This window comes from Modicisalibacter tunisiensis (assembly GCF_020148005.1).
Classification (GTDB): Bacteria; Pseudomonadota; Gammaproteobacteria; order Pseudomonadales; family Halomonadaceae; genus Modicisalibacter; species Modicisalibacter tunisiensis.
The window spans coordinates 2,979,322-3,091,905 of sequence record NZ_JAGXFD010000001.1; the positions used below are offsets into that span (position 1 = coordinate 2,979,322).

Below are 112,584 nucleotides of genomic sequence, written 5' to 3' on the forward strand. Positions count from 1 at the left end.
CATCAATCACCGATTGCAGCGATGAAGGAATGGCGGGCTAAACGGCCAGAGTTATTTACCAAGCGGGTGGTCAATCACACGGGACCCGACAGGTATTAGATAGCGCGCTCGCATAACAACTTGAACGAGCACGCACGTTCAATATTCTTATGCTGCGCGCCCAACCCATTGATTTCAAAAGACTATGCGCTTTATCTCACTATATAGCTCTAATAACCGCGCATGCTACATTTGTCGCCATGTGGGCCTCGGGCCGACCTCCACCCTTCCCTACTGGCTCGATATCGCGTCCCCCACGCTACCGCCAAGCGAAGCACTGAACGCTCCACCGGCTGGGTCATTAGGGTTGTATCGGCGACCTCTCATCAAACTTAACCTATCGCGAATCCGCATCGCGTGACATGGCGTTACACGAAAGGCGTACACACAAGAACGCCCGCGCCGTCTGGCGGCGCGGGCGTAGTTTCAGCCGTGCGAGGGGCTTACGAGGGGAAGTTGAACTGCGCGCTTTCCTGGGCGCTGCGCCTGGGCCAGCGCTGGGAGATGGCCTTGCGGCGGGTATAGAAGCGCACGGCGTCGGGGCCGTAGGCGTGCAGGTCGCCGAACAGCGAGTCCTTCCAGCCACCGAAGCTGTGGAAGGCAACCGGCACCGGCAGCGGCACGTTGATGCCGACCATGCCGACCTCGATGGCGTCGGCGAAGCGCCGCCCGGCCTCGCCGTCGCGGGTGAACACGCAGGTACCGTTGCCGTACTGGTGGGCGTTGATCAGGGCGATGGCCTCGTCGAAGGTCTCGACGCGCACCACACACAGCACCGGGCCGAAGATCTCGTCACGGTAGATGCTCATGTCCGTCGTGACACGGTCGAACAGCGTGGCGCCGAGGAAGTAGCCCGGCGAGCCGTCCACCAGCGGATGCTCGCGGCCGTCGACCACCAGCTCGGCACCAGCGGCGGCGCCCTGCTCGATGTAGCCGGCGACCTTGTCGCGCTGGCCGGCGTTGATCAGCGCGCCCATGTCGAGGCCCTTCTCGGTGCCCGCGCCGATCTTGAGTTCGCGGGCCTGAGGCGCCAGACGCTCGATCAGGGCGTCGGCGGTGGCATCACCCACGCACACGGCCACGGAGATCGCCATGCAGCGCTCGCCGGCACTGCCGAACGCGGCGCCGATCAGGGTATTGGCGGCGTTGTCGAGGTCGGCGTCGGGCAGGACCACGGCGTGGTTCTTGGCGCCGCCGAGGGCCTGCACGCGTTTGCCCTGCCGAGTGCCGCCCTCGTAGATCCTGCGCGCCACCGGGGTGGAGCCGACGAACGACAGCGCCCGCACCTCGGGCGCCTCGATCAGCGCCTCGACGGCCTCGCGGTTGCCGTGGACCACGCTGAACAGCCCGCGGGGCAGCCCGGCCTCGTCGAGCAGCTCGGCCATCTTCACGGCAGCCGAGGGCACCTGTTCGGAGGGCTTGAGGATGAAGGCGTTGCCGCAGGCCAGCGCCATCGGGTACATCCACAGCGGCACCATGGCCGGGAAATTGAACGGCGTGATGCCGGCGACGACACCCAGCGGCTGGTGGTTGGACCAGGTGTCGATGGCCGGCCCGGCGTTGTGGGAATACTCGCCCTTGAGCAGCTCCGGCACGCCGCAGGCGTACTCGACGTTCTCGATGCCGCGCTTGAGTTCGCCCATGGCGTCCTCGAGCACCTTGCCGTGCTCCTCGCTGATCAGCGCGCAGATCTCGTCGGCGTCGCGCTCGAGCAGGGTCTTGAAGCGATACATCACCTGGGCGCGCTTGGCCGGCGGCAGGTCACGCCAGGCGGGCTGGGCCTCGCGGGCGGCGTCGATGGCGCGCTGCACGGTGGCGGTGTCGGCCATCGACAGGCGGCGTACCGGCTCGGCGGTGGCCGGGTTGATCACGTCGATGGTGCGCTGGCCCGCCAGGCGCTCGCCGGCGATCCAGTGGTATACGTCTGTCATAGCGTCTCTTTTCTCGCGAATATGGTCGTCAGTCAGGGGTAGGGGCCTGGAACACCTTTCATAACCGGAGAACGGGATGGGCTTTCCCGGGGGCAAGCCTTCGCGAGGGCGCTGTAAACCCTTCCATGGGCGCTACCTTTGCCATCTGACCGCCATGGATGGCGGGAATGCCGGAATGGAAAGGAACACTTTCCGGCCATGGCAAAGGACCCTCGCTTCGCCTTGCCCCCGGCGCCCATCGTTCATTCCGAGCGTTTGGAAAGAATCTCTTAAAGCTCTCTTCCAAGCAGGGCTTCATCGAACGGATAGCGCGAGAGCTTTTCGATGCCGGTCTCGGTGACCAGCACTTCCTCCTCGAGCTTGACCCCGTCGGCGGCGCCGACCTCGCCGATGTAGCTCTCCACCGAGACCACCATGCCCGGCTCGAGGATGCCGTCCTTGGAGAAGCGGTCGAAGTCCATGTGGTGGGCGACCAGCGGCGTCTCGCCGTGCATGCCCACGCCATGGATGATCGACGGGTAGCGGCGGTCGAGGAAGCGCTCGGGAATCTTCCAGGCGCGCTCGGCGATCTCGCGATAGCTCATGCCCGGCTTGAGGATCGCCATGTTGTGGTGGACCTGATCAAAGGCCATCCGGTAGAGGCTCTGCTGGTAGCCGGTGGGCCGGCCGGGGCCGACGTGGAAGGTCCGCGAGAAGTCGGAATAGTAGCCGTGGCAGCCTATGGTGTCGGTATCCAGCGCCACCAGCTCCCCGGCACGGATCACCCGGCTGCTGGCCTCGTTGAACCAGGGGTTGGTGCGCGGACCCGAAGACAACAGGCGCGTCTCGATGAACTCGCCGCCCTGCTCGATCACGTTGCCGTAGAGAATGGCGAACAGCTGGTTCTCGGTGACGCCCGGCTTGATCGCCGCTTCCACCTCGGCCACGGCGGCTTCGCTGCCGGCCATCGACTGGGCCAGGCAGGCGACCTCCTCGGGGGTCTTGATGCGCCGGCAGTGCAGGGTGTCCTGCATGCAGTCGAACACCTCGAGCCCCTGCGCCTCCAGCGAGCGCGCCAAGTTCAGCGCGCAGCGGTCCAGGCCGACCTTCTTGTTGCCCTTGCCGTGTGCCTCGATCAGCTCGGCGATCTCGACGCCGAAGGGGTCGGCGGAGAGGTTGTCGCGCTGGTTGACCGCCGACCACACCACCTTGGAGGTACGCGACTCGTCGATGGTCTCGAGCCAGGTCGAGACGTGGGCGCTGCCGGGGTATTCGAAGAGGATCACCGGCCCTTCCAGCGGCACGTAGATGTAGCGCGTGGAGTTGCGCAGGAAATAGCCGAACATGTTGCGCGAGCCGGTGGCGTAGCGCTGGTTGTAGGGGTCGAACAGCACCACGGCGGCATAGCCCTGCTCGGCCATCATGGCGCGCAGGCGCGCGAGACGGCCGGCACGCAGCTGCTTCGGGTCGAAGGCGTTGGGGATGCTGTCGCCGTTGGCCATCGGCGCGGAGGGAATGACCGGAATCTGATCCGGTTCGCTGTCGGTCAGACGATCGGATTCGATGGAATTCATGAAAGAGTCCTTGCTGGGCCCAGCGTCGCGAGACACCGGGCCATGACGTGACGGAAGTTCAGTCGGCGAGGCTGTCGCTGCGCCGGGTGCGGCCTTCGCTGAGCATGCGCTCGTGAACCGGTGCCATGCGGCCGAAGATGCGCCGGGCGCGTTCCGGCTGACCGATGAAGCCCGGCTCCTTGGCATAGGCGAAGATCACCGTGTGCCGCTCGCGCTGGCCCTCCACCGGGGTCACCCGGTGCAGCGAATAGCGGCCGAAGAAGATCTGCAGGTCGCCCGGTTTCAGGTCCAGCGACTTCAGGCGGCTACGGTCACCGTCGAGTACTTCCTGCACACCCTCGAAGTTCTCGCCCTCGGGGCTGCGGATGCCGGGCGCGTACTCGAAGCGTCCGCCGCCTTCCGACTGACGGGTCATCATGGTGACGATGAACTCGTTGGTGTCGTAGTGCCACGGGTGCTGGCAGCCCTCGCGCAGCACGTTGACCACCAGGTCGGCGAGCGGGTCGGCGTACTGGTGGATCTCGTCGACGCCCACCACGGTGGCGATGAAGCGCTGGAAATCCGGGTGACGGTAGATCTGACGGATGATCGTCGAGTCATCGATGCGATCGCCGGCGACGAAGCCGTTGGTGCGATCGTCGAAGCGGTTGCGCGGATGCGAATCCGGCAGGCTCGGGTCGCCCGACGAGTTGTAGGGATTGGTCTCGTTCTGGTTGTAATGCGCCTCCGGAGACAGGCGCTCCGTCTCGCGCTCGAGACGCGCCAGCGCCTCTTCCGGCACGAACCGCTCGAGGACGACGCAGCCATCCTCGGCAAGCTGCCGGCGGCAGGCATCGATCAGCGCCTGGCCGGCGTCGCCCGAGAGCTGGGTGATGGGGTAACGCTGAAGATCGACGATGCCCTGCAGGGCCGACGTGGTGTCCCCGGCTTCGGCGGCGTTGGCGTGCATGCGGTAAGCTCCTCTGGCCTTCGATAACGCCTGGACAGCCTAGAGCCGCCGACTCCATAATAAAAATGAATGATTAAGATAAGATTGATTTGGGAGCCTTATAGACCATGGATACCGACTTGCTGCGATCCTTCGTGACCGTGGCGGAATGCGAGGGGTTCAGTGCGGCGGGAAAGATCCTCTGCCGCACCCAGTCGGCGGTGAGTCTGCAGATCAAGCGCCTGGAAGACCGGATGGGCGAGAGCCTGTTCGAGCGGACCAGCCGCAGCGTGCTGCTGACCCCGGCCGGCGGGCGATTGCTGCCCTATGCGCGCCAGATGCTCAAGCTGGAGGACGAAGCCAAGCGCATGATGGGCGCCGACCGGCAGGGCGAGACGATCCGTCTGGGGATTTCCGAGGAGCAGGCCGGCGCCTACCTGCCCGAGCTGCTGCCGACCTTCGCCCGGGAGCACCCCGAGGTACGCCTCGAGCTCGTCTGCGACATCAGCGCCAGCCTGATCGAGCGCTTTCAGGAAGGGCTGCTCGACGTGGTGCTCGCGGTGCGCCACGGCCCCACGCATACCGGGGAGCTGCTGGGCCGGGAGCCGATGGTCTGGGCGGTGGCCGACTCCGTCGATCTGGCGGAGTGGACGCACCTGCCGCTGGCCCTCAATCCGGAAGGCTGCATCTTCCGGGCCCATGCCTTCGCCGCCCTGGGGCGGGCATCGCGCAGCTGGGACGTGCGCTACACCAGCCCCTCGCCCACCGGCGTCAACGTGGCGGTGCAGTCCGGGCTGGCGCTGACCGTGAAGACGCCGCGCAGCGTGCCGGCCGGCTGCCGTATCGTCGACGCCGGCGAGGGCCTGCCCGAGCTCGGCCATGTGGAGATAGAAATTCACCGCAGCCCCGGGCAGATGGGCGAAGCCTTCGACGCCTTCTGCACCGCGCTGAGCCGCACGGTCACCGAGACCGAGAGCGTGGAAAGCGCCGAGATCCTCGGCGAGTCGAGTGCGGCCTGTGCCGCCCTGCCCGGCACGGCAAGTACCGCACGCCGGTGATCGGCCGGCGATCCCGTCAGCCGTCGCCCGCCAGCCGGGGAATCCCGGTCTCCGCGGCCCGTTCCAGATAGATCCGCAGCCAGGGCGTGAACGCCTGCGGATTCGCGGCCACCTCCTGCCTGAGGGCCGCCACATCGACCCAGCGGCATTCGGCGACCTCCGCGGGGTCCGGGGCGAGCGTCGCCGCCGGGTCCCAGTCCGCCGCAAAGACCTGCACATGCTCGTGCTCGATCAGCCCGCCGCCCACCTCGGCCCGGTAGTCGAGGCGGCCGGCAGGCGCCAGCACCAGCACCAGCCCCAGCTCCTCCTCGAGCCGGCGCGCGGCACAGGCCTCGACGGTTTCGCCCCAGTCGGGATGCGAGCAGCAGGCGTTGGCCCACTGCCCGGGCGAGTGATACTTGCCCGCGGCACGCCGCTGCAGCAGCGTCTCGCGCCCGCGAAAGACGAACACCGAGATCGCCAGGTGGCGGGTGCCCCGGCGGTGCGCCTCGAGCTTGCCGATGGGGCGAACGCACCCCAGGTCATCGAGGGCGGTAATGCGACGGTCGCTCACGAACTCTCTCCCGTTGGAACCCGGCGAGTATACCCGATGGCCCCGCCCCGTATCGCTGGATGACACGAATCGCGAACGCTAGGCTGAGACTGACAGGAGAATCACCATGCGCCACGACATCCGCTGCAAGCGTATCTACGCCGAGGCTGCTGACGACGACGGTGCCCGGGTACTGGTCGACCGCCTGTGGCCCCGCGGCAAGCGCCGCGACACCCTGGCGCTGACGCAGTGGTACCGGGATGCCTCGCCCTCCCCGGTGCTGCGTCGCCAGAAGCATCGCGGCGAGATCGACGACGACACCTTTGCCGGTCGCTATCGCGACGAGATCGACCGCGACCCGGACTGCCTGCTGCCGTTGATGCGCCTGGCCCGCCAGGGCCGCCTGACACTGCTGAGTGCGGCACGGGATCTGGAACACTCCCACGTGCCGGTGCTGCGCCAGGCGGTGCTGGATGCTCTGGACGCCGAGGATCGCGACTGCGAGGACCTGCCGGCGTCCGCGCCCTGCTACGCTACCTACAACGAACAGCGCGACTGACGCCGCCTCACCCAAAAGGCGACGGCGCCGAACTCGGCGCCGTCGTCATTACTGTCGCGGATAATATCGGACGCTTAGCCGATGCGCTCAAACACCGTGGCCACGCCCTGGCCCATGCCGATGCACATGGTCGCCAGGCCCAGCGAGGTGTCCTGCTGGCGCATCACGTTGAGCAGGGTGGTGCAGATGCGCGCCCCGGAGCAGCCCAGCGGATGGCCGAGGGCGATGGCCCCGCCGTGCAGGTTGACGGCGTCGTCGAGGCGGTCGATCAGCTTGAGATCCTTGAGCACCGGCAACGACTGGGCCGCGAAGGCCTCGTTGAGCTCGACGGTCTGGATGTCGTCGATCGTCAGGCCCGCCGCCTTGAGCGCCTTGTGGGTGGCCGGCACGGGGCCGTAGCCCATGATCGAGGCATCGCAGCCCGCCACGCCGGTGGAGCGCACGCGCGCCAGCGGCTCGACGCCCAGCGCCTGCGCCCGCTCGTAGCTCATCACCGCCAGCGCCGAGGCGCCCACGGAGAGCGCCGAGGAGGTACCGGCGGTCACCGTGCCGTTGCGCGGGTCGAACGCCGGCTTGAGCCTGGCCATGTCGTCCAGGTTGGCGTCTTCGCGCACCACTTCGTCGCGCTGCACCCGGCAGCGCCGCCCCCGGGCATCGTGCCCCTCGACGCCGATGATCTCGTTGTCGAAGTAGCCCTTCTCGTTGGCGAGCAGCGCCCGCTGGTGGGAGCGCACCCCGAAGCGATCCTGCTCCTCGCGGGTGATGCCGTGCATCTTGCCCAGCAGCTCGGCGGTCAGGCCCATCATCATCGCCGCCTTGGCGACATGCCGGCTGGCCCCGGGATTGATGTCGACGCCGTGCATCATCGACACGTGCTCCATGTGCTCGACGCCGCCGATGATGTAGAAATCGCCCATGCCCGCCCGGATGTTGGCGGCGGCGATATGCAGGGCGCTCATCGAGGAGCCGCATAGCCGGTTGATGGTCTGGCCCGGCACGGTGCGCGGCATGTCGGTAAGAATCGCCGCGTTGCGGGCGATGTTGTAGCCCTGCTCCAGGGTCTGGTTGACGCAGCCCCAGATCACGTCGTCCACGCTGGCCGGATCGAGCCGGTCGTTGCGGTCGAACAGGGCCTGCATCACCTCGGCGGACAGGGTCTCGGCGCGGACGTGACGGAAGGCCCCGTGCTTGGCCTTGGCCATGGCGGTACGAACGGCATCGACCACCACGATATCGCGAGGGTTCAAGGACATGATGACAACTCTCCTGAAAGTGGTGGTTCAGCGGGCGGCGGAGTCGCCGGTGGCCGGATAGAAACGTTCGCCGCCGGCAGCCATCTCGCGCAGCCGCTCGGTGGGCCGATACAGCGCGCCGTGCTCCTCGGCGAGACGGTCGGCCAGCGCCACGAAGGCCTCCAGGCCCATGGCGTCGATGTAGCGCAGCGCCCCGCCGCGGAACGGCGGGAAGCCGATGCCGTAGATCAGCGCCGTGTCGGCCTCGGCGGGCGTGCCGACGATGCCGTCCTCCAGGCAGCGCACCGTCTCCAGGCACAGCGGCACCATCAGGTGCGCGATGATGGTCTCGTCATCCAGCTCGCGGGTGTCCTGAACGCTCTCGGCGACCAGGGCGCGCGCCTCCTCGTCGCGGACCTTGCGCGGCTTGCCCTTGCGGTCCTCCTCGTAGCGATAGAAGCCGCGCGAGTTCTTCTGGCCGAGGCGGCCGTCGTCGACCAGCCGTGCGACCACGGAGCCGTCCTGCTGGGCCATGCGATCGGGGAAGCCCTCGGCGAGCACCTCGGCCGCGTGCCGCGCGGTGTCGAGCCCTACCACATCGAGCAGGTACGCCGGCCCCATCGGCCAGCCGAAGCCCTCCATCACCTTGTCGACGTGCTCGTAGTCGGCGCCCTGCGCCAGCAGCCGCTCGAAGCCGCCGAAATAGGGGAACAGCACCCGATTGACCAGAAAGCCCGGGCAATCATTGACCACGATCGGCGTCTTGCCCATGCGCCGGGCATAGGCCACCGTGGCGGCCACCGCCTCGTCGCCGGTGTGCTCGCCGCGGATCACCTCGACCAGCGGCATGCGATGCACCGGGTTGAAGAAGTGCATGCCGCAGAACCTCTCGGGGCGCTTCAGGGCCTTCGCCAGGCGCGAGATGGAGATGGTGGAGGTGTTGCTGGCCAGGATCGCGCCCTCGCCGACCGCCGCCTCGACCTCGCCGAGCACCGCCGTCTTCACGTCGGGGTTCTCGACCACCGCCTCGACCACCAGGTCCACCGTGCCGAAATCGCCGTAGGACAGCGTCGGGCGGATGCCGGTGAGGCGTTCCGCCATGGTCGCCGTATCCAGCTTGCCACGCTCGACCTGCTTGACGAACAGCTTGCGGGCCTCCTTGAGCCCCAGCTGGATCGCCTCCTCGCGGATGTCCTTCATCAGGATCGGCACGCCCTTCGACGCGCTCTGGTAGGCGATGCCGCCCCCCATGATCCCCGCGCCCAGCACGGCGGCCTGGTTCAGCTCGGGAGCCTGCTTCTCGTAGGCACCGGCCTTCTTCTTGACCTGCTGGTCGTTGAGGAACAGCCCCACCAGGTTGTAGCAGACATCGGTCAGCGCCAGCTTCGCGAAGGCCTTCGCCTCGATGGCCTGGGCGCGCTCCCGGGACTCGCCGGCCCCCTTCTGGACCACCTTGACCGCCTCGACCGGTGCCGGATAGTGCCGTCCGGCCTTGCCGGCCACATAGCCCTTGGCGGTCTCGAAGGCCATCATCTGCTCGACGCCGTTGAGCCCCAGCGGACCGGTCTTCATCGCCCGCCGCGCCTGGTGGTCGAGTTCGCCCCGCGCGGCGCGCTTGAGGATGTCGCGGGCGGCCTCCAGCAGTTCCTCGGCAGGCAGCACGGCGTCCACCGCACCGATGCGCAGCGCCTCGGCGGCCTTGTTCTGGGTACCGCCGGCGATCCACTCGATGGCGTTGTCGGCCCCCACCAGGCGCGGCAGCCGCACGCAGCCGCCCCAGCCCGGCAGGATGCCCAGCCGGGTCTCGGGCAGGCCGACCTCGGCCTTCTCCGCCATGACCCGGAAGTCGGTGGTCAGGGTGATCTCGAAACCGCCGCCCAGCGCCAGGCCGTTGATCGCCGAGACGCTGGGAAACGGCAGGTCCTCCAGACGGTTGAACAGCGCATGCACGGTCTGGTTCATCTCGACCAGATAGTCCTCGCCCTTGGCGAACAGGCCGTGAAACTCGGTGATGTCGGCACCGACGATGAAGGCGGACTTGGCGCTGGCCAGGATCAGGCCGGTCAGGTTCGGCGCCGCCTCGATGGCGCCGACGGCCTCCTCCAGCTCACCGATCACCCGGCTGGACAGGGTGTTGACCGACTCGCCCTCCCGATCGAATGTCAGGGTGGCGATGCCGTCGCCATCCGTCGTCACCGATAACGCACTGCCTTGATAGAGCATGGACCGATCTCCGCGGTTGGAAGGAAAGGCATTCATACAAGCGTTTGAATACGTCCTAGCTTGGCGCACCCGCCGTGGCCGCGTCAAGCCTCGCCCGCCACACCGCCCCGAGCGTCGCCATCGGGCGACTCCCGGTGAGCGGGCACACCTGCTAGGATGCGCGCCTCATGCATCATGACCCGAACACACTGGCCCCGTCATGACCCCAGCCGCACCCTCACGTCTGCTGCGCCTGCATCAGTTCACCGAACAGGCGGTGCAGCATCTGCGTCCCTACGCCTGGCTATGGCCGCCCGTCGCCTTCCTGATCGGCGCACTGAGCTTCCTGCTGGTCGACCGCCAGCAGTCCCTGGGCGCCTTCCTGGCCCTGGGGCTGCTGCTGGCCTGGGTACTGCTGCTGTCGGAGAGCCTCATCGGCCGGCTGCTGGCCCGGCGCGGCTACCCGACCCTGCCCCGCGGCGTGACCACCTTCATCGCGCAGATGATTCATCAGGAGACGCTGTTCTTCACCCTGCCCTTCCTGCTGGCCACCACGGTCTGGCGCAGCGGCCAGGCCCTGTTCACCCTCGCCATGGTCGGCTGCGGGCTGCTGTCGATCCTCGACCCGCTCTACTTCCGCCTCGCCGAGCGCCATCGCTGGCTGTATTTCGCCTTTCACGCGCTGTGCGTCTTCCTGGTGATCCTGGTGACGCTGCCCATCATGCTGCACCTGACCACCGGCGAGACGCTGCTGCTCGCCGTGCTGGCCACCATGGTGTTCAGCCTGCCGAGCCTGGTGCACCTGCTTCAGCCGCGCGGCCTGCTGCGCTGGCTGGCGATGCTGGGGCTGGCCATGCTGCTGGGGGCCGGCGCCTGGGCCGGGCGCGCCTGGATTCCGCCGGCGACGCTGTGGATCACCGGCAGCGCCCTGTCGCCCGGCTTCGACGTCCCGCACCGCCGTCCCGTGGAGTCCATGGCCCTGACCGAAGCCAACCTGCAGAAACGCGGGCTCTATGCCTATACCGCCATTCGCGCCCCGCGCGGGCTGCGCGAGAAGGTCTACCACGTCTGGCGTCACGACGGAAAAATCATCGACCGCATTCCACTGATCATTCACGGTGGGCGTGACGGCGGCTATCGCGCCTGGACCCACAAGCAGCACTTCCCCGAGGCCGCCGCCGGGCGCTGGCGGATCGACGTGATGACCGCCACCGGGCAACGTCTGGGGGTCATCCGCTTCTCGGTCGTCGAGGAGGCGCGCCAGGCCGGCCGGGCCGACGGCCGGATCCGCTCCCCGGCAGGCGTGCCGGGGCTCGACCTGCGTCGGCTGATTCCCGACGCGGACTGACATCGAATCGCTCAAGGGGGGTTGCATTACCCGGCAGTTCCCGGAGAATCAAGCATGAAATTAGCCTGCGAAACGACAAATCCAATGCCTGAAACTATCGGATTCAAGCTCACGCGCCTGGCGCGCATCTGGCGCGCCATCATCGACGAGCGGCTGGCGCCGCTGGAGCTGACCCAGACCCGCTGGGTGACCCTCTACCATCTCTGGCAGATGGGCGATGGCCAGCCGCAGTGCGACCTGGCCCGCGCCATCGGCGTCGAGGCGCCCTCGCTGGTGCGCACGCTCGACCAGCTGGCCGAACAGGGGCTGGTCGAGCGCCGCCCGTCTCCCGAGGACCGTCGCACCAAGCAGGTCTTCCTCACGCAGCAGGCCACGCCGCTGCTGGAGCAGATCGACACCATCGTCACCCAGGCGCGTACCGAGATGCTGGCCGGCATCGCCCAGCAGGACCTGGAAGTCCTCGACGAACTGCTGACTCGCGTCGAAAGCAATGCCCTGCGCCTGCAGACCCGCAAGCCGGGCAGCGACGACTGCTGACACCCGCGCGGCCCGCCTCCCGGGGCCGCCGATCTAGCACGGCGCGTCGGGCGGCCCCCGTCGTGCCTCATTGCCGGCCAGGGCATCACGCAGCGTGCCCAGCCGAGCATCGAGTGCCTCGAACGCCGCCGCCGGCTGCGATTCCCGCCACCACAGCCACAGGAAGTCGCGGGTCGACTCCAGCACCAGGGCATCCCCGGGCAGCTGCGCCAGCACCGCCTCCAGCGCCACACGTTGCTCCTGCGTGAGCGGCCGCAGTGGCTCGATCCGCCAGCGCCAGCCCTCGGCGCACGGTTTGAGCGCCTCGCTGGCGTGGGAGTCCCGCACGGCGACACAGCGCGGCCCGGGAGTCGTCTGCGGGTAGCGCCAGCGATAGGCGACCAGCCCCCCTTCCGGCTGGTGCAGCGGCGGCTTGCCGAAATGCACCGACACGCCCGCCTCGCGCGCCGCTTCGCGCAGCCCCACGAGGCGCCGCTCGCGCGGCGAGGGACGCAGCCACACCACCGGCGACAGCATCGCCAGCAGCGCCAGTCCCAGGACCAGCCAGAAGGTCATCGAAATCTCCTAAAACGTTGATATGGGTCGTTGTGAAGCACAAAACGACGCCGTAGAGTGAAGTCGACCATTCGTCGACAAGGGAGGGCTTCCCATGAGCAATGAATACCATCACGTCCTGGTGGCGGTGGACCTCACCAAGGATTCCCACAGGGTTCTCGAGCGCGCCATTCCCATCGCGCGCCGCAACAACGCCAAGCTGTCGGTGATTCACACCCTGGAGCCGCTGGGCTTCGCCTACGGCGGCGACATCCCCATGGACCTGACCAGCATCCAGGATCAGCTCGACGAGCATGCCAAGAGCCGCCTGGCCGAGGTCGCCGACCCCCATGACGTCCCCCGCGAGGATCAGCATGTGGTGGTGGGCATGCCGGACACCGAGATCCACCGCTTCTCCAAGGAAAACGACGTCGACCTGATCGTGGTCGGCTCCCACGGTCGTCACGGCTTCGCGCTGCTGCTGGGCTCCACCTCCACCGGCGTGCTGCACGGCGCCGAATGCGACGTGCTGGCGGTTCGCGTCGGCAAGGAAGGCGAAGAGACCGCCGAGTAACGTCTTCGCGGGCCCCGGCGCCAGTCGCCGGGGCCGCCGGCTCAGGCATCGCCGTCGGTCATCGCCTCCAGTTCCATCCAGCGTTCCATCGCCGCATCCAGTTCCGCCTGCTTGGCGGTCAGCGCCTCCAGCGTCGCGGTCACCGCGCTCGCCTCCTGCTGGTAGAAGCCCGGGTCCCCCACCTGTTTCTCGAAGTCGGCGATCTCCGCCTCCAGCGCCTCGATGGTCGCCGGCAGCGCGTCCAGCTCCCGCTGCAGCTTGTAGGACAGCTTGACCGGGCGCCGGGCGCCGCGCTCGGGCGCGGCGGCCTCGGTGGCGGGCACTGCCTCGCTGGCGGGTTCGGCCGTGCGTCGGGCGGTGTCGAAGACCCAGGGCGCCGGCGGCAACTTGCCGCCCTGGCGGATCCAGTCGCTGTACCCGCCGACATAGGCCCTGACCCGACCGTCGCCCTCGAAGGCCAGCACGTCGGTCACCACGTTGTCCATGAATTCCCGGTCGTGGGAGACCAGCAGCAGCGTGCCCGGGAAGTCGAGCAGCAGCTCCTCGAGCAGCTCCAGCGTCTCGACGTCGAGATCGTTGGTCGGCTCGTCGAGCACCAGCACGTTGGCCGGCTGGGTGAACAGCTTGGCCAGCAGCAGCCGGTTGGACTCGCCGCCCGACAGCGCCTTGACCGGCTGGCGAGCGCGCTCGGGGGTGAACAGGAAGTCCTGCAGGTAGCTGATGACGTGGCGATCCTTGCCGCCGATCGTCACCCGATCGCGCCCCTGGGCGACGTTGTCGTAGACGCTCTTCTCGAGTTCGAGGCCGGCGCGCAGCTGGTCGAAGTACGCCACCTGCAGGTTGGTGCCCAGGCGTACCTGCCCCTCGGTGGGCTCGAGCTCGCCGAGCAGGATCTTGAGCAGCGTCGTCTTGCCGGCGCCGTTGCGCCCGATCAGCCCCACCCGGTCGCCGCGCTGGATCTCCAGGTTCAGGTCACGGATGATCCAGTCATCGCCATAGCGCTGGCTGACGCCGGTCAGCTCGACGACCCGCTTGCCGCTGCGCTCGCCGGTATCGACGCGGATCGTCGCCCGCCCCTGGCGCTCGCGCCGCTCGGCCCGGTCCCGGCGCATCTGCTCGAGCGCACGCACACGCCCCTCGTTGCGGGTCCGGCGGGCCTTGATGCCCTGACGAATCCAGGCTTCCTCCTGGGCCAGCTTCTTGTCGAACTCGGCGTTCTCGCGCGCCTCGACCTCCAGCTCGTGGGTCTTCTGCGCCTGGTAGCGCGCGTAGTCGCCCGGATAGCGCCCCAGCCGGCCGCGATCGAGCTCCAGAATGTTGGTGGCCAGGCGCGACAGGAAGGCCCGGTCGTGGGTGATGAACAGCACGGCGCCGGGGAAGGCGGCCAGCTGTTCCTCGAGCCAGGTGATGGTATCCAGATCGAGATGGTTGGTGGGCTCGTCGAGCAGCAGCAGATCGGGCTCGGCGACCAGCGCCCGGGCCAGCGCCACACGCCGCCGCCAGCCACCCGACAGCTCGGACATGGGCGCATCCTCGGGCAGGCCCAGGCGCGTCAGCACGGTGTCGATGCGCTGATGGAACGACCAGCCGTCGATCGACTCGAGCTCGGTCTGCAGCTGCGCCAGCCGCGCCATGTCCGGTTCGGCCGACTGCACCAGATGATGGTACTCGGCGAGTAGCGTGCCGGCCCGGGGCAACCCCTGGGCCACCACATCGAAGATCGTCTCGCCGCTGGCCGCGGGCAGGTCCTGGGCCAGCACGCCGACGCGCAGCCCGGGAGCTCGCCAGACCTGGCCGTCATCGGGGAGAATCTCGCCGCTGATCAGCTTGAGCAGGGTCGACTTGCCGGTGCCGTTGCGGCCGACCAGCGCCAGACGCTCGCCCTTTTCCAGGACCAGGTCGGCGCCGTCGAGCAGCACATGCGGCCCGTAGGCCAGATGCAACTGTTCCAGACGTAGCAGTGTCACGCACTACCTCACTTCGGGGGATGTCAGAAACGCCCAGTGTAACGCACCCGGTCAGCGCTGTGGCGGGGCCGGTCATCGCGTTACAATGCGCGCCACCATGATTCAAGGAGCGGCGCATGTCTGATTTGCCCGATATCCGCGACGATTCTCCCCTGCCGGAAGCGCTGCGCTTCCGGGCACCGGCCCCGCTGGTGGACATCGGCGCCAACCTCACCCACGACAGCTTCAGCCGCGACGGCGAGGCAGTGATCGAGCGCGCCCGAGCGGCCGGTGTCGAGACGCTGATCGTCACCGGCACCGATCAGCGTCACGCCCGCCAGGCGATCGAACTCGCGGAACACCACACCGGGCTGTACGCCACGGCCGGCATTCACCCGCATGAAGCCAGCCAGTGGAATGCCGAACTGGCCGCGGCCTTTGCCGAACTCCATCGCCATCCGGCGGTGGTTGCCGTCGGCGAATGCGGCCTCGACTTCAACCGCAACTTCTCGACACCCGCCGAGCAGGAGCGGGCCTTCGAGGCGCAGCTCACGCTGGCCGCCGAGAACGGGCTGCCGCTGTTTCTTCACGAACGCGACGCCGGCCGGCGCATGCTCGAGATGCTCACGGCCTGGCGCGACGATATCCGCGATGCGGTGGTGCACTGCTTCACCGGCGAGCGCGAGGTACTGCACGGCTACCTGGATCTCGACCTGCACGTGGGGCTGACCGGCTGGCTGTGCGACGAGCGCCGCGGCCATCACCTGCGCGAGCTGCTCGCCGACATCCCGCTGAACCGGCTGATGGTCGAGACCGACTGCCCCTATCTGCTGCCGCGCAACCTGCCCGCCAAGCCCCGGGCGCGCCGTCATGAACCGGCGCTGCTGCCGTGGATCGTCGCGGAGATCGCCCACTGGCGTGGCGACACGGCGCTGACGGTCGCCCGCGAGACCACCGCCACCGCCCGCCGTTTCTTTCAGCTCGAGGAGAACGTCCGATGAGCGACTTTCCCGGCTTCATCGCCGTCGAGACCGGCGAGGAAGACGCCCTGCCACTGGCCATCGCCTGGGCGCTGCCCGACGGCCAGATCAAGCACACCCTGATCCAGCCCGACGATGACTGGCTCGGCGAGGAGCTCGCCGCGCTCGGCGACTACAGCCTGGACGAACTGCGTACCTTCGGCGTCAGCCCGCTCGATGTGCTCAAGGAACTCGAGGGCGATCACTTCAGCACCACGCTCTACACCACGGGCATCAGCGACGACGAGGCGGCGCTGTCACGGATTTTCGACACTTTCGGCGTCGATCCCTTCGTGGAGCTGGCGCCGGTGGCGAGCCTCTACCCCGACCTGCAACCGGGCGAATGGGAGCGGGCGCGCAATGACCTGTTCGGTGAACTCGGCCTCGAGCCGCTGCGCGCCGACCATGAGGTGCAGGTCATGCTCTACCTGCACCAGCGCCTGATCGACAGCGTCTCGTGACCGCCAGCCGGGCTACCACCAGTGGTGCGGATAGCGGCGGTGCCGCGCCAGGTTGTTGACCAGCACGGCGACGCCCAGCATCAGCAGACAGCCCGCACCGACGGGCACAAAGGCGTACTGCCAGGTCAGGGCATGCAGCGCGTCGGAGCCAATCACCGCAATCAGCGCCGTGGCCCCGCCGGGCGGATGCAGAGTGTGGGTGAGCTGCATCACCAGGATCGCGGTGGACACCGCCACCGCGCCGGCCAGCCAGGTGTCGCCCAGCCACTGCCAGCAGGCGACGCCGATCAGCGCGGAGAGGACATTGCCGCCCAGCACGTTGCGCGGCTGGGCTAGCGGGCTCTCGGGGGCGGCATAGAGCAGGACCGAGGTGGCACCGAACGAGCCGATCATCAGCAGCGGCTGCACCGAGAACGACTGCTCGCTGATCGCCCCCACCCCCGCCATGCCCAGGAAGGCGCCCAGCCAGGACCACAGCGCATCGCGCCATGGCGGACGCGGCCTGACGGCCGGCGCGCCCCGCATCTTTCCCAGGTAGTATCGAACCATGCGGCTTTCGCTCCCTCGACGTGACAAAGCGCGCTATCTTGCCAAGCCGGGGCCATGGCCGGGAAATACCGTTCGGTCATGGTGTTAGACCATCGACTTGCCTCGCATTCGCCTCATGCCGGCACGCCGCCGAGCACCTCACGACCGGCGGTAACGGCCGCCGCCACATCGGCGCCCTGCCCGTAACGGGCGTCCAGCGCCACCCGAAAGCTCGCCGCGCGCCGCGGCAGTCCCTGCGCCTCGTAGCGTGCCGCGCGTGCCTCGACCCGCTCCCGGAAGGCCTCGCGGTCCACCACCACGTCACCGAGGTTGTCGACGCTGACGTGAAAGCGACGACGGCAGGCCCGGGTAAACAGCAGCTCGAGCGCCTGGGGCGCCACCTCCACGGTTTCGAAGGCCGCCTGCTGGCGGGCGTCGCGGCCGTCGGGCAGGTACCAGTAACCGTAGTCCTCCAGGCGACGGCGACGCTCGCCAGCGATGCACCAGTGGCTGATCTCGTGGAGGGCGCTGGCAAAGAAGCCCCGGGCGAAGATCACCCGATGCCAGGCGCACTCGGCATCGGCGGGCAGGTAGAGGGGCTCGTCGCCGCCACGGATCAGCCGGGTCCGGCAGGTATCGGCGAACAGACCATCGAACAGGGCGATGAGGTCCGCGACGCCATGGGGATGCAGGGGTTGGTCGCTCATGGCGGCGCATTATACGGCGCCCCGCGCGGTGCGAAAATGCGCATCGCACAGGCAGACATCCCGGCGCCGGTTGCCTAGACTGGCGGCTCTTTCCTTTCCGCTAAGAGACAGGCTCGACATGGCGTATCCGGCCCGGCATGAACGCTGGCAATCCACGTTTCAGGAGTCCCGCGCCCTGCTGCGGCTGGCACTGCCGATCTGTGGTGCCCAGCTGGCCCAGTCGGGCATGAGCGTCGCCGACGTGATCATGGCCGGCCGGGCCAGCGCGCGCGACCTGGCGGCGGTGTCGGTGGGCTCCAGCCTGTGGCTGCCGCTGATGCTGTTCATGACCGGCGCGTTGATGGGCCTGACCCCGATCGTCGCCCAGCTGGTGGGCGCCGGCCGCATACCGGCGGTTCGCGCTCCCGTGCATCAGGCCCTGTGGCTGGCGCTGGTATTCGGCGTGCTGGCCGGCCTGGCACTGGTGTTCGGCGTCGCGCCGGTGTTCACGCTGCTCGGGGTTCCCGACGGGGTCGCGGCGCTGTCCGCCGACTACCTGCGCATGGTCGCCATCGGCATGCCCGGCGTGGCGCTCTATCAGGCCCTGCGTGCCTTTGCCGACGGCATGAACCACACCCGCCCGACCCTCTGGATCAGCCTGGTGGGGCTGGCCGTCAACATCCCCAGCAACTATGTGCTGATCTACGGCGGCGCCGGCATCGAGGCCGTGCTGGGCGGCGCCACGCCCGCTCGCCTGGCCGGGCTGCCCGCCCTCGGCGCCCGGGGGTGCGGCGTGGCCACGGCCATCGCCATGTGGACGATGTGCCTGACCATGCTCGTCTGCACGCGCCGCAGCCGGGTGCTCGCCCCGGTACGCCTGTGGCAGACCCTGTGCCTGCCGGCGCGCCGCCCGCTGGCCGAGCTGCTCCGGGTCGGCCTGCCGATCGGCGTGGCGATCTTCGTCGAGGTCACGCTGTTCACCCTGATCGCGCTGCTGGTCGCCCGGCTCGGCGAGGTCACGGTGGCCGCGCACCAGGTCGCGCTCAACTACACCTCGATCCTGTTCATGCTGCCGTTGTCGCTGGCCATGGCGCTGACGGTGCGCGTCGGCAATACCCTGGGACGCGGCGCGCCCGAGCGCGCCCGCTTCGTCGCCCTCGTCGGCCTGGGCGTCGGCGTCCTCGCAGCGCTGGTCAACGACCTGCTGATGTGGCTGACCGCCGGTCCGGTGGTCGCGCTCTACAGCCCGAATCCCGAGGTGCAGTCGCTGGCCCTGACGCTGATCGGCCTGGCGCTGCTCTATCAGGTGTCGGACTGCCTGCAGGTGACGCTGGCCGGGGCGCTGCGCGGCTACAAGGACACCCGCATCATCATGGCCATCACCCTCGTCGCCTACTGGCTGGTGGGGCTGGGCGGCGGCTGGCTGCTGGCCACCGGGGCCTGGCCGGGGCTCGTGCCGCTGGGCGTGCGGGGCTACTGGCTGGGCCTGATCGCCGGACTCAGCGTCGCCGCCGTGCTGCTGGGCTGGCGCCTGCACGTCATCAGCCGCGCGCCGCGTCGAGCCGAAGCCCATGGGCACTGATCGTCGCCGGGCCTGGCGCCGGCCGGGCCGCGTGCTGCTCGGCCTGGCCCTCCTGAGCCTGAGCGGCTGCGGCGACCCGGCCGCCGATCAGCGCCTGGCCGCCTGGCAGGCCGGACTCGCGCAGGCGCTGGACGTTGCGCCGCCGGCGACACCCTCGCCGCCCAATATCGGCGCCTTTCCCGAGCGCGACGCGCGCCTGTTTCCCGTCGCGGAGACGCGCGAGGGCCTGCTGGACGTCTATGCCCTGCGCCGCTGCGACATCGTCAAGCTGGTCGCCCGACGCAACAGCCAGCTGGGCAAGGTGGCGCCCGCCAGCCAGCGCTGGCTCTACGAGCTGACCCTCTGGCGACGCCTGCAGGCCTGCTGGAACGGCCCGGCCGCGCAGGCACTCGCCGCCGAGGACCGCCAGCGGCTCGGCCACCTGCTCGAACGCAAGACCCGCCAACTGCCGCGCGTGAGCTGGAACGCCCTGTTCGATGCCGAGGAATGGGTCGGCACCTTCTCGCGCGCCAGCTCGCCGCTGCCGCCCGACGCCGACCCGGGGCGCGCCCTGGCCGCACTGGCTTACCTGCGCCGAATGGTGGTGCACCAGTTCGATCCCCGCTGGACGCCCACCTCGGCCGATCTCGAGGGGCATCTCAAGGCCCTGCGGCAGGCGCCCTTCACCGCCGAGGTCCTGCGCGCCCTGCTGCTGGCCACGCAACGTCTCGAGGATCTGGACCGGCAGTTGGCAGGGGCCGCCTGCTCCCCGGACAATGCCGCCGCCCTGAACGCGGCGCTGGCCTCACCGGCGGTCCGGCGCGGGCACGCCTATCTGGCCCGGCTGGCCGAACAGGGCAGGCGCTGGCTGACGGCGGTGAATGCCCTGCTCGATGCCTATCCGCTGGCCCGACCGGCCGTCACCCGCTATCGCCGACGCTGGCTGTCGCTCGACGCCCCCGCCGCTCCCTGGCCGCGGTTTCGCGTTGCCCTCGCCCGTCACGCGGCGCGGATCGCCAGCCTGCGCCGGGACTGCGCCACGCCGGGCGCTTCCGGCGCGTCGACGGCCGACGGGGCTTAACTTTCGACGTCGGGCTGTGCTAATAGTGAAGCGTGGCCCAGGCCGACACATTGCCGCTGAGGAGGGTAGCCATGGGTATCCCGACGTCCCCCCGTTCCGCCCAGGTCATCGACCTGGACACCGCCCGTCATCGGCTGAGGGCCAGACGCCGCCTGATCCGCCTGGCGCCGGAGCTGGATGGCCTGGAAATGGTCTATCATCTGGCCTCGGACCCGGACACCCTGTACGGGATGCCGATTCTTGCCTGGGGGCTGCGCGAGGATGGCGAAGTGGTGGGCATGGTGCCCTGGATGGAGGCCCTGACTCCCTGCCACGAACTCGACGATCCCGAGCACGGCCATTTCGTCGGCTATCGCGATCCGGAAACCGAGGACGTCTTCCTCTCCGCACCCGAGCACAAGGTGCTCGAACTCGAGCATGCCGCCGCCTACTTCGATTACGAGGACAGCGCGGAAACCACCCTGCTCCAGCAGCTGCCCGAAACGCTGGGCACACACGCGCTGTGCCTCGACGACAGCCAGGCGAGCTGGCAGCTCAAGCTGGTGTTCGGCTGGCGGCTCTACAGCAACGGCGAAGTCGAGGCGCTGCTGGTCGACGAGAGCCGCGTGGAATCCACCCCGGTGGTCGCCGGCGATGCCTGCCTGTACGCCGGCCACAGCCGCCACGCGGTGGTGTACTTCTTCCAGCGGTCGATCGCCAATCGCATTCGCCAGGAGGACCCGGACACGCTCGAGGCGCTGGCCTGCATGGTCGGCCAGGAGGGCTAGTCAGGCCGCCCTCACCCTCCCAGGCGAATGAAGTAGAGGTAGGTCTCGCCGCCGGTCTCCTGGGTCACCAGCTCGTGCCCCAGGAAATTGCAGAACTTGGGGATGTCGCGGGTGGTCGCCGGGTCGGTGGCGACCACCTTGAGGATCTCACCGGGCTGCATGTCACGCACCTTGTTGTGCATCAGCATGACCGGCTCGGGGCAATAGAGCCCGCGGGTATCGAGCTCGGCATCGAAATCGGGTGTTGCGTCCATCATTCCTCCATAGCGAACGACCGGGAACCTCGGCGGATCAGTCCAGCCTGACATGCACCGTGACTTCCTCGCGGTCATGATAGAGCTGCTTGCAGGCGATCTCGGCCCGCACGCCGGCCCGTTCCAGCGACGCGGCCAGGCGCGACAGGCAGCGCTTCACCTCGGCCCAGCGTTGCTTCATCGGCAGCTTGAGATTGAACACCGCCTCGTGGCACCAGCGCCGGATCAGCCAGCGCTCCACCATGTCGATCACCCGCATGGGCTTGTCGACGATATCACAGACCAGCCAATCGAGCCGGTACGGCGGCTCCCAGGTGAAGCCGTCCTCGCGGAGATGCTCGACCAGGCCGGTCGCCATCAGGTCGCGATCCATCGGCCCGTTGTCGATGGCATAGGTATGCATGCCGCGTCGCACCAGCTGATAGGTCCAGCCGCCCGGGGCCGCGCCCAGGTCGGCCGCCTGCATGCCCTCGTGCAGACGCGCCGGCCATTCATCGCGCGGCACGAAGACGTGCCAGGCCTCCTCGAGCTTGAGGGTCGAGCGGCTGGGCGCCTCCCGCGGAAAGCGCAGCCGCCGGATGCCGCCGGGCTGCTCGCTGCGGTTACCGGGAAAGCTCATCGCCAGCTGGACGCGGTCGCCGGCGCTCCAGAACAGGTGCAGGCGCCGCCCCTGGGCCTTGCGCCGCAGCGCACCGCGCTTGCGCAATGCGCCCTCGAGCGGGCGCTGCAGCGCCTTGGTCAGCGCGGCCAGCGCCTTGGCCTCGTTGCTGTCGGGGGTTTCCTGCCACAGCGACTCGAAGCTCCACCCGCTGGCCATCACCTGCTCGATGATCGGCGTCAGGCGATCCTCCCGCGACAGCGCCTCGAGCACCGGCAGTGCCACCAGCGACTGGCGCGCGAAGACCAGCGCCTCCAGCGGCAGCTGGCGATGCAGGGCATTGGCCGGCTGCTCGTCGAGCATCACGAAACGCACGTGTGCGTCGCCCGCCTCGGCGACGGGATAGCCCGCCCAGCCCAGGGCGGCGGCCTTGTCCTGAAGCTCGGCGCTCAGGTCCCGCTCGAAACCGGCCCGGCAGTAGAAGAGCAGCTCGCGCGGCACGAGTTGCGCGGATTGTGTCATGTCACCTCCCCTGAAAGGCCCAGCAGTCTAGCGAGCCGCCCGAGCACCGACAAGCCGCCCCTCGTGCCGCCGCAGCGGCTGGCGTACACTGACGGCTTTTGCGCCACGAAACCCGTTTCCATGCTCGACAATATCCGCATCGTTCTCGTCCAGACCTTCCATCCCGGCAACATCGGCCAGGCGGCCCGCGCCATGAAGACCATGGGCCTGACCCGGCTGACGCTGGTCAACCCGCGCGCCTTCCCCGACGACGAAGCGACCCGTCTGGCCGCCGGGGCCGACGATGTGGTGGCCTCGGCGCGGGTCGTCGACAGCCTGGAAGCGGCGGTCAGCGACTGCGTTCAGGTCATCGGCGCCAGCGCCCGACTGCGCAGCCTGCCGCTGCCCCATTACGACGAACCCGACGCCATGGCCGGCGAGGTCATCGAGCACGCCTCGCAAGGGCCGGTCGCACTGGTCTTCGGGCGCGAACGCTTCGGGCTGACCAACGACGAGATTCGCCACTGCACGCATCAGGTCAGCATTCCCGCCAATCCCGACTACGGCGTCCTGAACCTGTCCCAGGCCGTGCAGGTGCTGGCCTACGACGTCTATCGCGCCTGGCGGCGGCAGCAGGGCCGCACGGCACCGCAACCCGGCCGCGGCCCCCTGCCCGACCAGGCCCAGCTGCAGCACTTCCACGCCCATCTCGAGCGGGTCATGGGCGCCAGCGGCTTTCTCAACCAGCCCCATGCCCGCACCAGCGAGCACCTGCATGCCCTGTTCGCCCGGGCCCAGCCCAGCCGCAAGGAGCTCTCGCTGCTGCGCGGCCTATTGAGCGCCCTGGAGTCGCACCTGCCCGAGTCCCGCTGAGCGACGGCCGAGACACAAGCGTCCCACAAACAAAAACCGCGGCCCGTGGGCCGCGGTTTCGATCACTGCGCCGGGATGGCGCCAGGCGCTCAGTCCTGACCCATCTGCTGCTTGATCAGGTCGCCGATGGTGGTCGGGCCACCGGTCTCGACTTCCTGCTCGCGCAGACGGCTCATGTTGCGACGGGTATCCGCCTGGTCCTTGGCCTTGACCGACAGGTTGATCGCGCGGTTCTTGCGATCGACACCGACGATCCGGGCCTCGACGCTGTCGCCTTCGTTGAGCACGTTGCGTGCATCCTCGACGCGATCGGCGCTGATCTCGGAGGCCTTGAGGATGCCGATGACGTCGGTCGCCAGCTCCACGTGGGCTTCCTTGGCATCGACCTCGACGACGCGACCGGTGACGATCGAGCCCTTGTCGTTGACGGCCAGGAACTCGGAGACCGGGTCGGTCTCGAGCTGCTTGATGCCCAGCGAGATGCGCTCACGCTCCGGATCGATGGAGAGGATGACGGCTTCCGCCTCGTCGCCCTTCTTGAACTGGCGCACCGCTTCCTCGCCGGTCTCGGACCAGGAGATGTCGGACAGGTGGACCAGACCGTCGATGCCGCCTTCCAGACCGATGAAGATACCGAAGTCGGTGATCGACTTGATGGTGCCGGAAACGCGGTCGCCCTTGTTGTAGCGCGCGTTGAAGTCTTCCCACGGGTTGGTGGTGCACTGCTTGATGCCCAGGGAGATACGACGACGCTCCTCGTCGATGTCCAGCACCATGACCTGAACTTCGTCGCCGACCTGAACGACCTTGGACGGGTGGATGTTCTTGTTGGTCCAGTCCATCTCGGAGACGTGGACCAGACCCTCGACACCCTCTTCCAGCTCGGCGAAGCAGCCGTAGTCGGTGAGGTTGGTGACGCGGGCGTTGACCTTGGTGCCTTCCGGGTAACGATCCTTGATGTTGACCCAGGGATCCTCGCCCAGCTGCTTGAGGCCCAGCGAGACACGGTTGCGCTCGCGGTCGAACTTCAGCACCTTGACGTTGATCTCGTCGCCCACGGCCACGATCTCGGACGGATGCTTGATGCGCTTCCACGCCATGTCGGTGATGTGCAGCAGGCCATCGACGCCGCCCAGGTCGACGAACGCACCGTAGTCGGTGAGGTTCTTGACGATACCCTGGATCTGCTGGCCTTCCTGCAGGGTGGCCAGCAGGGCTTCACGCTCGGCGCTGTTCTCGGCTTCGAGAACGGCACGGCGGGAAACGACCACGTTGTTGCGCTTCGGGTCGAGCTTGATGACCTTGAAGTCGAGTTCCTTGTTCTCCAGGTGCGTGGTGTCGCGCACCGGACGGACGTCGACCAGCGAGCCCGGCAGGAAGGCACGGATGGAGGACACGTCGACCGTGAAACCGCCCTTGACCTTGCCGTTGATCACGCCCTTGACGATCTCGTCCTTCTCGAAGGCCGCTTCCAGCTCTTTCCACGCTTCGGCACGCTTGGCCTTCTCGCGGGACAGGCGGGTTTCGCCGAAACCGTCCTCGACGGCTTCCAGGGCGACCTTGACTTCGTCGCCGACGCCGATGGTCAGCTCGCCGTTCTCGTCGCGGAACTGGGCGGCGGGGATCTGTCCTTCGGATTTCAGACCGGCGTTGACGGTGATCCAGTCACCCTCGATGTCCACCACGGTCGCCATGACGATGGCACCGGGTTCCATGTTGATGTCCTGAAGTGACTGTTCGAACAGTTCAGCAAAGCTTTCGCTCATGAGCATCCTACGTGATCAACGTTGATGGCGGTTTTCGCCCTCTCCGCACCACCAGCGAGTGCGGGCCTTCTCTACATATCCCCGGGGACGTTGGCGCTGGTTCGACCTGGTCCGGCTCTCGGCATCACACTCAGGTTGCCGGGCCACGTCATCACGTCTGGCCGGGGGCGCCGGAAGCGTTATCGCATCGGGATGTCAAAGCTGGGACACCAGGCCCCGGTCTTCAATCAGCCGCAGAATGTGATCCACCACGTCCGGTATCGTCAGCTCGGTGGTGTCCAGTTCGACAGCGTCGTGCGCCGGTTTCAGTGGAGCCACACTGCGCTGCATGTCGCGCGCATCCCGAGCCTGAATCTCTTCCAAAAGACTCGATAGACTAGCATCCACTCCCGCGTCCTGCAACTGACGGTAGCGCCGTCGCGCCCGTTCCTCGGCGGAGGCGGTGAGGAAGATCTTGAGCGGCGCCTCGGGGAACACCACCGTTCCCATGTCGCGCCCGTCGGCCACCAGCCCCGGGGCCTGGCGGAACTCGCGCTGGCGCGCCAGCAGCGCCTCGCGCACCGCGGGTACCGCCGCCACGCGCGAGGCATTCTCGCCCATGGTCTCGGTGCGGATCGCCCGGGTGACGTCCTCGCCTTCGAGCAGCACCCGGGCCTCGCCCGCCTCGGCGAGAAAGGCCACGTCCAGGGTGCCCGCCAGCCGCGCCAGGGCGTCGGCATCATCAAGCGCCGCCCCGTGCTTGAGCGCGGCCTGCGCGGTCAGCCGGTAAAGCGCGCCGGAATCCAGCAGGTGCCAGCCCAGGCGCTCGGCGACCAGGCGGCTCACCGTGCCCTTGCCGGCCCCGCCGGGCCCGTCGATGGCCAGCACCGCCACAGGAGACCCACCTGCCGTCATGACGCCTCCTCGTCGAGCGTCAGGCCGACCCGGCGCGCCAGGTCGACGAACCCGGGAAAGGAGGTCGCGACGTTCTTGCAGTCGTCGATGACGATCGGTTCCCGGGCCCGCAGCGCGGCAATGGCGAAGGCCATGGCGATGCGGTGGTCGCCGAGACTGTCGATGCGCCCGCCGCCGTAATTGGGTGTCTCGCTACCGTGGCCGACGATATCGATGCCGTCCTCGTGCAGGGTGTTCTCGACCCCCAGCACGGAAAGACCATCGGCCATGGCCGCCAGCCGGTCGGACTCCTTGACCCGCAGCTCGGCGGCGCCGCGCAGCCGGGTCACGCCCTCGGCGTTGGCGGCAGCGATGAACAGCGCCGGGAACTCGTCGATGGCCAGCGGCACCTGGTCCTCGGGAATCGTGATGCCCTTGAGCGGGGTGTAGCGTACACGCAGGTCGGCCACCGGCTCTCCGCCCACCTCGTGCGGGTTGTCGAGGCGGATATCCGCGCCCATCGCCTGGAGGATGTTGATCACGCCGATCCGCGTCGGGTTGATGCCGACATGCTCGAGCGTCAGGTCGGCGCCCGGGGTGATCGCCGCCGCCACTAGGAAGAAGGCCGCCGAGGAGATGTCGGCCGGCACATCGATCGGTGCCGCCGTCAGCCGGCCGCCGCCCTCGAGCCAGGCCAGGTCGCCGTCGCGATGCACCGGGTAGCCGAACCCGCTGAGCATGCGTTCGGTATGGTCACGGGCCGGCGCCGGCTCGCGCACCCGCGTGGTGCCCTCGGCATAGAGCCCGGCCAGCAGCAGGCACGACTTCACCTGGGCGCTGGCCATCGGCATGGCGTAGTCGATGCCCTTCAGGCGCTGCCCGCCGCGGATCGTCAGCGGTGGCCGGCCGCCCTCGGCGGTCTCGATCACCGCGCCCATCTCGCGCAGCGGATCGGCGACCCGGCCCATCGGGCGCTTGGTCAGCGACTCGTCGCCGGTCAGCTCGGTATCGAAGGCCTGCCCGGCGAGCAACCCGGCGAACAGCCGCATGGCGGTGCCGGCATTGCCCACGTAGAGCGGCCCGGCGGGCGCCTTCAAGCCATGCAGGCCGACCCCGTGAATGGTCACCCGGCCCTGATGCGGCCCCTCGATGGCCACGCCCATCTCGCGGAAGGCCTGCAGGGTGGCCAGGCTGTCCTCGCCTTCCAGAAAGCCCGAAACCTCGGTAACCCCGTCAGCGAGCGCACCCAGCATGATCGAGCGGTGCGAGATCGACTTGTCGCCGGGCACCCGGATCGTGCCACGAACGCCGCCGCCGGGACTGACCCGGTAACGGATATTGCGTTGTTCCATCGCCTGATATCTCGTCTTGTTCAATAGCGTGTCGAAATAGTGTCGGGCATGGCTGGCCCGGTCCAGCGTCGCCAGCATGGCGTCGTCGTCGCCCGTGACGATCGCCCGGCGCAGGCGGGCCACGCCCGCCTCGAAGTCGTCCAGTGCGGCGATCATCGCGTCCTTGTTGGCGGTGAAGATGTCCCGCCACATCACCGGGTCGCTGCCGGCGATACGCGTGAAGTCGCGAAAGCCGCCCGCCGCGTAGCGGAAGATCTCGAGGCGCTCGTCCTGGCGCGCCAGGGTGTCGACCAGCGAGAAAGCCAGCAGATGCGGCAGATGACTGGTGCGCGCCAGCACCTGGTCATGGCGCTCGATGGCCATGTCCACCACCTCCGCGCCGCAGGCCTGCCACATGGCCCGCACCTGCGCCAGGGCCGCGGGATCGCTGTCCAGCCCGGGCGTCAGGATCACCTTGTGGTGGCGGTAGAGATCGGGATTGGCGGCCGCCACGCCGCTCTTCTCGGACCCGGCGATCGGATGCCCCGGAATGAAGCGCGGCGGCAACGAACCGAAGACCCGCTCGGCGGCGGCGCGGATGGCCAGCTTGGTGCTGCCCACGTCAGTAATCACCTGAGCGTCGAGCAGCGGCGCCAGGCGTGCCAGCACCGACTCCATCGCCAGCACCGGCACGGCCAGCACGATGAGCTGGCTGTCGGCGACCCAGTCCGCCACCTCGGTACCGCCGGCATCGATCACCCCGAGCGCCAGCCCGCGAGCGATCTCTTCCGGATCACGGTCGCAGGCCACGACACGACCGGCAAAGCTGCCGGCCTTGAGCGCCGCGGCCAGCGAGCCGCCGATCATCCCCAGCCCGACGATGAGTACCCGGGGCGCCTGCGCGTCCGTCATCTACAGCACACCCTGCGGGTAGGAGCCCAGCACCTTCATTTCCGCCGAGCGCAGGCTGACCTCGTCGAGCACGGCGGCCACTTCCGGCTGGTCGACATGGCCCTTGAAGTCGATGAAGAACACGTAGTTCCACACCCCGGAGCGGGACGGCCGGGTCTCCAGCCGCGTCAGGTCGATCTGGTGACGATGGAACGGCTCGAGCAGGTCGTGCAGGGCGCCGGGCTGGTTGCGCATCGCCACCACCAGCGAGGTCTTGTCGTCGCCGCACATCGGTACCGACGGGTGGCCGATGATCAGAAAGCGTGTGGAGTTGTCGGGGCGGTCCTCGATCTTCTCGGCGATCTTCTCCAGCTCGTAGAGCTTGGCGGCCATGTCGCCGGCGATTGCCGCGCTGTGCCATTCACTCTTGATCAGCCGCGCCGCCTCGGCATTGGAGGACACCGGCACCCGCTCGGCATGCGGGTAGTGGGCATCGAGCCACTTGCGGCACTGGGCGAACGACTGCGGATGCGAGTAGATCCGCGAGATCTTGTCGCGTCGCGTGGTGGGCGCCACCAGCAGGTGATGGTGGATGCGCAGCACCACCTCGCCGCAGATGTGCATCGACGAGTCCATGAAGGAGTCGAGGGTATGGTTGACCACGCCCTCGGTGGAGTTCTCCACCGGCACCACGCCGTAGTTGACGGCGCCGGCCTCGACCTCGCGGAACACCTCGTCGATCGCCGCCATCGGCAGGCTGACGGCGCTCTCGCCGAAATGCTTGAGGGCCGCCTGCTGGGTGAAGGTGCCCTCGGGACCGAGGTAGGCCACCTTGACCGGCTGCTCCAGCGCCAGGCAGGCCGACATGATCTCGCGGAACAGCCGCCCCACCTCCTCGGCGTCCAGCGGCCCCTGGTTGAGCGCCATGATGCGGCGCAGTACCTGGGCCTCGCGCTCCGGCCGGTAGAACACCGCCCCGGCGTCCTCGGCCAGCTTGACCCGCGCCACCTGCTGGGCACACTCGGCCCGCTCGCTGATCAGGCGCAGGATCTCGCCGTCGATCCGGTCGATGCGTTGGCGCAGTTCATCGAGATTGATCGGTATGTCGCTCATGTTCTCCCCCGCCCTCAGCCGTGACGCCGTTCGAAGTCGGCCATGAAGTCCACCAGCGCCTCCACCGCCGCCTCGGGCACAGCGTTGTAGAGACTGGCCCGCATGCCGCCGACGCTGCGATGCCCCTTGAGGTTGAGCAGCCCCGCTGTCTCGGCCTCGCGCAGAAAGTCGCCGTTGAGCGCGTCATCGGCCAGCACGAACGGCACGTTCATCCGCGAGCGATTGCGCGGCGCGATCGGGTTGCTGTAGAAGCCGCTGGCGTCGATGGCGCCGTAGAGCGTCTCGGCCTTGCGGGCATTGATGGCGTCCATCGCCTCCAGCCCGCCGATATCCTGCTTGAGCCAGTCGAACACCAGGCCCGCCAGGTACCAGGCATAGGTCGGCGGCGTGTTGTACATCGAGCCGTGTTCCGCCATGACCCGGTAGTTGAACATGGTCGGCGTGTCGGGCCGGGCGCGGTCGAGCAGGTCGTCGCGCACGATGACCAGCGTCAGCCCGGCCGGGCCGATGTTCTTCTGGGCGCCGGCGTAGATGACCCCGAACCGCGAGACATCCAGCGGCGCCGAGAGGATCGACGAGGACATGTCGCAGACCAGCGGCACCTCGACCTCGGGGATGTAGTCGAAGGCCAGGCCGCCGATGGTCTCGTTGTCGGTGTAGTGCAGGTAGGCGGCGTCCGATGACAGCGCGATGGCCTCGGGGCGCGGCACCTCGCGCAGGCCGTTGTCCTCGCTCGACGCGGCGATGTGCGCGCCGGCGACGTGGCGCGCCTCGGCGATCGCCTTCTTGCCCCAGATGCCGGTGTACAGATAGTTGGGCGTGCCGCCGCGGCCCAGCAGGTTGTAGGGGACCATGGCGAACTGCGAGGAGGCGCCGCCCTGCAGGAACAGCACCCGGTAGTTGTCGGGGATCGCCAGCAGCTCGCGCAGGGTGGCCTCGGCGGCCTCGGCGATCGCCGTGAAGTCGGCGCTGCGATGGCTCATCTCCATCACCGACAGGCCACGACCGTGATAGTCGAGCAGCTCTTCCTGGGCGCGTTGCAGAACCGGGGTCGGCAGCGCGGCCGGCCCGGCACAGAAGTTGTAAAGGCGTGTCATCAGCGTTGCGTCTCACAAGTCCGTGAAAGACGACCGCCGTGATCGCGGCGGTCGCGGGGGATCAGGCGCTCACTCGGCGTCATCCGGGGTGCCCGGCGCGGCCGCGTCGGATGCGGTTTCATCGCCTGACTCGGCCGCACCGTCCTCGGCCATCTCGTCGACGCCCTCCTCCTCGTCGCTGGGCTCGTCGACGCGTACCGTCTTGACCAGCGACTCGGCCTCGCCCAGACGAATCAGCATCACGCCCTGGGTGTTGCGCGAGGTCACCGAGACCTCCTCGACCCGGGTACGCACCAGGGTGCCGCGATCGGTGATCAGCATCATCTCGTCGCTGCCGTGCACCTGGATGGCCGAGACCAGGTCGCCGTTGCGGTTGCTGGTCTGCATGGCGATGACCCCCTGGCCGCCGCGACCGCGCAGCGGAAACTCCTCCAGCCGGGTGCGCTTGCCGTAGCCGTGCTCGGAGGCGGTGAGGATATAGGCCTGCTCCGCTTCGGTCGCCGCCGCGGCATCGCCGGCACCCGTGTCTTCGACGGCCGCCTCCTCGCTGTCGATCCGGGTCGAGCTCGGGATGATCAGGCTGATCACCTCGGCATCGTCGGCCAGGCGCATGCCCCGCACGCCGCGGGCGGTACGCCCCATGGCCCGCACGTCGCCTTCATCGAAGCGGATCGCCTTGCCGTTGGAGGACAGCAGCATGACGTGATCCGAGCCGCCGGTAATGGCCGCCCCGACCAGACGGTCACCCTCGTCGAGGTCGATAGCGATCAGGCCGACGCTGCGCGGCCGCGAGAACTGCTCGAGCGAGGTGCGCTTGACGGTGCCCCGGGCGGTGGCGAAGAAGATGTAGCTGTCCTCGCGGTACTCGCGCACCGGCAGCATGGCGTTGATCGCCTCGTCGTCGTCGAGCGGCAGCAGATTGACCAGCGGCTTGCCCCGAGAGCCGCGGCTGGCGGCGGGAATCTCGTAGACCTTCAGCCAGTAGACCTTGCCCTTGTTGGAGAACAGCAGCACGGTGTCGTGGGTCGAGGCCACCAGCAGGTGCTCGATGACATCCTCGTTCTTCATGCTGGTCGCCGACTTGCCACGACCGCCGCGACGCTGGGCCCGGTAGTCGCTGATCGGCTGGCTCTTGGCATAGCCCGAGCGCGAGATGGTGACCACCATGTCCTCTTCGCTGATCAGGTCCTCGATGGTCAGGTCGAGCCGACTGGTCTGGATCTCGGTCTTGCGCGCGTCGCCGTACTGGTCGCGCACGGCGACCAGCTCCTCGCGGATCACCTCCAGCAGGCGATCCGCGGAGGCCAGGATGGCGGACAGTTCGGCGATCCGCTCGAGAATACCCGAATATTCGTTGAGCAGCTTCTCGGTCTCGAGCCCGGTCAGGCGATGCAGGCGCAGCTCGAGGATCGCCTGGGCCTGGGCCGGCGACAGGCGATACTCGCCGCGATCGCCGGACAGCCCGAAGCCTTCCTCCAGCGCCTCGGGGCGACAGGACTCGGCCCCCGCGCGGGACAGCATGTCGAGCACCTGCCCCGGCCGCCAGGAGCGCTCGATCAGCTTGTCCTTGGCCTCGGCCGCCGACGGCGACGCCTTGATCAGCTCGATCACCTTGTCGATGTTGGAAATCGCGACCGTCAGGCCCTCGAGGATATGGCCCCGCTCGCGGGCCTTCTTGAGCTCGAACAGCGTGCGCCGGGTGACCACCTCGCGGCGGTGGCGCACGAAGGCCTCGAGCATTTCCTTGAGGTTGAGCGTCTTGGGCTGGCCGTTGTCCAGCGCCACCATGTTGATGCCGAACACCGTCTCGAGCTGGGTGTGGGCGAACAGGTTGTTGACCACCACCTCGCCGGACTCGCCGCGCTTGACCTCGATCACCACGCGCAGGCCTTCCTTGTCGGATTCGTCGCGCAGCTCGGCGATGCCCTCGATGCGCTTGTCCTTGACCAGCTCGGCGATCTTCTCGATCAGTCGCGCCTTGTTGACCTGATAGGGCAGCTCGGTGATGACGATGTGGTCGCGACCGCTCTTGTCGTCATGCTCGATGGTGTGGCGCGCCCGCACGTAGATGCGCCCGCGACCGGTGCGGTAGGCGTCGAGGATGCCGGCCCGGCCGTTGATGATGCCGCTGGTGGGGAAGTCCGGCCCCGGAATGTACTCCATCAGGTCGTCGACCGAGAGCGTGTAGTCGTCGATCAGCGCCAGGCAGCCGTCGACCACCTCTCTCATGTTGTGGGGCGGGATGTTGGTGGCCATGCCCACCGCGATGCCCGAGCCGCCGTTGACCAGCAGGTTGGGCACCCGGGTCGGCAGCACGTCGGGGATGCGCTCGGTGCCGTCGTAGTTGTCGACCCAGTCGACGGTGTCCTTCTCCAGGTCGGCGAGCAGCTCGTGGGCGAGCCGCGCCATGCGCACCTCGGTGTAACGCATCGCCGCCGCGCTGTCGCCGTCGATCGAGCCGAAGTTGCCCTGGCCGTCGACCAGCACGTAGCGCATCGAGAAGTCCTGGGCCATGCGCACGATGGTGTCGTAGACCGCGCTGTCGCCGTGCGGGTGGTACTTACCGATGACATCGCCGACCACACGGGCGGACTTCTTGTACGGCTTGTTCCAGTCGTTGCCCAGCTCGTGCATGGCATACAGCACACGCCGGTGAACGGGCTTGAGCCCGTCGCGCACGTCAGGCAGTGCACGACCGATGATCACGCTCATCGCGTAATCGAGATACGACTGCTTGAGCTCGTCCTCGATATTGACTGGCAGAATCTCTCTGGCGATGTCACCCATGTATCGTCAAATCCTTTGCACTGCGACTGATGAACGCTGGCCGGACAGCCAGCAAGCGGTCCCCGTGACCCGACGGACCGCGGAGCCCCCGGCGAGCCGATGGACGCCGATAATCGAGCGATTATACCATCCGCCCCGCCGTTAAGCAGCGGCGGATCAGGCGCGATCGGCCGCCGGACTCAGCACGTAGGGCGTCAGGGTGTCGCGCAGTTCGCCCTCGATGGCCATGGCGCGCCCGGTATGGGTGTCGAGCAGCACGAAGGTGAAGTCGGCATCGGCGATGCGCTTGCCGTCGGCAACGCGATTGATCTCCTGATGGATGATCGCGCTGCGATGATTGAGCCCGGCCAGCGAGGTGAGCACCTCGAGCTCGTCATGAATCACCGCGGCCCGGCGGTAGTTGATGTTGAGGTTGACCGCCACGGCCGCCAGCCCCCGGTTGAACAGCTCGGCCAGGTCGAACTGCTGCTCGAAATAGGCCCAGCGCCCCTCCTCGAGAAATTCTAGGTAACGCGCATTGTTGACATGGGCGTACCCGTCGAGATGAAAGCCGCGCACGCGAAGGGTCGAACGAGCGATACGGTTATCCATGGGTCGGCAATCCTTGAGCATCAAAAAATGACAAATGCTTCCGATTCTAGTCAGCCCCACACCGGGTAACAAACGGTAGTTTGAAACTGCCGGCAAGCGTCTGCTGCATTCGGCGTCGCCGCGCGACGACTGGTACCCGCCTGGCCAATTCGCCATAATGTGTCTCCTTTGCAACGGGACGACGCCATGTGGTTCAAGCACTTGCACCTGTATCGCCTGCACGACGCGCCGTCGCTGACCGCCGATGAACTGCTGGCGGCCCTCGATGAGCAGGCCTTTCGCCCGCTCGGCGAGAGCGAAGCCAAACGCCTGGGCTGGCAGGCGCCGGCCGGCCAGGGGGGATCCCGCCGCCTGCATGAACTCCAGGGGCAGCGCCTTCTGACCGTGGCCCGCCAGGAGCGCCTGCTGCCCGCCTCGGTGGTGCGCGAGGCCGTCGAGAGCCGCGCCGCCGAGCGCGAGGCCGCCGAGGGCCGGCCACTGCGCCGTCCGGAAAAGCAGGCGCTCAAGGAGCAGGTCTACGAGGAGTTCCTGCCGCGCGCCTTCGTGCGCACCCAGCGCATCGACCTGTGGTGGGACACCCGCAACGCCCTGATCGGCGTCAACGCCTCGAGCCGGGCCCGCGCCGAGGATGCCCTCGACCTGCTGCGCCAGACGCTGGGCTCGCTCAAGGTCACGCCGCTGGCCACGAAGGTGACGCCGACCCGCGCGATGACCGAATGGCTCTCGCAGCCCAGCGCCCGGCCCGCCGGGCTGGAGCTCGGCGACCAGGTGGAGCTCAAGTCGACCACCGGCGACGACAGCGTGCTGCGCGGCCGCCAGGTCGACCTGGACGGCGACGACATCCAGACCGCGCTGGACAGCGGCCGCCAGGCCACCCGCCTGGCCTTCACCATCCAGGATGCCGTGTCGCTGGTGCTGCACGACGATCTGGCGCTGAAGTCGCTGCGCTTCGCCGACGCGGTCCTCGACGAAGCCGCCGAGAACGAGACCGGCGACGACCCGGAACTGCGCCTGGAAACCGACTTCCTGCTGATGACCCAGGTCCTGGCCCGCTCCATCGAACAACTCATCGACTGGCTGGGCGGCGAAGCCTCCCCGGCCGCACCGACACCATGACACAACTGCTTTCCCCCGACGCCTTCGAAAAGATTCGCCCCTACCACGACGACGAGGTGGCCGGCGTTCTCGACCGCCTGGCCCACGACCGGGAGTTCCTCGACGCCATCACCCGCTACCGGCTGCCCCGCCTGTCGCGCCATGCGCCCTGGCTGGCCCGCCGGCTGGCCGCCTTCGCCCTGCAGCGGCAGATGCGCGGCGTGGCCAGCGTCGCCGACTTCCAGTCCCACATCGCCGCCTACATGCGCCGCATGCTGGCCACCACCACCGACGCCTTCACCGTCGAGGGCATCGACAAGCTGGACCCCGAGCGGGCCTACCTGTTCATCGGCAACCACCGCGACATCGCCCTCGACCCGGCCTTCGTCAACTACGCGCTCTACCAGGCCGGGCGCAACACCGTGCGCATCGCCATCGGCGACAACCTGCTGCAGAAGCCCTTCGTCACCGACCTGATGCGCCTCAACAAGAGCTTCATCGTGCCGCGCAGCGCCAAGGGCAAGCGCGCCATGCTCGCCGCCTACCAGACCCTGTCGAGCTACATTCGCCACTCGATCACCGTCGACAACCACCCGGTCTGGCTGGCCCAGCGCGAGGGCCGCGCCAAGGACGGCATCGACCGCGCCGACGCCGCCATCGTCAAGATGCTGACCATGGCTCGCCGGCAGGAAGACAAGCAGGCCGACTTCGCCGAGGCGATCCGCGAACTGCGCCTGGTGCCGGTGTCAATCAGCTACGAGTACGACCCCTGCGACCTGCAGAAGGCCCGCGAGCTGCACGCAGTGCACACCGAAGGCCGCTACGAGAAGGTCGAGTTCGAGGATATCCGCTCCATCGTCGCCGGCATCACCGGCTACAAGGGACGCATCAAGCTGACCTTCGGCACCCCGCTGGAAGGCGGCTTTGCCACCCCCGACGCGGTGGCCGAGGAGATCGACCGCCAGGTGCTGGCGGGCTACCACCTGTTCCCCAGCCACCACCTGGCGCTCGAGGCCAGCGGTCTGGCCCCGGACCTCGTCGACCTGAGCGAGGTCACCGCGGCCGACCGCCAGCGCTTCGAGGAACGGCTGGCGACGGTGCCGGAGCCCCTGCGGGAATGGTGGCTGGCGCAGTACGCCAACCCCGTGCTCAATCGCGCCGGCAGAATAACCAGCGACTGAAAACTGAAAGAAGGACCGGACTCGAGAACTCGGCGAGCGACGGCCAGGCCAGGTGTGATCTCTCGGCAGGTGGTTCATCCGGAGCCTGGCCGTGGGAGCGACTTCAGCGCGATGAACCCGTCATCGGGCCACCGCTGTCGGGGATGAATCCCCTCCCACAGGTGACTCCGGTTAGCCGGCCGGGCCTTTCCGTGAACAACCTGGGTGGGTTTACACAGCTAGGCAAAAGTCAGCGAGGAAGCGGACTGGGCTCGCACGCGAGTTTACTTGCTGCTAAATGAGCATTCCGATCGGACTCGCGCGCGAGCTGACTTTTAACGACGCATGGCCGAGCACAGCCAGTTCCGATCATTTCCGCCAGAACATCGGCGTCAGCAGCACCAGAACCGTCAGAATCTCCAGCCGCCCCATCAGCATGCCCACGCACAGCAGCCACTTCGCCGCGTCGGGCAGGGTGGAAAAGTTGCCCGCCGGGCCGATGATCTCGCCCAGCCCCGGCCCGACGTTGGCCACCGCGGTGGCCGCCCCCGACAGCGCCGTGACCAGGTCGAGCCCCAGCATCGACAGGCCCAGCGCCAGCCCGGCCACGGTCAGGAAGAAGAAGAAGGAAAAAGCCACCACGCCACGGCCGATCTCGTCGCTGAGGATGCTGTCGTTGTAGCGCTGGGCGAACACCCCATTGCTGTGGATCAGAAAGCGCAGCTGGTTGCGCAGCATCAGCAGCGCGATCTGAAAGCGGAAGATCTTCATGCCGCCACTGGTGGAACCGCTGCAGCCGCCGACGAACGTCAGGTAGAAGAACGCCACGATCGCCAGCGCGCCCCACTGGGTGTAATCGTCGGACGCGTACCCGGTGGTGGTGACCACCGAGACGACATTGAACGTCACCTGGCTCAGCGACTCGAAGACCGGCAGCCCGCCGAGCACGCGATAGGCGGTCAGCACGCCGATCGCCAGCGCCAGCAGCACCAGCATGCCGCGCACCTGCTGGTCGCGCCACAGCACGCCCGGCGTGCCGCGCATCGCGCGGATGTAGAGCACGAACGGCAAGGCGCCGCTGAGCATGAACAGCGAGCCCAGCCACAGCAGCACCGGCTGGTGGGCATAGGCGCTGAAGGAGGCGTCGGAATTGGCGAAGCCGCCGGTGGACAGCGAGGTCATCGCCAGCACCACCGCATCCAGCGGCAGCATGCCCGCCAGCCAGTAGCACAGGGTGGCCAGTGCCGTCAGGCCCAGGTAGATGCTCATGGTGGCCTTGGCGATGCCGCGGGTGCGCGGCATCACCTTGTCGGACCAGTCCGAGGACTCGGTGTGGAACAGCCGCATGCCGCCGACCTTGAGGAACGGCAGAATGGCGATCGCCATGACGATGATGCCGATGCCGCCCAGCCACTGCATCATGCCCCGCCACAGCTTGAGGCCGTCGGAGAGTCGCTCGATGCCCACCAGGATGGTCGACCCCGTGGTGGTGATCGCCGACACCGACTCGAAGACGGCATCGGTGAACGACAGCTGCGGCGCCCCCAGCACCAGCGGCAGGCTGGCGAAGCCGCTCACCGTCAGCCAGCTCAGGGTGGTCAGAACGAACATCTGGCGCGGCTTGAGGGCGATGGGCACATGGCGGGTCAGCAGCAGCACGCTTGCCACCGTCGCCAGCACGATCGCCATCGACAGCGCGAAGGCGTGGGCATCCGGGTCCCCCTCGGCCAGCAGCACCAGCCACGGCAGGATCATGAAGGCGGCCAGCACCAGCCACAGCACGGCCAGTACCTTGAAGACCGGTGCCCACGAGCTGAGCGACAGCCGCGGCATCACGAGTGAAGCCATTGCGTTCGTTCCCTTGCGTTCCTGTATGCGGGCGAGGACTATAACGTACAACTGAACTCGCTTCCCGGAAAACACCGCATGACACAAGCCTTTACTCGCGCCGAAGAGACCCGTCTCGCCCATCGCGTCACCATCATCGGCGCCGTCCTGGACACCCTGCTGGGCATCGCCAAGATCCTCGTCGGGCTCGCCGTGGGCTCCGCCGCGCTGGTCGCCGACGGCATCCACTCCTTCTCCGACCTGCTGACCGACGTCTTCGTGGTCGTCGCCACCCACTTCGGCCGCCAGGAACCCGATCACAACCACCCCTACGGCCACGGCCGCATCGAGACCCTCGGCACCCTGCTGCTGGGCAGCGTGCTGCTGTTCGTCGCCGGCGGCATCGCCTGGGCCAGCCTCAGCCGGCTGCTGGCCGGCACCCCGGTGCCCCCGGCCGGCCCCTGGGCCATCGGCCTGGCGGTGGTCGCCCTGCTCGGCAAGGAATGGATCTTCCGCTATACCCTGAAGGCGGCACGACGCATCCGCTCGCGTCTGCTCGAGGCCAATGCCTGGCATTCACGCAGCGACGCCCTGTCCACGGTGGCGGTGCTGGTCGGCCTGATCGGCAGCGAGCTGGGCGCCGGCTGGCTGGACGCGGTCGCCGCGGTGGTGGTCGGCCTGCTGGTGGGCAAGATCGGCGTCGAGCTGCTTTGGGAGGCGGGCCGCGAGCTGGTCGACACCGCCCTGCCCGAGGCGGACCAGCGGCGCATGCGCGAGCTGGCCATGGCGGTGCCCGGCGTGCGCGACGTGCACCAGCTGCGCACCCGTACCGTTGCCGAGCAGGTGCTGCTCGACCTGCACCTGGTGGTGGCGCCGCGGCTGACCGTCTCCGAGGCCCACGAGATCGGCAACCAGGTCTGCCGCGAGCTGTATGCCGCCTTTCCGCGGCTGGAGGACATCACCTTCCACGTCGACCCCGAGGACGACTCCCACGACGCCCGTCCCGATGCCGACGACGGCCTGCCGCTGCGCGCCGACGTGGAAGACGCCCTGGAGCAGGCCTGGGGGCGGCTCGACTGCTGGCAGTCCCGCGTGGCGCTGGACCTGCACTACCTGGACAACCGCATCGATGTCTCGCTGTACATCGACGAGAGCCTCGCCCCGCACGACCTGGATCATCAGGCCAAGCGCCTGCGCCATGCCGGCGAGACCCTGCCCTGGCTGGGCCAGCTGCGCGTGTGGCGCGGGCCGGGACGCGCCTGAGCCTGCGGCCACTCACGCCGGCCTGACGCATCGCCCGACTCGTGGTATCTTGCGCGGTAACGTGATCCGTCGACGGGGAGAAAACCGACATGGCCAGCTCGGAAATGCAGAAAGTCCGTGTCATCAACGAACTGCGGGATTTCATCAAGAAGCTGTTGCAGGATCCGGCGATCCTCGAGCAGTCGCTCGTCATCGCCCGCCAGCGCCTGGATCAGGACAGCGGCCCGGCGGCCCTGGCGCAGATTGCCAACGAGATCAGCGACACCACCAGCATTCATATTCCGGACGATCCGGAGTCTTATTCGGAAGCGGACAAGCTGTTCCTGGAGTTGCTGAAGGAAGTGGTGAGTGAGGAGAAGGCGCTTTATTAATAAATAGGCCGGATTATACCGGCCTAACATTTTCAAAAATCAACCTCTGCACTCAGCAGGCCTGTATTTATCCGCCAAATCTCCACCGGTGCAGTCCCAAGAGATTCTGCCATTAGGGGGTGTTCCTTTAGCAATAGCACCATCATTATCGTTGGGGACAAAAGTTATAGTTTTATCAGCGCCACCAGCAGCAGCAGTGAACGCTACAGTAATTGTACCATTATCTGGATTGATACCTACAGACTTCACATTATTTGTACTTGAAGGTGCAACATAGCCAGAATCAAGCGCTACGCCAGAAGCAGCATTTTCTGCTACAGCAACTTTTGCCCCCGAAGCCAAGGAAAGTCCCTCACTCACACGCGCTCTTACCGTATAATCTTGGTACTGTGGGATAGCTATAGCCGCCAAAATCCCGACAATCGCCACCACGATCATCAGCTCGATCAGCGTAAAACCACCCTGCCCCCGGGCCGTCCGGGTCATCGTCTTCATCATTTCCAGCTTCCTCGAATTCCATGCGTACCGTGTCGGCCCGTTGCCGACGCCCTCCGACGCTATCACAGCCCGGACGGCCTCGTGGACCCTCGCGCGTCAACGCGGCATGAGCCAACGGCCCCGCTCACCTTGACAATCGTCATGCGCGCGGTGGCAGGCCTGCACCACCAGCGTTGAAATAGACTACATTATTTTACACCAGAAACGCCCTGCCGAGAGTACCGTATTTCATGGTGGCACGGGTCGGCATCCTGGCTGATCGGTGCCCCACGCAGGAACGCGACCGCAACGAGAGGCAGAACGCCCGACGCCATGTCTTCCTACCAGCCCCCCTACGCTCCCGATACCGATGACACGCCGCCAGCATCGACGGACGATGCGCCGGTAGCCGGCTCGCCTCTGGCCCGCGCCTCGGCGGGGCATTCGGACGGGCTGCGCGGCCTGTCCCGGCGGCTGATCGCCGAGGGGCGGGTCAGCGAGGCGGCGATGCACCAGGCGGAGGAAGAGGCGCGGGCCAATGAAACCTCGCTGCTCAAGCACATCATCGACACCGGCCTGGTCACCGCCCGGGACGCCACCCAGGCGGCCGCCCGCGAATACGGACTGCCGGTGGTCGACCTCAACGCCCTGCGCCGCGACCGCTTCCCGCCGTCGCGGGGCATGCCGGAAAACGTCCTGCGCCGGCACCACATCCTGCCGCTGATGCGGGTCGAGCATCGCCTCACCGTGGCGGTGCCCTTCCCCTCCACCCTGGCCGCCCTGGACGAGCTGCAGTTCGCCACCGGCCTGTCGGTGGACGGCGTGCTGGCCCCAATCGACCAGCTCGAGCCCGCCGTCGAGAACTACCTGGCCCAGGGCAACGCCGACAGCATGCTCGAGGCGCTGGACGATGCCACCGGCCTCGACGAGCTCGAGGCCGAGACGATTCCGCTCGACGAGGAGCCCACCCTCGACGCCAGCACCGCCGGCGACGACGCCCCGGTGGTCAGGTACGTCAACAAGATCCTGCTCGACGCCATCCGCCGCGGCGCCTCGGATATCCACTTCGAGCCCTACGAGAGCACCTACCGGATTCGCTATCGCATCGACGGCATGCTGCTCGAGGTCGCCCAGCCGCCCTTCAACCTGCGCACGCGCATCGCCGCGCGCCTGAAGATCATGGCGCGGCTGGACATCTCGGAGCGCCGGCTGCCCCAGGACGGCGCCATCAAGCTGCGCCTGTCGCGCAACCGCTCGATCGACTTCCGCGTCAACTCGCTGCCCACCGTGTACGGCGAGAAGATCGTCCTGCGCCTGCTGGACCCCACCTCGGCGAAGCTGGGCATCGACGCCCTGGGCTTCACGCCCGAGCAGCGGGCGATGTACGAGAACGCGCTGGCCGCGCCCCAGGGCATGATCCTGGTCACCGGCCCCACCGGCAGCGGCAAGACGGTGACGCTCTATACCGGGCTCAACCAGCTCAACACCGCCGAGCGCAACATCTCCACCGCCGAGGACCCGGTCGAGATCAAGCTGCCGGGGGTCAACCAGGTCAACGTGCTGCCGCGGATCGGCCTGGACTTCGCCACCGCCCTGCGCGCCTTCCTGCGCCAGGACCCGGACGTGATCATGGTCGGCGAGATCCGTGACCTGGAAACCGCGGAGGTCGCCGTCAAGGCCGCGCAGACCGGCCACCTGGTGCTGTCGACGCTGCACACCAACTCCGCGGCCGAGACCCTGACCCGGCTGCGCAACATGGGGCTGGCCTCCTACAATATCGCCAGCTCGGTCTCGCTGATCATCGCCCAGCGGCTGGCCCGCAAGCTCTGCCGCCACTGCCGCGAGCCCGCGGACATTCCCCGGCAGGTGCTGATCGAGGCCGGCTTCACCGAGGACGAGATCGCCGGCGCCCGGCTCTATCGGCCGGTGGGCTGCCAGCAGTGCACGCTGGGCTACAGTGGCCGGATCGGGATCTACGAGGTAGTCCCGGTCGACGACGAGATCGACCGCCTGATCCTGGCCGAGGCCAGCGCCATGGATATCGCCGCCGTCGCTCGCCGGCAGGGTTACCCGGACCTGCGGCACAGTGGCCTGCGCAAGGTGCTCGACGGCACCACCAGCCTCGAGGAGATCAGCCGCGTCACCAAGGATTGACAGACAGGAATTGCAAAACAGTCCCCGCAGAGGGATGACGAATGGCCGCCACGGCGGCCCTGACGGTACGCAACGCAAGTCGCCCCCCGGGACGCAGGGAACCAGCCATGGCCACGACAACGACGTACGGCTCTCGCCGTGACAAATCGCGCAAGGGACGCAAGCCGCACGAGCGCACCCCCCTCTACCGGTGGCGCTGGACCGGCAAGAACAACAAGGGCAAGAAGGTCGACGGCGAACTGGTCGCCGGCCATCGCGGCGAGGTCGAACGCGAACTGGCCCGACAGGGCATCATCGTCAAGACCATCCGCCGCAAGAGCAGTCTGTTCGGCGGCGTGGGGCGCATCAAGCCACGGGACGTGATGCTCTTCTCGCGCCAGATGGCGACCATGATCCGCGCCGGCGTGCCGGTACTGCAGGCGTTCAGCGTGGTCATCGAAAGCCTCAAGAACCCGGCGATGCGCAACCTGGTGCAGAAGCTGGCCGACGACGTGGCGGCCGGTTCGAGTTTCTCGGACGCGCTGCGCCAGTATCCGCGCCACTTCGACCGGCTGTTCACCAACATGGTGGAGGCCGGCGAGCAGTCCGGGTCGCTGGACCGCATGCTCGACCGGGTCGCCACCTACCAGGAGAAGGTCGAGTCCCTGAAGGCGCGGGTCCGCAAGGCACTCTACTATCCCACGGCGGTCATCGCCGTGGGCATCGGCGTCACCGCGTTGCTGCTGATCAAGGTGGTGCCCCAGTTCGAGAGCCTGTTCCGCGGCTTCGGCGCCGAGCTGCCGGCGATGACCCGCATGACCATCTCGCTGTCCGAGCTGGCCCAGACCTACTGGCTGCCCGGGCTGGGCGCCCTGCTGGCGGCGGCCGTCGCCGCACGGCTGGCCGCCCGGCGCTCCCCGGCCTTCGCCTATCGGCTGCACGCGCTGGCGCTGCGCCTGCCGGTGGTCGGCGACATTCTCGACAAGTCCGCCGTGGCGCGCTTCTCGCGCACCCTGGCGACGACCTTCGCCGCCGGCGTGCCGCTGGTGGAGTCGCTGGAAACCGCCGCCGGCGCCACCGGCAATCAGGTCTACGAACGGGCCGTGCTGCGCATCCGCGACGACGTCTCCAATGGCCAGCAGCTGCACTTCGCCATGCGCAACACGCGCCGCTTCCCGACCATGGCGGTGCAGATGGTCAGCATCGGCGAGGAAGCCGGCTCGGTGGACACCATGCTCAACAAGGTGGCCGACTTCTACGAGGAAGAGGTCGACAACAAGGTCGACGCCCTGACCTCGCTGCTCGAACCCTTCATCATCGTGGTGCTGGGGGTGCTGGTCGGCGGACTGGTGGTGTCGATGTACTTGCCGATCTTCGAGCTGGGCAACGCGATATAGGCAACGGTGCTACTGCGCTCGACGATACGGCGTTGACCTTCATCTCGGCACACTCATTTAGCGCTGCTAAACTCGCGCTGCCTCGATGAAGGTCGCCTTGTCTCGTCTTCGCTCGTGACGCACCTCGACTGCTGCCATGCCAGAAAAGCGCGGCTGTGGTACCGTCTGGCGCCGATGCCCGCCGACGATTAGAAGGAGTTCCCCTTGCCCGCCGATTTTCCGCCCCTGCTGTTGTGGCCGCTGGTCGCGGTGCTGGGCCTGTGCCTGGGGTCGTTCGTCAACGTGGTGATCGCGCGCCTGCCGCCGATGCTGATGCGCCAGTGGCACGAGGAGGCCTGCGCCGCCCTGGACCGCGATCCCGACCCGGAGGTGGCGAAACTGCCCCACCTCAACCTGTGGCGCCCCGGCTCGCACTGCCCGCGCTGCGGAACCGCCATCGCCTGGCACGACAACATTCCGCTGCTGGGCTATCTCAAGCGGCGCGGGCGCTGCGCCCACTGCCGGCTGCCGATCAGCCTGCGTTACCCGCTGGTGGAGCTGGCCGGGGGGGCGCTGGCCGTGGCCGTGGCGGCGATTCACGGGGTCGACCCGGCCGGGCTGGCCCTGCTGGGCGCCTGCCTGACCCTGCTCGCGCTGGCGGTGATCGACCTGCGCACCCAGCTGTTGCCGGACGTGCTGACCCTGCCGCTGCTGTGGGCGGGGCTGCTCTACCAGCTGCTGTTCCAGCCGCTGATGCTCGGCGATGCGGTGCTCGGCGCCATGTTCGGCTACGGCGTTCTCTGGCTCTTCTACTGGGGCTTCAAGCTGATCACCGGCAAGGAAGGCATGGGCTACGGCGACTTCAAGCTGCTCGCCGCGCTGGGTGCCTGGCTGGGTTGGCAGGCCCTGCCGCTGCTGCTGATCCTGTCCGCCGGAGCGGGGGCGGTGGTCGGCATCCTCGCCCAGCTCGCCGTGCCGCGGCTGCGCGGCCAGCCGATGCCGTTCGGCCCGTTCCTGGCGCTGGCCGGCTGGATCGCCCTGCTCTTCGGTGCCCCGCTGCTGGCCGCCTATCAGGCGTTGCTGCTGACGTGATATCCCTTTCCGCCTTCAAAGGGTGTTTACAGGAGGTCCACGACATGACTCCGCCACTGACCATCGGCGTGACCGGCGGCATCGGCGCCGGCAAGAGCGCCGTGGCCAACGCCTTCGCCGCCCTCGGCATTCCCTGGGTGGACGCCGACCACGTGGCCCGCGAGATCGTCGAGCCCGGCGAGCCGGCGCTGGCCGAGATCGCCGAGCACTTCGGCCCCGAGGTACTCGACGCCGAAGGGCGCCTCGACCGTCGGGCCCTGCGCGCCATCGTGTTCGACGCGCCCGACGAGCGTGCCTGGCTGGAGTCCGTGACCCATCCGCGGATCCGCGAACGCCTGCTGACGCATCTGGAACGCCTGCGGGCCGGCGGCGCGCCCTACCACCTGCTGGTCTCGCCGCTGCTGTTCGAGTCCGGCCAGGCGCGCCTCGCCGACCGCTGCCTGGTGGTGGACGTGCCGGAAACCGTGCAGGTCGCCCGCACCACCGCCCGCGACGACGTGGACGAGGCCCAGGCCCGCGCCGTCATCGCCGCGCAGATGCCACGCGCCGAGCGTCTGGCCAGGGCCGACGATGTCATCGACAATCAGGGGGATCACGAGGCGCTCGCGCGCCGGGTGGCGGAACTCGACGCCCGCTACCGGGCGCTGGCCGCCTCTGTCTCCACCGACCAAGGATCACCATGAGCGACGACACCCGCAACCCGACCCGGCAACGCCCGCTGGAAGTGGCCTGCCCGCAGTGCCGGACCCGTGTGGTCTGGTCCACGGACAACCCCTACCGGCCGTTCTGCTCCAAGCGCTGCCGGCTGCTCGACCTCGGCGCCTGGGCCGACGAATCCCACCGCATCGCCGGCGAACCGGCCATGGACGAAGCCGACCTCGATGCGCTGATCGACCGCCTGGAGCGCGGCGGCGATAACCGCTGAGCCTGTAGTCCTCGCTTCGATTCAGGAAGCGCTGAATAAATCGCCGAGCGGAGTGCAGCGCAAGGCGCACGGAGCACAGGAACCGGAGCCTATGGGGTATAGGTGAGGATTCCGAGCACCGCGCAACGAAGCGATGCACCCGCGCAGGCATTTAGTCAGTGTTTCCTCAGATCACGAACAGATCCATGAACTCATGCACCGGCGTGGCCTCCAGCTGCGCCTGGTCCTTGCACAGGCCGAAGATCCGCTCGCAGCGCCCGGCCGGGAAGCGCGTGGCCAGGTTGGCCTGGAACTTGGCCTCGAGCAGCGGGATGCCCTCCGCGCGGCGGCGGCGATGGCCCACCGGATACTCCACTTCCACCTTGTCGGTCTTGCTGCCGTCGCTGAAGAACACCTGTACCGCGTTGGCGATGGAGCGCTTGTCGGCCTCCAGGTACTCGCGGGTATAGCGCGGGTCCTCCTCGATCACCATCTTGCCGCGCAGCTCGTCGATGATCGGGTGCGCCTCGTGGAAGGCGTCCTCGTAGTGCTCGGCGGTCAGCGACCCGAACGCCAGCGGCACCGCGGTCATGTACTGCAGGCAGTGGTCGCGGTCGGCGGGGTTCGCAAGGTGCCCTTCCTTGGAGATGATGCGAATCGCCGACTCGTGGGTGGTGATGACGATCCGCTCGATCTCGTCGAGGCGATCCCTCACCTCGGGGTGCAGCCGCACCGCCGCCTCGCAGGCGGTCTGGGAGTGGAACTCGGCGGGGAAGGAGATCTTGAACAGGATGTTCTCCATCACGTAGGTGGCGTAGTCCTGGGGCACGTTGAAGCGGCGCTGGTCTTCCGGCTTGAGCGCCTGGTCCTTGTTGGTCTTGGAGAACAGCACGTCGTAGAACCCCCACTGCGGCGCGGACAGCACCCCGGGAATGCCCATCTCGCCACGCAGGGCGATATCCGCCAGACGCACCGCCCGCGAGGTGGCATCCCCCGCCGCCCAGGACTTGCGCGAACCGGCATTGGGCGCATGGCGGTAGGTGCGCAGGCTCTGGCCGTCGACGAAGGCATGCGACAGCGCCGAGAGCAGCTGTTCGCGATCGGCGCCCATCAGCTTGGCGACCACCGCGGTGGAGGCCACCTTGACCAGCACCACGTGATCCAGACCCACGCGGTTGAAGGAATTCTCCAGCGCCAGCACGCCCTGGATCTCGTGGGCCATGATCATCGCCTCAAGCACCTCGCGCATGGTCAGCGGCGCCTTGCCGCGGGCGACACGCTGCTGCGAGAGGTGATCGGCGACGGCGAGGATGCCGCCCAGATTGTCGGAGGGGTGGCCCCACTCGGCGGCCAGCCAGGTGTCATTGTAGTCCAGCCAGCGGATGATCGCGCCGATGTCCCAGGCGGCCTTGGCCGGGTCGAGACGAAACGAGGTACCCGGCACGCGGGCGCCGTGCGGCACCACCGTGCCCTCGACGAGCGGGCCCAGGTGCTTGGTGCACTCGGGAAAGCGCAGGGCCAGCAGGCCGCAGCCCAGGGTATCCATCAGGCAGTTGCGGGCGGTATCCAGAGCCTCGGTGCTGTCGATCCGGTAGCCGAGCACGTAATCGGCAATCTGCTGGAGTTCGGCGTCGTAGTCCGGACGCTGGTTCTGTTCAACGTTGGCGCTCATCGTGGTTCCTTGATGTAGAGGGGGCGAAGCCGCATTGGAATTCGTTTCCAAACTCTCGGAATGACGGGCGCCGGGGGCCAAGGCAAAGCGAGGGTCCTTTGCCATGGATGGCAAAGGTAGCGCCCAGGGAGGGGTTTACAGCGCCCTCGCGAAGCCTTGCCGCCGGGAAAGCCCATCTCCTCTGCCGGTTGAGGGGGGCGCTTATTGACGCTGCTCGATCGGCAACCATTCCTGCTTGTCCGGCCCGGTGTAGTCGGCGCTGGGACGGATGATGCGGTTGTTCTCGCGCTGCTCGAAGACGTGCGCGCACCAGCCGGTCAGCCGCGAACAGACGAAGATCGGCGTGAACAGCTTGGTGGGGATGCCCATGAAGTGATAGGCGCTGGCGTGGAAGAAGTCGGCGTTGCAGAACAGCTTCTTCTCGCGCCACATGACCGCCTCGACCCGCTCGGAGACGGGGTACAGCCGGGTGTCGCCGACGTCCTCGGCCAGCCGCTTCGACCAGTGCTTGATGATGGCGTTGCGCGGGTCGGACTCGCGGTAGATGGCGTGCCCGAAGCCCATGATCTTCTCCTTGCGCTCGAGCATGCCGAGAATCTCGCGCTCGGCCTCGTCGGGGCTCTGCCAGTCCTCGATCATCGCCATGGCCGCCTCGTTGGCGCCGCCGTGCAGCGGCCCGCGCAGCGAGCCGATGGCCCCGGTCACGCAGCTGTGGATGTCCGACAGCGTCGAGGCGCAGACCCGCGCGGTGAAGGTCGAGGCGTTGAACTCGTGCTCGGCGTAGAGGATCAGCGAGACGTTCATCACCCGGGCGTGCAGCTCGGAGGCCGGCTTGCCGTGCAGCAGGTGCAGGAAGTGCCCGCCCACCGACTCGTCGTCGGTTTCGGTGTCGATGCGCACCCCGTCGTGGGAGTAGCGGTACCAGTAGTTGATGATCGACGGGAAGGCCGCCAGCATGCGGTCGCTCTGGTCCTGCTGCTCGTCGAAGCTCTCCTCGGTCTCGAGGTTGCCGAGCATCGAGCAGCCGGTGCGCATCACGTCCATCGGATGGGCGTCGGCGGGAATCTGCTCGAGCACCGTCTTGAGCGCATCGGGCAGGCCGCGCAGCCCCTTGAGCCGGGTAACGTAGGCGTCGAGCTCGGCCTGATTGGGCAGCTTGCCCTTGAGCAGCAGGTAGGCGACCTCCTCGAAGCGGGCATGCTCGGCCAGGTCGTGAATATCGTAGCCGCGATAGGTCAGCCCCGAGCCGCTCTTGCCCACGGTGCAAAGCGCCGTGCTGCCGGCGCTCTGGCCGCGCAGGCCGGCGGTGTTGGACGCAGTCTCTGCCATGACGTGTCTCCTTGCCTTGTTATGCTGTCAGCCTCTTTACACAATCCCTGCCCGGGCGCCGGATATGTCCGGCAACCGCCCGGGGCAGCGCTTAGCGATCCTTGTCGAACAGCTCATCGAGCTTGCGCTCGAAGGCGTGGTAATCGAGGAAGTCGTAGAGTTCATCGCGGGTCTGCATCAGCTCGACCACGTCGTGCTGGTGGCCCTGCTCGTGGATGCTGCGATAGACCTTGAGCGCCGCGGCGTTCATGGCGCGGAACGCCGAGAGCGGGTACAGCACCATCCGGCAGCCCACCTCGCCCAGCTCCTGCTGGGTGAACAGCGGCGTGGCGCCGAATTCGGTGATGTTGGCGAGAATCGGGGCGTCGACCCCTTCACAGAAGGCGCGGTAATCCTCGAGGGAATGCACGGCCTCGGCGAAGATCGCGTCGGCGCCGGCCTCGATGCAGGCATTGGCGCGGTCGACGGCCGCCTCGAGCCCTTCCTTCTGGAAGGCATCGGTACGGGCGATCAGGTAGAACTCCGGATCCAGGCGCGCATCGGCGGCGGCCTTGATGCGGTCGACCATCTCCTGCCTGGAGACGATCGCCTTGTTGGGGCGGTGCCCGCAGCGCTTCTGGGCCACCTGGTCCTCGAGATGGACCGCAGCAACGCCGGCTCGACCCATCTCGCGGATGGTGCGGGCGATGTTGAAGGCCCCGCCCCAGCCGGTGTCGATATCCACCAGCAGCGGCACGTCGGTGGCGGCGGTGATGCGCCGGGCGTCCTCGACCACGTCGTTCATGGTGGTCATGCCCAGGTCGGGCAGGCCGAAGGAGGCGTTGGCCACGCCGCCGCCGGACAGGTAGATCGCCGAATGGCCGACCTTTTCCGCCATCAGCGCGGAATAGGCATTGATGGTGCCGACGATGGGCAACGGGCGCTGCGCGTCGAGGGCGGCGCGAAAGCGCGCCCCGGGGGTGAGTCGGGTCATGGTGTCTTCCTCTGGAGGGGGGGCACGGGCGGTTGTTCGGCTTCCTGCTCGAGCACGGCGGCGTAGCGCTTGGCCACGTTCTCGCGGGAGGCGCTGACATGGCGGCGCATCAGCAGCTCGGCGAGCTCCTCGTCGCCCGCCTCGATGGCGTCGACGATGCGATGGTGCTCGACGAAGGCCCGCCGCGGGCGCGCGCCACTGGCACTGAACTGGGTGCGATACAGCCGCACCAGGTAGTAGAGGTCGTCGCAGAGCAGGGTCATCAGCATGCGGTTGTGGCTGCCCTGGACGATGCGATAGTGGAAGTCGAGATCGCCCTCGCGCTGGTAGTAGGCCTCGCCGCGGGACAGGTCCGACTGGCGCTCGTGAAACGCCAGCACCTCGCGCAGCCCGGCGATCTCCTCGGCGGTCATGTGGCGCGCCGCCAGCCGCGCGGCCATGCTTTCCATGGCCTCGCGCACATCGAACAGCTCGAGCAGCTCGCGCATCGTGAGCTTGACCACGCGCGCGCCGACGTGGGGGACGCGCTCGATGAGCCGATGGGTCTCGAGCCGGCGCATCGCCTCGCGCAGCGGCCCTCGCGAAATGCCGTAGGTCTTGGCCAGGCCCGGCTCGGTGATCTTGGTGCCGGGTGCCAGTTCGCCGCGCACTATGGCATCCTGCAGCTGGTTGAATACGCGCTCGGCGAGGGTGCGAACTTCGGGAACGGGAGTGTCCTGCATGTCATGCTCGCCATTGTCGACAATCTGGATTGTCTTGCACTCTAGTCAGCCCGTCGATGAGCGTCAACACCCCGTTTGCTTCCGGCTGTTAGACCTTTGGTGAGTCACCTCTCCGGGGCTTGCAACAGCATTGTCGACAATAAGCGCGCTCCACGATCAACGACGCCGCGCCCCGGTGCCTGATAGAATACGCCCCTTCCCACGCCAGACCGCCGCGCATGACCGACCGACTCGACATCACCCCGCTGCCCTATCACGGCACCCCCATGGCCCGCTTCGCCGCACTGCGCCACCGGCCCGGCGCGGTGCTGCTGGACAGCGGCAGGCCCGAGGCCCCGAGCGGGCGCTTCGACATCCTGGCCAGCGACCCGCTGACCACGCTGAGCGTGGATGCCGCGGGTCGGGTCACGGCGGATGACGGCAGCCCCCTGCCCGAGAGTCCCTTCGCCGCCCAGCAGGCACTGCTGGAACGCCTGCCGAACGAGGTGCCCGACAGCGAGCTGCCCTTCCTCGGCGGCCTGATCGGCTACTGGAGCTATGATCTGAACCGCCACCTCGCCCCTCTCGAGGGCCGCGCCCGCCCTGTTACCGACCTGCCGTTGAGCCGCGTGGGCCTCTACGACTGGGCGATCATCGAGGACCATCAGCAGCACCGCGCCTGGCTGGTGGCCGGCGCCACGCGCCGCGCCCAGGTTCTCGACTGGCTCACCCGGGCGTCCCCGGACGCGGCGCCGTTCGCTCTCGACGCGCCCTTCGCCGCCGAACTCGACCGCGACGCCTACGGCGAGCGCTTCCGCCGCGTGCAGGCCTACATTCGCGCCGGGGACTGCTACCAGATCAACCTGGCCCAGCGCTTCAGCGCGCCCTTCCGCGGCAGCCTGTGGGACGCCTACCAGCGCCTGCGCCGGGCCACGCCCACGCCCTTCGGCGGCTTCCTGGCCTGGGACGACAAGGCCTTGCTGTCGGTCTCGCCGGAACGCTTCATCGCCGTGCGCGACGGCCGGGTCGAGACGCGGCCCATCAAGGGCACGCGGCCGCGGGGCGCCACGCCCGAGGCGGATCGTCGGGAGGCCGAGGCGCTCACCGGCAGTCTCAAGGATCGCGCCGAGAACGTCATGATCGTCGACCTGCTGCGCAACGACCTGGGCCGGGTCTGCCGGCCGGGCAGCGTGCGGGTCCCGCAGCTGTGCGGGCTGGAGAGCTACGCCAACGTGCACCATCTGGTCAGCGTGGTCCGGGGCGAACTGGCCGCCGGCCGGTCGGCGCTCGACCTGCTGGCCGCCGCCTTCCCCGGCGGTTCGATCACCGGCGCCCCCAAGATTCGCGCCATGCAGATCATCGACGAACTCGAGCCCGGCCAGCGCAGCGTCTACTGCGGCAGTCTCGGCTACGTGGACGTGCGCGGCCACATGGATACCTCGATCGCCATCCGCACGGTGGTGGCCGACGGCGATCGGCTGCACATCTGGGGCGGCGGCGGGCTGGTCGCGGACTCCGACGAGGAAGCCGAGTATCAGGAAACCCTGGCCAAGATCACCCGCCTGATGGAGGCCCTCGACGCATGATCGGCCCGCGGAGCGCCCCGTCATGAGAGCCACTTCGCCGAGCGCCAGTGCCGATACGCACGACAGCGTCGCGCGCTACCACGCGCGGCGGCGTCGCCAGCGGCGCCTGCTGGCCGGCATGGCCGGGCTGACGCTGCTCGCCCTGCTGGTGGAAGTGGCCACCGGGCCCGGCGGCTACCCGCTCGACGACGTGCTGAGCGCGCTGCTGACCCCGGACCGGGCCGTGCCCACGCTGCGCGCCATCGTCTGGGAGGTGCGCCTGCCGGTGGCGCTGATGGCGGTGCTGACCGGGGCCAGCCTGGCCATGGCCGGCGCCGAGATGCAGACGCTGCTCAACAATCCGCTGGCCGATCCCTTCACGCTGGGTATCGCCTCCGCCGCCAGCGTCGGCGCCGCGCTGAGCCTGGTGCTGGGCGTGCAACTGGTGCCGCTGGTGGGCCCCTGGCTGATCGCCGGCAACGCCTTCCTGATGGCCATGGCCGCGGCCCTGACCCTGTGGGCCGTCAACCGCTGGCGCGGCGTCGGCGTCCAGGGGCTGGTGCTGCTGGGCATCGCCATCATGTTCTTCTTCAACGCCCTGCTGGGGCTGCTGCAGTTCGTCGCTTCCGCCGAGGCCTTGCAGCAGCTGACCTTCTGGTCGCTGGGCAGCCTGAGCCGTGCCGACTGGCCCGCGGTGGCGCTGGTCGCCGTGGTGCTTGCGGTCTGCGGCATCGGCTTCGCGCGCGGACGCTGGCAGCTCACCGCCCTCGGCCTGGGCGAGGCCCATGCCCACTCGCTGGGCATCGATACCCAGACGCTGCGCCTGCGCGCCCTGCTGGGCGCCTCGCTGCTGGCCGCGGCCACGGTGGCCTGCGTCGGCACCATCGGCTTCGTCGGCCTGGTCGGCCCGCATATCGCCCGGCTGCTGGTGGGCGAGGACCAGCGGGTGTTCCTGCCCATGGCGACCCTGTGCGGGGCCTTGCTGATGAGTGTCACCGCGACGCTGGCCAAGTCCGTGGTCCCCGGCCTGGTGGTGCCGATCGGCCTCATCACGGCGCTGATCGGCCTGCCGTTCTTCGTCTCGCTGATCCTGCGCAGCCGCACGGAGCCCTGGGGATGAGCCTGCAGGTCGACGCCCTGTACTGCCGTCGCGACGGCCGCCCGGTGCTCGACGGCGTCGGCCCGCTCGAGGCCCGTGGCGGCGAGATCACCGCCCTGATCGGCCCCAACGGGGCCGGCAAGTCCACGCTCCTGCGCAGCATCGCGGGCCACCAGCCGGCCGGCGGCGAGATCCGGCTCGACGGCGCCTCGTTGCGCCACCAGCCGCTGGCTCGTCTTGCCCGCCACCTCTATTACCTGCCACCCAACACCGCGACCGCCAGCCGCCTGCCGGTGTTCGAGACCCTGCTGCTGGCCCTGCGCACCCGGGGCTGTCCTGCCGACGCCCCCGCGACCCTCGAGCGCATCCGGACCATGCTGCACCAGCTCGAACTCGACACACTGGCCGAGCGCCCGCTGGCCCAGCTGTCCACCGGGCAGCGCCAGCGCGTGGCCGTCGCCCAGGCGCTGATCCGCGAGCCCCGACTGCTGCTGCTCGACGAGCCCACCAGTGCGCTGGACCTGCATCACCAGCTGCGCGTGCTCGATGACCTGCAACAGCGCGCCAGGCAACAGGGCCAGATCATCGTCATCGCGCTGCACGACCTGACCCTCGCCGCCCGCTTCGCCGATCGGCTCTGGGTGCTCGACCGGGGATGTCTGGTGGCTCAGGGCGAGCCCGGCGAGGTACTCACCGCCGACCTGCTGCGGCGCGTCTATGCCATCGAGGCCGAGGTGGATACCGGCGGCCCGGCCGGCGCCCGCATCACGCCGCTGGCGGCCACCCGGCGACCCGACGGCGGTGGCGGCACGCCCTGACGCCAAGACCGGCGCCGTGGTGCGCGGCGGCCTCTTAGCGCCAAATCATCTAAATGGGTGATTCATACTGAAATTTACGCTATATAAGCATCGAACCAAACATTATTGGGGCGGCCTGTAGCGGCTTTGCTACCGTAGACGCATTTCACGGATTCACGCCCTTCGAGGAGCGCCGCATGACCCTGGATATCGACGCCGTCAACCGAGAACTCGGCCATGACCCCGAGGCCCTGACCCGCTGGGCGCTGGAGCTCGACAAGCGCGCCATCTGCACCACCAACTTCCGACCCTTCGAGGCGGTGATCCTGCATCTGGCGACGCGCTTTCAGCCCGACATCCCGGTGGTATGGATGGACTCCGGCTACAACACCGAGGCCACCTACCGGTTCGCCGACGAACTCGCCCAACGCCTGTCGCTGAACCTGACGATCTATCACCCGCGCCGCTCGCGGGCGCATCGCGAGGCGGTGGACGGCCCCCTGCCGGGAATCGACGACCCGCGCCATGCCGCCTTCACCGAGGAGGTCAAGCTCGAGCCCTTCAACCGCGCCCTGCGCGAGATGGCCCCCGAGGTGTGGCTGACCGCCCTGCGTGCCGAGGACACCGCCCAGCGCGCCCGGATGCAGCCCGTCTCGCTCAACGCCGACGGCCTGATCAAGGTCGCGCCGGTACTGCACTGGACCGCGAAGGACATGTACCAGTACCTGCAGCGCTTCGACCTGCCCAACAACTTCGACTACTTCGACCCCACCAAGGTCGAGGAGAAGCGCGAGTGCGGCCTGCATCTGCAGCACTGACCGATCGCCTGCCCTGAACGACGGAACCCCGCCATGCGCGGGGTTCTCTGCATTCGAGACTCGTCACTCGCCGGGCGTCAGCGTACCGGCAGCTCGAGCCCCTCGAACAGCGCCCGCTCGTGGCGCGGTCCGGCGGCCAGCGCGGCGTCGACCCGGTCGCGGTCGAGATGCGGGGCGAAACGCTGAATGAAGTCGTACATGTAGCCGCGCATGAAGGTGCCGCGACGAATGCCGATCTTGGTGGTCGAGCTCTCGAACAGGTGCCCGGCGTCCAGCGGCACCAGATCGGTGTCGGTCTGCGGGTCCACCGCCATGTGGGCGACGATGCCCACGCCCAGGCCCAGGCGTACGTAGGTCTTGATGACGTCGGCATCGGCGGCGGTGAGCACCACATTGGGGGTGAGCCCCCGGGCGCGGAAGGCCTCGTCGAGCTGCGAGCGGCCGGTGAAGCCGAACACGTAGGTCACCAGCGGGTACTCCGCCAGGCGCTCCAGGGTCAGCTCGCCCAGCTTGGCCAGCGGGTGGTCCTCGGGCACCAGCACGCAGCGATTCCAGCGGTAGCACGGCAGCAGCACCAGGTCGTTGAACAGCTCCAGCGACTCGGTGCAGATCGCGAAATCGGCCTGCCCCGTGCTCACCATCTGGGCGATCTGCTTGGGCGTGCCCTGCTGCATGTGCAGCGCCACGTCGGGGTACTTGCGGGTGAACTCGCTGATCAACGGCGGCAGCGCGTAGCGGGCCTGGGTATGGGTGGTGGCGATCGACAGGCTGCCGCGGCGCTCGTCGCTGTGTTCCTGGGCGACTTCCTTGATATTGTCGACGGTACGCAGCACCTCGCCGGCCAGCTCGATGATCGACTCGCCGGCCGGCGTCACCCGCGTCAGGTGCTTGCCGCTGCGCGCGAAGATCTCCACACCCAGTTCGTCCTCCAGCAGGCGGATCTGCTTGGAAATGCCCGGCTGGGAGGTGAACAGGCTCTGGGCGGTGGCCGAGACGTTGAGGTTGTGCCGGGTGACTTCCCAGATGTAGCGAAGCTGCTGCAGTTTCATGCGCGTGCGACTCCTGACCGCCGCCCGCTATTGCCTTGACATCGACAAGGGAATAATGGGCAGCCTATCAATTACCTAATAGAATATAGGGAGCATCATAGACGCCCGCGCCGACAGCGGCAAGCGATCGCGACCGCGGCGTGCCTGCCGATAGACCGCTCCTATCAAAGGGCTGAACCCAGCGTATTTGCCAGCGGGAGGCTCCAAGGCTACCATCGACCGACTACGCTAGAGTCAGCGCAAGCAATCTGGAGATTCACATGGCTAATAACGTCGATGTCACCACCGCCAACTTCGAGCAGGAGGTGCTGAAGGCCGACAAGCCCGTCCTGCTGAAGTTCTGGGCGCCCTGGTGCGGCCCCTGCAAGATGATGGCGCCGGTGGTCGAGGAAGTCGCCGACGAGAAGGCCGATACCCTCAAGGTCGTCAGCGTCAATGTCGACGATGCTCCGGACATTGCCGCCGAGCATGGCGTGCGCGGCGTACCGACCGTGATGCTGTTCAAGTCCGGCGCCAAGGTCGCCTCGTTGGTCGGCGCCCAATCGAAGTCGCAGCTGGTTCAGTTCATCGATCAGAACGCCTGATCACAACGAGCGCTCGCGTCTCGTAACGCCGCCCCATCCAGCCATGGGGCGGCGTTTTCGTATCCCCGTATCGCGTCAATACTCCCGGCGTCCGCCCAGCATTCTCGCCAGCCAGCGTGTCTCGGGATGACTGTTGAGGGCGATCTTCAGCGTCATGGTCAGCGGCACCGCGAGCAGCATTCCCACCGGCCCCAGGATCCACCCCCATACTACCAGCGACAGAAAGGCCACCAAGGTCGAAAGCCCCAGGGTATGGCCCATCACCCGTGGCTCGATGAGATTGCCGATCACGAAGTTGATGACCAGATAGGCCAGCGCCAGCACACTCGCCTTCGCCAGACCGCCGTCGGGCATCACCAGGGTCAGCATCACGGCCGGCACCGCCGCCAGGGCCGAACCGATGTTGGGAATGTAGTTGAGACTGAACGCCAGCGTTCCCCACAGCAGCGGGAACTGCACCCCCAGCAGCAGGCAGGCGAGATAGATCAGTGCCCCGGTGACCAGGCTGATGACCGTCTTGATCGCCAGGTAGCACTTGAGATTGTGACTGAATTCATTGAAACGGCGCAGACTCGGCACCGGATTGTCGAGCGACTCGGCAACCTTCTCGCGAAAGTCCAGGGTCTCGAAGAGCATGAAGATCACCAGCAGGATGATCAGCACGCTCTGCGACAGCAGGTTGCCGATACCGCCGAGGAACGTCGGCACCATCTGCGTCGCAGTCGTGGGGTCCAGCCACTCCGACATGCGCCGCGGCTGGATGTAGACGCCCATGTTGCTCAACCAGTTGAGCACCGTGAGATAGTGCTTGCGCAGTTGGTCCTCGAGCTGGGGCAACGCTTCCATGAAGGTCGTGAAGCTGCTGGCCAGCAGAGTGCCCAACAGGGTGAAGAAGAGGCAGAGGATCAGCAACGTCAGCAACACCGAGAGACGCCGGCTCACGCCCAGGCGATACAGCCAGTGAACCGGGGCCGTGCAGATCACCGCGATGAACAGCGACAGCAGCAGCGGTACCAACAGATCGGCGCCGAGCTTCATGCCCCCGATGATGACCACCAACGCCGCCAGGGTCAGAATCAGGTTGAGGGGGATGTCGCGCTTTTTTGGGTCAACGTCGTGGTCCATGCTGGCCATCCTGGCAGTTGCGGTGCGCCCATGATGGCGTCATCGCCGTCGGACCACAATCGCCCGACACGACAGCCCCACGCCGGCATCAAACGGCGTGGGGCGATAGCGCAGTGTCACTCGAGGCGACGCTTACTCAGATCGCGAAGCCGCGTGCGAAGTCATCCTCGTCCAGTGCCATCAGCGACTCGCCGCCGGCGCGAATCATCGCCGCATGCGCGCGAGTCCGCGGCAGCAGGCGCTGATAGTAAAAGTCGGCGGTCGCCCGCTTGGCGCGATAGAAGGCCGCGTCCTCGGTGCCCTCCGCCAGCGCCCGCTCGGCGGTCGCCACGGCGCGCGCCCACAGGTAGGCCAGGGTGACATAGCCGGAATAGAGCAGGTAATCGACACTCGCGGCCCCGACTTCCTCGCGATCGTTCATCGCCTTCATGCCCACGGCCAGGGTCAGTTCGCCCCATTCGGCATTGAGCGTCGCCAGCGGTTCGACGAAGGGCTTCAGCACCTCGTTGTCGGCATTCGCCTGGCAGAACTTGTGAATTTCCTTGGTGAAGACCTTGAGCGTCTCGCCCTGACTCATCAGCACCTTGCGGCCCAGTAGGTCGAGCGCCTGGATGCCGGTGGTGCCCTCGTAGAGACGGGTGATGCGGGCATCGCGGACGAACTGCTCCATGCCCCACTCCTGGATGAAGCCATGACCGCCGAAGACCTGCAGGCCCTCGTTGGTGGCCTCGAAGCCCAGCTCGGTGAGAAAGGCCTTGACGATCGGCGTCAGCAGACCCAGCAGCGTTTCGGCCCGCTCGCGCTCGGCAGCGTCCGTGGCGTGGCCAGCCAGATCGACCAGTTGCCCGGTGTACATCACCAGCATGCGCCCACCCTCGGCCAGCGACTTCTGGGTGAGCAGCATGCGTCGCACGTCGGGGTGCACGATGATCGGGTCCGCCGGCTTGTCGGTAGCCTTGGCACCCGACAGGGCGCGCATCTGCAGGCGATCGCGCGCATAGGCCAGCGAGTTCTGGTAGCTCGCCTCCATCAGGCCCAGCCCCTGAATGCCCACGCCGATACGCGCCTCGTTCATCATGGTGAACATGCAGGCCAGGCCCTTGTGCGGCGGCCCGACCAGATAGCCCTTGGCGTCATCGAAGTTCATCACGCAGGTGGCGTTGCCGTGGATGCCCATCTTGTGCTCGAGCGAGCCGCAGGTGACGCCGTTGCGCTCGCCCGGGTTGCCGTCGGCATCGGGCAGGAACTTGGGCACCACGAACAGCGAGATGCCGCGGGAGCCCTCGGGGGCATCGGGCAGCTTGGCCAGTACCAGATGCACGATATTCTCGGCCAGGTCGTGCTCGCCGGCGGAGATGAAGATCTTGGTGCCGGTAATCCGGTAACCGTCGTCGCCCTCGGGAACGGCGCGGCTCTTGATCAGCCCCAGATCGGTCCCGCAGTGCGGTTCGGTCAGGCACATGGTCCCCGTCCACACGCCTTCGACCAGCTTGCTCAGGTAAGTGGCCTTCTGCGCCTCGGTGCCGTGATGGCGCAGCGCATCCGCCGCACCGTGGGACAGCCCCGGATACATGCCCCAGGCCAGGTTGCTCGAGCAGATCATCTCCGACAGGGCCAGACCCAGCGATGCCGGCAGCCCCTGGCCGCCGTGCTCGACCGCCGCGGACAGCCCCGGCCAGCCCCCCTCGACGTACCGGGCGTAGGCGTCCTTGAAGCCCCGCGGCGCCTTCACCTCGCCGCCTTCCAGCCGACAGCCTTCCTGATCCCCGCTCTGGTTCAGCGGCAACAGTACCTCGCGGGCGAAGCGTCCACCCTCCTCGAGAATCGCCGCGACGATATCGGGCGTCGCCTCCTCGCCACCGGGCAGACGCGCATAGTGGCCGGGGTAATCGAGCACCTCGTTCATGACGAAGTGCAGGTCGCGTAGCGGGGCCTGATAATCGGGCATCCTGGGCTCTCCTCGAATGACTGGGTAACGACCGTACAGTGGCCGCACTAAAACAGTCGTTTGAAACTAGAGTTGCATCTGCACAAAGTCAAGCGTTCGTTTCAATTTCGGGAAGCCTCGTTTCCGCAAGCAACATGACGGAATCAGCTCATGCGGATGCCGCCGTCGAGCCGAATCGTCTCGCCGTTGAGCATGACGTTGGTGATGCCCTGCTCCACCAGCGCCGCATACTCCGCGGCGCGCCCCAGCCGTTTGGGAAACGGCACCGCCGCCGACAGCGAGGCCACCGCGTCATCGGGGATGCCCTGCATCATCGGCGTCTCGAACACGCCCGGGGCGATGCTCAGCACGCGCACGCCGTAGCGCGACAGCTCGCGTGCCAGCGGCAGGGTCATCCCCGCCACGCCGGCCTTGGAGGCACTGTAGGCCGCCTGCCCCACCTGACCGTCGAAGGCGGCGATCGACGCCGTGGTGATCACCACGCCACGCTCGCCGTCCTCGCCCTCGGGCGCGTTGCGGGCCATGGCCGCCGCCGCCAGCCGCACGACGTTGAAGGTGCCGGTCAGGTTGATCGCCACCGTGCGCGCGAAGTCATCCAGCGAGCCCGGATTGCCGTCCCGGTCGAGCAGCTTGGCGACGCTGACCACCCCCGCACAGTGCACGAGCCCGTGCAGACCGCCCCGGGCCACGGCCCGGTCCACCGCCGCCTGCATGGCCGCCGCATCGAGGATGTCACCGCACACCGCCTCGGCACGCGCGCCGAGCGAGGCCGCCCGATCGTTCACCGCCTCGCTGCGGTCGCTCATCACCACCCGGGCGCCACCCGCCACCAGCCGTTCGGCGGTGGCCGCGCCCAGCCCGGACGCCGCACCGGTCACCAGGAACTGCCGGTCACGTATCTGCATCGCCGCTCTCCCCTGTGGCCCTGAACCTGTCGCCCTGAGAATGAAGCTAGCCCGGGATGGCCCGCCCGTCACTCGCGCGTGATCATGGCCACCAGCGCCCGCGCCAGATCTTCCGAGGTGCGCCCTCCCTCGCCGACCGTGTCCGAGGGGTTGTACCAGCGTACCGTCCAGTTGAGTGCCCCCAGCACGAAACGGCGCACCAGAAAGGCATCCCCCGTGACGATCCCGGCGGCGATCGCCTCGTCGATCACCTGCTCCCAGAGCCGTTCGTAGGCATCACGCAGCGGTACCAGCCGCTCCCGCGAGGCCGCATCGAGACGCCGCCACTCGTAGAGGGCGGCCACATGCGCGTTGCGATCGCTGAGCAGGGTTTCCAGGTGGGCGCGGGCCATGGCATGCAGGCGTGCCCGCGGCCGGGGGTCGGCCTCCGCCAGTTCCCGCCGGGCGATGGCCAGAGCCCGTTGCGTGCCTTCCTCGATCACCGCACAGAGGATCTCCTGCTTGTCACGGAAGTGATGGAACAGGCTGCCGGACTTGATGCCCATCGCCTGGGCCAGCATGCGCACCGTGGTGCGATCGAAGCCCGTCTCGACGAAAAGACGAGCCGCGATGCCGACCAGCTCCTTGCGGCGCGGCGAGGCGTTTTCTAGAGTCATTCCTGAACGAGCGCTTGCTTGGTTTCGTCCGAGCAAACCACAGGGGCCGAAGCGGGTCAACGCGCGGCACCCTGCCCCAACCCGCCGCCCAGCCTCGGAGACCGCCCATGAACGCCGCAGACGAGATCGTCATCCTCTCGGGAGCCAGAACCCCCATGGGCAGCCTGCTGGGGAGCCTGTCAAGCATCAGTGCCCCGGAACTGGGCGCCGTCGCCGTGCGCGGTGCCATCGAGCGCGCCGGGGTCGAGCCCGGCGAGATCGACGAGGGCCTGATGGGCTGCGTGCTGCCTGCCGGGCTCGGCCAGGGGCCGGCGCGTCAGGCCCTGCGCCGCGCGGGCGTGCCCGACGCCTGCGGGGCGACCACCGTCAACAAGCTGTGCGGCTCGGGCATGAAGGCGGCCATGCTGGCCCACGACCTCCTGCGCGCCGGCAGCGGCTCGCTGGTGGTCGCCGGGGGCATGGAGTCGATGTCCAACGCCCCGCACCTGCTGCCCGGCGCCCGCGCCGGCTACCGGCTGGGCCACGGTGCGCTCAAGGATCACCTGTTCCTCGACGGCCTGGAGGATGCCGAGAGCGGCCGGCTGATGGGCGCCTTCGCCCAGCAGGTGGCCGATGACCGCGGCTACTCCCGCGAGCGCATGGACGACTTCGCCATCGCTTCCCTGGAGCGCGCCATGGCCGCCGACCGGCATGGCGAACTCGCCGACGAGATCGTGCCGGTGAGCGTGACCTCCCGGCAGGGAACGAGCCGGGTCGAGCAGGACGAGCAGCCCTTCAGTGCCAAGCTGGAGCGCATTCGTTCCTTGCGACCGGCCTTCGGCGAACACGGGACCATCACCGCCGCCAATGCCAGCTCCATCTCGGACGGTGCCTCGGCACTGCTGCTCGCCCGTCGCGATGCCGCCGAGGCGCGCGGCCTGACACCCCAGGCGCGGATACTCGGCCACGCCACGCATTCCCGCCACCCGAGCGAGTTTACCCTGGCGCCCGTCGGCGCCGTCGGCAAGCTGCTCGAGCGACTCGACTGGCACGTCGACGACGTCGACCTCTTCGAAATCAACGAGGCCTTCGCGGTGGTGACGCTGATCGCCATGGACGAACTGAACCTGCCCCACGAGCGAGTCAATGTGTTCGGCGGTGCCTGCGCCCAGGGCCATCCGATCGGCTCGAGCGGCTCGCGGATCCTCGTCACGCTGCTCAACGCCCTGCGCCGGCGCGGCGGCCGGCGGGGCATCGCCAGCCTGTGCATCGGCGGCGGCGAGGCCACCGCCGTGGCCATCGAACGGCTCGACTGAGCCGCCGCTCAGTGGCCCGGATGCGCGAACTCGACCGGCCGGCGCAGACAGAACACCGGGATGCCGGCCGCCGCCACCGCCTCGACCAGCCGGTCGGCCATGCCGGGCTCGAGCACGAACATCACCTCCTCCGGGCGATCGGCCAGCTCGAAGAAGTGTGCCGAATGGCGATGCCCGTCCTCGCCCGCGCTCATCTCGCCGGCGCGCCGCGTCAGCCGAGTGATACCCAGCCCGTGCGCCTCGTCGATCACCGCCTCCAGCGCCGAACGGCCGTGATGACGACGCGACTCCGGCGCCATGAAGATCACCTCGAATCCCTGCTGCCAGGCTGTCATCGTATTGCCCCCGCCAGGTTGCGCATCAGTTGAAAGGTCGCCATGCCCACGGCAGTCATGGCCAGCGAACCGCCGACATGCAGCACGATGCCGGTCAGCGCCAGGCTCCAGCGCCCGCCCTGCAGGGCGGAAAGCATCTCCGCGGAAAAGGTCGAGAAGGTGGTCAGCGCGCCGAGAAAGCCGGTGACCACGAAGAGCCGCCATTCCGGCGCCAGCGGCAGCTGGCCGAACAACGCGATGGCCACGCCGATCAGCCAGGCACCGAGCCAGTTGGCCACCAGGGTGCCGGGCGGCAGCGAGGGAAACAGTGCATTGAGCCACAGGCCGAGCAGCCAGCGCAGGTTGGCCCCCAGCGCCGCGCCACTGCCGATGGCGATGATCGATAACCACATGAGGAAGGACCCTGTCCTGTTGCCGAACATAATCAAGAACGCGAGACGCACAGGATCAGAACGCACGACGCCTGCTGCGCCACCCGGGCGCCTCGCAGGCATCATTAACCGTGAGTACGGTGGTTTGGCGGGCCGGAAACACCGTGCCGCCGGGAGGCATGCCATCTCCCGGGCGATAGGTTTAGCATGCCCTCCCGCGAGGGTTCAAGGCCTGCCGCGGGCAGGCTTGCGATCAGCCGTAACGGCCGGTGATGTAGTCCTCGGTCTTCCTGATGTGTGGATTGGAGAACATCACCCGCGTATCGTTGTACTCGATCAGCTCGCCAAGATGGAAGAACGCTGTGTAGTCCGCAACGCGGGCGGCCTGCTGCATGTTATGCGTGACCGTGACGATGGTGAACTGCTGCTTGAGCTTGTCCATCAGGTCTTCGATGGTCGCCGTCGAGATCGGATCGAGCGCCGAAGTCGGTTCATCCATCAGGATCACGTCGGGTTGCACGGCAATCGCCCGGGCGATACACAGACGCTGCTGCTGACCGCCCGAGAGCGAGGTGCCCGGCTGGTGCAGCTTGTCCTTGACCTCGTTCCATAGCCCAGCGTCTCGCAGTGCGCGCTCGACCAGCTCGTCCTGTTCGGCCTTGCGCCCAACCAGATCATGCATGCGCGGCGCGTAGGCGATATTCTCGTAGATCGACTTTGGGAACGGGTTGGGCTTCTGAAAGACCATGCCCACCCTGCGGCGCAGGGCCACCTCGTCCATCTTTGTCTCGTTGACATCGCGGCCGTCCATCTCCACCAGCCCCTGGATGCGCACGCTCTTGATCAGGTCATTCATGCGGTTGAGGCAACGCAGGAAGGTCGACTTGCCACAGCCCGAGGGGCCGATCAGCGCAGTGACGTTCTTCTGATAGATGTCGATGTTGATGTTCTTCAGCGCCTGATGCTCGCCGTACCAGAGATTGAGATCGCGCACGCGAATGCTCAACTCGTGGTTAGCCTCCTTGTTGCGATTGACCGGCTCGCCCGGCTGCCCCGCCTGGGGTGCGTGAGTCCTTGTGGAATCGCCCGTTGGCACGTCGATGGCCTGCCCCTTCGCCTGGGTAGTCTGTTCGTTGAGCATGAATCGTGTCCTCGAGATAGTCGCCGGCTTACCAGCGACGTTCGAATTTCTTGCGCAGCAACACTGCAGTGGCATTGAGCGTGATCAGCACCGCGAGGAGGACCAGAATGCCGCCGGCGGTCTTCTCGACGAAGGCGGGGCTCGGGTCGCCCGCCCACGTGAAGACTTGCGCCGGCATCACCGTGGCGGCGTTGGTAAACGAGGCCGAGACATCGGGAATGAAGGCCACCATACCGACAATGATCAGTGGTGCGGTCTCGCCCATCGCCTGGGCCATGCCGATGATCGACCCGGTCAGGATGCCCGGCAGCGACAGCGGCAGGACATGATCGCGCACTACCTGCCAGCGTGAACAGCCCACACCGAAGGCGGCCTGGCGGATGCCATCCGGCACACTGCGTAGCGCCGTGCGGGTGGCGATGATGATCACCGGCAGCGTCATCAACGCCAGCGTCAGGCCACCCACCAGCGGCGAGGAGCGCGGCACGCCGAAGAAGTTGATGTAGACCGCCAGCCCCAGAAGACCGAAGAGAATCGACGGGACCGCGGCCAGGTTGTTGATGTTGATCTCGATGATCTGGGTAAGATGGTTGTCGGGTGCGAACTCCTCGAGATAGACCGCGGTCATCACTCCGACCGGGAAACACACAGCCATGGTCACGATCAGCGTCATCACCGTGCCCATCGCTGCCGCGGCGATCCCCGCCATTTCGGGCATCCGCGAGTCACCTGTGGTGAAGAAGGTAGTATTGAAGCGCAGCTCGGCACGCCCCTGCTCGACCAGTCGATCGACGACGCGCTTCTCCTTGGGACGAAGTTCCGAATTGTGCCCCTTTAGATACTGATCGACAGTGCTGTCGGCGATCACCCACTCCATACGCTGCGTGCCGAGCAGCTCTGGATTTTCTTCCATCCGTGATGGAATCAGGCGCAGGTAGCCACGGCTGACCAGCGAGCGCACGTCGTCGCCCACCGCCGCAGGCGGAATCTCCCGGGCCTGCTCACTGTAGTTCACCTCGATCTGAATCTGGGCCTGCTGGAAGGCGGGCAGCCCCTTGACCAGCATGTCGCCAATGAACACCACCAGGAAGGCCGCAGCGAGGATCAGCGCGCCCATCGACATCCGCTTGAGGTTGGCCGAGCGCCGATGTCGCCGCCTGAGCTGGGCGGTGATCTCGTCGAAGGATTGGCTCATGAGTGTAACGAACCTCGTCGTATCACAGAGTGTTGGTGCGGTACTTTTCGCGGAAGCGGCGAATCATCAGTACCGACACCATGTTGAGGGCCAAGGTGACCACAAACAGCACCAGCCCCAGGGCAAAGGCGGACAATGTCTCGGCGCTTTCGAACTCCTGGTCGCCGGTCAACGCAGCGACGATACGCACGGTCACCGTGGTCATGTCTTCGAGCGGGTTGGCGGTCAGGTTGGGACGCATGCCGGCAGCCATCACCACGATCATCGTCTCCCCCAGCGCACGGGAGACGGCGAGCAGCGAGGCCGAGATGATGCCCGGCAGCGACGCGGGCAGCACCACACTCTTGATAGTCTCGCTCTTGGTCATGCCCAGCGCCAGTGAACCCTCGCGCATGCTGTCGGGAACCGCGTTGATCACGTCATCGGACAGCGACGAGATGAAGGGAATGATCATGATCCCCATCACCACACCCGGCGCAAGGGCGTTATTGTAGGAAGCATCGAGGCCGAAGAAGCCGGCGAAGTCGACGATGATCGGCGCCACGGTGATCGCCGCAAAGAAGCCATAGACCACCGTGGGGATGCCGGCCAGCACCTCCAGCACCGGCTTTGCCAGGGTACGGATCCGCGGCGGCGCGAATTCGGCCATGTAGATTGCCGCGAGCAGCCCGACCGGTATCGCCACGAGCATGGCGATCAACGAAATAATGAAAGTGCCTACGAACAGCGGCACCGAGCCGAACTGGGCAACGCTCTCCACCTCGCCGCCGCGTCCGGCCGCGGCGAGGAAACTATCGCCCGGCGCCCAGGTGGTGCCGGTGAGGAAATCCCAGAGGCTCTGCATCTGGAAGAAGCGGATCGCTTCGGAAATGATCGACAACAGGATGCCGAAGGTAGTCACGATCGACACCAGGGCTGCACAGGCCAGCGCCAGGCGAATCACCCGCTCGATGGCCTGACGAGCGTGAAAATCGGGACGCACCTGCATGACCCCGACGAACAGCCCAATGGCGGCAATCACCAGGCTTGCGGCAAGCAGGTAGGGCGTGGGTATCTCAGCACCCAGCAGCAGCATGACGAAGGCACCGACGGCCCCCACCAGAATGGCCGGGCCGGCCGTGGCCAGCACCGAAAACCAGGCGTACTGATCGGGCTGGGCATACATCGCCACCCCTGCCTGGCGCGTGCGCAAAGCCTTGGCGCGCGCCACGACGAATGCGATCAGGCCGAGCACCGCCAGCACCGCACAGAACGTCAGTAAAGTCAGGTTGGACAGCATAATCGGTCTCTTGCTACGGACCCCGCCCCGTCAGCCCCGGAACCAAATGACACTTGGCCCCGGGCCTCGAGGGCCTTTCGGTATGCAAACGGGCCGACGACTCTCGTCGCCGGCCTCGCTTCTCATGGGCGACGCTGACTTACTTGAGGTCGGCCAGTTCGAGCTTCTCGTGGTTCTTTACCTGCTGGCGCTGCATCTTGCGCATGTCTTCCGGCAGCGGGATCAGACCCAGCCCCTTGAGGTAACCCATCGGCCCGATCATCTTCTCGCTCATGAACAGGTTAGCGTACTCGTACATCGCCGGCACGCTGTCGGCGTGCTGGTTCTTGATGTAGAAGAACAGCGAACGCGACACCGGATAATCGCCAGAGCTGATCGTCTCGGGCGTGGGCTCGACACCGTCGATGCTGGCACCAGTCAGGGTGTCGGAATTCTCTTCCAGATAAGAGTAACCGAAAATGCCGAAGGCATCGGTATCCTCGGCCAGACGCTGAACGATCAGGTTGTCGTTCTCTCCAGCGTCGATGTAGGCACCATCCGAGCGGATGTCAGTGTAGGCCTTGCCACCGTAGGCCTTCATGTCTTCAGAGGCGGCTTCCATCACCAGTTCCTCGAAGGCATCGCGGGTCCCGGAAGTGGTGGGCGGTCCATAGACGGAGATCTCGCGATCCGGCAGCGACGGATCAATGTCGCTCCACTTCTTGTAGGGGTTGGCAACGAGCTTGCCATCCTGCGGCACCTTGGCGGCAAGCGCCAGGAAGATCTGCTTACGAGTCAGGTTGATCGGGTCGTTGTCGCTCGATTCGGCGAAGGCAATACCGTCATAGCCGATAGTCGCCTCGGTGATATCGGTGACCCCGTTCTTCTTGCAGCGCTCGAACTCGGAGACCTTCATGGGTCGAGAGGCGTTGGTGATGTCCGGAGTGTCCTCACCGACACCGGCGCAGAACAGCTTCAAACCGCCACCAGAGCCAGTGGATTCGATAACCGGCGTTTGGTAGTCGGTGGTCGCTCCGAACTCTTCCACGACATAGCTGGCAAACGGGTAGACCGTGCTCGAGCCGACGATGCGAAGCTGCTCACGGGCCTGGGCGACACCGACTACGCCCATCACGGCGGCGGCAACGGCAGTGGTCTTCAGGATGCGGTTCATGCGGGTAACTCCTGTCGATGAGAGTGTTCAACCTTCTCTCTGCACAAGATGCCGCAGGAAGATGACAGCTTCGTGACAGCCAACGGACGTGGAACGCCTGTCCGGGAAGCCAGCATCGTTCACTCCCATCCGCGGGGCGAAACGCAAGGCCAGCGGGCTCTTCAGTGCAGCGAGGACCGGGCGGCGCCTCCAGCCCCAGGGTGGCGCCTCCAGCCCCATGAAAGCAGCCAGGTCGGGAGCGTGACAGATCATCACGGTCAAGGAAAGGCCGGACACAGATCGCGCCGCCCCCTGACTCGCTGAGCGTCATGGCGATGCCGGTGCCTGCCGCAGGGCATGGCCAGACAGTACGCGCACTCCGACGTTGCCGATCACCGAGGCACCGACCATGGTCAGCACCATGGGCCAGGCACTGGGAATCTGGAAGGCCCCCACCAGCACCCCGGCCAGCGCGCCGCAGGAGAACTGGATGCTGCCCTGCATGGCCGTCGCCGTGGCGCTCATGTGTGGAAAGTGATCGAGCATTGACGACATGGCGTTGGGACCGATCAGCCCCTGCATGCCGACAAACACCACCAGCAAAGGTACCACCGAGTAGAGTGAATCCCAGCCGAGCGCGAAGACCGCCAGCAGGACGATGCCCATGACCAACTGAATCGCCAGCCCCCAGAGCAGATTGTTCTGTGGCGAGAAATAGCGCAGCAGGCGAATATTGACGCGATTGGACGCCGACATCACCAGGATGTTGGCGCCGAAGACGAAGGGATAGGCCGCCGGTGACAGATCGAAATACTCCATGTAGAGAAACGGCGACCCGGTGATGAAGGCGAACATTCCGGCGAAGGACATCGACACCGCACAGATGTAGCCCATCGCCTCGCGGTGGGCGAGTACGCTGCGATAGTTGCCGAGCACTTGCACGAAGTTCGGCGCATCCGGGTCACGGCCATGGGTCTCCGGCAGGTAGCGGTGCAACAACCACAGCACGAAGCCCGCATAGCCGGCGAGGAAGGCGAAGATCAGCCACCAGTCCGCCAGGTAGAGCAGCGCACTACCCAGTGCCGGCGCCACCAAGGGTGCCAGCATCAAAATCATCACCATGGTCGACAGAACCTTGGCCGCCTCGCGTCCACTGAAGCAGTCGCGCACGATCGCCGCCGAGTTGACCACCGATGCCCCACCCCCCAGTGCCTGAAGGAAACGCAGCGCCCAGAGCATCTCCAGCGAATTCACTTGGGTGATCGCAAGGCTGGTCAGCAGAAAGACCACCACTCCGCCGAGCAGCACCGGGCGCCGCCCCAGCCGGTCCGACAGCGGCCCGAAGATCAACTGGCCCAGGGCGAAGCCGAACAGGAACAGGCTCACCGACAGCTCGGTCAGATGCACGCTGGCATCGACGGTCCTCGCCAGCGCCGGAATGGCGGGAAGGTAGGCATCGATCGCCAGCGGCGCAATGGCGGTATTGGCCGCCACCAGCAGGGCAATCCGTCGTGGGGTGATCGGCGACATACGTTTCCTTACGTCGGTAGTCAATCGGGTCGGGCGCACATCATAGCAGGCCCGGACGATTGTCAGGGCGATGCTGCCATATTAGCCAAACTGCAACACATCCCTGCTAGAACCGACCCGATGCCGCACCCAGAGCGGCACGAAAAGAAATCGAATCATCGCAAGGGTCATTCATGAAAACTCTCGATAATCTGTCCGTCCGCGCGACCTGGACGGCCGTGCTGGCCGTCTTCAGCCTCATGGTGCTGAGCGTCGGCGCTCTGGGCCTGTACGCTAATCACTACAGCCGCCAGACCTTCGGCACGCTCGATCAGATTCATGTCGAGCAATCCTCCGCGCTGGACCGGGCCTATATCGACATGCTGCGCGCCCGGGTGGCGATGGATCGTGCCGCCGCCCTTCTCGCCAAACCCTCCTTCGATCGCCCGGGGCCAGTCATCGAACAAGCCAAGACCCTACTCACCGGTGCCAGCCAGGCCTTCGAACACTTTCAGTCCATCCCACCGCAGCCCGGTCAGGCCAAGGCGACCGAGGCGCTCGCCAAACGTTTCCAGTCGCTGCTCAATACCGGCCTCTCCCTGCAGTTGATGAGCCTCGAGGACAGCGACGTCAGCGGTTATCAGTCGGGGCGCTCGCGGGTCAGCGCGATGAGCCAGGCATTCATGGCCAGCGCCGATGACTTTTTCACGACCTCGCGCCAGCGCGGCAACGCCCTGGTCAGTGCCTTCAACGCCATGAGTGTGCTGCTCGACATCGCCATCGCCGGCGCCCTGCTCGTCAGCCTGGTGCTGGGCGGTCTGATGCTGTTCTGGGTGGCCCGTCACGTGACCCGCCCACTGCGCGACCTGCTGGTACACTTCGCGCAGATGCGCGACGGCGATCTTTCCCATCCCGTCGGGGCACGCGGGACCAATGAGATCGGCCGGCTTTTCCTGGGACTCGAGGAGCTGCGACACAACCTGGCGTCGACGGTGAATGGCGTCCGTAACAGCGGCGAGGCGGTGCATGCACGGGTTCGTGACCTCGCCCAGGGAAACGCCGAGCTCTCCGACGACACCGAATGTCAGGCGACCTCGCTGGAAGAGACCGCCACCAGCCTCGATCAGTTGACCACGACTGTCGCCCACAACGCCGACAATGCCAACCGTGCCAGCGACCTGGCCGCCAACACGGCGCACCAGGCGTACGATGGCGGCCGGGTCATGGACGAAATGACCAACACCATGCGCGGTATCGAGGAGGGCTCCCGACGAGTCGGCGAGATCGTCACGCTGATCGACACCATCGCCTTTCAGACCAACATTCTAGCCCTCAACGCCTCGGTGGAAGCGGCCCGGGCCGGCTCACAAGGGCGCGGCTTCGCGGTGGTTGCCGGCGAGGTCCGCAATCTCGCGGGGCGCTCGGCGACCGCTGCCAGCCAGGTTCGCGAACTGATCGATGACTCCGACCAGCGTGTCGAAGCCGGGGTACAACTCGCCGGCCGCGCCGGCCGGACCATGCAGGCGATCGTCGAGGCCATCGGGCAGGTCAGCGAACTTGTCGGCGAGATCGCCAATGCCTCACACGAGCAGAGCCGCGGCCTCGAGCAGGTCAACACCGCGGTCGCCGAGATGGAAAGCGTAACCCTGGGCAATCGGCGCCGCGCCCTGCAGGCCAGCGAGATCGCCCGGACCCTGCAGAGCGATGCGGACCGGCTGCGCGACAGCGTGGCCCGCTTTCGACTTGCCCCCGACTCGACCGCAGCCGATTCGGGGGCTGACATGGACTCCGCCACGACCGTTTTCGCCAGTGCCGCCACTAGACGCCCTGGCGACGAGGCCACATCAGATATAGCGGTCCTGTCAGACGCTTCAGGATCCGCGAGCCAACCAACGCTGGCATGTGACGACGAGGCACAACCGGCCCCCGTCTGATACCCCGCTCCTACACGGCATCGCACCGGATTCAAGGCGGGAAACAAGAAACCGGACTGTCAACAACGAAGAACGAAGCGGTTGCACTGACGATGTCAGCGGTCAGGATAAGACAGAACTGGCCGCTCAGCCGGTGGGCGAGTTCTGCTGCTGCGTCTCGAGCAGCTCGACGAGCGGCTTGAACTCCTCGCGATTGTGCTCGTTCATGCGCATCAGGATGCGATGGGCCTCCAGGATGCGCTGCTGCAGGCCGGACTCGTCCGCCTCCACTGCCGGCAGGTCGTTGAGCCCGCCCGGCTCGGCGATGGGCGCATTGACCAGGGTGAAGTAGCGCGAGAAGCCCATGACGTCGAGCATGCGGCGCACATCGGGGTGGTCGACGACGATGGTCGGCGGATGACTCAGCCGCCCCTTCACCGCCAGCGCCACCTTGGCCAGAAAGCCCAGGGCCGTCGAATCGACGTTGGTCGCCTCGCGCAGGTCCACGATCACCGCCGTCAGCCCCGGCATGTTGGCGAGACGCTGCGCCTCGTTGTCGAGCGTCGCGCAGAGTGTCAGGCGCACGTCGCCGCACAGCTTGAGCACGAACACGCCGGCGTCGAATGCCGCCTTCAGCCGTCCGTCATTGCTTGTCATGGTCGAAACCGCTCAGCGTCATGATGGTCAGGTCGTCGGGGAGCTCTTCCTGGTGGTCGACATCCGTGTCATCCCGGGCCACGTTCAGCCCGGCCCGCAGCCCCTCGATGTCGTCACTCGCCGCGACGCGCCGCTTGAGCTCGTCGAGCCGGGCGCTGAGTGTCTCGCCGGGCAGGCACTCGAGCACACCGTCCGAACACAGCCAGAGGCGGAAGTTCGCGGGCAGGTCAAGCCGATAGGTGGGGTAGGCAAGGCCCGGAAACAAGCCCACCGGCATGCCCTCCCCCTCGAGTACCGTGATCCCGTCATCGTCCTTGAGCAGCGGCATCGGCAGCTGGGCGCCCAGCGAGTAGTGCAGGCAGCGCTCGGTTCGATCCAGCACGCCGACGAACAGCGTCACATGCTTGCCGATCCCGGTGTCCAGCAGCTCGTGGTTGAGGCGCGCCAGCCAGCTGGCCGGCAGGGCCTCGGGCGACTCGCCGTGCCACTCCTGCAGCCAGCGGTTGCACAGGTACTTCAACAGCACCGTGACGAAGGCCGACGATGCCCCGTGCCCCGACACATCGGCGAAATAGAAGGCACTGTAGCGCGCATCGAAGCGCAGAAAATCCAGAAAGTCGCCCGACAGATACAGCGACGGCTCCAGCCAGTAGTCGCAGCGCACGCCGTTGAGCACGAGCGGGGTGGGCGGCAGCATCTTGCGCTGGACATGGCCGCCCGCCTGCTGATCCAGGCGCAGCATGGCCAGATGCGTCTCGAGATTCTCGTTGAGCTCGACCAGCCGCGCCCGATCCCGGGCATGGGCCTCGGCTAGCCGCTGGTGCTCCACGGCCCGAGCCACCAGGCGACGCAGCACGTCACCGTGACGCAGCGGCTCGACGAGGTAGTCGACCAGCCCCGAGTCCACGGCGTGGAGCAGTTCGTCGTCGAGGCGCGACTCGGTCACCACCACCGTGGGATGACGCTTGGCCAGCGCCGTCCATTGCCGGCTGGGTATCGCGCGGACATGCGCGACAACCAGTTCGACGCTGTCCGGCAGGTCCTCGAGCCGCTCGGCCGCGACCACGGCCAGGTGCCCCTTGCCGAGGGCCGCGGCCAGCGCGTCCCGGTTATCGCCCGGCAGGTCGAGCAAGCCAATCAAAGTGCGCGGTTTGTCCATGGGTCGGACTCTTACTCGGCGAAATCACCGGATTCGAAATCGAAGTCGTCGGTCGCGAACGGATCCTTGCCGGTCTCGCCATCGTTGACCTCGAAGCGTCGCCGCTGCAGGTAGGTGTCACGCAGGAAACTGTAGCGGTCCCCCTGAATCAGCGCCTCCTCATCCAGCACGCTCGCCCGGTAGTTGATCACGTCGAGCGCACGAATACCGTAGCGGGTGCTGTCCTCCTCGACATAGGTCACAGGGTCGGTATACCAGTCCACCGGCAGGCCACCGGCATGACGCAGCGTGCGTCCCCCCAGCAGCGGCAGCACCACGTAGGGCCCCTCGCCGATCCCCCATGCCGCCAAGGTCTGGCCGAAGTCCTCCTCGTGCTCGGTCAGCCCGAAATCGGTCGCCGGATCGAGAAAACCGGCCAGCCCCAGGGTGGTGTTCATCAGGAAACGCCCGGAGGCGACCCCGGCATTGGCCCACTTCCACTGCAGCGCGCTGTTGAGGATGGTGCTCACCTCCCCCAAGTTGGAGAAGAAGTTGCCGACCCCCTTCTGCACCGGCTGCGGCGTGATGAAGTTGTAGCCCTGCGCCGCCGGCTTGATCGCATAGCGATCCAGCACCTGATTGAAGGCGAAGACCTTGCGGTTGAACCCTTCCCAGGGGTCCTGCGGGTTGGCGGCGACGTTGCCCTGGCTGGCACACCCGGCCAGCATCAGCCCTGCCGCAACCCCCAGCGCGCCCTTGCCCCATTGCGTCATTCGTTCACCTTGCGTGCGTTTATCTTACGTAATATCACACTGCCGGCACTGTATCCGGCTCCGAAGGAACACACCACCCCCAACGCGCCATCCGGCAGGTCGTCGTGATGGCGGTGCAGGGCGATGATCGACCCGGCCGAACTGGTGTTGGCGTATCGGTCGAGGATCACCGGCGCTTCCTCGGTCGACGCCTCGCGGCCCAGCACGCGGCGGGCGATCAGCGCATTCATGTGCCGATTGGCCTGATGCAGCCACAATCGCGAGAGCGCCTCACCGCCCAGCTCGAGTGACGCCAGGTGCGAGACGATCAGCTCGGCGACCATCGGACACACCTCCTTGAAGACGCGCTTGCCCTCCTGGACGAACAGCTTGTCCGCCGCCAGCGGGTCGCTGTCGGTGACCCGGTTGAGAAATCCGGCGTTGTTGCGGATGGCATTGGAATAGCGGGTCATCAGCCGGGTGCCGAGGATGGCGAAGCGCGTCGGCGCCACGGCGATGCTGTCGGCCTCGACCACCACGGCGGTAGCGGCATCGCCGAAGATGAAGTGGCTATCGCGGTCGCGGAAGTTGAGGTGCGCCGAGCAGATCTCGGGGTTGACCACCAGCGCGCGCTGCACGCTGCCGCTGCGCACGGCGTTGGCCGCGGCATCGATGGCGAAGGTCGCCGAACTGCAGGCCACGTTCATGTCGTAGGCATGCCCCCCGGCCCCCAGCGCGGCCTGCAGCTCCACCGCCACGGCGGGATAGGCCCGCTCGAGGTTGGAACAGGCAACGATCACCAGCTCGATGTCCTCGGCGGCGACACGCGCCCGATCCAGTGCCTCGCGCGCCGCCGCCAGCCCCATCTCGGCTTGGTGAGAAAGGTCATCGTCGCCTCGCTCGGGCAGCTTCGGCCGCATTCGCGCGGGATCGAGAATGCCCTCGGCATCCATCACGTGGCGGCTGTGAATCCCCGATGCCTTGACGATAAACTCGCTGCTCGAGTGGGCCAGCGGTTCACGTTCACCGCGGGCGATGGCCTCGGCATGGCGCTCGTTCTCGCCGTCCACCCAGGTGTTGAAGGCCGCCACCAGGGCATCGTTGCCGATGGCCTGCGACGGCGTGTAGAGCCCGGTACCACTAATCACGGCTTGTATCATTGTGGTCTCCTCGCGACGACGCTGCGCCGCCCTGGAAACGCCCGCTCAGCCCGGGCGCTTTCCGGTGATCTCGGCCCAGTGCCGCTCGAGCCGCTTGACGGACACCGGCATGCGCGTGCCCAGTTGCTGGGCAAACAGTGACACGCGCAGCTCCTCGATCCACCAGCGGAACTCGAGCAGCGCCGGGTCCTCGTGACCGCCCCGCCGTTCGGCCTCGCGGCGTTGGATCAGGCGCGACTCGAAATCCTGAACCTCCTGCATCAGCATCTGGTCGCGCATGCGCTCCCGGGGCGCCTTTTCCAGGCGGATAGCGGCCGCTTCCATGTATCGGGGGTACTCGGCGATCCACTCCCCCGCCTCGCGGATGAAACCGGGATGCACCAGCCGCTGCATCTGCGCCTTGAGGTCGTTGTAGACCAGCGCCAGGGACAGGCTGAGATTGCCCTTCATCGCCTTGGTCACCGCCAGGTGGCCCTCCAGCGCCCGCTGGACGATCGGCAGCAGCGATTCGCCATACGCCACCAGATCGGCCCGGCGCTCCTCGATCCGGGCCGCCAGTGCCTCGCGGGAGCGCGGCAGCGGATCGACGGCGATTTCGTGCAGAAAGACGGCCTCCACCACGTCGTCGACGAGCTGGCGCTTGCTGCCGATCTTGGCGAACAGCAGCGCACAGCGCTCGATCCCCGGCAACTGCCGCAGGGCCTTGACCTGGTCCGGCAGGCGCTGCATGGCCAGCCGCTTGACGCCATGGCGATGCGCCTCGAGGGCCCTGGCGGGATGATCGAACAGCTCGACGGCCAAGGCCGCGTCCCGGCCTTCTACCAGCGCCGGATAGGCTTCGACCCGGATGCCCGCCTGGGTGGTCGTGCGCGACTCGGCCAGCGGCGTCTCGGGCAGATCCTCCAGCGTCTCCGCGGTGTCGCCGGCGACATCCAGCGCCCGGGCGCCGGCCGTCGCCGCCTCGGCGAAGCGCTTCTCGAGGGCCGGCAGGTCCCGACCCTGCCCCAGCACCCGCCCTTCGTGGTCGACCACGCGCAGGTTCATGATCAGGTGCGGCTCGAGCTGATCGGTCCGCCAGTCGTCGGGAGCCAAGCGCAGGCCGGTCTTGACGCGCAGGAACTCACCGAGCGCCTCGGTCAGCGGGATGTCGTCGGGCGTCAGCGACTCCAGTGCCGCATCGACCCAGTCGGGAATCGGCACCACCTGGCGGCGCACCGACTTGGGCAGCGACTTGAGCAGCGCGATGCACTTCTCGCGAAGCAGCCCCGGCACCAGCCATTCCAGCCGATGGCGGGGAAGCTGCGAGAGCATCGCCGCCGGTACGGTCAGCGTCACCCCATCGTCCTCGGCCCCCGGTGCGAAGTGATAGCCGAGCGGGTAACTGACCCCGCCCAGCGTCAGGGTGTCCGGATACTGCGCGGCATTGACCTCATCGGCTTCCCGCGCCATCAGCGCGGCCTTGTCGAGCTTGAGCACGTTCGGGTCGTCCCGCTCCGCCTGGCGCCGCCAGTGCTCGAAGCCCTTGCCGTTGACGATGTCCTCCGGCAGCCGCTGATCGTAGAAATCGAACAGCGTTTCCTCATCGACAAGGATATCACGCTTTCGCGCCCTGTCCTCCAGATCCTCGACCTCGTCGATCAGCGCCCGATTGTGGGCGAAGAACGCGGCCCCGGTGCGATACTCCCCCTCGACCAGAGCCCGGCGGATGAACAGCTCGCGGGCCTGCGCCGGGGCGATGGGGCCGTAATGCACCTTGCGCCGGTTGACGATCGGCAGCCCGAACAGCGTGACCTGCTCGAAGGCCACCACCTGGGCGCGCTTCATCTCCCAGTGCGGTTCGCTGTAGTGGCGCTTGACCAGGTGGCCGGCCAGCGGCTCGATCCACTCCGGCTGGATGCGGGCGACATCGCGGGCGAACAGCCGCGAGGTCTCGACCAGCTCGCCGGCCATCACCCACTTGGGCGACTTCCTGGCCAGCCCCGAGCCGGGGTGGATCACGAACTTGCGGTTGCGCGCGCCGAGATACTCGCGATTCTCGACGAGCTGGCCGAGGTTCGACAGCAGCCCGGCGAGCAGCGCCTGGTGAATCGTCGCATAGGCATGGCGGTGGGCCTCGCGGTCCACCCTGGCCTCGTCGCCCGGCACGCGTGCCGGCAGCTGGCCGGCGGCCGGCACGCTGATGTCCATGTCACGCAGCAGCTGGCGCAGCTGGCGGAAGGTGTCGTGCCACTCGCGCAGGCGCAGGTAGCTCAGGTAATTGTCGCGGCACCAGCGGCGCAGCCGGTTGCCGGAAAGCGACTCGCGGGCTGCCTCGAAGCCGTGCCAGAGGTTGAGCCAGGCGATGAAGTCCGAATCCGCATCGTTCCACTGCTGGTGCTTCTGATCGGCGGCCTGGCGCTTCTCGGCCGGGCGCTCGCGCGGGTCCTGGATCGCCAGGGCGCTGACCACCACCAGCACGTCGCGCAGGCACGCCTGCTCGGCGCCGGCCAGCACCATGCGCGCCAGGCGCGGGTCGATCGGCAGGCGAGCCAGACGGGCGCCCAGCCGGCTCAGGCGATTGTCCGCGTCGACCGCGCCGAGCTCGAAGAGCAGCCGGAAGCCGTCCTTGATGAAGCGCGAGTCCGGCGCGTCGACGAAGGGAAACGCCTCGATGTCGCCGAGCTTGAGCGACAGCATCGACAGGATCACCGAGGCCAGGTTGGTGCGCTGGATCTCCGGCTCGGTGTACTCGGGACGGCCAAGGTAGTCCTCCTCGCTGTACAGGCGGATGCACACGCCCTCGGCGATACGCCCGCAGCGCCCCTTGCGCTGGTCGGCGCTGGCCTGGCTGACCGGCTCGACGGGCAGGCGCTGGACCTTGGCACGGTAGCTGTAGCGGCTGATGCGCACCAGCCCGGGATCGATCACGTAACGGATGCCGGGCACGGTCAACGAGGTTTCGGCCACGTTGGTGGCGAGCACGATGCGCCGCCCGGTGTGGGGCTGGAAGACCCGGTTCTGCTCGGCATTGGACAGCCGCGCGTAGAGCGGCAGGATCTCGGTGCCGCGCAGGTCGGCGCGCCGCAGGGTGTCGGCGGTCTCGCGGATCTCGCGCTCACCGGGCAGGAAGATCAGCACGTCGCGCGGGCCGGAGTACCAGCGCTGCTCGCGCTCGACGGCCTCGATCTCCTCCACCGCGTGCAGGATGCCCTCCTGCAGGGTGCGGTCCTCCTCGTCGTCTTCCTCGCGCACCAGCGGGCGGTAGCGCACCTCGACCGGGTAGGTGCGCCCGGAAACCTGCACCACCGGCGCCGGCGTGCCGTCGTCGCGGGCGAAATGCCGGGCGAAGCGATCGACGTCGATGGTCGCCGAGGTGATGATGATCTTCAGATCGGGCCGCCGCGCGGTCAGCCGCTTGAGGTAGCCGAGCAGGAAGTCGATGTTGAGGCTGCGCTCGTGCGCCTCGTCGATGATGATCGCCTCGTAGCGGGACAGGTCCGGGTCGTGCTGCGTCTCGGCCAGCAGGATGCCGTCGGTCATCAGCTTGACCAGGGTCGACTCGTTGGTCTGGTCGGTGAAGCGCACCTGGTAGCCGACCTGCTCGCCCAGCGGCACCGCCAGCTCCTCGGCCAGCCGCGAGGCCACCGAGCGCGCCGCCAGCCGCCGCGGCTGGGTGTGGCCGATCAGCCCGCGCCGCCCCAGCCCCAGCTCCAGGCACAGCTTGGGCAGCTGGGTGGTCTTGCCCGAGCCGGTCTCGCCGGCCACCACCACCACCGGATGCTCGCGCAGCGCCGCCAGGATATCCTCGCGCTTCTCCGCCACCGGCAGCGCGGGAGGATAGTCCAGCGTCACCGGCAGCGCGCGACGCCGTTCCAGCCGCGCCCGGGACTCGGCCAGCCGGGCATCGATCTCGCGCAGGGCGCGGTCGATCGGCTTGCCGTCACGGGCGCGCCGGGTCAGCCCCTCGAGGCGCCGGCCCAGGCGGTGGGCATCGCTGAGCAGCGCACCGTCCAGCGCGCGCTGGCGGGTGATCAGGGCCTGTTGACGGGAGAGTGCGGGGTCGGAGGTGGTGGTACTCAAGGCAACCTCATCGAGTGGATCACGACGCGACTTGCCCCGAGAAACCTCGGGGCAAGCCAGTCATTATATCCCTCACGGTCGGGGATGTCCGGGGTCAATCGACAATCCGGCACCCCACCGCCTGGCAGGCCGCCATGGAGCCCAGGCAGTTTTCCACCCGTGTGAAGCCGTGACGCGTCAGCAGGGAGGCGGCGACCGCCGCCCGCTTGCCGCTGCCGCAGAAGGTCACGATCGGCACGTCTCGCGGCAGTTCCTCCAGGCGATCGGCCAAGTGGCCGAGATAGATATGCGTGGCATCGGGCAGGTGGCCGGCCTGGTACTCGTCGATGGCCCGAACGTCGAGCAGCAGGAAATCATCCCCCTGCGCATAACGCTGCTTCAGCGTCGCCGCCGAGACGGTCGGCACCACCCCGTAGTCGGCGCCACTCGCCTCCCAGGCCGTCATGCCTGGGGTCAGATAGGCTTCCACCCGGTCATAGCCCAGCCGATACAGTTCACGCAACGCCCGGTCCAGGTCGGCGTCATCGTCCAGGACCAGGCCCAGCGGCGTCTCGTAGGAAACCAGCCAGCCGATGTAGCCCGGGGCGACCGCCGTGGGCATGGACAGGCTTCCCGGAATATGCGCCCCGCAGAATGCCTCGGGCGTACGCAGGTCGAGCACCGTCAGGCCCTCGTCACGGCGCTCGCCGAAGGGACCGGGGGGCAAGGCAGCCGGGCGCGGTAGCGCATCCGGCTCGACGCCCCGGTCATTGAGCGTCTCCATGCGCCGAAAGTACGGCGGCTGGTAATGGTGTTCCCCGCTCTTGGCGCGAATGAACGCCTCCCGCTCGAGCTGCAGCCGGGGATTGAAGCGTCGCTCGTAGCCCAGGGTGGAGAACTCGCGATCGGCCATGCCGCCGCCACACACCGACCCCGCACCATGGGCAGGATAGAGCTGAACCCCGTCGCCCAGCGGCAGCAGCTTGCCGAACAGGCTGTCGTAGAGCTTTTCCGCCATCTCCTCACGGCGATCCGGGTAGAAGTCGGTGCGCCCCACATCGCCGATGAACAGCGTGTCCCCCGTAAAGACCGCCACGGGTGCCTCGCTGAAATTCCTGTCGGCCAGGGTCAGGGAGATACTGTCGAAGGTGTGCCCCGGGGTCTCCAGTACCGTGAGTCGGGCCTTGCCGATATCGAACGACTCCCCCTCCTCGACCGGCCGCGCATGATCCACCTGACCGCCCCGGCCGTGAAAGACCTCGGCCCCGGTCACGGCAGCGAGGCTGCGCGACCCCACGACATAATCCTCGTTGCGGTGGGTCTCGAAGACATGCGTGATATTGGCGCCCTCCCGCCGGGCCACCTGGAGATAAACATCGACATCCCGACGGGGATCGATCACCGCGGCCGCATTGCCATCGATCACCATGTAGGACAGATGAGCCACACCGTCTGACTTGATCGTCTCGATACGCATCGGTCACTCCTTGACTCGTCGCCGGGGGCGGATATCACCCCCGCTCTGACGACTCTGGTGGTGCCGAGGCGTCGTTTCAACACCGGCGTGCCATTCGTTTCGCGCCGACGGGCGGGCCGGCCCGGCACTCAGGACTGCGTGTCGTCATCGCGCAGCTGGCGGCGCAGCACCTTGCCGACGTTGGTCTTGGGAAGCTCGTCACGGAACTCGACGAACCTGGGCACCTTGTAGGCGGTAAGTTCCCGCTTGCACCAGACCCGCAGCGTCTCGGCATCGAGCGCTTCCCCGCGCGCGACCACGAACAGCTTGATCGCCTCGCCCGTGGCCTCGTCGGGGATGCCGATCGCCGCCACCTCGATCACGTCGGGGTGCCCCGCGACCACATCCTCGATCTCGTTGGGATAGACGTTGAAGCCGGAGACGATGATCATGTCCTTCTTGCGATCGACGATGCGGATATAGCCGTCCTCCTGCAGCACGGCGATATCCCCGGTGCGTATCCAGCCCTGCGTGTCCAGGGTGCGCGCGGTATCCTCCGGGCGATTCCAGTAACCCTTCATCACCTGCGGCCCGCGCACACAAAGCTCGCCGGGCTCGCCGCGCGGCAGACCGGCCCCGTCCGGGTCGATCACCTTGACTTCGGTTCCGGGTACCGGCTTGCCGATCGTTCCCAGCTGGATGGCCGCCGGTGGATTGAACGAGACGATCGGCGACGTCTCGGTCATGCCGTAGCCCTCGGCCACCGGACAGCCGGTGACCGCCTCCCAGCGCTGGGCGACCGCCTTGGTCAGCGCCATGCCCCCGGAGATGGTCAGCTTGAGCCGGGAAAAGTCGAGGGCGCGGAAGTCCTCGCGCTGGCACAGCGCATTGAACAGCGTATTGAGGCCGACGAAGCCGGTGAAGGGCTGCGACTTGAGCGTCCTGACGAAGCCGGCGATGTCCCGCGGGTTGGGAATCAGCACGCTGTGGTTGCCGGTCTCCATCATGAACAGGCAATTCACCGTGAAGGTGTAGATATGGTAGACGGGCAGCGGTGCGATGACCGTCTCGCAGCCCTCGCCCAGCACATCGCTGATCACCGCGCGCGCCTGGAGCATGTTCGCCACCAGGTTGCCGTGAGTCAGCATGGTGCCCTTGGCGGTGCCGGTGGTGCCGCCGGTGTACTGCAGGGCGGCAATGTCGTCGCGCCGGCGCGCCACCGGCCGGTGCGGCTGCCGCGCGCCACGGCCCAGCACATCGCGGAACGTCAGGGCATCCGGCAGATGGTAGCGCGGTACCAGCTTCTTGACGTGCCGCACGGCCAGATTGATCAGCGGCCGCCGCGGAAAGCCGTGCAGGTCGCCCAGCTGGGTCACGACCACGTGGCGAATCTCGGTATCGGCGAGAATGGACTCGAGCTTGGCGGCCATGTTGGCGAGGATGACGATCGCCCGGGCCCCCGAGTCGGTAAACTGGTGACGCATCTCGCGCTCGGTATAGAGCGGGTTGGTGTTGACCACCACCAGCCCGGCGCGCAGCGCGCCGAAAACCGCCACCGGAAACTGCAGCACGTTGGGCAGCTGAATGGCGATGCGGTCCCCCGGCGCCAGGTCCGTCTCGTGCTGGATCCAGGCGGCGAAGTCGGCCGAGAGGCGGTCGAGCTCCCGATAGCTCAGGGTCCGGCCCATGCAGCTGAAGGCCGGCCGCTCGGCAAAGCGCCCCACCGAGGCGGCGAAGACATCGCAGATCGACGCATAGTCGTCCTCGCCTTCCAGGGGCGGGCCGGCGAGAATGAAGTCGTTGGCGTGCTGACTCATGGGCGGGTCTCCGCAGGTTCGCTCGACATCGGTCGATACGCTGTCTTGTTGTCGCGACCACCTTAGCGCAGGCCCGGCGCGCTGTAAAACGACCGCTTGAAACTAGCGTTCCACCCTCTCGCCGTGCGAGGCAGCCGCCGGAGCCGGGCTGTCACTCGCGTAACGGGCGACGATCTCGCCATCGCGCCAGACCAGCAGCTCCCCCGGTTGCATGCGCACCCACGCCTCGTTGGCGGTCAGCGGCTCGGTCGCCATCACCGACACCACATCGTGGGGCGTGGTGTGCTCGGCGAAGTCGACGGTCATCTCGGCGTCGCTGAGCTGGGCGCGTCCGAACGGCGCCCGCCGGGTGATGTGAGCCAGCTTGGTGGAACAATAGCCGAACAGGTAGCGGCCGTCCGACAGCAGCAGGTTGAATACCCCGAGTGCCCGGAGCTGCTCGCACAGGGCGTGCAGGGTCGACCAGAGCGTCTCGGGATCGCCGGGCGGGTGCGGAAAGTGCCGGCGCAGCTCACCGAGCAGCCAGCAGAAGGCATGTTCGCTGTCGGTGCCGCCCACCGGCTGATAGAACGCCAGCGGCAGGCTTTCCCAGCCTGCCAGCTGCCCGTTGTGGGCGTAGCACCAGGGGCGCCCCCACATCTCCCGGGTAAAGGGGTGCGTGTTGGCCAGGCGCACGCCGCCCACGTTGGCCTGGCGAATGTGGCTGATCACCACATGGGACTTGATCGGGTAGTCGCAGATCAGCCGCGCGATGGGCGAATCCACCGATGGGTGGGGGTCGCGGAAGTCGCGATACCCCCCTTCCTCGTAGAAGGCGATGCCCCAGCCGTCACGATGTGGCCCGGTGCCGCCGCCGCGCTGCAGGAACCCGGCGAAGCTGAAGCAGATGTCGGTGGGCACGTTGGCACTCATGCCCAGCAGTTCACACATGGGGTTCCTCCCGCTTGACCGGACGCCGCCGCGCACGCGCACGACGCCATGCATACACGCCCAGCACCAGAATCAGCAACAGCACGCCCCACACGACCCAGGCCAGCGGGTCGTCGCGGCGTTGCTGCACATAGTGCCGCAACCGGGGCGGCACCGCCTGCCACAGCGCCTGGGCCTCGTCGGGCAGATGCGCCAGCCAGTCGTTGACCGTCGCCGCCGGCCCCCGGGCCGCATCGGTCGGGGTCTCGGCGTCCGTGCCGGGGGCCGGCGCCAGGACCTCGGCGCGCCCCGGCGGGCGGTCGAGGCTGGCCCCGTCGAGTCGGGTGGACGCCCCGGGGTTGAGACGGATCACCGGCAGGATCACGTGGTGCGTGCGTCCATTCAGCGTCATGTCCGCCGTCACCGTCAACGGCACGGAAACATCGGTGTCGAGCGTCGGCAGGTCGATGCGCCAGCTCGTCGCCCCTGTCTCGACCACCGGCAGGGAATCGCCCTGCAGCGTCGCCGACAGCTGTGTGTTATCGGCGTTCAGCCGCGGGTGCTCGGCGCGCAGCAGGACGCGCTTGCCGTCCTCGGCAACGCGCGCGTGGATCGGCGCCAGGATGTTGACCGCCTGTCGGCGTTCGCGCACCAGCTCATCGTTGCGGGCGACCACCACCAGCCGGGCGTTGCCGGTCACCTGCGGCGCCGGCAGCACCCCACGGTAAAGGTCGCCCTCTTCGGCCAGGGCGACCGACTGGCGCAGCGTACCGTCAATGTCGCGCAGCTCGGCACGCAGGGCCAGGGGCGATTCGGGTACGGCCCCGTCCGGCGTGGTGACACGGGCCTCGATGGGCGTCTCGAAGCCCTGATAGAGGGTGGCCGGCAACGGGCCGGTCCGCAACGCCAGCGGGGAGTCGACGCTCACCCGGCTGTCGGGACCGACCTCGCCCTCGATGCGCCATTCGCCGGCGTTCGGCGACGGCACATGGATGATGTCGAAGCGTGGCTGATGCTGCCAGCGTATCGAGCCGGGATGCACATCGACCGAATAACGCTGGCCGTCCGGCGCGACCAGCGTCGGCGCCGGCGAGCCGGGATCGTGAAACAGCAGCGCCGAAAACCCGTCGACCGTCTTGTCGATCGGGAAGCGCCCCTGCGCAAGAGGGACCTGGTCGCGCGGAAAGATGCGCTCGACCACATCCATCAGGGCACGCAGCAACGCGTCGGGATCCTCGGCCACTGTCGCCAGCCCACCGGTGCGCCGCGCCAGCGTCTCGAGCAGGTCGCGGTCGGCGTGGGCGGAGAAGGCAATGGCGTCCACCACGACGCCCTCGTCACGCAGCCGCGGGGCGAGTTCCTCGATCAGCCGCCGCCGCGACGCCGCATCCCGCGCCGCCTTGTCCGCACCACCGGGGATGTCGACCATGCCGTCGGTCAGCAGGATCACATGGCGCGGCCCTGACGTTGGCTCGGCGTCGGCCGCCCGGCGAATGGCCGCTTCGATGTCGGTGTACTGCTGATACGCGGCCAGCGCCGGCTTCAGGGCCAGCGCCTGCTCGCGCCAGGCGTCATCGACCGGCGCCGGCGGCAGGGGGTTGTCCACCTCACTGCCGAACGTCCACAGTCCACCTTGTGCCCCCGATGGCAGCAATCCCACGAACAGCTCCAGGGCACTGCCGCTCAGCCGCTCGGGGTCGTTGCGCTTCATGCTGCCGGAGACGTCGAACACCAGCCGGACATCGGCATCCCCGCGCGGCGACGCCGAGCGCTGGGCTTGCGCCGACGCGCTCAGCAGCAACGTCACTGCCAGCGATACCGTCATCAACCATTGCATGCGCCGTCCTCAGCCGATCACCGGCTCCTGGCGGGCCTGCGGTGCGTCGCTGCTGCCGCCTCCCGGACGGTCGCCGTCGTCCTCGGGGCGCCGATCGCGACGCCGGAACCAGACCGCCAGCGCGGCCCCCGCCCCGGCGCCCAGCGCACAGCCCAGCAGTACCAGCGGCAACGCCTGGCCCAGTGCCGCCTGATCCTTCTGCAGGAAGGCGATCCCTGCTACCACGACCGAGGGCGCCATGCCATGATAGTTCGACGCCTTGTCCAGCAGCGGCAGCGTAAAGCTGCTGGGCATCCAGATCAGGCCGGCGACCAGGCCGGTGATCGCGAACCGCGGCAGGCGTGGCAGCCAGCGTATCGACAGATAGCCGGCACCGAGCACCACCAGGGACAATGCCACGTAGCTCAGCCACAGCAACGGCATCGAGTCGGAAATCAGCATCGTCTCACCTTACGTCCTGAATACATTGTTTCATCATGGTACACCGCGTCCAATGAAAGCACAGCCGCTCTCCTCTCACGCAGGCCCATCGCCGGCCGTCATCCATCGCCGCGCCGAGGACCCGCACTGGCACTGGCTCGAACAGCGCGACGACCCGGCCGTGCGCGCCTTCCTCGACGCCGCCAACCGGGAAAGCGACGCCTGGTTCGCCCCTCTCGAGCCGCTGGTCGAGGCCCTCTACGAAGGCCACCTGGCGCGACGCGAACTGGCGGTGAGCGGCTTGCGCACGCCGCTGGAGCGCTACACCTACTGGAGCGAAACCGCCGCCGAGGCGGACTATCCAGTCTGGTGGCGTCACCCCAACGGCGATGCCGAACACCCGGAGTGCCTGCTCGACCTCGAGGCCCGGGCCGGCGACCGGCACTTCCTGGAACTCGGCGACCTGGCGATCTCGCCCGACGAGACCTGTCTGGCCTGGACCGAGGACACCCGCGGCGACGAGTATTTCGACCTCTTCGTGCACGACTTGCCAGCGGGCAAGCCCCGTCGCGTGCTCGAGGGCATCGGCCCGGACCTGGTGTGGGCCGAGGACAACAAGCCCCGTCGCGTGCTCGAGGGCATCGGCCCGGACCTGGTGTGGGCCGAGGACAACCGGACCCTGCTGTTCACGCGCTACGATGACACCCAGCGCCCGGCCAGCGTCTGGCGGCTGGACCTCCGGGCAGCCGGCGCCGCGCCGATCTGCCTGTTCGAAGAGGCCGACGTGGAGTTCTGGGTGGGGCTGGGCAAGACCCGCTCGAAGCGCTGGCTGGTGCTCGAGACCGCCTCCAAGGACACCGCCGAGTGCCACCTGATCCCCGCCGATGCCCCGGCCACGCTGCCGCGCTGCGTGCGCGCCCGCGAGCCGGGGGTGGAATACGCCGTCGACCATCGCCCGGGCGGCTTCTACGTGCTGCACAACCGCCAGGCGCCGCATTTCCGCCTGGATGTGGCCGACGAGGCCGACCCCGGGCAGTGGCGCCCCCTGCTCGCCCATCGCGACCACCATACCCTGGAGGGCGTCGATGCCTTCGACTGGGGGCTGGTAATCACCGAGCGTGACCACGACGCAGCCCAGGTTCATCTGCGCATTCTCGCCCTCGACGGCCTCGCCACACCCCGCGAGGATTACCGACTGGCGCTGCCCGACGCCCCCTGCAGCCTGGCGCTGGGCGACACCCCCGACTTCCACGCCCGGCGGCTGCGCGTCCGCGAGGAATCCTTCACGCTGCCGGTGCGTTGGGTCGAGCACGACCTCGACCACGGCACGCAGCGTCTGCTCAAGGCCCAGCCCGTGCACGGCGACCTGCAGCCCGAGCAGCTGGAGTGCCGCCGCCTGTGGGCCACCGGCCACGACGGCGAGCGCATCCCGGTATCGGTGGTAGCACGTGCCGACTGCTGGGCCGAGGGGCCGATGCCCACCCTGCTCTACGGCTACGGCGCCTACGGCGAGGTACTCGACCCGTGGTTCTCGATCGCCCGGCTGGAACTGCTCGCGCGGGGCGTGGCCTTCGCCGTGGCCCACGTGCGCGGCGGCGGGGATCGCGGCGAGCCCTGGTACCTGGCCGGCAAGCTCGAGCACAAGACCAACAGCTTCCGCGACTTCCTCGCCGCCCGCGAGGCCCTGGTGGAGCACGGGGTCGCCGACGCCGAGCGCATTGCCGCCTACGGCGCCAGCGCCGGCGGCCTGCTGGTCGGCGCCAGCCTCAATCTCGACCCCGGGGCCTTCTGCGCGGCGGTGCTCGACGTGCCCTTCGTCGACGTGCTGCGGACCATGGAAAACCCCGACCTGCCGCTGACCACGGCGGAGTACGGCGAATGGGGCAACCCGGAGGAGCCGGCGGCACGCCGGCGCATCAAGGCCTACTCGCCGCTCGACAACCTCTCGGACCAGGCCTATCCGGCCATCTTCCTGCAGGGCAGCTGGCACGATTCGCGGGTCCCCTACTGGGAACCCGCCAAGCTCTATGCCCGCCTGGGCGAAATGGCCGCCCGGCGCGACGCCGCCGAGCGACGCCCGTTACTGCTGCGCACCGACATGACCTCGGGCCACGGCGGTGCCTCGGGGCGCTTCAAGGCCTGGCACGACAATGCCCGCCAGGACGCCTTCCTGCTCTGGGCACTGGGGCTTGCCGAGACAGAGCGGGTGGAGGAATGAGCCAGGGGGAGCACTTGCCCCGCACGGCGTGCGGGGGCGACGTCGCCCCGGCTACTCGGGCCGGGGCGCCTCGTCCTCGGGAGACAGGATGGCGATGATGCGATCCTCCCATTCGGCTTCCGGCACCTCCGCCTCGGACACCGCATAACCGGTGACGCTGATGCCGGCTCGGCGCACGCTGTCCGGGTCGCCGGAGACCAGCGGGTGCCAGTCGGCCAGCCCGCGCCCCTCGTACAGACGCCGGTAGGCGCAGGACTCGGGCAGCCAGCGAAACGCGGCGATGCGCTCCAGGGTCAGCGGCACGCAGCCGGGCACGCGCTCGCTGCGGTGGGGATAGTCGCTGCAGCAGCCGTTCGGGATGTCGAGCAGCTGACAGGCCACGCCGAGCGTCGCGATGTCGCCGCTCTCCTCGTCCTCGAGCTTGAGCAGGCAGCAGCGCGCACAGCCGTCGCACAGCGCCTCCCACTCCTCGCGATCGAGGGCCTCGAGCGGATAGCGCTCCCAGAAGCGTTCGCGCATCAGTAACGCGCCTCGGTCGGCGCCCGGTACAGATCGAGCAGGTACTCGTCCCGGGCCGGCGGCATCTGCAGGTAGAACCCCTGCTCGGCGATGGCCTCGATCACCCGCGCGGCATCCGCCCGGGCCAGCTTGCGCTTGCCGTCGAGCAGCAGCGTCATCACCGGCTGCGGCGTGCCGAAGCGCTCGAGCAGGGCCTCCGGCACCGGCTCCAGGCCACGCCGCTTGTCGATGTACAGATACATTTCGTCCCTGCGCGGGCTGCGCAGGATTTCACACAGGACTCGCTCCATGGCTCTCACTCTTCTACCGGCGTATCGATCGTTTCCAGCGCCTGTGCCAGCTCGGCTCCCAGCAGCTCGCCGCGCCAGCCACCGGGCAGCGCCAATGGCTCGCCGGCGAGATCAGCGGCCACCAGCGCCTCCAGGTCCCGGCGCCGAGCCAGTACCTCCGGCGCGATGCCCAGGGTCTCGGCCGTCTGCGCGACGACGCGCTTGAGCGCCTTGAAGCGTCGCTTGAACGGGCCGCCGAGCGGCGACGGCAGGGCCGCCGGCAGCGCCGACGTCTCGAGGCCAGCCGCGTCCTTCACCAGGGCCAGCAGCGTCTCGCCCTCGCGCTTGACCAGACTCGGCTTGACCCCTTCCACCGCCGCCAGCTCATAGCGGTTGGCGGGCATGGCCTCGGCGATGGCGAACAGGATCCTGTCGCTCGCCAGCCAGTTGCGCGGCAGGTCACGCCGCCGCGCCTCGGCCTCGCGCCAGGCGGTCAGGCGCTGATAGGCGGCGATCGCGCGCGGCGCCAGCCGCCACAGCTGGCGATGCCGGCGATACCACTCGCCATCGCTTGCCGCGCTGCGCCCCGCCTGCTCGACCAGGCCGCGGCAGTCGGCTTCGAGCCAGGTCAGGCGCTCATGCGCGACCAGCACCTCGCGCTGGGCGGCCCAGACCCGCGGCAGGTAGATCACGTCCAGCGCCGCATAGCGACGCTGCGCCTCGGACAGCGGGCGCGCCAGCCAGTCGGAGCGCGTCTCGTCCTTGGGCAGGGCGTCGCCGGTCCACTGCTCGACCAGCCGCTGGTAGCCCATGGCCGGATCCTCGGAAAGCAGCGACTGGGCCACCTGGGTATCGATCAGCGGCTGGACGGTCACGCCGGTCCAGTGGCGAAGCACTTCCAGATCCTCGCTGCTGGCATGCATCAGCTTGAGCGGCCCGGTCTCGCCCAGCAGCTCCCGGACGGCGGGCGTCGCCGACACCGCCACGGGGTCGATCAGGTAGGCGACATCGCCCCGCGACAGCTGAATCAGCGCCGGCACGGGATGAAAGCTGGTCTCGCGGAAGAACTCGGTGTCCACGGCCACGCAGGCGGCATCCGCCAGCTGCGTGCAGACGGCATCGAGGGCATCGGGCGTGTCTATCCAGTGATGGATCGGTTCCAGGGGCATGTAGAGTCTCGGGTTGCAAAGACAGGGGGCTCACTCGCCGTTGAACGGCAGTCGCCCGTTGAAGGCGCGGCTCAGGGTTCCACCGTCGACGTACTCCAGCTCGCCACCCATGGGCACGCCATAGGCGAGACGTGACAGGGTCAGCCCTCGCTCGCGGATCTGCTCGGCGATGTAGTGCGCGGTCGCCTCACCTTCCACCGTGGGATTGGTGGCCAGGATGATTTCCGTGATCCCGCCCTCGTCGAGCCGCTGCTCGAGCTGGTCGAGACCGATGTCCTCGGGGCCGATGCCGTCGAGCGGCGAGAGATGGCCATGCAGCACGAAGTAGTGGCCGCGATAGCCCCCGGCGTCCTCGATGGCCAGCATGTCGGCCGGCGACTCCACCACGCACAGCAGCGCGGCATCGCGCCGCGTGCTGCGACACAGCTCACAGACCGGTTCCTCGGTCAGCGTCCGGCAGCGGCGACAGTAGCCGACCTGTTCCAGCGCCTCGCCGAGCACCGCCACCAGCCGACGGCCGCCCTCGCGGTCACGCTCGAGCAGGTGCAGCGCCATGCGCTGGGCGGTGCGCGGCCCCACGCCGGGCAGTACCCGCAATGCCTCCAGCAGGCGATCGACCAGTGGCGAAAAGCTCATGACACTCCTTGGCTCGGGGCGCGCCGGCACGACACGACGGTAACGGGACGCCCGCGTCGGAGGGCGCCGGGAAGGCGCCGCCACCCCGCGGGCGACGGCCGGGAACCGCGGTTCAGAACGGCATCTTGAAGCCCGGCGGCAGGTTCAGCCCTTCGGTGGCTTCCTCCATCCGGGCGCGAGAGGTGCTTTCCACCTTGCGCACCGCGTCATTGACCGCGGCGGCCAGCAGGTCCTCGAGCATCTCCTTGTCTTCCTCGAGCAGGCTGGGGTCGATGTCCACCTTGCTGACATCGTGGCGGCCGTTCATGGTCACGCGGATCATCCCGGCACCGGCCTCCCCGGTGACTTCGGCGCGGGCGATCTCCTCCTGCACCTTCTGCATCTTTTCCTGCATTTCCTGGGCCTGCTTCATCAGGTTGCCCATTCCGCCATTGAACATAAGTCACCTCGATCGTGATGGCTTGCCGGCCGCAAGCCGGCAAGAAAGTCAGTCGGACGCCGCCTGGGGCGACACGCTCTGCTCGATCAGGCGCGCGCCGAAGGCCTGCTCGAGTTCCTGGATATGCGGGTCGTCGCGCAGGGCTTCAACCGCCTGGGCATGGCGCTGTCGTGTCTCGCGCTCGCTGCGCGCCTGGGGAGTCTCGAGCTCCGCCGGCAGCTCACCGGGCTCGATGACCACCCGGCGCTCGATGCCGGCCTCGGCCAGTGCCCGGCGGATACGCTCGAGGTGGACATCGGCCAGCAGCATCGCGTGCCGGGCATCGAGGCGCAGCTGCAGTCGCTCGCCGTCATCCGCCTCGACCACGCAGTGCGCCGCCAGGTTGCGGGTCAACCCGGTCAGGGCCAGCGTCTCGAAGCGGTCCAGCCAGCGCGCATGATTCAGTCGCTCCGCGGCCTCGTCCGGCACGTCGTCCGCTTCGAAAGCGGCTGCCGGGGCGACCGGCTCAGAAACGGACGGCGCCGCAGGTGACGGGGGAGCCTCGTTCGCCGCCACATCCGGCCCCGGTTCCGGTTCCGGCTCCGGTTCCGGCTCCGGTTCCGGTTCCGGTTCCGGTTCCGGTTCCGGTTCCGGTTCCAGGACAGTCTCGCTCCAGGGCGGTGGCGGCGCCTCGGGCGGCGCCGCCGCCGTGGGCGCTTCCCCGGGGGCTTCATCGGCCACCGGCATGTCGGGCGGAGGCGCGGCCGGGGCCGGCGTCCCGGCCGCGCCTCCGCCTTCGGCGTTGCCTGCGCTCCCCGCGGCGACCTCACCGCGCAGCGGCAGCGGCGTCTGGGGCGGCTTCGGCACGCCCTGCGGGCGGAAGGCCAGCATGCGCAGCAGGGTCATCTCCAGCGCCGTGCGCGGCTCCGGCGCGCTGTCCATGTCGGCCCGCCCCTGCAGGCCGATCTGGTAGTAGAGCTGGACATCCTCGGCGGTGAAGCGCGCGGCAAGCGCCAGCAGCTCGTCACGGTCACCATGGCCGTTGTCGAGTGCCTCGGGGACCATCTGGGCGATCGCCAGACGATGGAAGACGCCGGTCAGGTCATCCAGCACCCCGGCGAAGTCGGGCCCCTGCTCGGCCAGCGACGCCACCTCGCCGAGCACCCGGGCGGCATCCACCTCGGCCAGTGCCTCGGCCAGCGCCAGCAGATGGCGGTGATCGAGGGTGCCGAGCATCGCCGCCACGTCGGCCCGGCGCAGCTGGCCCTGGCCAAAGGCGATGGCCTGGTCGGTCAGGCTCATGGCGTCGCGCATCGAGCCCTCGGCGGCCTTGCCGAGCAGCCACAGGGCCGGCGTCTCGTAGGTCACCGCTTCGGCCTGCAGCACGTGCTCGAGATGCTCGACAATACGCTCGGGCAGCATGTTCTTGAGCGAAAACTGCAGGCAGCGCGACAGCACGGTTACCGGCAGCTTCTGCGGGTCGGTGGTCGCCAGCAGGAACTTGACGTGGGGCGGCGGCTCCTCGAGCGTCTTGAGCAGCGCATTGAAGCTGTGGGTCGAGAGCATGTGCACCTCGTCGATGAGGTACACCTTGTAGCGCCCCTGGGTGGGCGCGTACTGCACGTTGTCCAGCAGCTCGCGGGTGTCCTCGACCTTGGTGCGCGAGGCCGCGTCCACCTCGATCAGGTCGACGAAGCGCCCCTCGTCGATGTCGCGGCAGGTGTTGCAGGTGCCGCACGGCGACGAGGTCACGCCCTGCTCGCAGTTGAGGCACTTGGCGAGAATCCGCGCCAGGGTGGTCTTGCCGACGCCGCGCGTGCCGGTGAACAGGTAGGCGTGGTGCAGACGGCCCTGATCGAGCGCATTGATCAGCGCCCGCTGAACGTGCTCCTGCCCGACCAGTTCATGGAAGGTGCGCGGCCGCCACTTGCGGGCCAGTACCTGATAGCTCATGCAGCGCGGAAGTCCTTGCGGCTGGAAACCGGGTCGACCCAGGGCGACCCGTTGAGAATGCGTGACATGGCTTCATTCTAGCGATTCGCGACAAGGGCGGAAAGCCGCCCGACATGCCCTGTCACCCCGCCGGAGTATCAGCCGCCCTGACGCTGCCGATCGAGCCAGCCGCCGCACTGGGTGCCGACCCCCGACCAGTCGTCACCCAGCCGGCACACGAACAGCACGTCGTGACTGCCGATCAGCTGCATCAGCGTGCGTCGCAGCACGGTGGCATCCTGGTCGGTACGGATCAGGCACTGGCCGTCCATGGCCCAGCAGTGATCATGGGCTTCCAGATGGTCGTAGAATGCCCGGTACTCGCGGGCCTGATAAAGATCGTAGCTGATGGAAAATATGCCCATTGGGTCAACCTGCGTACAGAAATGGGAAATTTCATGACGCAATTTTTACGAAGCTTTGTCAGCGTCGTGGGCACGATAGCATTCGAGGGGGCGGGGTCAATGTCTGCGACGGAGATGCCGAGCACGGGGCCGCGAGGAACGGGCAGGATAACGCGGAGGGCAGAACGGGAGGCGGCCCCGCCAGCCGCATCCCGGCACACGCATCCACCACTACCGTTGCTCCCTTCCGGGCCTGGCGGGGTTTGCGGCTTCGCGTTGCGGGAGGACCGACAGGGCCACCACAATGGGATCGGCGTTGATGCGCCGATGCATTCGAGGCTAACTCGTTGAATGCGAAATTGTTTCGCCACGCTTGCCTCGAGCGCCGCAGCACTATAACAGTGCGGACCCGGCCCCGCAAGCCCGGAAGGGGCCATCCATCGACACCGGGGTACACGGCAAATTTCGTCTAGGCTGAGTAGAAGTCACGAACGCGACTCACTGGTCAAGGAGAAAGCACCATGAACAAGAACCCCGACAAGGGCTACGTTGCGCTGCTCGGCTGGAGCCTCAACGCTGTCGAGGCGGCCGAGAACTTCGACCGACGTTACGTGGTGGTCGCGCCGGACTGGGCCGAGGACTACTGCAAGCAGCACGACATCCCCTATGTGCCGTGGAACTTCGAGCGTCTCAACGACCGCTCCATGGAGATCGCCGAGACCCTCAAGGAGATGGGCGTCAACGTGGCGATTCCGCTGTTCGAGGAAACCGTGGAATGGGCCGGCGCCATCAACGCGGTGCTGCTCGACAACCCACGGCTCTACGGTCAGGCCCTGCTGCTGCGCGACAAGGCGCTGATGAAGCGGCGCGCCCAGCTCGGCGGCATCCGCGTGGGCATCTTCGAGGAAGCCCACGACAAGGACGATGTCATCCGCTTTCTCAAGCGCGTCAACCAGACCCTGCTCAAGCTCGACGGGGACCCCAACGACCCCATTCACCTCAAGGCCTTCGACAAGGCCGGCTGCCTGGGTCACCGGGTGATCCGCACCCCCGACGAGATCGATACCATCCCCGAGGAGGAGTTCCCGGTACTGATGGAATCGCACCTCGATGGCTGGGAGTTCGCCGTCGAGGCCTGGATTCACAACGGCAAGATCGCCTTCCTCAATATCTCGGAGTACGTGACCCTGGGCTACTCGGTCTTCGTTCCCGCCTCGCCGGAACTCGAGAAGTACCGCCCGCAGATCACCGCCCAGATCGAGAAGCTGATCAAGGCCTTCGACATCGATTTCGGGCTGATCCACCCCGAGTACTTCGTCACCAGCGACGGCGAGATGTACTTCGGCGAGGTGGCCTACCGTCCGCCCGGCTTCAAGGTCTTCGAGCTGCTCGAGCGCGCCTACGGCTTCAATGCCTACCAGGCGACCATCCTGGTCTTCGATCCCAAGACCACCGACGATGAGGTCAAGGCCTTCTTCCCGAAGGAAGTCGTCGACGCCAAGGGCTTTGCCGGCTGCTTCGGCGTCTATCCGCGCCGCCGCGTGGTCAGCCGCCTGGAGATTCCCGAGGAAACCGAGGACCACCCCTACTTCGAATCCCACGAACTGACCGCCCCCCTGGAAGAAACCGTGACCAAGCGCACGGCCTTCGGCACCCACTGGGGGCTGATCTACTTCTTCGGTGACGATCCCCACACCCTGCGCGATCTGCTCAAGCATCAGGAAGAGCTCGACTTCTATGTATAATCGCGGCACATCTTCGGGGACAAGGAGTCCGCGTGACGACTCATAATGGTGAACGAACCACGGACGCCGGCAGGCTGGACGGCCTGCTGGCCAAGCTGGACGAGGCGACCGCGATACTCGCCGATGCACGGGACTTCGCCAAGCCGGGCAAGGCCAGGCGAGTCTACGACACCGCACGGCGCGTGATGCTGCTCGACGGCGGCTGTGCGGCCATCGAGGCGCGGGCGCGAGCCCTCGAGGAAGCGGGGGCCTTCAACGGGTCCGACTGGGCCCACCCGCAGATCCTGATCCCGTCGCTGACGCCGCATTCGCTCGGCAGCGGCGACGCCGACACCGTGGTGCTCGAGGCGCTCAGCGAACTGCGCCTGCTGGCGGTCGCGCGCGGCGCCTACGAGCATCCGCTGATCTCCGCCGAGCAGGCGCATCACTACCTGACCCAGGTGCTGGCGATCAACCTCGAACTGCTGTTCACGGCACCCAGCGAGGCACAACGCGAGACCCAGGGGCGGCTGGCGCTGATGACCCGCCAACTGTTCAGCCACCTGGCCGAGAGCATCGGCTACGAGCACGTCATCGACCAGCTGATCGACGAGATCTGGCGCATCCTCCAGCAGCGCCCCATTCAGGTCGATCCCGTCAAGCGCATGGTGACCCAGATCGCCATCTGCCGGGCCAACCCCGAGATCGATCTCGGCGCCAGCGGTCAGGGCGCCGACCGCCTGGTCAGCAGCCTGTTCGGCCCCACTCAGGCCTGCCGCGAGGACCCGGGACTCGCGGTCTATGCCGAGCGCCTGCAGTCGATGGACGCCGGCGCCCTGCAGTACGAGGCCACCGGTTTCGCCCGGGCGATGCACGACACGGGGCTGGTGTCGCCCTACCACCCGGTGCTGCTGCGCCACCTGCTCGATCACGGCGACCACCTGCTCGCCGAGGCGCTGGGCCTGTCGTCGACCGGCCGCGACTGCCTGCTGTGCTACCGGCAGCTGGTCCAGGCGCTGATCGAGGAAGGCGTGCAGCCCGAGACCCCGCAGGCGGTCTACGGCCTCGCCCTGACGCTGGAGCGCGGCATCCTCTACCAGCCGCCGGTGGCCCCGGCGCTGTGGCGCCAGATCGGCCTGCCGCTGACCCCCTGGTCGCAGGAGCGGCTGCGCCTCGCCTACGGCGACGCGGCGACGCCCCGGGCACGCCTGATCGAGGGGGTGCTGTGCATGCTGGGGCTGCCGCTGGGCGTCGGCCAGGGCAACAACCCCACCTGCCAGTCGGCGCGCGCACTGTCGATGTGGGCCTACAACGACCCCGACTACCTGCTGCAGATGGTCGCCTGGGCGGCCCGCGACGACGAGATCATCATGCACTTCGAGGGCCAGCCGATCTCGTCGATGGCCAGCCTTTCCGGCGTGGCCACCACCCTGCCCATGGACCTCGACCCGGTGTCGCTGCTGGTGGTGCCGCATCTCGACCGCATCTACGCCGAGATGGGCCGGCGCTGCATCGGCCGCGAGGGCGATCCGCACCGCTGGGTCAACCCGGAATTCCACGGCTGGTGGGCCGGCCGCGGCTTTCGCATCAACGTCGATGTCGAGACCGGTCAGCTCGAGGCGCTCGAGGACTTCCTGCGCCACTTCTACGCCAGCTACCACCCCTACTACAACGGCAACCAGCCGCTGATCCACCCGCAACCGGCGGGCATCGCGGTGACCGACAGCGCGGCGCGCTTCATCGGCTGGCATGCCATCACCCTGCTGCGCGTCAACCTCGACCCGCAGGACGTGATGCGCGCCTACTTCTTCAACCCCAACAACGACAGCGGCCAGGACTGGGGCGACGGCATCAAGGTCAGTACCGCCGGCAACGGCGAGCGCTTCGGCGAGGCCTCGCTGCCCTTCGAGCAGTTCGCCTCGCGCCTCTACATCTTCCACTACGACCCGCTGGAGCGCGGCGAGCTGGCCGACATCACCCAGGAGGAACTCGACCGCGTGATCGGCCATATCCATCGCAGCTGGGGCGCCGACCGGCTTCCCGCCAGCGGGCTCCAGGCGCACGCCGGCTCCTCCTGACCCCACCCTGCCCTCCACGGGCTTTCGCAAGAGCGCCACAACGCAAGATCCCCACCGGCATGGCCGGCGGGGATCTCTTGACCCGGTCTGGCCGGGCGCTCAGTCCGGCTGCGCGCCCGCCTTCATCCGGCGCCGCAGGATCGGCCCGACGATCACCGGCAGCACCAGCCCGGCGATGGCGATCGCCCACAGGGTGATCGACAGCGGGCTGCTCCAAAGGACCATCCAGTCGCCGTCGGAGATCTGCATCGCGTGGCGCAGGTTCTTCTCCATCTCCGGACCCAGCAGCATGCCCAGGATCACCGGTACCAGCGGGATCTCCAGCTTGCGCAGGAAATAGCCGGCCACGCCGAACGCCACCATGAAGTACAAATCCACGGGCGAGTGGCTGATCGAGTAGATGCCCACGAAGGCGACCATGGTCACCATCGGCAGCAGGTACATCGGCGGCACCGAGAGCAGCTTGACGAACACCCCGACCAGCGGAATGTTGAGCACCAGCAGCAGGAAGTTGCCGATCAGCAGTGCCGCGATCACCCCCCACACCACGTCGGCGTTCTGGGTGAACATCAGCGGCCCGGGGGTGATGTTGAAGGAGATCAGCATCGCCAGCAGCACCGCGGTGGTGCCACTGCCCGGCACGCCCAGCGTCAGCATGGGCACCAGGGCCCCGCTCGAGGCGCCGTTGTTGCCGGCCTCCGGGGCGGCCACACCGCGCGAGTCGCCCTCGCCGAAACGGTTCTTGCTGCCCAGGATCTTCTTCTCCAGCGTATAGCTGATGAAGCTGCCCAGCGAGGCGCCGGCCCCCGGCAGGACCCCGGAGATGAAGCCGATCACGCCGCCGCGAAAGGAAGTCGGCAGGATCTCGCGAATATCCTTCCACTTCAGCGAGAGCTTGTTGACCCGGATCATCTCGCGGCCGGCCCCGGCCTTCTCCTCGATGAACACCAGCAGTTCGGAGACCGCAAACAGGCCGACGATGGCAATGATGAAGTCGACCCCCTCGTAGAGTTCCAGGGTACCGAAGGTGAAGCGCTGCACGCCGGTCGACAGGTCGATGCCCACGGTGGCGATCATCAGCCCCAGCGCCGCGGCGAGAATGGTCTTGACCGGGTTCTTGCCGGTGATGCCGCCCAGGGTGGCGAAGGCCAGCACGAACAGCGCGAAGTATTCGGCCGCGCCGAAGGTCAGCGCGAACCTGGCGAGCAGCGGCGCCAGCAGGATCAGGCCCACGGTGGCGATCAGGCTGCCGATGAACGAGGCCACCGCGGAGATCGCCAGCGCTTCGGCGGCGCGCCCCTGCCGGGCCATCGGGTAACCGTCCAGACAGGTCATCATCGCCGGCTCGTCACCGGGGATGTTGAGCAGGATCGACGAGATGCGCCCGCCGTACATGGCGCCGGCGTAGACCGCGGTGAGCATGATCAGCGCGGTTTCCGGGCGCAGCCCCAGGGTGAACGCCAGCGGGATCAGGATCGCCACACCGTTGGCCGGGCCGAGACCGGGCAGCGCACCGATCAGGGTGCCCAGGAAGGCGCCCATCAGCGCGAACATCAGATTGTGCGGCGCCAGCGCGACGCCGAAGCCGTCGATCAGATAATTGAGGGTATCCATCAGTGTCCCTCCACGAAGGCCAGCACGCCCCAGGGCAGCGGCAGCTCAAGCAGGTAATTGAACAGCGCGAAGACCACGATGCCGCCGATCAGGCCACTCAGGTAGGCGCGCAGCGGCGGCGCCCCCATGCGCCAGCACAGGGTACCGATCGCCAGCATGGTGGCGACGATGAAGCCCACCGGCTCGAGAATCAGGGTGTAGGCGATCAGCACCGCCACCGCGATCAGCATCTCCAGGGCCGTGCGCCCCTTCGGCCAGGGATTGCCGGGGTCGGGCCGCACGATCAGGTAGAGACTGCAGGCCGCCAGCACCACGGCGAGAATCGTCGGGAAGGTCCTGGGCCCGACGGCCTCGCCGCCGCCGAACGGCTCGGAAAACTGCTGGGCGCCCCAGCCGTACGCGACGGCCAGGGCGAGCATCAGCAGACCGAAGACACGGTCGTTGAGACGCAACATTACTTGATCAGCCCGATTTCTTTGGACAGTGCCTGGATGTCATCGATCTGGGTCTTGACGTACTGCTCGAACTGGCCCTGCCCCGGGTGGAACGGCATCAGGCCGTTCTTCTTCATGACGTCCTTCCACTCGTCGCTCTTGTAGAGCGTGTCGACGGCGTCGACCCAGTACTGCCTGGCGTCGTCGGAAATCTTGCCCGGCATGTAGAAGCCGCGCCAGTTGGCGCCGATGGCGTCGATGCCCTGTTCCTTGGCGGTGGGAATGTCCGAGAACTTGCCCGGCAGACGCTGGTCGGCCAGCACCGCGAGGATGCGCAGATCACCGGATTCCATGAAGCCCTGGGCCTCGGAGATGTCACCGGTGAAGGCATCGACATGGCCACCCACCACCTGGGTCATCGCCTCGCCGCCGTTGTTGTACGACAGGTAGGGAATCTTCGGCAGGTTGTCGACGCCGGCCTTGTTGGCGGCGATCAGCACCTTGAGATGATCCCAGCCGCCATTGGCGCTGCCACCGGCGAACTTGACCGCCTTGGGATTCTTCTTCAGCGCGTCCATCAGCGCCGGAAGATCCTTGTACTTGGAGTCCTTGGCCACGGCGATGACGCCGTAGTCGGCCCCCACGGCGCCGATCCAGTTGACGTCGTCGGCACTCATGCCCGGGAACTGCCCCTGGGCGAGACGCGTGGTGGTGGCGGTGGACGCCGCGACCAGCAGCTGGTCATCGTCGGAGCGCTTGCTGACGGTATGCGCGTAGGCCACGCCGCCCCCGGCACCCGCCATGTTGATGGTCTGCACGCTGCCCGGGACCAGATCGAGATCCTCGAGCACCTTGCCCACGCTGCGACAGGTGAAGTCCCAGCCGCCGCCCGGGTCGGCCGGCGCGATGCAGTCCACCTTGCCGGAGGGCTGGAAGGCCATGGCCAGGCCGGCGCTGAGCGTCAGCGATGCCGCGGCGAGAAACTTGAGAGGCGTTCTCATCGACATTGTTATCGTCCCCTATGAACGGTGTATTGGATTCAGCCTGAACGGCTTGCAGAAACCTGACGCCTGCCTTACAATTCTGTAAGGAAGAACATCGTTCTACAGAATGGAAAGCTAGGGTTCCTGAGCGCGGGCGTCAACGCCTGCGCCCAAGGTTGCGACCAAAGTTGAATGCGACCGCAACGCCGGTCATGGAGATAAAGGGCCCGTCATGGCACAGGATCGCGTCGAGGCCGTGGAACGCGCGCTGACGATCCTCGAGGTTTTCGATAACGCTCAGGAACGCTTCTCGCTCGCCGAGCTGGCCACGGCCACCGGGTTCTACAAGAGCACGCTGCTGCGTCTGCTGGGCTCCCTGGAACGTTTCGACTATGTCCAGCGCGACCGCGACGGGCGCTACCGGCTGGGGCACTCCCCCGTGCGCCTGGCCCGGCGCCACCTCCCGCAGCGCCGCCTGGAGGCCTGGATTCGCCCCGCCCTGGAGGCGCTGGCGGAGGACAGCGGCGAGACGGCGTCGCTGCTGGCCGTGGAAGGCCGCCACGCCGAGTGCCGGCTGGTGGCCCTGGCCGACAGCGCCCTGCGCCATGACCTGCGTCCCGGCACACGCTGGCGCACGCCCGAGCCCGACTCGCCGGCGCTGGCCTTCGCCGGAGGCTGCATGATCTGCCGCCCGCTGGCCGAGTCGCCCACCGTGGATCTGCCCCTGTGGCTGGCGCTTTCCGGCCCGGCGGGCCGCCTGGATGCCGCCGACGCCGCGAGTCGACTCGACGCCGCCGTCAATGCCCTGGCGCGCCGGCCGCTGGACGGCCCGACTCACGACCCGGAGGCCACGCCATGAAACTGCTGCTGGTGGAGGACGACACCCTGCTGGCGGAAACGCTGCAGGATGCCCTGGGGCTGGCCGGCTACTCCGTCGGCTGCCTCGCCGACGGCAACGAGGCCCGCGAGCGGCTCGCCGGCCGGCACGACTTCGCGCTGATCCTGCTCGATCTCAACCTGCCCGGCTGCAGCGGGCTCGAGGTGCTGGCCACATTGCGTGGCCACGATGCCGACACGCCGGTGCTGATCCTCACCGCCCGGGGCGCCATCGAGGACCGGGTACGCGGCCTGGACCTGGGCGCCGACGACTACCTGGCCAAGCCGTTCGCCCTGGACGAGCTAGAGGCCCGCGTGCGAGCCCTGCTGCGCCGCCGCCACCCCTCCGGCGCCCATCTTCAGGTCGGTCCGCTGGCGTTCGACGGCCTGGCCCAGCGCTTCACCCTCGACGATGAACCGCTCAACCTGCCGCCACGCGAACAGCGCCTGCTGGGCTGCCTGATGCGCCATGCCGGCGAGCCGATCGACAAGGCGCAGCTGGCCGGCGAGGCCTTCGCCACGGACTCCGTCGGCGACAACGCCATCGAGGTCTATGTGCACCGGCTGCGCCGGCGCCTGGCCGGCCGCGGCGTCGAGCTGCGCACGATACGCGGGCTGGGTTACCTGCTGACCGAGTCATGAAGGCCACCGACAGCCTCTACCGGCGCCTGATCCTCTGGCTGCTGCTGCCGCTGCTGGGGCTGGGCGCGCTGATGCTGATGCAGGCCTACCGCAGTGCCCACGATGCCGCCGACCGTGCCTTCGATCGTCTGCTCGAGGCCGCCTCGCTGGCCATCGCCGAGCAGGTCAAGTGGCAGGACAAGCAGCTCTGGCTGGATCTGCCGCCCGCCGCGCTGGAGATGCTGGCCACGGATGCCGAGGAGCGGGTGTTCTACGCGCTCTACGACAACCACGGCCGTTTCATCACCGGCAACGCCGACCTGCCCGCGGTCCCCGGCGGCGCTGATACCCTGCGCTTCGCCGATACCCACTGGCACGGCATGACCCTGCGCGTCGGGGTGCGCCCCGCACGGCTGGACAGCTGGAGCCAGCGGGAACGCTTCGAGGTGCGGGTCGCCCACACCCGGGAGGGCCGCGACCAGCTGACGTGGTCGCTGTTCACCGGCAGTGCCGGTCGCATCGCCCTGATGGCACTGCTGGCGATCGCCGTGGTCCTGCTGGCGATTCGCATCGCCCTGGCGCCGCTGACCCGGCTGCGACGCGCCATCCGCCATCGCGATCCGCGGACCCTGGCGCCCCTGGACCTGCCGCTGCCCCGCGAGCTGGCCGAACTGCGCGAGACGCTCAACGAGCTGCTGGCGCGCATGCGCCGCGTGCGCGCCAATCAGGAGCGCTTCATCGGCGACGCCTCGCACCAGCTGCGCACCCCGCTGGCCGGGCTGTCGGCGCGCGCCGAGCTGGCCCTGCGCCAGCCCGACCCCGCCAGCTGGCGTTCGGCCCTGGAGACCATCCAGGCCTCCAGTGCCCGCACCGCCCGGCTGGCGGTCCAGCTGTTGTCGTTGACCCGGCTCAACAACCCCGAAGCCACGCCGGTGACCTCGATGCTGGATCTGGTCGCCGTGGCACGCAACGCCACCCGGGATGCCTTCGCCGCCTGCCACCGCGCCGGCATTGCGCTCGAGCTCGACGCGCCCGATGACGCCATCCCCCTGACCGGCATCGACTGGCAGCTGGAAGAAGCCCTCAACAACCTGATCGACAATGCCCGCCGCTACGGCGCGCGCCACATCACCGTGCGCGTGCAGGCCGCCCCGCCCCGCCTCCAGGTCGAGGACGACGGCCCCGGCATCCCCACCGAGCGGCGGCGGCTGATGCTGCGGCCCTTCCATCGCGGCGCCGAGACCGGCGAGGGCTCCGGGCTCGGGCTGGCCATCGTCGACAGCATCGCCCGTGGGCACGGCGCCCGCCTGACCCTCGATGAGGGCCGGCACGGGCCGGGCCTGTGCGTGTCCATGACGTTTCAGGGAGATCGCGCATGAGCCTCGTCACCGCTCTGCTGGCCACCGTGCTGCTGGTGCTCTCGCCGATCGAGGTCGCCCTCGCCCAGTCGCGGCTCGATTACCCCGCGCGGGCCGGCGCTCCCGGCGAGACGCTGGTCATCAACGGCGCGCTGGACACCCCGTTGATCGCCCCGCTGCTCGAGGACTTTCATCATCGCAATCCGGATCTCGCCCTGCGCTACAACAACCTGACCACCCTGGCGATCTACCGCGACTTTCTCGACGATGACGCCACGCCACGCCCCGATGTGGTGCTGTCCTCGGCGATGCCCTGGCAGTACCGGCTGGCCAACGACGGCCATGCCCAGCCGCTGGCCAGCGAGGCGGCACGACGCTGGCCGGCCTGGGCCCGCTGGCGTCATGAACTGTTTGCCTTCACCTTCGAGCCGGTGGTCATCGTCTATCGCCGCGAGCTCGCCGAGCGCTTCGGCGCCGTGACCAGCCATGCCGACCTGGTTGACCTGCTGACCGGGCATCGCCGGGCACTGCGCGGGCGGGTCGTCACCTACGACCCGGCCACCAGCGGTGCCGGTTATACCTATGCCATCGAGGAGGCGCGGCTGTCGCCGCGCTACTGGGAGCTGGTAAATGCGCTGGGCGGCGTCGATACCGTGCTGGCCGGCACCACGCGCGACATGCTGGAGGGGCTGGCCGACGGACGCTACCTGATCGGCTACAACCTGCTGGGCAGTTACGCCCGGGACTTCGTCCGCGAGCACCCCGAGCTGGAGATCGCCGTCCCGGACGACTACGCCCTGGTCACCCAGCGGCTCGCCTTCATTCCTCGGGACGCCCCCCACCCGATGGCGGCGCGGCGCTTTCTCGACTACCTGCTCGGCGAGGCCGGTCAGCGTGCCATCAGCGAGCTGACCACCCTGGGCGCGATCCATCCCGCGCTGGACGGCCCCGGCACCGCCAACGCGCTGAGGCAACGTCTCGGCGACGCCCTGCGGCCGATCCGCATCGGCCCCGGCCTGCTGGCGACACTCGACCGCCTCAAGCGCGAGGCCCTGCTGACGCGCTGGACACGCGAGTTCCAGCGCGGCACGATCGCCGCCGACACCCGAGACGAGACCTCGCCATGATGCGACTCGACCTGCTGCTTGTCGCCCGGGGCCTGGCGCGTTCGCGCACGCGGGCCCAGCGACTGATCCGCCACGGCCGCGTCAGCGCCACCGACGCTCCCGAACGGCCGCTGACCCGCCCCGGCGAAAAGTGGCCCGAAGACACCGCCTTCACGATCACCGACGACCCCGAGGAGCGCTACGTCTCCCGGGCGGGGCTCAAGCTGGAAGCGCTGCTCGATACCCTCGCCCTGGATCTGAGCGACTGTCTGGTGCTGGATGTCGGCCAGTCCACCGGCGGCTTTACCGACTGCGCGCTGAAGCGCGGCGCCCGACACGTGATCGGCATCGAGGTGGGCCACGATCAGCTCGATGTCGCCCTGCGCGAGGATCCGCGCGTCACCTGCCTCGAGGGGCTCAATGCCCGGGCCATGAGTGACGATCCGCGCCTTCACGAGGCGCTCGCGGCCCACGATGCGCGCTGCCCACGGGTGGCGGTGATGGACGTCTCCTTCATCTCGCAGACCCGGATCCTGCCCGAAATCGCCCGCGTGCTGCCGTCGGGCGCGCATCTGCTGTCGCTGGTCAAGCCGCAGTTCGAGGTCGGACCCGGCCGGGTCGACGCCCGCGGCATCGTCACCGACCCCGCGCTGCATGCCGAGGTCGAAGCCGGGATTCGCGCCTGTGCCGCCGAGCACGGCTTTCGCGTCGACACCTGGCGGGAGAGCCCGATCCGCGGCGGCGACGGCAACCGCGAGTTCCTGCTCCACGCCCGGCGCGCCTGAACGGCGCCGGGTACTCCCCCTCAGCGCTCGGCGTCCCCCGCCTCGATACCCGCCGCCCCGGGGTCGCCCTGCTGCGGCTCGGGCGCCGCTCCCGGTGTCACGACGCGGCTCTCGACCCGTGCCTCGGCGCCGTCGGCACGATGCAGCCAGACCTCCAGCTGGTTGAAGGCGATCTCGATGCCGTGCTCGGCGAACAGCTCGCCGACCCGCCCGTTGATCTCGTCGGTGGCCAGCAGGCGATCCCCCAGGGTGTTGACGAAGATGCGCAGCTCGAAGTCCAGGGTGCTCGCCCCGTAGGTCATGAAGAACACCTGCGGCTCGGGATCGCCCAGCACCCGCGGGTTCTCGTCGGCGGCCCGGCGCAGCAGCTCGTGAACACGCCGATGATCGGAGCCGTAGGCCACGCCGAAGGTCAGCACCACCCGGGTGACGGTGTCCGACAGCGACCAGTTGATCAGCTGGTCGGTGACGAAGGTCTTGTTGGGGATGATGATCTCCTTGCGATCGAAGTCGGTCACGGTGGTGGCACGGATGCGGATGCGGCTGACGGTGCCATGCAGGTTGCCCAGCGTGATGGTGTCGCCGATGCGCACCGGCCGCTCGAAGAGGATGATCAGCCCCGAGATGAAGTTGGCGAAGATCTCCTGCAGACCGAACCCCAGCCCCACGCCGAGCGCGGCGACCAGCCACTGCAGCTTGTCCCAGGAAACGCCCAGCGTGCCCAGCGAGGCCACCACCCCGGTGCCGACGATGGCATAGGAGAGCAGCGAGGAGATCGCATAGGCGCTGCCCTGCTTGAGCGACAGCCGCGACAGCACCATCACTTCCAGCAGGCCGGGCAGGTTGCGCGCCATGACGAAGGTCAGCACCAGGGTAAACAGCCCTACCAGCAGGTCGGCCACGGTGATCGGCGTGGTGGTCAGCGCATCGCCCTGGCCCTGCTCGGTGGTCCAGACCGCCACGTGATCCAGGTAGGCCAGCGCGGTGAGCAGATCGGCCCAGACCAGATAGAGCACCAGCGTGAAGCCGAGAAACAGGATCAGCTTGGAGAGCCGCAGCGACTGCTGGTTGACCTGGTCGAGATCCAGCGGCGGTTCTTCCACGACCTCCACGCCACCCTCGGCACCCTCCTGCACCTGGGCCCGGCGACGGGCCACCGCCCGCCGGTAGGCCAGGCGCCGTGCGGCCACCGCCAGCCCCCGCACCACGGCCGCCTCGACCAGGATCCAGGCGCCCAGGATATACAGGCTGATCACGAAGCGGTTGATCAGCTGCAGGGCGGTATATTCGTAGCCCATCACGATCAGGCCGCCGAGCACCAGGCTGACGGCCGCCAGCCCCAGCCCGAGCAGCAGACGAAACACCTTGGTGCCGAAGAACGGCACATGGGCGAGAATCAGCCGGGCGATCACCCAGCTCATCGCCACCAGCCCGGCCAGCAGCACCAGCAGCGCCACGGGACGGCTTTCCAGCGACAGGCCGCCCTCCTGCGCCAGGGTACTGACCACCAGCACCGGCATCAGTGCGGCGCCCAGCCACCACAGCAGCCAGCGCAGGCGCGCGGCGTACTTCGCCGGCCAGTGAAAGTGCCGGATGGCCACGCCGTCGTTGACCAGCAGCCGTCGGGCCAGCTCGATCACCCCCCAGGCCAGCGCGAGATGCAGACAGGCCCAGCCCAGCAGGGTACGCGCGCCGTCACCGCCCAGGATCAGCGCCGCCCCCAGCCCGGCCAGCCCCAGCGGCCAGTGGGTCGCCAGCAGGGCGTTGAGGCCGATGGCACGCGGGGTATGCATCTGGGTATCGCGCTTGAGCCGACCGATCTCGTCGTTGAGCTGGCGCAGGGAGCGCTTGATCTGGCGGCGGCGCAGGACCAGGGCACCGGCCAGCAGTATCGGCACCAGCCCCCAGCCGGCAGCGGCCTTCAGCGGGCCGGCCAGGGCATGGCCGATCTGGCGCCACGCCTCCGGGGCGAGGCTCTCGGTCACGCTGGCCGGCAGATGACGCAGCCAGTCCAGGCCCAGCGGGCTGCGGTTGGCCACCCAGAACAGCTGCTCCTCGATGGTCTTGCGCAACCCGCGGGTGATGGAGACCAGCTGCTGCTGGTTGAGCTGCAGGTCGATGGCGGCGGTCAGCAGCTCCCCGTCGGCCTGCTCCAGCTCGTCGACCAGGTCGCGTCGCGACTGGTAGAGCTGCTCCAGAGACTTCAGCAGCGCGGGGGACGGGTCGACCCCGGCCGCCTCGAGTCGCTGGCGCGCCAGGGCGGGGATGTCGCGCAGGGCATCGCGCTGGCGGCTCAGCTCGAACTGCGCCAGCCGGATGTCCGCGATCTGCTCCTGCAGCCCCTCCATGGCATCGATGTCGGGCAGCTCGCGGCGCTGCTCGCGCAGGATTCGCGACAGCAGCAGGCTGCCGCGGATCGCCTCGATCTGCTCGGTCAGGGTACGCTGCACCTGCCGTACTCGATCCAGCTGGGTGCGCACCCGAACGCCCTTGCGCTCGTAGGTGTGCCGCCGGTCGATGGCATCGAGCAGCGACTGACTGAGCTCGCGATTGCGGGACTGGGCCTTGACCACCACCGGATGGCCGGCGGCGATCAGCGGGTCGCGGCTGGCCGCTTCGGTCACCGCCGCCTCGAGCTGCTGACGGCGACGCTGGTCGAGTACCGCCTGCTGCAGGTTGAGCCGTGCCTCGACGCTGTCGATACGCTGCCTCAGGGCATCACGCCGACGCTCCGCCAGCGAGTTGAGGCGGGTATTGGTGGCCAGCTGGCGGCGGTTCAGGGCCAGCTGGCTCTCGGCCAGCTGCAGCTGCGCCTGGGTCAGCCAGGCCTGCGGACTGTCCTCGGCGGCGGTCTGGTTATCGCGCGCCATGCGCAGCTTCTCGATCCTGTCCAGCGCCTCGGAAATTGTCTTCTGCGCCCGTTCGGGCAGCGTCTGAGTCTCGATCAGTCGGGAATTGGTGTCGGCCAGCCGGTTCTGCAGGGTCTGCAGTTCGTCCAGGGTCTGGGCGACATCCGCCTCCAGCTTCTCCTGGGAGAGCTTTTCCAGCTGCGAGGTGGCCGGCAGCGCCTGGCGCTCGCTGTCGCGGGCCTCTCGCTCCAGCCGATCGATTTCCTGAGGCGCCTGCTCGAGGCGCTTCTCGAGCGCAGCGCGCTCCTTCTCGACCGATTTTATCTTGTCGAGCGTGGTCAACACCGAGCGCAGCACCTCCATGGTGCCCTGCTGGCCCGAGTCGGGCTTGTCGACCGCCTCCAGGGTCTGCAGCTGCTGCTCGACGGTATCACGCTCCGGCAGCTGGACATCGTCCTGCGCCAGGGCCGCCAGACTCACCAGCCAGCTCGTCAGGATCACCCAGAAAAGTGCACTCCGCCACCACCTGCTCACGCCTGTCTCTCCTCTGACCGGCCACCTCGCCGCTGAGATTGTGCGGGGCGGCCACCCCCTTGGCAATCCGCCGGAATTGACTTGGCGGCCCGGCGTGGTAGAAACGGACCTTTGATGGTTCCCACAGGACGTAACTTATGGCCTTGTCGACCGCGTCGAGAGCACTATCACCGCTGTTGCTCTCGCTGACACTCGGCCTGCCGCTGATGGCTCTTGCCCAGGATAATCCAGCGACGGACCCCGCCACCGAGGCAGCGCTCGAACAGGCGCAGAATCGCCGTGCTCTGGAACGTGATTCCAATCGCAACCCGCTGGCGATCACCGTCTATCACCGCAACTATCTGCTGCCCTGGACCCACAACGCCAACCCCAATCAGAAGGACTTCGATGCCATCACCAACGAGGCCAACGCCGACAACGCCGAGGTCAAGTTCCAGCTGAGCCTGAAGATCAGCGTGCTCGACGACATCTTCGGCAACAACGGGGACCTGTACTTCGCCTATACCCAGCGCAGCTGGTGGCAGGCCTACAACTCCGATGCCTCGGCGCCCTTCCGCGAGACCAACTACGAGCCGGAGGCCTTTCTCAGCTTCGACAACGACCTGTCCTTCCTGGGCTGGACCAACACCCTCAACCGGATCGGCTTCGCGCACCAGTCCAATGGCCGTTCGCAGCCGCTGTCGCGCAGCTGGAACCGGGTCTATGCCGACCTGCTGTTCCAGCGCGGCGAATGGGCACTGAGTGTCGCGCCCCACTGGCGGGTCCCGGAAAGCCGTGCCAACGACGACAACCCCGATCTGGAAAACTACATCGGCTACGGCGACATCACCCTGGTCCGCGCCTTCGGCGACCAGGAGGTGTCGATGATGGTGCGCGGCAACCCCGGCAAGCAGCACTACGGGGTCCAGCTCGACTACTCGTTCCCGCTGGCCGGCAAGATTCGCGGCTATATCCAGTACTACGACGGCTACGGGGAAAGTCTGATCGACTATGACAATGACGTTCAGCGCCTGGGGCTTGGCTTCAGCCTCAATACCTTCCTCGCCGGGATCCCGGGAAGTCGTTGAACCGACAGGACACGCTGCTATGATGAGAGCGTCATTCATCGTCAAAGGAAGACACGACCATGGCCATGCATCCCACCGGGCATCACGATAACGAGGCCAGCACGGCCCAGCTGAAGGAAGACCTGCAGCACCTGTCCCGCACCGTCGAGGAACTCGTCGCCGCGACGGCCGAGGACTCGCGCAGCAACGTCAAGGAACTGCGTGACCGCGCCCAGCAACGGCTGCATGACACGCGCGCCCGCCTCGAGGCACGCGGCGAGAAGCTCTATCACGATACCCGGGACGGCATGCTCGATGGCGCCGACGCCTGCGATCGCTATGTCCGCGAGAACCCCTGGACCAGCATCGGCATCGGTACGGCAGTGGGCGTGGTCGTCGGCCTGCTGCTCGGACGTCGCTGATGTCGGAGAGCCAGGGACCGGCAGAACGCGTCATCGACGCCGCCCGACGCCTGATCGGCAACCTGGTCGCCACCGGCGAGACGCGCCTGCGTCTCGCGGTGCTCGAACTCGAGCTCGAGCGCGACCGGCTGCTGACCATACTGCTGCTGGTCGGCGCCAGCCTGATTCTCTTCCTGTTCGGCGTCGGCATGCTGTTGCTGCTGGTCGTCGTGCTGTACTGGGAGGACCATCGCCTGCTGGCAATCTCTCTCTGCGCGGCTGTCCTGCTGCTGCTGGCCGCCGGGCTGGCACTTCGGGCAAGGCGGCTGGCCAGACAGCGCCGGCTGATGGAATCCACACTGCATCATCTCGCCCAGGATCGTCAGGCACTGGAGCCGTCCCGTGACGCATCGTGAACGACTGGCCTATCGCGAGCGGCTCGACGCGCAGATTCTCCAGCAGCGCCTGGACATGGGCATGGCTCTGCGCGACTGGCGCGAGGCCACGGCCCCGATCGATCACGGCTGGCAGAAGCTGATGCGCTGGCGCGCGCCCACCCTTGCCGCCCTGGGGCTGGTGTCGTGGCGAACCCTGCGCCGCCCGCGCTCGGCCGGGCGGCTCACCCGCCGCCTCATGACCGGCCTGCTGCTGGCCAATCGTCTGCGTGCCGTCTACCGCTCGCTGCACCGCCACTGAACGGCATCACTCGGCGCTCCACAGCGCTTCTGTACACGCCCCCCTCGCATGACCGCCTGCGGCACCGGCCCGGCCGGCGCCGCAGGCATCACGCTCATTCATCGCGCATAGAACGCACGCATCGCCTGCATCGCCTGGCGCACGGCCGGCGAGATCGTCTCCTCCAGGGGGTTCAGCTGCCGATCCACCACCCGCCAGCTGCCGGCGGTATTGATCACGGTGATGCGATCGTCCTCGATCACGGCATTGTCCAGGTAGCTGCTGGCCATGACCCAGTCATGATCCAGCCCCGGCTTCAGCAGGTCCTGGCCCTGGGCATAGTCGCCGACCGGGTTCGTGCAGCCCAGCGCATGGCGCATCAGCATGGGCACCACGTCCAGATGGCTGGTGGTGCCGCGATGCTCGCCCGGGGTCACGCCGGGGCCGTGAACGATCATCGGCACCTGCGTCTGGGGCGAGGCGAAATGGCTGTTGTGGCCCCAGTAGTTGCGACCGAAGTCATTGAACGACTCGCCATGATCGCCGGTGATCACCACCAGTGTATTCCGCCACTCGCCGTGGCGCTTCAGGTCCTCGATCACGCGACCGATGCGCTGGTCCACGTTGTAGACGGCATTGCGGTGCAGGTTGAAATAGGGCTCGGGATCGGTATCCGGCCCCAGATCCAGGTAGTTCATGCTGGAGGCCGAGGGCTGATAGGGGGTCTCGCCCCCCTTTGGCACGCTGTAGCCGTGCGGTGCATCGTAGAAGACCATGCCGAACCAGGGGCGGTCGTCCCCGCTGTCGCGGCGCCGGGCCTGCCAGTCGAGCCATTCCCGGGTCAGCAGCCGATCCCGCTCGGCGGGGGTGTCGCCGTCGGGCGAGTCGCGCAGGTCGGTCACGGAGGAGAAGATCGAGCGGTCGAAGCCGACGCTGTCGAGGCTCGCCGAGGCGAAGATGCCGAGCCGATAATCATTGGCCTGCAACTGCTCGAGCAGCAGCGACGGCGTCTGGGAATTCTGCAGCCGATGATAGTAATTGCCGGTCAGGCTGTAGAACAGGCTCATGACCCCGGTGCGGGTGCTGTTGCCGCCGCTGTAGTGGTTCATGAAACGCCGTGAGTCGCCCTTCAGCTCGCGCACCATGACCGGCGTGTTGCGCGGTCCGTACTCGTCGTGGCGCCAGGTGTCGACCAGCACCAGCAGCACGTTGGGCGGCGTGTCTCCCGGGCTGCACTGCAGCGGCGCCTTCGGCCAGTCGATGTCGTCGGGCGCATCGTGGGTGATGTCGGCCCGTGCCGCGCGCATGGCGCGCGGGTCGAGCCAGCCGTGGGCCTCCATGAAGCTCTTGGCCGTGGCCGGGAACAGCAGGGGAAAGATATTGACCTGCTGGGTCACGCTGCGCTGGTAGCGCGCATCGGCGACGATGTGGATGGCGTGACTGGCCACCAGCGCCAGCAGCAGCACGCTACAGCCCCGCCACAAGGGCAGCCGACGCACCCGCTCGCTGCCCAGCAGCCGCCAGGCCAGCCAGGCCTCGGCCAGCCATACGCCGAGCGACACCCCGGCGACGACCAGCCAGGTCGAGGTCGTGAAGCTGAAGATCTCGCCGTTCTTGTCATTGAGAAACAGCGACACCATGAAGTGATTGATATGAAAGCGATACTGGGCGAACACCACGGTGTCCACCAGCATCAGGCACAGCCCGGCCATGGCCAGCAGGCTGGCCGGCAGCCACAGCACGCGCCGCGGCAGGATCAGCGCCAGCACAGCCAGGGGCAGCCACGCCAGCAGGGCCAGGAAGCCGAAGTGACCGACCCAGGTCACGATGAGGTAGGCGATGCCCAGCGGGTCGTGCGGAACCTCGAGAAACGGCGTGTAACGAAGCGCGATCAGCCACACGGCGACCAGGTTGACCAGCGCAAAGGCCAGCGAACCCCGCAGCCGCTGCCGTAGGGAAGAAAGACGTGTCGAGTTCATGGACCTGCAACAGCAATGACGTGAAGGGGCGCCAGTATCGCACGATCACCCTCGTCTGCGCAGGCCCCTGCTCCTCGTGTCAGGGCTATTGCAGCAGATAGTTGCAACACGACTCAGGCTGATCCGTCGGCAGGTTGCGAGGGGGCGCCATGAACCCCTCCATGGGCGCTACCTACGCCATCTGACCGCCATGGATGGCGGAAATGCCGGAATGGAAAGGAACATTTTCCGGCCATGGCACAGGACCCCCTCTTCAACCTGCCCCCGGCGCCCTCGTCAGAGCCAACTGAGATTGTCCTGCTCCTCGTGTCAGCCATCCCGCGCCAGGCGAAAGCCGCTGAAGGCCCAGCGGGCCTGCGGGGGGAAGAAGTTGCGATAGGTCTCCCGGACATGGGCCCGCGGCGTGATACAGGCCCCCCCACGCAGCACCATCTGCCCCGACATGAACTTGCCGTTGTACTCGCCGAGGCTGCCGGCCGCCGTGCGAAAGCCGGGATAGGGCCGATAGGCACTGCCGGTCCACTCCCAGACATCGCCGAACAATTGACCCGGCCCTTCCCCGGCGCCGCCGCGGCCACCGGCTGCAGATGGTCGGCCTCGGCCAGATTGCCGGCCACCGGCACGTTGCGGGCGGCGACTTCCCATTCGGCCTCGTCGGGCAGGCGTGCCCCGGCCCAGCGGGCATAGGCGTCCGCCTCGAAGAAGCTCACATGGCACACTGGCGCCGCCGGATCCAGCGGCTTCAGCCCGCCGAGCGTCATGTGATGCCAGGCTCCGCCCTCCCGGCACCAGTAGAGCGGCGCCGACCACCCGGCCTCGTTGACCTGCTGCCAGCCATCGGCAAGCCAGTGGTCGGGGCGACGATAGCCGCCGTCCTCGATGAAGGCCAGGAACTCGCCGTTGGTGACCGGCCGTGCGGCCAGTTCGAAGGC

At 67.8% G+C, this 112,584-nt stretch carries 98 protein-coding genes, 1 other RNA gene, 1 pseudogene and 1 riboswitch (1 of these 101 only partly in view); of the genes and pseudogenes, 39 read left to right on the plus strand and 61 right to left on the minus strand.

Annotated features, from left to right (window positions below; all coding sequences use genetic code 11):
* Nucleotides 1-482 precede the first annotated feature (482 nt).
* From KGQ91_RS13985 to KGQ91_RS13995, 3 genes are all read right to left on the minus strand, one after another.
* Nucleotides 483-1,970, minus strand: a complete 1,488-nt coding sequence (locus KGQ91_RS13985) for a CoA-acylating methylmalonate-semialdehyde dehydrogenase (protein ID WP_224421252.1) — start codon at nt 1,968-1,970, stop codon at nt 483-485.
* A gap of 269 nt (nt 1,971-2,239) precedes the next feature.
* Nucleotides 2,240-3,523 carry a M24 family metallopeptidase gene (locus KGQ91_RS13990; RefSeq protein WP_224421253.1) on the minus strand — a complete coding sequence of 428 codons (1,284 nt, stop codon included), beginning with the start codon at nt 3,521-3,523 and terminating at the stop codon, nt 2,240-2,242.
* A gap of 58 nt (nt 3,524-3,581) precedes the next feature.
* Entirely contained in the window at nt 3,582-4,472 is an 891-nt protein-coding gene (locus KGQ91_RS13995; protein WP_224421254.1) for a HalD/BesD family halogenase, read from the minus strand.
* A 119-nt stretch (nt 4,473-4,591) separates the two neighbouring features.
* Here KGQ91_RS13995 and KGQ91_RS14000 point away from each other — a divergent pair, with 119 nt between their 5' ends.
* Nucleotides 4,592-5,509, plus strand: coding sequence for a LysR family transcriptional regulator (locus KGQ91_RS14000; protein ID WP_240464696.1), 918 nt, complete (start codon nt 4,592-4,594; stop codon nt 5,507-5,509).
* A gap of 16 nt (nt 5,510-5,525) precedes the next feature.
* On the opposite strand, the gene idi is transcribed toward KGQ91_RS14000, so the two are convergent.
* A complete protein-coding gene (gene idi, locus KGQ91_RS14005) occupies nt 5,526-6,062 on the minus strand; it encodes an isopentenyl-diphosphate Delta-isomerase (RefSeq protein WP_224421255.1) in 537 nt (178 codons plus the stop codon).
* A 106-nt stretch (nt 6,063-6,168) separates the two neighbouring features.
* Here idi and KGQ91_RS14010 point away from each other — a divergent pair, with 106 nt between their 5' ends.
* Nucleotides 6,169-6,600, plus strand: coding sequence for a DUF488 domain-containing protein (locus KGQ91_RS14010; RefSeq protein ID WP_163648903.1), 432 nt, complete (start codon nt 6,169-6,171; stop codon nt 6,598-6,600).
* A 74-nt stretch (nt 6,601-6,674) separates the two neighbouring features.
* Here the strand turns inward: KGQ91_RS14010 and fadA are convergent, their stop codons facing one another.
* Complete coding sequence (gene fadA, locus KGQ91_RS14015) at nt 6,675-7,853, minus strand: acetyl-CoA C-acyltransferase FadA (protein ID WP_163648905.1); 1,179 nt, start codon at nt 7,851-7,853, stop codon at nt 6,675-6,677.
* A 27-nt stretch (nt 7,854-7,880) separates the two neighbouring features.
* On the minus strand, nt 7,881-10,055 hold the full coding sequence (fadB, locus tag KGQ91_RS14020; protein ID WP_224421256.1) for a fatty acid oxidation complex subunit alpha FadB: 2,175 nt from the start codon (nt 10,053-10,055) through the stop codon (nt 7,881-7,883).
* Nucleotides 10,056-10,254: 199 nt separating this feature from the next.
* Here fadB and KGQ91_RS14025 point away from each other — a divergent pair, with 199 nt between their 5' ends.
* Together KGQ91_RS14025 and slyA are read left to right on the plus strand one after the other, a co-directional pair.
* The gene (locus KGQ91_RS14025) at nt 10,255-11,382 is read left to right on the plus strand and encodes a DUF5924 family protein (protein ID WP_224421257.1); all 1,128 of its coding nucleotides are present in this window, start codon (nt 10,255-10,257) and stop codon (nt 11,380-11,382) included.
* Between the two features lie 84 nt (nt 11,383-11,466).
* Nucleotides 11,467-11,919 (plus strand): transcriptional regulator SlyA, encoded by a 453-nt coding sequence (gene slyA, locus KGQ91_RS14030; RefSeq protein ID WP_224421258.1) that lies wholly within the window; start codon nt 11,467-11,469, stop codon nt 11,917-11,919.
* 33 nt (nt 11,920-11,952) lie between these two features.
* On the opposite strand, the gene KGQ91_RS14035 is transcribed toward slyA, so the two are convergent.
* Nucleotides 11,953-12,474, minus strand: coding sequence for a preprotein translocase subunit YajC (locus KGQ91_RS14035; protein ID WP_224421259.1), 522 nt, complete (start codon nt 12,472-12,474; stop codon nt 11,953-11,955).
* 94 nt (nt 12,475-12,568) lie between these two features.
* Here KGQ91_RS14035 and KGQ91_RS14040 point away from each other — a divergent pair, with 94 nt between their 5' ends.
* On the plus strand, nt 12,569-13,027 hold the full coding sequence (locus KGQ91_RS14040; RefSeq protein WP_224421260.1) for a universal stress protein: 459 nt from the start codon (nt 12,569-12,571) through the stop codon (nt 13,025-13,027).
* 41 nt (nt 13,028-13,068) lie between these two features.
* Here the strand turns inward: KGQ91_RS14040 and KGQ91_RS14045 are convergent, their stop codons facing one another.
* Nucleotides 13,069-14,994 carry an ATP-binding cassette domain-containing protein gene (locus tag KGQ91_RS14045; protein WP_224421261.1) on the minus strand — a complete coding sequence of 642 codons (1,926 nt, stop codon included), beginning with the start codon at nt 14,992-14,994 and terminating at the stop codon, nt 13,069-13,071.
* Between the two features lie 116 nt (nt 14,995-15,110).
* On the opposite strand from KGQ91_RS14045, the gene KGQ91_RS14050 reads away from it, so the two are divergent.
* Both KGQ91_RS14050 and KGQ91_RS14055 read left to right on the plus strand, forming a co-directional pair.
* The gene (locus tag KGQ91_RS14050; protein ID WP_224421262.1) at nt 15,111-15,974 is read left to right on the plus strand and encodes a TatD family hydrolase; all 864 of its coding nucleotides are present in this window, start codon (nt 15,111-15,113) and stop codon (nt 15,972-15,974) included.
* Nucleotides 15,971-16,453, plus strand: a complete 483-nt coding sequence (locus KGQ91_RS14055; protein ID WP_224421263.1) for a hypothetical protein — start codon at nt 15,971-15,973, stop codon at nt 16,451-16,453. Before KGQ91_RS14050 ends, KGQ91_RS14055 begins: the two co-directional genes overlap by 4 nt.
* 12 nt (nt 16,454-16,465) lie before the next feature.
* On the opposite strand, the gene KGQ91_RS14060 is transcribed toward KGQ91_RS14055, so the two are convergent.
* Complete coding sequence (locus tag KGQ91_RS14060) at nt 16,466-17,002, minus strand: HPP family protein (RefSeq protein WP_224421264.1); 537 nt, start codon at nt 17,000-17,002, stop codon at nt 16,466-16,468.
* 113 nt (nt 17,003-17,115) lie between these two features.
* The gene (locus tag KGQ91_RS14065) at nt 17,116-17,688 is read right to left on the minus strand and encodes an elongation factor P hydroxylase (RefSeq protein WP_224421265.1); all 573 of its coding nucleotides are present in this window, start codon (nt 17,686-17,688) and stop codon (nt 17,116-17,118) included.
* Between the two features lie 118 nt (nt 17,689-17,806).
* Here KGQ91_RS14065 and KGQ91_RS14070 point away from each other — a divergent pair, with 118 nt between their 5' ends.
* The 3 genes from KGQ91_RS14070 (at nt 17,807) to KGQ91_RS14080 (ending at nt 21,076) form a co-directional block, all read left to right on the plus strand.
* The gene (locus KGQ91_RS14070) at nt 17,807-19,249 is read left to right on the plus strand and encodes an MATE family efflux transporter (RefSeq protein WP_224421266.1); all 1,443 of its coding nucleotides are present in this window, start codon (nt 17,807-17,809) and stop codon (nt 19,247-19,249) included.
* Complete coding sequence (locus KGQ91_RS14075) at nt 19,239-20,309, plus strand: DUF3080 family protein (RefSeq protein ID WP_224421267.1); 1,071 nt, start codon at nt 19,239-19,241, stop codon at nt 20,307-20,309. The genes KGQ91_RS14070 and KGQ91_RS14075 overlap by 11 nt, the downstream gene beginning before the upstream one ends.
* Before the next feature lie 71 nt (nt 20,310-20,380).
* Entirely contained in the window at nt 20,381-21,076 is a 696-nt protein-coding gene (locus KGQ91_RS14080; RefSeq protein WP_224421268.1) for a hypothetical protein, read from the plus strand.
* An 11-nt stretch (nt 21,077-21,087) separates the two neighbouring features.
* Here KGQ91_RS14080 and tusA read toward each other — a convergent pair whose 3' ends face one another.
* The gene (tusA, locus tag KGQ91_RS14085; RefSeq protein ID WP_224421269.1) at nt 21,088-21,330 is read right to left on the minus strand and encodes a sulfurtransferase TusA; all 243 of its coding nucleotides are present in this window, start codon (nt 21,328-21,330) and stop codon (nt 21,088-21,090) included.
* A gap of 37 nt (nt 21,331-21,367) precedes the next feature.
* A complete protein-coding gene (rlmM, locus tag KGQ91_RS14090) occupies nt 21,368-22,450 on the minus strand; it encodes a 23S rRNA (cytidine(2498)-2'-O)-methyltransferase RlmM (protein WP_224414660.1) in 1,083 nt (360 codons plus the stop codon).
* A gap of 120 nt (nt 22,451-22,570) precedes the next feature.
* Here rlmM and KGQ91_RS14095 point away from each other — a divergent pair, with 120 nt between their 5' ends.
* Nucleotides 22,571-23,302 (plus strand): RNA methyltransferase, encoded by a 732-nt coding sequence (locus KGQ91_RS14095; protein ID WP_224414659.1) that lies wholly within the window; start codon nt 22,571-22,573, stop codon nt 23,300-23,302.
* Nucleotides 23,303-23,391: 89 nt separating this feature from the next.
* Here KGQ91_RS14095 and rpsA read toward each other — a convergent pair whose 3' ends face one another.
* From rpsA to KGQ91_RS14130, 7 genes are all read right to left on the minus strand, one after another.
* Nucleotides 23,392-25,068, minus strand: a complete 1,677-nt coding sequence (gene rpsA, locus KGQ91_RS14100) for a 30S ribosomal protein S1 (RefSeq protein ID WP_163648947.1) — start codon at nt 25,066-25,068, stop codon at nt 23,392-23,394.
* Between the two features lie 195 nt (nt 25,069-25,263).
* The gene (cmk, locus tag KGQ91_RS14105) at nt 25,264-25,962 is read right to left on the minus strand and encodes a (d)CMP kinase (protein ID WP_224421270.1); all 699 of its coding nucleotides are present in this window, start codon (nt 25,960-25,962) and stop codon (nt 25,264-25,266) included.
* Complete coding sequence (locus KGQ91_RS14110; RefSeq protein ID WP_224421271.1) at nt 25,959-28,184, minus strand: bifunctional prephenate dehydrogenase/3-phosphoshikimate 1-carboxyvinyltransferase; 2,226 nt, start codon at nt 28,182-28,184, stop codon at nt 25,959-25,961. Before KGQ91_RS14110 ends, cmk begins: the two co-directional genes overlap by 4 nt.
* Nucleotides 28,185-29,276 (minus strand): prephenate dehydratase, encoded by a 1,092-nt coding sequence (gene pheA, locus KGQ91_RS14115; protein WP_224421272.1) that lies wholly within the window; start codon nt 29,274-29,276, stop codon nt 28,185-28,187. It abuts the gene before it with no gap.
* A 14-nt stretch (nt 29,277-29,290) separates the two neighbouring features.
* Nucleotides 29,291-30,373 (minus strand): 3-phosphoserine/phosphohydroxythreonine transaminase, encoded by a 1,083-nt coding sequence (serC, locus tag KGQ91_RS14120; protein ID WP_224414655.1) that lies wholly within the window; start codon nt 30,371-30,373, stop codon nt 29,291-29,293.
* Between the two features lie 69 nt (nt 30,374-30,442).
* Entirely contained in the window at nt 30,443-33,160 is a 2,718-nt protein-coding gene (gene gyrA, locus KGQ91_RS14125) for a DNA gyrase subunit A (RefSeq protein ID WP_224421273.1), read from the minus strand.
* Nucleotides 33,161-33,316: 156 nt separating this feature from the next.
* Nucleotides 33,317-33,751, minus strand: a complete 435-nt coding sequence (locus tag KGQ91_RS14130) for an acyl-CoA thioesterase (RefSeq protein WP_163648959.1) — start codon at nt 33,749-33,751, stop codon at nt 33,317-33,319.
* A gap of 186 nt (nt 33,752-33,937) precedes the next feature.
* On the opposite strand from KGQ91_RS14130, the gene KGQ91_RS14135 reads away from it, so the two are divergent.
* Together KGQ91_RS14135 and KGQ91_RS14140 are read left to right on the plus strand one after the other, a co-directional pair.
* Nucleotides 33,938-34,867, plus strand: a complete 930-nt coding sequence (locus tag KGQ91_RS14135) for a recombination-associated protein RdgC (protein WP_224414653.1) — start codon at nt 33,938-33,940, stop codon at nt 34,865-34,867.
* A complete protein-coding gene (locus tag KGQ91_RS14140) occupies nt 34,864-36,027 on the plus strand; it encodes a 1-acyl-sn-glycerol-3-phosphate acyltransferase (protein ID WP_224421274.1) in 1,164 nt (387 codons plus the stop codon). The genes KGQ91_RS14135 and KGQ91_RS14140 overlap by 4 nt, the downstream gene beginning before the upstream one ends.
* Nucleotides 36,028-36,375: 348 nt before the next feature.
* On the opposite strand, the gene KGQ91_RS14145 is transcribed toward KGQ91_RS14140, so the two are convergent.
* The gene (locus KGQ91_RS14145; protein ID WP_224421275.1) at nt 36,376-37,854 is read right to left on the minus strand and encodes a TrkH family potassium uptake protein; all 1,479 of its coding nucleotides are present in this window, start codon (nt 37,852-37,854) and stop codon (nt 36,376-36,378) included.
* Nucleotides 37,855-37,932: 78 nt separating this feature from the next.
* Between KGQ91_RS14145 and KGQ91_RS14150 the strand changes: the two genes are divergently transcribed.
* Together KGQ91_RS14150 and KGQ91_RS14155 are read left to right on the plus strand one after the other, a co-directional pair.
* Nucleotides 37,933-39,096, plus strand: a complete 1,164-nt coding sequence (locus tag KGQ91_RS14150) for a cation diffusion facilitator family transporter (protein WP_224421276.1) — start codon at nt 37,933-37,935, stop codon at nt 39,094-39,096.
* Between the two features lie 89 nt (nt 39,097-39,185).
* Nucleotides 39,186-39,467 carry a hypothetical protein gene (locus KGQ91_RS14155; protein ID WP_224421277.1) on the plus strand — a complete coding sequence of 94 codons (282 nt, stop codon included), beginning with the start codon at nt 39,186-39,188 and terminating at the stop codon, nt 39,465-39,467.
* 39 nt (nt 39,468-39,506) lie between these two features.
* Here the strand turns inward: KGQ91_RS14155 and KGQ91_RS14160 are convergent, their stop codons facing one another.
* Nucleotides 39,507-39,965 carry a pilin gene (locus KGQ91_RS14160; RefSeq protein ID WP_318010290.1) on the minus strand — a complete coding sequence of 153 codons (459 nt, stop codon included), beginning with the start codon at nt 39,963-39,965 and terminating at the stop codon, nt 39,507-39,509.
* A gap of 312 nt (nt 39,966-40,277) precedes the next feature.
* Here KGQ91_RS14160 and pilB point away from each other — a divergent pair, with 312 nt between their 5' ends.
* From pilB to yacG, 5 genes are all read left to right on the plus strand, one after another.
* Nucleotides 40,278-42,098: a type IV-A pilus assembly ATPase PilB gene (pilB, locus tag KGQ91_RS14170; RefSeq protein WP_224421278.1), complete on the plus strand. Its 1,821-nt coding sequence runs from the start codon at nt 40,278-40,280 to the stop codon at nt 42,096-42,098.
* A 107-nt stretch (nt 42,099-42,205) separates the two neighbouring features.
* Nucleotides 42,206-43,474: a type II secretion system F family protein gene (locus tag KGQ91_RS14175; RefSeq protein WP_224421279.1), complete on the plus strand. Its 1,269-nt coding sequence runs from the start codon at nt 42,206-42,208 to the stop codon at nt 43,472-43,474.
* 204 nt (nt 43,475-43,678) lie between these two features.
* Nucleotides 43,679-44,545: a prepilin peptidase gene (locus KGQ91_RS14180; protein WP_224421280.1), complete on the plus strand. Its 867-nt coding sequence runs from the start codon at nt 43,679-43,681 to the stop codon at nt 44,543-44,545.
* A gap of 44 nt (nt 44,546-44,589) precedes the next feature.
* Entirely contained in the window at nt 44,590-45,228 is a 639-nt protein-coding gene (gene coaE, locus KGQ91_RS14185) for a dephospho-CoA kinase (protein ID WP_163648968.1), read from the plus strand.
* Nucleotides 45,225-45,470, plus strand: coding sequence for a DNA gyrase inhibitor YacG (yacG, locus tag KGQ91_RS14190; RefSeq protein WP_224414645.1), 246 nt, complete (start codon nt 45,225-45,227; stop codon nt 45,468-45,470). The genes coaE and yacG overlap by 4 nt, the downstream gene beginning before the upstream one ends.
* Nucleotides 45,471-45,636: 166 nt before the next feature.
* Here yacG and prpD read toward each other — a convergent pair whose 3' ends face one another.
* The 4 genes from prpD to KGQ91_RS14210 form a co-directional block, all read right to left on the minus strand.
* The gene (gene prpD / locus KGQ91_RS14195; protein WP_163648970.1) at nt 45,637-47,121 is read right to left on the minus strand and encodes a 2-methylcitrate dehydratase; all 1,485 of its coding nucleotides are present in this window, start codon (nt 47,119-47,121) and stop codon (nt 45,637-45,639) included.
* A gap of 201 nt (nt 47,122-47,322) precedes the next feature.
* Nucleotides 47,323-48,450, minus strand: a complete 1,128-nt coding sequence (prpC, locus tag KGQ91_RS14200; RefSeq protein ID WP_224421281.1) for a bifunctional 2-methylcitrate synthase/citrate synthase — start codon at nt 48,448-48,450, stop codon at nt 47,323-47,325.
* Nucleotides 48,451-48,541: 91 nt separating this feature from the next.
* Complete coding sequence (prpB, locus tag KGQ91_RS14205; RefSeq protein WP_163648972.1) at nt 48,542-49,423, minus strand: methylisocitrate lyase; 882 nt, start codon at nt 49,421-49,423, stop codon at nt 48,542-48,544.
* Complete coding sequence (locus tag KGQ91_RS14210) at nt 49,420-50,145, minus strand: GntR family transcriptional regulator (RefSeq protein ID WP_163648973.1); 726 nt, start codon at nt 50,143-50,145, stop codon at nt 49,420-49,422. Before KGQ91_RS14210 ends, prpB begins: the two co-directional genes overlap by 4 nt.
* 218 nt (nt 50,146-50,363) lie before the next feature.
* Here KGQ91_RS14210 and pabB point away from each other — a divergent pair, with 218 nt between their 5' ends.
* The 4 genes from pabB to KGQ91_RS14230 all read left to right on the plus strand — a co-directional run bounded on the left by pabB (nt 50,364) and on the right by KGQ91_RS14230 (nt 54,403).
* Nucleotides 50,364-51,710, plus strand: a complete 1,347-nt coding sequence (gene pabB, locus KGQ91_RS14215) for an aminodeoxychorismate synthase component I (protein WP_224421282.1) — start codon at nt 50,364-50,366, stop codon at nt 51,708-51,710.
* A 22-nt stretch (nt 51,711-51,732) separates the two neighbouring features.
* Complete coding sequence (locus tag KGQ91_RS14220; RefSeq protein ID WP_224414639.1) at nt 51,733-52,809, plus strand: FecCD family ABC transporter permease; 1,077 nt, start codon at nt 51,733-51,735, stop codon at nt 52,807-52,809.
* Complete coding sequence (locus tag KGQ91_RS14225; RefSeq protein WP_224421283.1) at nt 52,806-53,606, plus strand: ABC transporter ATP-binding protein; 801 nt, start codon at nt 52,806-52,808, stop codon at nt 53,604-53,606. Before KGQ91_RS14220 ends, KGQ91_RS14225 begins: the two co-directional genes overlap by 4 nt.
* A gap of 176 nt (nt 53,607-53,782) precedes the next feature.
* A complete protein-coding gene (locus KGQ91_RS14230) occupies nt 53,783-54,403 on the plus strand; it encodes a phosphoadenosine phosphosulfate reductase domain-containing protein (protein ID WP_163648978.1) in 621 nt (206 codons plus the stop codon).
* A gap of 77 nt (nt 54,404-54,480) precedes the next feature.
* Here the strand turns inward: KGQ91_RS14230 and cysB are convergent, their stop codons facing one another.
* Entirely contained in the window at nt 54,481-55,452 is a 972-nt protein-coding gene (gene cysB, locus KGQ91_RS14235; protein ID WP_163648980.1) for an HTH-type transcriptional regulator CysB, read from the minus strand.
* Between the two features lie 260 nt (nt 55,453-55,712).
* Between cysB and trxA the strand changes: the two genes are divergently transcribed.
* The gene (gene trxA, locus KGQ91_RS14240; protein WP_163648981.1) at nt 55,713-56,036 is read left to right on the plus strand and encodes a thioredoxin; all 324 of its coding nucleotides are present in this window, start codon (nt 55,713-55,715) and stop codon (nt 56,034-56,036) included.
* 75 nt (nt 56,037-56,111) lie between these two features.
* On the opposite strand, the gene KGQ91_RS14245 is transcribed toward trxA, so the two are convergent.
* The 4 genes from KGQ91_RS14245 to KGQ91_RS14260 all read right to left on the minus strand — a co-directional run bounded on the left by KGQ91_RS14245 (nt 56,112) and on the right by KGQ91_RS14260 (nt 60,670).
* Nucleotides 56,112-57,161 (minus strand): AI-2E family transporter, encoded by a 1,050-nt coding sequence (locus KGQ91_RS14245; protein WP_224421284.1) that lies wholly within the window; start codon nt 57,159-57,161, stop codon nt 56,112-56,114.
* Between the two features lie 136 nt (nt 57,162-57,297).
* The gene (locus KGQ91_RS14250; protein WP_224421285.1) at nt 57,298-59,109 is read right to left on the minus strand and encodes an acyl-CoA dehydrogenase C-terminal domain-containing protein; all 1,812 of its coding nucleotides are present in this window, start codon (nt 59,107-59,109) and stop codon (nt 57,298-57,300) included.
* Nucleotides 59,110-59,252: 143 nt separating this feature from the next.
* On the minus strand, nt 59,253-60,014 hold the full coding sequence (locus tag KGQ91_RS14255; RefSeq protein WP_163648984.1) for an SDR family NAD(P)-dependent oxidoreductase: 762 nt from the start codon (nt 60,012-60,014) through the stop codon (nt 59,253-59,255).
* A gap of 68 nt (nt 60,015-60,082) precedes the next feature.
* Nucleotides 60,083-60,670, minus strand: a complete 588-nt coding sequence (locus KGQ91_RS14260; protein WP_224421286.1) for a TetR/AcrR family transcriptional regulator — start codon at nt 60,668-60,670, stop codon at nt 60,083-60,085.
* A gap of 107 nt (nt 60,671-60,777) precedes the next feature.
* On the opposite strand from KGQ91_RS14260, the gene KGQ91_RS14265 reads away from it, so the two are divergent.
* Nucleotides 60,778-61,965 carry an acetyl-CoA C-acyltransferase gene (locus KGQ91_RS14265; RefSeq protein WP_163648986.1) on the plus strand — a complete coding sequence of 396 codons (1,188 nt, stop codon included), beginning with the start codon at nt 60,778-60,780 and terminating at the stop codon, nt 61,963-61,965.
* A gap of 8 nt (nt 61,966-61,973) precedes the next feature.
* On the opposite strand, the gene KGQ91_RS14270 is transcribed toward KGQ91_RS14265, so the two are convergent.
* From KGQ91_RS14270 to KGQ91_RS14300, 7 genes are all read right to left on the minus strand, one after another.
* Complete coding sequence (locus KGQ91_RS14270; protein WP_163648987.1) at nt 61,974-62,300, minus strand: DUF190 domain-containing protein; 327 nt, start codon at nt 62,298-62,300, stop codon at nt 61,974-61,976.
* Complete coding sequence (crcB, locus tag KGQ91_RS14275) at nt 62,297-62,692, minus strand: fluoride efflux transporter CrcB (RefSeq protein ID WP_163648988.1); 396 nt, start codon at nt 62,690-62,692, stop codon at nt 62,297-62,299. The genes KGQ91_RS14270 and crcB overlap by 4 nt, the downstream gene beginning before the upstream one ends.
* An 88-nt stretch (nt 62,693-62,780) precedes the next feature.
* A riboswitch (Fluoride riboswitch) is annotated at nt 62,781-62,870 on the minus strand.
* 54 nt (nt 62,871-62,924) lie between these two features.
* On the minus strand, nt 62,925-63,812 hold the full coding sequence (gene pstB / locus KGQ91_RS14280) for a phosphate ABC transporter ATP-binding protein PstB (protein WP_224414635.1): 888 nt from the start codon (nt 63,810-63,812) through the stop codon (nt 62,925-62,927).
* Between the two features lie 28 nt (nt 63,813-63,840).
* Nucleotides 63,841-65,007 carry a phosphate ABC transporter permease PstA gene (gene pstA, locus KGQ91_RS14285; RefSeq protein ID WP_163648989.1) on the minus strand — a complete coding sequence of 389 codons (1,167 nt, stop codon included), beginning with the start codon at nt 65,005-65,007 and terminating at the stop codon, nt 63,841-63,843.
* A 22-nt stretch (nt 65,008-65,029) separates the two neighbouring features.
* Nucleotides 65,030-66,286 (minus strand): phosphate ABC transporter permease subunit PstC, encoded by a 1,257-nt coding sequence (gene pstC, locus KGQ91_RS14290; RefSeq protein ID WP_163648990.1) that lies wholly within the window; start codon nt 66,284-66,286, stop codon nt 65,030-65,032.
* A 139-nt stretch (nt 66,287-66,425) separates the two neighbouring features.
* The gene (locus KGQ91_RS14295) at nt 66,426-67,439 is read right to left on the minus strand and encodes a PstS family phosphate ABC transporter substrate-binding protein (protein WP_163648991.1); all 1,014 of its coding nucleotides are present in this window, start codon (nt 67,437-67,439) and stop codon (nt 66,426-66,428) included.
* Between the two features lie 306 nt (nt 67,440-67,745).
* The gene (locus tag KGQ91_RS14300; protein ID WP_163648992.1) at nt 67,746-68,948 is read right to left on the minus strand and encodes a Bcr/CflA family multidrug efflux MFS transporter; all 1,203 of its coding nucleotides are present in this window, start codon (nt 68,946-68,948) and stop codon (nt 67,746-67,748) included.
* A gap of 173 nt (nt 68,949-69,121) precedes the next feature.
* Here KGQ91_RS14300 and KGQ91_RS14305 point away from each other — a divergent pair, with 173 nt between their 5' ends.
* Nucleotides 69,122-70,861 carry a methyl-accepting chemotaxis protein gene (locus tag KGQ91_RS14305; protein ID WP_163648993.1) on the plus strand — a complete coding sequence of 580 codons (1,740 nt, stop codon included), beginning with the start codon at nt 69,122-69,124 and terminating at the stop codon, nt 70,859-70,861.
* A 126-nt stretch (nt 70,862-70,987) separates the two neighbouring features.
* On the opposite strand, the gene KGQ91_RS14310 is transcribed toward KGQ91_RS14305, so the two are convergent.
* From KGQ91_RS14310 to KGQ91_RS14355, 10 genes are all read right to left on the minus strand, one after another.
* Entirely contained in the window at nt 70,988-71,497 is a 510-nt protein-coding gene (locus KGQ91_RS14310) for an STAS domain-containing protein (RefSeq protein WP_163648994.1), read from the minus strand.
* Nucleotides 71,484-72,656, minus strand: coding sequence for a PP2C family protein-serine/threonine phosphatase (locus tag KGQ91_RS14315; RefSeq protein WP_224421287.1), 1,173 nt, complete (start codon nt 72,654-72,656; stop codon nt 71,484-71,486). Before KGQ91_RS14315 ends, KGQ91_RS14310 begins: the two co-directional genes overlap by 14 nt.
* 11 nt (nt 72,657-72,667) lie before the next feature.
* Nucleotides 72,668-73,408, minus strand: coding sequence for an MlaA family lipoprotein (locus KGQ91_RS14320; RefSeq protein WP_224421288.1), 741 nt, complete (start codon nt 73,406-73,408; stop codon nt 72,668-72,670).
* Nucleotides 73,405-74,547: a beta-ketoacyl-ACP synthase III gene (locus tag KGQ91_RS14325; protein WP_224421289.1), complete on the minus strand. Its 1,143-nt coding sequence runs from the start codon at nt 74,545-74,547 to the stop codon at nt 73,405-73,407. The genes KGQ91_RS14320 and KGQ91_RS14325 overlap by 4 nt, the downstream gene beginning before the upstream one ends.
* Nucleotides 74,548-74,592: 45 nt before the next feature.
* Nucleotides 74,593-78,606, minus strand: coding sequence for an ATP-dependent RNA helicase HrpA (gene hrpA / locus KGQ91_RS14330; RefSeq protein ID WP_377172537.1), 4,014 nt, complete (start codon nt 78,604-78,606; stop codon nt 74,593-74,595).
* A gap of 94 nt (nt 78,607-78,700) precedes the next feature.
* Nucleotides 78,701-80,062 (minus strand): MBL fold metallo-hydrolase, encoded by a 1,362-nt coding sequence (locus tag KGQ91_RS14335; protein WP_224421290.1) that lies wholly within the window; start codon nt 80,060-80,062, stop codon nt 78,701-78,703.
* A 128-nt stretch (nt 80,063-80,190) separates the two neighbouring features.
* The gene (locus tag KGQ91_RS14340; protein WP_224421291.1) at nt 80,191-81,858 is read right to left on the minus strand and encodes an AMP-binding protein; all 1,668 of its coding nucleotides are present in this window, start codon (nt 81,856-81,858) and stop codon (nt 80,191-80,193) included.
* Between the two features lie 102 nt (nt 81,859-81,960).
* Nucleotides 81,961-82,788 (minus strand): class II glutamine amidotransferase, encoded by an 828-nt coding sequence (locus KGQ91_RS14345; protein ID WP_224421292.1) that lies wholly within the window; start codon nt 82,786-82,788, stop codon nt 81,961-81,963.
* The gene (locus tag KGQ91_RS14350; protein WP_224421293.1) at nt 82,781-84,604 is read right to left on the minus strand and encodes a VWA domain-containing protein; all 1,824 of its coding nucleotides are present in this window, start codon (nt 84,602-84,604) and stop codon (nt 82,781-82,783) included. The genes KGQ91_RS14345 and KGQ91_RS14350 overlap by 8 nt, the downstream gene beginning before the upstream one ends.
* Before the next feature lie 9 nt (nt 84,605-84,613).
* Entirely contained in the window at nt 84,614-85,045 is a 432-nt protein-coding gene (locus KGQ91_RS14355) for a hypothetical protein (protein ID WP_224414625.1), read from the minus strand.
* Between the two features lie 52 nt (nt 85,046-85,097).
* Here KGQ91_RS14355 and KGQ91_RS14360 point away from each other — a divergent pair, with 52 nt between their 5' ends.
* Nucleotides 85,098-87,242: a S9 family peptidase gene (locus KGQ91_RS14360; protein ID WP_224421294.1), complete on the plus strand. Its 2,145-nt coding sequence runs from the start codon at nt 85,098-85,100 to the stop codon at nt 87,240-87,242.
* Between the two features lie 51 nt (nt 87,243-87,293).
* On the opposite strand, the gene KGQ91_RS14365 is transcribed toward KGQ91_RS14360, so the two are convergent.
* The 8 genes from KGQ91_RS14365 to ffs form a co-directional block, all read right to left on the minus strand.
* The gene (locus KGQ91_RS14365; RefSeq protein ID WP_224421295.1) at nt 87,294-87,761 is read right to left on the minus strand and encodes a YcgN family cysteine cluster protein; all 468 of its coding nucleotides are present in this window, start codon (nt 87,759-87,761) and stop codon (nt 87,294-87,296) included.
* Nucleotides 87,761-88,051 carry a YcgL domain-containing protein gene (locus KGQ91_RS14370; protein ID WP_224421296.1) on the minus strand — a complete coding sequence of 97 codons (291 nt, stop codon included), beginning with the start codon at nt 88,049-88,051 and terminating at the stop codon, nt 87,761-87,763. Before KGQ91_RS14370 ends, KGQ91_RS14365 begins: the two co-directional genes overlap by 1 nt.
* Before the next feature lie 5 nt (nt 88,052-88,056).
* A complete protein-coding gene (rnd, locus tag KGQ91_RS14375; protein ID WP_224421297.1) occupies nt 88,057-89,199 on the minus strand; it encodes a ribonuclease D in 1,143 nt (380 codons plus the stop codon).
* Nucleotides 89,200-89,229: 30 nt separating this feature from the next.
* On the minus strand, nt 89,230-89,835 hold the full coding sequence (gene recR / locus KGQ91_RS14380; protein WP_163649008.1) for a recombination mediator RecR: 606 nt from the start codon (nt 89,833-89,835) through the stop codon (nt 89,230-89,232).
* Nucleotides 89,836-89,947: 112 nt separating this feature from the next.
* Complete coding sequence (locus tag KGQ91_RS14385) at nt 89,948-90,274, minus strand: YbaB/EbfC family nucleoid-associated protein (RefSeq protein ID WP_163649009.1); 327 nt, start codon at nt 90,272-90,274, stop codon at nt 89,948-89,950.
* A 48-nt stretch (nt 90,275-90,322) separates the two neighbouring features.
* Nucleotides 90,323-92,206, minus strand: coding sequence for a DNA polymerase III subunit gamma/tau (gene dnaX / locus KGQ91_RS14390; protein ID WP_224421298.1), 1,884 nt, complete (start codon nt 92,204-92,206; stop codon nt 90,323-90,325).
* 137 nt (nt 92,207-92,343) lie between these two features.
* Nucleotides 92,344-92,610, minus strand: a complete 267-nt coding sequence (locus KGQ91_RS14395) for a hypothetical protein (RefSeq protein WP_224421299.1) — start codon at nt 92,608-92,610, stop codon at nt 92,344-92,346.
* Between the two features lie 175 nt (nt 92,611-92,785).
* An RNA gene (gene ffs, locus KGQ91_RS14400) (signal recognition particle sRNA small type) lies at nt 92,786-92,882 on the minus strand.
* Nucleotides 92,883-93,110: 228 nt separating this feature from the next.
* Here ffs and KGQ91_RS14405 point away from each other — a divergent pair.
* The gene (locus tag KGQ91_RS14405; RefSeq protein WP_224421300.1) at nt 93,111-94,334 is read left to right on the plus strand and encodes an ATP-grasp domain-containing protein; all 1,224 of its coding nucleotides are present in this window, start codon (nt 93,111-93,113) and stop codon (nt 94,332-94,334) included.
* Nucleotides 94,335-94,366: 32 nt separating this feature from the next.
* Nucleotides 94,367-96,391: a hypothetical protein gene (locus KGQ91_RS14410; RefSeq protein WP_224421301.1), complete on the plus strand. Its 2,025-nt coding sequence runs from the start codon at nt 94,367-94,369 to the stop codon at nt 96,389-96,391.
* A gap of 99 nt (nt 96,392-96,490) precedes the next feature.
* Here the strand turns inward: KGQ91_RS14410 and KGQ91_RS14415 are convergent, their stop codons facing one another.
* Genes KGQ91_RS14415 through KGQ91_RS14425 form a run of 3 tightly spaced genes read right to left on the minus strand, consistent with a single transcriptional unit; the run spans nt 96,491 to nt 99,446 of the window.
* The gene (locus KGQ91_RS14415) at nt 96,491-98,005 is read right to left on the minus strand and encodes a tripartite tricarboxylate transporter permease (protein WP_224421302.1); all 1,515 of its coding nucleotides are present in this window, start codon (nt 98,003-98,005) and stop codon (nt 96,491-96,493) included.
* On the minus strand, nt 98,005-98,457 hold the full coding sequence (locus tag KGQ91_RS14420; protein ID WP_224421426.1) for a tripartite tricarboxylate transporter TctB family protein: 453 nt from the start codon (nt 98,455-98,457) through the stop codon (nt 98,005-98,007). Before KGQ91_RS14420 ends, KGQ91_RS14415 begins: the two co-directional genes overlap by 1 nt.
* A gap of 2 nt (nt 98,458-98,459) precedes the next feature.
* Nucleotides 98,460-99,446: a Bug family tripartite tricarboxylate transporter substrate binding protein gene (locus KGQ91_RS14425; protein WP_163649016.1), complete on the minus strand. Its 987-nt coding sequence runs from the start codon at nt 99,444-99,446 to the stop codon at nt 98,460-98,462.
* A 208-nt stretch (nt 99,447-99,654) separates the two neighbouring features.
* Here KGQ91_RS14425 and KGQ91_RS14430 point away from each other — a divergent pair, with 208 nt between their 5' ends.
* From KGQ91_RS14430 to KGQ91_RS14450, 5 genes are read left to right on the plus strand one after another with little or no spacing between them, the layout of a single operon-like run.
* Entirely contained in the window at nt 99,655-100,281 is a 627-nt protein-coding gene (locus KGQ91_RS14430) for an IclR family transcriptional regulator (protein WP_163649017.1), read from the plus strand.
* Nucleotides 100,278-100,940: a response regulator transcription factor gene (locus tag KGQ91_RS14435; RefSeq protein WP_224421303.1), complete on the plus strand. Its 663-nt coding sequence runs from the start codon at nt 100,278-100,280 to the stop codon at nt 100,938-100,940. The genes KGQ91_RS14430 and KGQ91_RS14435 overlap by 4 nt, the downstream gene beginning before the upstream one ends.
* Nucleotides 100,937-102,298 (plus strand): sensor histidine kinase, encoded by a 1,362-nt coding sequence (locus KGQ91_RS14440; protein ID WP_224421304.1) that lies wholly within the window; start codon nt 100,937-100,939, stop codon nt 102,296-102,298. The genes KGQ91_RS14435 and KGQ91_RS14440 overlap by 4 nt, the downstream gene beginning before the upstream one ends.
* Complete coding sequence (locus KGQ91_RS14445) at nt 102,295-103,404, plus strand: ABC transporter substrate-binding protein (protein WP_224421305.1); 1,110 nt, start codon at nt 102,295-102,297, stop codon at nt 103,402-103,404. The genes KGQ91_RS14440 and KGQ91_RS14445 overlap by 4 nt, the downstream gene beginning before the upstream one ends.
* Entirely contained in the window at nt 103,401-104,168 is a 768-nt protein-coding gene (locus KGQ91_RS14450; protein ID WP_224421306.1) for a TlyA family RNA methyltransferase, read from the plus strand. The genes KGQ91_RS14445 and KGQ91_RS14450 overlap by 4 nt, the downstream gene beginning before the upstream one ends.
* 20 nt (nt 104,169-104,188) lie before the next feature.
* Here the strand turns inward: KGQ91_RS14450 and mscK are convergent, their stop codons facing one another.
* Nucleotides 104,189-107,551, minus strand: coding sequence for a mechanosensitive channel MscK (gene mscK / locus KGQ91_RS14455; RefSeq protein WP_224421307.1), 3,363 nt, complete (start codon nt 107,549-107,551; stop codon nt 104,189-104,191).
* Between the two features lie 137 nt (nt 107,552-107,688).
* Here mscK and KGQ91_RS14460 point away from each other — a divergent pair, with 137 nt between their 5' ends.
* The 4 genes from KGQ91_RS14460 to KGQ91_RS14475 are packed head-to-tail and all read left to right on the plus strand — an operon-like array spanning nt 107,689 to nt 109,694.
* The gene (locus KGQ91_RS14460) at nt 107,689-108,618 is read left to right on the plus strand and encodes a phospholipase A (RefSeq protein WP_163649023.1); all 930 of its coding nucleotides are present in this window, start codon (nt 107,689-107,691) and stop codon (nt 108,616-108,618) included.
* 59 nt (nt 108,619-108,677) lie between these two features.
* Nucleotides 108,678-109,019 carry an ElaB/YgaM/YqjD family protein gene (locus KGQ91_RS14465; RefSeq protein WP_163649024.1) on the plus strand — a complete coding sequence of 114 codons (342 nt, stop codon included), beginning with the start codon at nt 108,678-108,680 and terminating at the stop codon, nt 109,017-109,019.
* Nucleotides 109,019-109,414 carry a phage holin family protein gene (locus KGQ91_RS14470; RefSeq protein ID WP_163649025.1) on the plus strand — a complete coding sequence of 132 codons (396 nt, stop codon included), beginning with the start codon at nt 109,019-109,021 and terminating at the stop codon, nt 109,412-109,414. Before KGQ91_RS14465 ends, KGQ91_RS14470 begins: the two co-directional genes overlap by 1 nt.
* Nucleotides 109,401-109,694 (plus strand): YqjK-like family protein, encoded by a 294-nt coding sequence (locus KGQ91_RS14475; RefSeq protein WP_163649026.1) that lies wholly within the window; start codon nt 109,401-109,403, stop codon nt 109,692-109,694. The genes KGQ91_RS14470 and KGQ91_RS14475 overlap by 14 nt, the downstream gene beginning before the upstream one ends.
* Before the next feature lie 98 nt (nt 109,695-109,792).
* On the opposite strand, the gene KGQ91_RS14480 is transcribed toward KGQ91_RS14475, so the two are convergent.
* Both KGQ91_RS14480 and egtB read right to left on the minus strand, forming a co-directional pair.
* Nucleotides 109,793-111,652, minus strand: coding sequence for a DUF3413 domain-containing protein (locus KGQ91_RS14480; protein ID WP_163649028.1), 1,860 nt, complete (start codon nt 111,650-111,652; stop codon nt 109,793-109,795).
* Between the two features lie 309 nt (nt 111,653-111,961).
* Nucleotides 111,962-112,584 (minus strand): annotated as a pseudogene (egtB, locus tag KGQ91_RS14485) (ergothioneine biosynthesis protein EgtB) (it continues 678 nt past the right edge of the window).

What these genes read in the sequence shown, in the direction of transcription:
- KGQ91_RS14325 (WP_224421289.1), bottom strand. Translation starts at nt 74,547, where the DNA reads ATGATACAAGCCGTGATTAGTGGTACCGGGCTCTACACGCCGTCGCAG.
- KGQ91_RS14350 (WP_224421293.1), bottom strand. Translation starts at nt 84,604, where the DNA reads ATGCAATGGTTGATGACGGTATCGCTGGCAGTGACGTTGCTGCTGAGC.
- crcB (WP_163648988.1), bottom strand. Translation starts at nt 62,692, where the DNA reads ATGTGGTTATCGATCATCGCCATCGGCAGTGGCGCGGCGCTGGGGGCC.
- KGQ91_RS14370 (WP_224421296.1), bottom strand. Translation starts at nt 88,051, where the DNA reads ATGGAGCGAGTCCTGTGTGAAATCCTGCGCAGCCCGCGCAGGGACGAA.
- KGQ91_RS14040 (WP_224421260.1), top strand. Translation starts at nt 12,569, where the DNA reads ATGAGCAATGAATACCATCACGTCCTGGTGGCGGTGGACCTCACCAAG.
- pilB (WP_224421278.1), top strand. Translation starts at nt 40,278, where the DNA reads ATGTCTTCCTACCAGCCCCCCTACGCTCCCGATACCGATGACACGCCG.
- KGQ91_RS14255 (WP_163648984.1), bottom strand. Translation starts at nt 60,014, where the DNA reads ATGCAGATACGTGACCGGCAGTTCCTGGTGACCGGTGCGGCGTCCGGG.
- rnd (WP_224421297.1), bottom strand. Translation starts at nt 89,199, where the DNA reads ATGCCCCTGGAACCGATCCATCACTGGATAGACACGCCCGATGCCCTC.
- pabB (WP_224421282.1), top strand. Translation starts at nt 50,364, where the DNA reads ATGACCGACCGACTCGACATCACCCCGCTGCCCTATCACGGCACCCCC.
- KGQ91_RS14065 (WP_224421265.1), bottom strand. Translation starts at nt 17,688, where the DNA reads ATGAGCGACCAACCCCTGCATCCCCATGGCGTCGCGGACCTCATCGCC.
- cysB (WP_163648980.1), bottom strand. Translation starts at nt 55,452, where the DNA reads ATGAAACTGCAGCAGCTTCGCTACATCTGGGAAGTCACCCGGCACAAC.
- KGQ91_RS14440 (WP_224421304.1), top strand. Translation starts at nt 100,937, where the DNA reads ATGAAGGCCACCGACAGCCTCTACCGGCGCCTGATCCTCTGGCTGCTG.
- KGQ91_RS14050 (WP_224421262.1), top strand. Translation starts at nt 15,111, where the DNA reads ATGTCTGATTTGCCCGATATCCGCGACGATTCTCCCCTGCCGGAAGCG.
- KGQ91_RS14110 (WP_224421271.1), bottom strand. Translation starts at nt 28,184, where the DNA reads ATGACGGACGCGCAGGCGCCCCGGGTACTCATCGTCGGGCTGGGGATG.
- KGQ91_RS14145 (WP_224421275.1), bottom strand. Translation starts at nt 37,854, where the DNA reads ATGGCTTCACTCGTGATGCCGCGGCTGTCGCTCAGCTCGTGGGCACCG.
- prpD (WP_163648970.1), bottom strand. Translation starts at nt 47,121, where the DNA reads ATGAGCGCCAACGTTGAACAGAACCAGCGTCCGGACTACGACGCCGAA.
- KGQ91_RS14465 (WP_163649024.1), top strand. Translation starts at nt 108,678, where the DNA reads ATGGCCATGCATCCCACCGGGCATCACGATAACGAGGCCAGCACGGCC.
- trxA (WP_163648981.1), top strand. Translation starts at nt 55,713, where the DNA reads ATGGCTAATAACGTCGATGTCACCACCGCCAACTTCGAGCAGGAGGTG.
- cmk (WP_224421270.1), bottom strand. Translation starts at nt 25,962, where the DNA reads ATGACGGCAGGTGGGTCTCCTGTGGCGGTGCTGGCCATCGACGGGCCC.
- KGQ91_RS14250 (WP_224421285.1), bottom strand. Translation starts at nt 59,109, where the DNA reads ATGCCCGATTATCAGGCCCCGCTACGCGACCTGCACTTCGTCATGAAC.
- KGQ91_RS14260 (WP_224421286.1), bottom strand. Translation starts at nt 60,670, where the DNA reads ATGACTCTAGAAAACGCCTCGCCGCGCCGCAAGGAGCTGGTCGGCATC.
- KGQ91_RS14220 (WP_224414639.1), top strand. Translation starts at nt 51,733, where the DNA reads ATGAGAGCCACTTCGCCGAGCGCCAGTGCCGATACGCACGACAGCGTC.
- KGQ91_RS14405 (WP_224421300.1), top strand. Translation starts at nt 93,111, where the DNA reads ATGAACAAGAACCCCGACAAGGGCTACGTTGCGCTGCTCGGCTGGAGC.
- KGQ91_RS14295 (WP_163648991.1), bottom strand. Translation starts at nt 67,439, where the DNA reads ATGAACCGCATCCTGAAGACCACTGCCGTTGCCGCCGCCGTGATGGGC.
- serC (WP_224414655.1), bottom strand. Translation starts at nt 30,373, where the DNA reads ATGACACGCCTTTACAACTTCTGTGCCGGGCCGGCCGCGCTGCCGACC.
- KGQ91_RS14320 (WP_224421288.1), bottom strand. Translation starts at nt 73,408, where the DNA reads ATGACGCAATGGGGCAAGGGCGCGCTGGGGGTTGCGGCAGGGCTGATG.
- KGQ91_RS14300 (WP_163648992.1), bottom strand. Translation starts at nt 68,948, where the DNA reads ATGTCGCCGATCACCCCACGACGGATTGCCCTGCTGGTGGCGGCCAAT.
- KGQ91_RS14270 (WP_163648987.1), bottom strand. Translation starts at nt 62,300, where the DNA reads ATGACAGCCTGGCAGCAGGGATTCGAGGTGATCTTCATGGCGCCGGAG.
- KGQ91_RS14075 (WP_224421267.1), top strand. Translation starts at nt 19,239, where the DNA reads ATGGGCACTGATCGTCGCCGGGCCTGGCGCCGGCCGGGCCGCGTGCTG.
- KGQ91_RS14160 (WP_318010290.1), bottom strand. Translation starts at nt 39,965, where the DNA reads ATGATGAAGACGATGACCCGGACGGCCCGGGGGCAGGGTGGTTTTACG.
- gyrA (WP_224421273.1), bottom strand. Translation starts at nt 33,160, where the DNA reads ATGGGTGACATCGCCAGAGAGATTCTGCCAGTCAATATCGAGGACGAG.
- rpsA (WP_163648947.1), bottom strand. Translation starts at nt 25,068, where the DNA reads ATGAGCGAAAGCTTTGCTGAACTGTTCGAACAGTCACTTCAGGACATC.
- KGQ91_RS14225 (WP_224421283.1), top strand. Translation starts at nt 52,806, where the DNA reads ATGAGCCTGCAGGTCGACGCCCTGTACTGCCGTCGCGACGGCCGCCCG.
- KGQ91_RS14430 (WP_163649017.1), top strand. Translation starts at nt 99,655, where the DNA reads ATGGCACAGGATCGCGTCGAGGCCGTGGAACGCGCGCTGACGATCCTC.
- rlmM (WP_224414660.1), bottom strand. Translation starts at nt 22,450, where the DNA reads ATGACACAATCCGCGCAACTCGTGCCGCGCGAGCTGCTCTTCTACTGC.
- prpC (WP_224421281.1), bottom strand. Translation starts at nt 48,450, where the DNA reads ATGGCAGAGACTGCGTCCAACACCGCCGGCCTGCGCGGCCAGAGCGCC.
- fadA (WP_163648905.1), bottom strand. Translation starts at nt 7,853, where the DNA reads ATGTCCTTGAACCCTCGCGATATCGTGGTGGTCGATGCCGTTCGTACC.
- KGQ91_RS14360 (WP_224421294.1), top strand. Translation starts at nt 85,098, where the DNA reads ATGAAAGCACAGCCGCTCTCCTCTCACGCAGGCCCATCGCCGGCCGTC.
- KGQ91_RS13985 (WP_224421252.1), bottom strand. Translation starts at nt 1,970, where the DNA reads ATGACAGACGTATACCACTGGATCGCCGGCGAGCGCCTGGCGGGCCAG.
- yacG (WP_224414645.1), top strand. Translation starts at nt 45,225, where the DNA reads ATGAGCGACGACACCCGCAACCCGACCCGGCAACGCCCGCTGGAAGTG.
- KGQ91_RS14265 (WP_163648986.1), top strand. Translation starts at nt 60,778, where the DNA reads ATGAACGCCGCAGACGAGATCGTCATCCTCTCGGGAGCCAGAACCCCC.
- prpB (WP_163648972.1), bottom strand. Translation starts at nt 49,423, where the DNA reads ATGACCCGACTCACCCCCGGGGCGCGCTTTCGCGCCGCCCTCGACGCG.
- KGQ91_RS14355 (WP_224414625.1), bottom strand. Translation starts at nt 85,045, where the DNA reads ATGCTGATTTCCGACTCGATGCCGTTGCTGTGGCTGAGCTACGTGGCA.
- KGQ91_RS14365 (WP_224421295.1), bottom strand. Translation starts at nt 87,761, where the DNA reads ATGCGCGAACGCTTCTGGGAGCGCTATCCGCTCGAGGCCCTCGATCGC.
- KGQ91_RS14130 (WP_163648959.1), bottom strand. Translation starts at nt 33,751, where the DNA reads ATGGATAACCGTATCGCTCGTTCGACCCTTCGCGTGCGCGGCTTTCAT.
- KGQ91_RS14345 (WP_224421292.1), bottom strand. Translation starts at nt 82,788, where the DNA reads ATGTGTGAACTGCTGGGCATGAGTGCCAACGTGCCCACCGACATCTGC.
- KGQ91_RS14035 (WP_224421259.1), bottom strand. Translation starts at nt 12,474, where the DNA reads ATGACCTTCTGGCTGGTCCTGGGACTGGCGCTGCTGGCGATGCTGTCG.
- KGQ91_RS14395 (WP_224421299.1), bottom strand. Translation starts at nt 92,610, where the DNA reads ATGGGCATATTTTCCATCAGCTACGATCTTTATCAGGCCCGCGAGTAC.
- pstB (WP_224414635.1), bottom strand. Translation starts at nt 63,812, where the DNA reads ATGCTCAACGAACAGACTACCCAGGCGAAGGGGCAGGCCATCGACGTG.
- KGQ91_RS14470 (WP_163649025.1), top strand. Translation starts at nt 109,019, where the DNA reads ATGTCGGAGAGCCAGGGACCGGCAGAACGCGTCATCGACGCCGCCCGA.
- KGQ91_RS14445 (WP_224421305.1), top strand. Translation starts at nt 102,295, where the DNA reads ATGAGCCTCGTCACCGCTCTGCTGGCCACCGTGCTGCTGGTGCTCTCG.
- KGQ91_RS14425 (WP_163649016.1), bottom strand. Translation starts at nt 99,446, where the DNA reads ATGTCGATGAGAACGCCTCTCAAGTTTCTCGCCGCGGCATCGCTGACG.
- KGQ91_RS14450 (WP_224421306.1), top strand. Translation starts at nt 103,401, where the DNA reads ATGATGCGACTCGACCTGCTGCTTGTCGCCCGGGGCCTGGCGCGTTCG.
- KGQ91_RS14385 (WP_163649009.1), bottom strand. Translation starts at nt 90,274, where the DNA reads ATGTTCAATGGCGGAATGGGCAACCTGATGAAGCAGGCCCAGGAAATG.
- KGQ91_RS14335 (WP_224421290.1), bottom strand. Translation starts at nt 80,062, where the DNA reads ATGCGTATCGAGACGATCAAGTCAGACGGTGTGGCTCATCTGTCCTAC.
- pstC (WP_163648990.1), bottom strand. Translation starts at nt 66,286, where the DNA reads ATGCTGTCCAACCTGACTTTACTGACGTTCTGTGCGGTGCTGGCGGTG.
- fadB (WP_224421256.1), bottom strand. Translation starts at nt 10,055, where the DNA reads ATGCTCTATCAAGGCAGTGCGTTATCGGTGACGACGGATGGCGACGGC.
- KGQ91_RS14480 (WP_163649028.1), bottom strand. Translation starts at nt 111,652, where the DNA reads ATGAACTCGACACGTCTTTCTTCCCTACGGCAGCGGCTGCGGGGTTCG.
- dnaX (WP_224421298.1), bottom strand. Translation starts at nt 92,206, where the DNA reads ATGAGCTATCAGGTACTGGCCCGCAAGTGGCGGCCGCGCACCTTCCAT.
- pheA (WP_224421272.1), bottom strand. Translation starts at nt 29,276, where the DNA reads ATGAGCGACATACCGATCAATCTCGATGAACTGCGCCAACGCATCGAC.
- KGQ91_RS14460 (WP_163649023.1), top strand. Translation starts at nt 107,689, where the DNA reads ATGGCCTTGTCGACCGCGTCGAGAGCACTATCACCGCTGTTGCTCTCG.
- KGQ91_RS14070 (WP_224421266.1), top strand. Translation starts at nt 17,807, where the DNA reads ATGGCGTATCCGGCCCGGCATGAACGCTGGCAATCCACGTTTCAGGAG.
- KGQ91_RS14305 (WP_163648993.1), top strand. Translation starts at nt 69,122, where the DNA reads ATGAAAACTCTCGATAATCTGTCCGTCCGCGCGACCTGGACGGCCGTG.
- KGQ91_RS14010 (WP_163648903.1), top strand. Translation starts at nt 6,169, where the DNA reads ATGCGCCACGACATCCGCTGCAAGCGTATCTACGCCGAGGCTGCTGAC.
- KGQ91_RS14025 (WP_224421257.1), top strand. Translation starts at nt 10,255, where the DNA reads ATGACCCCAGCCGCACCCTCACGTCTGCTGCGCCTGCATCAGTTCACC.
- KGQ91_RS14210 (WP_163648973.1), bottom strand. Translation starts at nt 50,145, where the DNA reads ATGCAGGACACTCCCGTTCCCGAAGTTCGCACCCTCGCCGAGCGCGTA.
- tusA (WP_224421269.1), bottom strand. Translation starts at nt 21,330, where the DNA reads ATGGACGCAACACCCGATTTCGATGCCGAGCTCGATACCCGCGGGCTC.
- coaE (WP_163648968.1), top strand. Translation starts at nt 44,590, where the DNA reads ATGACTCCGCCACTGACCATCGGCGTGACCGGCGGCATCGGCGCCGGC.
- KGQ91_RS14230 (WP_163648978.1), top strand. Translation starts at nt 53,783, where the DNA reads ATGACCCTGGATATCGACGCCGTCAACCGAGAACTCGGCCATGACCCC.
- KGQ91_RS14155 (WP_224421277.1), top strand. Translation starts at nt 39,186, where the DNA reads ATGGCCAGCTCGGAAATGCAGAAAGTCCGTGTCATCAACGAACTGCGG.
- KGQ91_RS14415 (WP_224421302.1), bottom strand. Translation starts at nt 98,005, where the DNA reads ATGGATACCCTCAATTATCTGATCGACGGCTTCGGCGTCGCGCTGGCG.
- KGQ91_RS14340 (WP_224421291.1), bottom strand. Translation starts at nt 81,858, where the DNA reads ATGAGTCAGCACGCCAACGACTTCATTCTCGCCGGCCCGCCCCTGGAA.
- KGQ91_RS14310 (WP_163648994.1), bottom strand. Translation starts at nt 71,497, where the DNA reads ATGACAAGCAATGACGGACGGCTGAAGGCGGCATTCGACGCCGGCGTG.
- KGQ91_RS14080 (WP_224421268.1), top strand. Translation starts at nt 20,381, where the DNA reads ATGGGTATCCCGACGTCCCCCCGTTCCGCCCAGGTCATCGACCTGGAC.
- KGQ91_RS14140 (WP_224421274.1), top strand. Translation starts at nt 34,864, where the DNA reads ATGACACAACTGCTTTCCCCCGACGCCTTCGAAAAGATTCGCCCCTAC.
- KGQ91_RS14175 (WP_224421279.1), top strand. Translation starts at nt 42,206, where the DNA reads ATGGCCACGACAACGACGTACGGCTCTCGCCGTGACAAATCGCGCAAG.
- KGQ91_RS14060 (WP_224421264.1), bottom strand. Translation starts at nt 17,002, where the DNA reads ATGGTTCGATACTACCTGGGAAAGATGCGGGGCGCGCCGGCCGTCAGG.
- KGQ91_RS14150 (WP_224421276.1), top strand. Translation starts at nt 37,933, where the DNA reads ATGACACAAGCCTTTACTCGCGCCGAAGAGACCCGTCTCGCCCATCGC.
- KGQ91_RS14245 (WP_224421284.1), bottom strand. Translation starts at nt 57,161, where the DNA reads ATGGACCACGACGTTGACCCAAAAAAGCGCGACATCCCCCTCAACCTG.
- KGQ91_RS14095 (WP_224414659.1), top strand. Translation starts at nt 22,571, where the DNA reads ATGCTCGACAATATCCGCATCGTTCTCGTCCAGACCTTCCATCCCGGC.
- pstA (WP_163648989.1), bottom strand. Translation starts at nt 65,007, where the DNA reads ATGAGCCAATCCTTCGACGAGATCACCGCCCAGCTCAGGCGGCGACAT.
- KGQ91_RS14055 (WP_224421263.1), top strand. Translation starts at nt 15,971, where the DNA reads ATGAGCGACTTTCCCGGCTTCATCGCCGTCGAGACCGGCGAGGAAGAC.
- slyA (WP_224421258.1), top strand. Translation starts at nt 11,467, where the DNA reads ATGCCTGAAACTATCGGATTCAAGCTCACGCGCCTGGCGCGCATCTGG.
- recR (WP_163649008.1), bottom strand. Translation starts at nt 89,835, where the DNA reads ATGAGCTTTTCGCCACTGGTCGATCGCCTGCTGGAGGCATTGCGGGTA.
- KGQ91_RS13995 (WP_224421254.1), bottom strand. Translation starts at nt 4,472, where the DNA reads ATGCACGCCAACGCCGCCGAAGCCGGGGACACCACGTCGGCCCTGCAG.
- KGQ91_RS13990 (WP_224421253.1), bottom strand. Translation starts at nt 3,523, where the DNA reads ATGAATTCCATCGAATCCGATCGTCTGACCGACAGCGAACCGGATCAG.
- KGQ91_RS14315 (WP_224421287.1), bottom strand. Translation starts at nt 72,656, where the DNA reads ATGGACAAACCGCGCACTTTGATTGGCTTGCTCGACCTGCCGGGCGAT.
- KGQ91_RS14135 (WP_224414653.1), top strand. Translation starts at nt 33,938, where the DNA reads ATGTGGTTCAAGCACTTGCACCTGTATCGCCTGCACGACGCGCCGTCG.
- KGQ91_RS14435 (WP_224421303.1), top strand. Translation starts at nt 100,278, where the DNA reads ATGAAACTGCTGCTGGTGGAGGACGACACCCTGCTGGCGGAAACGCTG.